Origin of the sequence: Nonomuraea sp. NPDC049419 (assembly GCF_040676995.1) — a bacterium.
Lineage (GTDB): Bacteria > Actinomycetota > Actinomycetes > Streptosporangiales > Streptosporangiaceae > Nonomuraea > Nonomuraea salmonea.
Genome location: NZ_JBFAQB010000008.1, coordinates 226,876 through 340,514 on the forward strand (window position 1 = coordinate 226,876; position 113,639 = coordinate 340,514).

The 113,639-nt window shown below is 71.1% G+C and carries 105 protein-coding genes (2 of these 105 only partly in view); 58 read left to right on the forward strand and 47 right to left on the reverse strand.

The genetic code is table 11. The annotated features are described in order from the left end of the window. The 8 genes from AB0K12_RS24755 to AB0K12_RS24790 all read left to right on the forward strand — a co-directional run. Window positions 1-50, forward strand: partial view of a TcpE family conjugal transfer membrane protein gene (locus AB0K12_RS24755; RefSeq protein WP_364565585.1) — the 3' end only. It extends 3,037 nt beyond the left edge of the window; only the last 50 of its 3,087 coding nucleotides appear in the window; its start codon lies beyond the left edge, outside the window; its stop codon occupies window positions 48-50. Between the two features lie 47 nt (window positions 51-97). Further along, on the forward strand, window positions 98-2,575 hold the full coding sequence (locus AB0K12_RS24760; protein ID WP_364565588.1) for an ATP-binding protein: 2,478 nt from the start codon (window positions 98-100) through the stop codon (window positions 2,573-2,575). Next, window positions 2,572-4,887, forward strand: a complete 2,316-nt coding sequence (locus AB0K12_RS24765) for a type IV secretion system protein (RefSeq protein WP_364565617.1) — start codon at window positions 2,572-2,574, stop codon at window positions 4,885-4,887. Before AB0K12_RS24760 ends, AB0K12_RS24765 begins: the two co-directional genes overlap by 4 nt. Window positions 4,888-4,890: 3 nt before the next feature. Next, entirely contained in the window at window positions 4,891-5,517 is a 627-nt protein-coding gene (locus AB0K12_RS24770; protein ID WP_364565621.1) for a hypothetical protein, read from the forward strand. After that, entirely contained in the window at window positions 5,514-6,608 is a 1,095-nt protein-coding gene (locus tag AB0K12_RS24775; protein WP_364565624.1) for an NlpC/P60 family protein, read from the forward strand. Before AB0K12_RS24770 ends, AB0K12_RS24775 begins: the two co-directional genes overlap by 4 nt. Continuing rightward, complete coding sequence (locus AB0K12_RS24780; RefSeq protein ID WP_355424258.1) at window positions 6,605-6,994, forward strand: (deoxy)nucleoside triphosphate pyrophosphohydrolase; 390 nt, start codon at window positions 6,605-6,607, stop codon at window positions 6,992-6,994. Before AB0K12_RS24775 ends, AB0K12_RS24780 begins: the two co-directional genes overlap by 4 nt. Before the next feature lie 92 nt (window positions 6,995-7,086). Further along, complete coding sequence (locus AB0K12_RS24785) at window positions 7,087-8,607, forward strand: hypothetical protein (RefSeq protein WP_364565626.1); 1,521 nt, start codon at window positions 7,087-7,089, stop codon at window positions 8,605-8,607. 98 nt (window positions 8,608-8,705) lie between these two features. Beyond that, window positions 8,706-10,049: a hypothetical protein gene (locus AB0K12_RS24790; protein ID WP_364565629.1), complete on the forward strand. Its 1,344-nt coding sequence runs from the start codon at window positions 8,706-8,708 to the stop codon at window positions 10,047-10,049. 81 nt (window positions 10,050-10,130) lie between these two features. On the opposite strand, the gene AB0K12_RS24795 is transcribed toward AB0K12_RS24790, so the two are convergent. The 7 genes from AB0K12_RS24795 to AB0K12_RS24825 form a co-directional block, all read right to left on the reverse strand. Further along, entirely contained in the window at window positions 10,131-10,895 is a 765-nt protein-coding gene (locus AB0K12_RS24795) for a succinate dehydrogenase/fumarate reductase iron-sulfur subunit (protein WP_364565633.1), read from the reverse strand. Continuing rightward, window positions 10,892-12,796 (reverse strand): fumarate reductase/succinate dehydrogenase flavoprotein subunit, encoded by a 1,905-nt coding sequence (locus tag AB0K12_RS24800; RefSeq protein WP_364565636.1) that lies wholly within the window; start codon window positions 12,794-12,796, stop codon window positions 10,892-10,894. Before AB0K12_RS24800 ends, AB0K12_RS24795 begins: the two co-directional genes overlap by 4 nt. Before the next feature lie 13 nt (window positions 12,797-12,809). Continuing rightward, complete coding sequence (locus tag AB0K12_RS24805; RefSeq protein ID WP_355424269.1) at window positions 12,810-13,598, reverse strand: hypothetical protein; 789 nt, start codon at window positions 13,596-13,598, stop codon at window positions 12,810-12,812. Window positions 13,599-13,791: 193 nt separating this feature from the next. Further along, window positions 13,792-14,241 (reverse strand): response regulator, encoded by a 450-nt coding sequence (locus AB0K12_RS24810; protein ID WP_364565639.1) that lies wholly within the window; start codon window positions 14,239-14,241, stop codon window positions 13,792-13,794. Continuing rightward, window positions 14,238-15,389 (reverse strand): ATP-binding protein, encoded by a 1,152-nt coding sequence (locus AB0K12_RS24815; RefSeq protein ID WP_364565642.1) that lies wholly within the window; start codon window positions 15,387-15,389, stop codon window positions 14,238-14,240. Before AB0K12_RS24815 ends, AB0K12_RS24810 begins: the two co-directional genes overlap by 4 nt. After that, entirely contained in the window at window positions 15,386-16,519 is a 1,134-nt protein-coding gene (locus tag AB0K12_RS24820; RefSeq protein ID WP_364565644.1) for a fused response regulator/phosphatase, read from the reverse strand. Before AB0K12_RS24820 ends, AB0K12_RS24815 begins: the two co-directional genes overlap by 4 nt. A gap of 35 nt (window positions 16,520-16,554) precedes the next feature. After that, window positions 16,555-17,484, reverse strand: coding sequence for a LysR substrate-binding domain-containing protein (locus tag AB0K12_RS24825; RefSeq protein WP_364565647.1), 930 nt, complete (start codon window positions 17,482-17,484; stop codon window positions 16,555-16,557). Window positions 17,485-17,617: 133 nt separating this feature from the next. Between AB0K12_RS24825 and AB0K12_RS24830 the strand changes: the two genes are divergently transcribed. Genes AB0K12_RS24830 through AB0K12_RS24840 form a run of 3 tightly spaced genes read left to right on the forward strand, consistent with a single transcriptional unit; the run spans window position 17,618 to window position 21,023 of the window. Continuing rightward, complete coding sequence (locus AB0K12_RS24830) at window positions 17,618-18,367, forward strand: succinate dehydrogenase cytochrome b subunit (protein ID WP_364565650.1); 750 nt, start codon at window positions 17,618-17,620, stop codon at window positions 18,365-18,367. Continuing rightward, window positions 18,364-20,286: a fumarate reductase/succinate dehydrogenase flavoprotein subunit gene (locus AB0K12_RS24835; protein WP_364565653.1), complete on the forward strand. Its 1,923-nt coding sequence runs from the start codon at window positions 18,364-18,366 to the stop codon at window positions 20,284-20,286. The genes AB0K12_RS24830 and AB0K12_RS24835 overlap by 4 nt, the downstream gene beginning before the upstream one ends. Further along, window positions 20,283-21,023, forward strand: coding sequence for a succinate dehydrogenase/fumarate reductase iron-sulfur subunit (locus AB0K12_RS24840; RefSeq protein WP_355424290.1), 741 nt, complete (start codon window positions 20,283-20,285; stop codon window positions 21,021-21,023). The genes AB0K12_RS24835 and AB0K12_RS24840 overlap by 4 nt, the downstream gene beginning before the upstream one ends. Before the next feature lie 437 nt (window positions 21,024-21,460). On the opposite strand, the gene AB0K12_RS24845 is transcribed toward AB0K12_RS24840, so the two are convergent. After that, entirely contained in the window at window positions 21,461-21,595 is a 135-nt protein-coding gene (locus AB0K12_RS24845; protein WP_364565656.1) for a hypothetical protein, read from the reverse strand. A 99-nt stretch (window positions 21,596-21,694) separates the two neighbouring features. Between AB0K12_RS24845 and AB0K12_RS24850 the strand changes: the two genes are divergently transcribed. The 3 genes from AB0K12_RS24850 to AB0K12_RS24860 all read left to right on the forward strand — a co-directional run bounded on the left by AB0K12_RS24850 (window position 21,695) and on the right by AB0K12_RS24860 (window position 23,589). Beyond that, the gene (locus AB0K12_RS24850; RefSeq protein ID WP_364565659.1) at window positions 21,695-21,820 is read left to right on the forward strand and encodes a hypothetical protein; all 126 of its coding nucleotides are present in this window, start codon (window positions 21,695-21,697) and stop codon (window positions 21,818-21,820) included. 90 nt (window positions 21,821-21,910) lie between these two features. After that, window positions 21,911-22,435, forward strand: coding sequence for an RNA polymerase sigma factor (locus tag AB0K12_RS24855; protein ID WP_364565662.1), 525 nt, complete (start codon window positions 21,911-21,913; stop codon window positions 22,433-22,435). Beyond that, a complete protein-coding gene (locus AB0K12_RS24860) occupies window positions 22,432-23,589 on the forward strand; it encodes a CU044_5270 family protein (protein ID WP_364565665.1) in 1,158 nt (385 codons plus the stop codon). Before AB0K12_RS24855 ends, AB0K12_RS24860 begins: the two co-directional genes overlap by 4 nt. Here AB0K12_RS24860 and AB0K12_RS24865 read toward each other — a convergent pair. Continuing rightward, window positions 23,586-23,948: a TetR/AcrR family transcriptional regulator C-terminal domain-containing protein gene (locus AB0K12_RS24865; protein WP_364565668.1), complete on the reverse strand. Its 363-nt coding sequence runs from the start codon at window positions 23,946-23,948 to the stop codon at window positions 23,586-23,588. The two genes, AB0K12_RS24860 and AB0K12_RS24865, sit on opposite strands and share 4 nt — an antisense overlap. On the opposite strand from AB0K12_RS24865, the gene AB0K12_RS24870 reads away from it, so the two are divergent. Next, window positions 23,839-24,660, forward strand: a complete 822-nt coding sequence (locus AB0K12_RS24870; protein ID WP_364565671.1) for an MFS transporter — start codon at window positions 23,839-23,841, stop codon at window positions 24,658-24,660. The two genes, AB0K12_RS24865 and AB0K12_RS24870, sit on opposite strands and share 110 nt — an antisense overlap. Here AB0K12_RS24870 and AB0K12_RS24875 read toward each other — a convergent pair. The 4 genes from AB0K12_RS24875 to AB0K12_RS24890 all read right to left on the reverse strand — a co-directional run bounded on the left by AB0K12_RS24875 (window position 24,603) and on the right by AB0K12_RS24890 (window position 27,745). Then, window positions 24,603-25,004 (reverse strand): hypothetical protein, encoded by a 402-nt coding sequence (locus AB0K12_RS24875; protein WP_364565674.1) that lies wholly within the window; start codon window positions 25,002-25,004, stop codon window positions 24,603-24,605. The two genes, AB0K12_RS24870 and AB0K12_RS24875, sit on opposite strands and share 58 nt — an antisense overlap. A 4-nt stretch (window positions 25,005-25,008) precedes the next feature. Beyond that, entirely contained in the window at window positions 25,009-26,163 is a 1,155-nt protein-coding gene (locus tag AB0K12_RS24880) for an RtcB family protein (protein ID WP_364565677.1), read from the reverse strand. Between the two features lie 103 nt (window positions 26,164-26,266). Next, window positions 26,267-27,058, reverse strand: coding sequence for an NAD(P)H-binding protein (locus tag AB0K12_RS24885; protein ID WP_364565679.1), 792 nt, complete (start codon window positions 27,056-27,058; stop codon window positions 26,267-26,269). Window positions 27,059-27,124: 66 nt separating this feature from the next. Then, window positions 27,125-27,745, reverse strand: a complete 621-nt coding sequence (locus AB0K12_RS24890) for a phosphotransferase (protein ID WP_364565681.1) — start codon at window positions 27,743-27,745, stop codon at window positions 27,125-27,127. A 257-nt stretch (window positions 27,746-28,002) separates the two neighbouring features. Between AB0K12_RS24890 and AB0K12_RS24895 the strand changes: the two genes are divergently transcribed. Together AB0K12_RS24895 and AB0K12_RS24900 are read left to right on the forward strand one after the other, a co-directional pair. Beyond that, a complete protein-coding gene (locus AB0K12_RS24895) occupies window positions 28,003-29,691 on the forward strand; it encodes an ABC transporter ATP-binding protein (RefSeq protein ID WP_364565684.1) in 1,689 nt (562 codons plus the stop codon). Next, complete coding sequence (locus AB0K12_RS24900) at window positions 29,692-31,695, forward strand: ABC transporter transmembrane domain-containing protein (RefSeq protein WP_364565687.1); 2,004 nt, start codon at window positions 29,692-29,694, stop codon at window positions 31,693-31,695. It abuts the gene before it with no gap. 151 nt (window positions 31,696-31,846) lie between these two features. Here the strand turns inward: AB0K12_RS24900 and AB0K12_RS24905 are convergent, their stop codons facing one another. The 3 genes from AB0K12_RS24905 to AB0K12_RS24915 all read right to left on the reverse strand — a co-directional run bounded on the left by AB0K12_RS24905 (window position 31,847) and on the right by AB0K12_RS24915 (window position 36,156). Beyond that, window positions 31,847-32,455: a VOC family protein gene (locus tag AB0K12_RS24905; protein WP_364565690.1), complete on the reverse strand. Its 609-nt coding sequence runs from the start codon at window positions 32,453-32,455 to the stop codon at window positions 31,847-31,849. Window positions 32,456-32,531: 76 nt separating this feature from the next. Beyond that, the gene (locus tag AB0K12_RS24910) at window positions 32,532-33,923 is read right to left on the reverse strand and encodes an alpha/beta fold hydrolase (RefSeq protein ID WP_364565693.1); all 1,392 of its coding nucleotides are present in this window, start codon (window positions 33,921-33,923) and stop codon (window positions 32,532-32,534) included. Between the two features lie 166 nt (window positions 33,924-34,089). Beyond that, window positions 34,090-36,156 (reverse strand): prolyl oligopeptidase family serine peptidase, encoded by a 2,067-nt coding sequence (locus tag AB0K12_RS24915; RefSeq protein WP_364565696.1) that lies wholly within the window; start codon window positions 36,154-36,156, stop codon window positions 34,090-34,092. A 33-nt stretch (window positions 36,157-36,189) separates the two neighbouring features. On the opposite strand from AB0K12_RS24915, the gene mshB reads away from it, so the two are divergent. Genes mshB through AB0K12_RS24930 form a run of 3 tightly spaced genes read left to right on the forward strand, consistent with a single transcriptional unit; the run spans window position 36,190 to window position 38,084 of the window. Then, window positions 36,190-37,095 (forward strand): N-acetyl-1-D-myo-inositol-2-amino-2-deoxy-alpha-D-glucopyranoside deacetylase, encoded by a 906-nt coding sequence (mshB, locus tag AB0K12_RS24920; RefSeq protein ID WP_364565699.1) that lies wholly within the window; start codon window positions 36,190-36,192, stop codon window positions 37,093-37,095. Window positions 37,096-37,106: 11 nt separating this feature from the next. After that, a complete protein-coding gene (locus AB0K12_RS24925) occupies window positions 37,107-37,532 on the forward strand; it encodes a DUF6113 family protein (protein WP_364565702.1) in 426 nt (141 codons plus the stop codon). Window positions 37,533-37,541: 9 nt separating this feature from the next. After that, window positions 37,542-38,084 (forward strand): flavin reductase family protein, encoded by a 543-nt coding sequence (locus tag AB0K12_RS24930; RefSeq protein WP_364565705.1) that lies wholly within the window; start codon window positions 37,542-37,544, stop codon window positions 38,082-38,084. 210 nt (window positions 38,085-38,294) lie between these two features. Here AB0K12_RS24930 and AB0K12_RS24935 read toward each other — a convergent pair whose 3' ends face one another. Then, the gene (locus tag AB0K12_RS24935) at window positions 38,295-39,281 is read right to left on the reverse strand and encodes a hypothetical protein (RefSeq protein WP_364565707.1); all 987 of its coding nucleotides are present in this window, start codon (window positions 39,279-39,281) and stop codon (window positions 38,295-38,297) included. Between the two features lie 75 nt (window positions 39,282-39,356). Here AB0K12_RS24935 and AB0K12_RS24940 point away from each other — a divergent pair, with 75 nt between their 5' ends. Beyond that, entirely contained in the window at window positions 39,357-39,782 is a 426-nt protein-coding gene (locus AB0K12_RS24940) for a hypothetical protein (RefSeq protein WP_364565709.1), read from the forward strand. A gap of 146 nt (window positions 39,783-39,928) precedes the next feature. Here AB0K12_RS24940 and AB0K12_RS24945 read toward each other — a convergent pair whose 3' ends face one another. From AB0K12_RS24945 to AB0K12_RS24975, 7 genes are all read right to left on the reverse strand, one after another. Continuing rightward, window positions 39,929-42,430: a penicillin acylase family protein gene (locus AB0K12_RS24945; protein WP_364565950.1), complete on the reverse strand. Its 2,502-nt coding sequence runs from the start codon at window positions 42,428-42,430 to the stop codon at window positions 39,929-39,931. A 108-nt stretch (window positions 42,431-42,538) separates the two neighbouring features. After that, window positions 42,539-43,303 (reverse strand): hypothetical protein, encoded by a 765-nt coding sequence (locus tag AB0K12_RS24950; protein WP_364565712.1) that lies wholly within the window; start codon window positions 43,301-43,303, stop codon window positions 42,539-42,541. A 20-nt stretch (window positions 43,304-43,323) separates the two neighbouring features. Continuing rightward, a complete protein-coding gene (locus AB0K12_RS24955) occupies window positions 43,324-45,168 on the reverse strand; it encodes a sigma factor-like helix-turn-helix DNA-binding protein (RefSeq protein WP_364565715.1) in 1,845 nt (614 codons plus the stop codon). Between the two features lie 48 nt (window positions 45,169-45,216). After that, window positions 45,217-47,061 (reverse strand): UvrD-helicase domain-containing protein, encoded by a 1,845-nt coding sequence (locus AB0K12_RS24960; protein ID WP_364565717.1) that lies wholly within the window; start codon window positions 47,059-47,061, stop codon window positions 45,217-45,219. Window positions 47,062-47,065: 4 nt separating this feature from the next. Beyond that, window positions 47,066-49,123 carry a hypothetical protein gene (locus AB0K12_RS24965; protein WP_364565720.1) on the reverse strand — a complete coding sequence of 686 codons (2,058 nt, stop codon included), beginning with the start codon at window positions 49,121-49,123 and terminating at the stop codon, window positions 47,066-47,068. 226 nt (window positions 49,124-49,349) lie between these two features. Further along, window positions 49,350-50,126, reverse strand: a complete 777-nt coding sequence (locus AB0K12_RS24970) for a methyltransferase domain-containing protein (RefSeq protein ID WP_355424359.1) — start codon at window positions 50,124-50,126, stop codon at window positions 49,350-49,352. Between the two features lie 102 nt (window positions 50,127-50,228). Further along, a complete protein-coding gene (locus AB0K12_RS24975) occupies window positions 50,229-51,299 on the reverse strand; it encodes an ABC transporter substrate-binding protein (protein WP_364565724.1) in 1,071 nt (356 codons plus the stop codon). A gap of 353 nt (window positions 51,300-51,652) precedes the next feature. On the opposite strand from AB0K12_RS24975, the gene fdxA reads away from it, so the two are divergent. The 3 genes from fdxA to AB0K12_RS24990 all read left to right on the forward strand — a co-directional run bounded on the left by fdxA (window position 51,653) and on the right by AB0K12_RS24990 (window position 53,892). After that, complete coding sequence (gene fdxA / locus AB0K12_RS24980) at window positions 51,653-51,979, forward strand: ferredoxin (RefSeq protein ID WP_106240826.1); 327 nt, start codon at window positions 51,653-51,655, stop codon at window positions 51,977-51,979. Window positions 51,980-52,070: 91 nt separating this feature from the next. Further along, window positions 52,071-53,141: a succinyldiaminopimelate transaminase gene (gene dapC, locus AB0K12_RS24985; RefSeq protein WP_364565727.1), complete on the forward strand. Its 1,071-nt coding sequence runs from the start codon at window positions 52,071-52,073 to the stop codon at window positions 53,139-53,141. 94 nt (window positions 53,142-53,235) lie between these two features. After that, window positions 53,236-53,892, forward strand: a complete 657-nt coding sequence (locus AB0K12_RS24990) for a DUF4178 domain-containing protein (RefSeq protein ID WP_364565730.1) — start codon at window positions 53,236-53,238, stop codon at window positions 53,890-53,892. 4 nt (window positions 53,893-53,896) lie between these two features. Here AB0K12_RS24990 and AB0K12_RS24995 read toward each other — a convergent pair whose 3' ends face one another. After that, a complete protein-coding gene (locus AB0K12_RS24995; RefSeq protein WP_364565733.1) occupies window positions 53,897-54,715 on the reverse strand; it encodes a hypothetical protein in 819 nt (272 codons plus the stop codon). A 37-nt stretch (window positions 54,716-54,752) separates the two neighbouring features. Between AB0K12_RS24995 and AB0K12_RS25000 the strand changes: the two genes are divergently transcribed. The 6 genes from AB0K12_RS25000 (at window position 54,753) to AB0K12_RS25025 (ending at window position 59,590) form a co-directional block, all read left to right on the forward strand. Further along, window positions 54,753-55,586 carry a 2,3,4,5-tetrahydropyridine-2,6-dicarboxylate N-succinyltransferase gene (locus AB0K12_RS25000; protein WP_364565736.1) on the forward strand — a complete coding sequence of 278 codons (834 nt, stop codon included), beginning with the start codon at window positions 54,753-54,755 and terminating at the stop codon, window positions 55,584-55,586. After that, a complete protein-coding gene (gene dapE / locus AB0K12_RS25005) occupies window positions 55,586-56,641 on the forward strand; it encodes a succinyl-diaminopimelate desuccinylase (protein WP_364565739.1) in 1,056 nt (351 codons plus the stop codon). The genes AB0K12_RS25000 and dapE overlap by 1 nt, the downstream gene beginning before the upstream one ends. Before the next feature lie 259 nt (window positions 56,642-56,900). Continuing rightward, window positions 56,901-57,698: a TIGR00730 family Rossman fold protein gene (locus AB0K12_RS25010; RefSeq protein ID WP_364565742.1), complete on the forward strand. Its 798-nt coding sequence runs from the start codon at window positions 56,901-56,903 to the stop codon at window positions 57,696-57,698. 11 nt (window positions 57,699-57,709) lie between these two features. Further along, a complete protein-coding gene (locus AB0K12_RS25015) occupies window positions 57,710-58,294 on the forward strand; it encodes a TIGR00730 family Rossman fold protein (protein WP_364565745.1) in 585 nt (194 codons plus the stop codon). A gap of 82 nt (window positions 58,295-58,376) precedes the next feature. Continuing rightward, on the forward strand, window positions 58,377-59,018 hold the full coding sequence (locus AB0K12_RS25020) for a hypothetical protein (RefSeq protein ID WP_364565748.1): 642 nt from the start codon (window positions 58,377-58,379) through the stop codon (window positions 59,016-59,018). Between the two features lie 20 nt (window positions 59,019-59,038). Continuing rightward, window positions 59,039-59,590 carry a DNA-3-methyladenine glycosylase I gene (locus tag AB0K12_RS25025; protein WP_364565751.1) on the forward strand — a complete coding sequence of 184 codons (552 nt, stop codon included), beginning with the start codon at window positions 59,039-59,041 and terminating at the stop codon, window positions 59,588-59,590. A gap of 266 nt (window positions 59,591-59,856) precedes the next feature. Here AB0K12_RS25025 and AB0K12_RS25030 read toward each other — a convergent pair whose 3' ends face one another. Further along, window positions 59,857-60,633: an enoyl-CoA hydratase-related protein gene (locus AB0K12_RS25030; protein WP_364565754.1), complete on the reverse strand. Its 777-nt coding sequence runs from the start codon at window positions 60,631-60,633 to the stop codon at window positions 59,857-59,859. Beyond that, entirely contained in the window at window positions 60,630-61,427 is a 798-nt protein-coding gene (locus AB0K12_RS25035; RefSeq protein WP_364565757.1) for a PaaX family transcriptional regulator C-terminal domain-containing protein, read from the reverse strand. Before AB0K12_RS25035 ends, AB0K12_RS25030 begins: the two co-directional genes overlap by 4 nt. A gap of 159 nt (window positions 61,428-61,586) precedes the next feature. On the opposite strand from AB0K12_RS25035, the gene AB0K12_RS25040 reads away from it, so the two are divergent. Next, window positions 61,587-61,754: a DUF3117 domain-containing protein gene (locus tag AB0K12_RS25040; RefSeq protein ID WP_020545024.1), complete on the forward strand. Its 168-nt coding sequence runs from the start codon at window positions 61,587-61,589 to the stop codon at window positions 61,752-61,754. A gap of 78 nt (window positions 61,755-61,832) precedes the next feature. Further along, window positions 61,833-63,236 (forward strand): leucyl aminopeptidase, encoded by a 1,404-nt coding sequence (locus AB0K12_RS25045; protein WP_364565760.1) that lies wholly within the window; start codon window positions 61,833-61,835, stop codon window positions 63,234-63,236. A gap of 36 nt (window positions 63,237-63,272) precedes the next feature. Here AB0K12_RS25045 and AB0K12_RS25050 read toward each other — a convergent pair whose 3' ends face one another. After that, complete coding sequence (locus AB0K12_RS25050) at window positions 63,273-63,911, reverse strand: O-methyltransferase (RefSeq protein ID WP_355424398.1); 639 nt, start codon at window positions 63,909-63,911, stop codon at window positions 63,273-63,275. 183 nt (window positions 63,912-64,094) lie between these two features. On the opposite strand from AB0K12_RS25050, the gene sigE reads away from it, so the two are divergent. The 4 genes from sigE to AB0K12_RS25070 all read left to right on the forward strand — a co-directional run bounded on the left by sigE (window position 64,095) and on the right by AB0K12_RS25070 (window position 67,882). Next, window positions 64,095-64,727, forward strand: a complete 633-nt coding sequence (gene sigE / locus AB0K12_RS25055) for an RNA polymerase sigma factor SigE (protein WP_364565764.1) — start codon at window positions 64,095-64,097, stop codon at window positions 64,725-64,727. A gap of 1 nt (window position 64,728) precedes the next feature. Further along, entirely contained in the window at window positions 64,729-65,256 is a 528-nt protein-coding gene (locus tag AB0K12_RS25060; protein ID WP_364565767.1) for a zf-HC2 domain-containing protein, read from the forward strand. A 166-nt stretch (window positions 65,257-65,422) separates the two neighbouring features. Then, window positions 65,423-67,312, forward strand: coding sequence for a trypsin-like peptidase domain-containing protein (locus tag AB0K12_RS25065; RefSeq protein WP_364565770.1), 1,890 nt, complete (start codon window positions 65,423-65,425; stop codon window positions 67,310-67,312). A 204-nt stretch (window positions 67,313-67,516) separates the two neighbouring features. Beyond that, window positions 67,517-67,882: a sec-independent translocase gene (locus tag AB0K12_RS25070; protein ID WP_364371351.1), complete on the forward strand. Its 366-nt coding sequence runs from the start codon at window positions 67,517-67,519 to the stop codon at window positions 67,880-67,882. Window positions 67,883-67,951: 69 nt separating this feature from the next. On the opposite strand, the gene AB0K12_RS25075 is transcribed toward AB0K12_RS25070, so the two are convergent. From AB0K12_RS25075 to AB0K12_RS25085, 3 genes are all read right to left on the reverse strand, one after another. Continuing rightward, a complete protein-coding gene (locus tag AB0K12_RS25075; protein ID WP_364565777.1) occupies window positions 67,952-69,088 on the reverse strand; it encodes an Mrp/NBP35 family ATP-binding protein in 1,137 nt (378 codons plus the stop codon). A 154-nt stretch (window positions 69,089-69,242) separates the two neighbouring features. Next, a complete protein-coding gene (locus AB0K12_RS25080; RefSeq protein ID WP_364565780.1) occupies window positions 69,243-69,767 on the reverse strand; it encodes a DUF1003 domain-containing protein in 525 nt (174 codons plus the stop codon). Next, entirely contained in the window at window positions 69,757-70,968 is a 1,212-nt protein-coding gene (locus AB0K12_RS25085; protein ID WP_364565783.1) for a CBS domain-containing protein, read from the reverse strand. The genes AB0K12_RS25080 and AB0K12_RS25085 overlap by 11 nt, the downstream gene beginning before the upstream one ends. A gap of 96 nt (window positions 70,969-71,064) precedes the next feature. Between AB0K12_RS25085 and AB0K12_RS25090 the strand changes: the two genes are divergently transcribed. Beyond that, entirely contained in the window at window positions 71,065-72,048 is a 984-nt protein-coding gene (locus tag AB0K12_RS25090) for an EamA family transporter (RefSeq protein WP_364565786.1), read from the forward strand. 2 nt (window positions 72,049-72,050) lie between these two features. Here AB0K12_RS25090 and AB0K12_RS25095 read toward each other — a convergent pair whose 3' ends face one another. Then, window positions 72,051-72,449 carry a hypothetical protein gene (locus AB0K12_RS25095; RefSeq protein ID WP_364565790.1) on the reverse strand — a complete coding sequence of 133 codons (399 nt, stop codon included), beginning with the start codon at window positions 72,447-72,449 and terminating at the stop codon, window positions 72,051-72,053. 47 nt (window positions 72,450-72,496) lie between these two features. Here AB0K12_RS25095 and AB0K12_RS25100 point away from each other — a divergent pair, with 47 nt between their 5' ends. Next, the gene (locus tag AB0K12_RS25100) at window positions 72,497-73,429 is read left to right on the forward strand and encodes a CoA ester lyase (RefSeq protein WP_364565792.1); all 933 of its coding nucleotides are present in this window, start codon (window positions 72,497-72,499) and stop codon (window positions 73,427-73,429) included. Here AB0K12_RS25100 and AB0K12_RS25105 read toward each other — a convergent pair. Then, window positions 73,419-73,964: a DUF6529 family protein gene (locus AB0K12_RS25105; RefSeq protein WP_364565795.1), complete on the reverse strand. Its 546-nt coding sequence runs from the start codon at window positions 73,962-73,964 to the stop codon at window positions 73,419-73,421. The genes AB0K12_RS25100 and AB0K12_RS25105 overlap by 11 nt on opposite strands. Further along, window positions 73,961-74,677 (reverse strand): hypothetical protein, encoded by a 717-nt coding sequence (locus tag AB0K12_RS25110; protein ID WP_364565797.1) that lies wholly within the window; start codon window positions 74,675-74,677, stop codon window positions 73,961-73,963. The genes AB0K12_RS25105 and AB0K12_RS25110 overlap by 4 nt, the downstream gene beginning before the upstream one ends. Before the next feature lie 99 nt (window positions 74,678-74,776). Here AB0K12_RS25110 and AB0K12_RS25115 point away from each other — a divergent pair, with 99 nt between their 5' ends. Both AB0K12_RS25115 and AB0K12_RS25120 read left to right on the forward strand, forming a co-directional pair. After that, a complete protein-coding gene (locus AB0K12_RS25115) occupies window positions 74,777-75,748 on the forward strand; it encodes a type II CAAX endopeptidase family protein (protein WP_364565799.1) in 972 nt (323 codons plus the stop codon). A 345-nt stretch (window positions 75,749-76,093) separates the two neighbouring features. Beyond that, on the forward strand, window positions 76,094-78,988 hold the full coding sequence (locus AB0K12_RS25120; RefSeq protein ID WP_364565801.1) for a hypothetical protein: 2,895 nt from the start codon (window positions 76,094-76,096) through the stop codon (window positions 78,986-78,988). A 4-nt stretch (window positions 78,989-78,992) separates the two neighbouring features. On the opposite strand, the gene AB0K12_RS25125 is transcribed toward AB0K12_RS25120, so the two are convergent. Continuing rightward, window positions 78,993-79,391 (reverse strand): NUDIX hydrolase, encoded by a 399-nt coding sequence (locus AB0K12_RS25125; protein WP_364565809.1) that lies wholly within the window; start codon window positions 79,389-79,391, stop codon window positions 78,993-78,995. Window positions 79,392-79,465: 74 nt separating this feature from the next. Here AB0K12_RS25125 and AB0K12_RS25130 point away from each other — a divergent pair, with 74 nt between their 5' ends. From AB0K12_RS25130 to AB0K12_RS25140, 3 genes are all read left to right on the forward strand, one after another. Continuing rightward, window positions 79,466-80,092, forward strand: a complete 627-nt coding sequence (locus tag AB0K12_RS25130) for a DUF6758 family protein (protein WP_364565812.1) — start codon at window positions 79,466-79,468, stop codon at window positions 80,090-80,092. A gap of 52 nt (window positions 80,093-80,144) precedes the next feature. Next, window positions 80,145-80,861 carry an MBL fold metallo-hydrolase gene (locus AB0K12_RS25135; protein WP_364565814.1) on the forward strand — a complete coding sequence of 239 codons (717 nt, stop codon included), beginning with the start codon at window positions 80,145-80,147 and terminating at the stop codon, window positions 80,859-80,861. Window positions 80,862-80,924: 63 nt separating this feature from the next. Further along, window positions 80,925-81,764, forward strand: coding sequence for a PD-(D/E)XK nuclease family protein (locus tag AB0K12_RS25140; protein ID WP_355426455.1), 840 nt, complete (start codon window positions 80,925-80,927; stop codon window positions 81,762-81,764). Between the two features lie 31 nt (window positions 81,765-81,795). On the opposite strand, the gene AB0K12_RS25145 is transcribed toward AB0K12_RS25140, so the two are convergent. From AB0K12_RS25145 to AB0K12_RS25155, 3 genes are all read right to left on the reverse strand, one after another. Then, window positions 81,796-82,695, reverse strand: a complete 900-nt coding sequence (locus AB0K12_RS25145; protein WP_364565816.1) for an oxygenase MpaB family protein — start codon at window positions 82,693-82,695, stop codon at window positions 81,796-81,798. Between the two features lie 13 nt (window positions 82,696-82,708). Continuing rightward, window positions 82,709-83,599 (reverse strand): alpha/beta hydrolase, encoded by an 891-nt coding sequence (locus tag AB0K12_RS25150; protein ID WP_364565818.1) that lies wholly within the window; start codon window positions 83,597-83,599, stop codon window positions 82,709-82,711. A gap of 294 nt (window positions 83,600-83,893) precedes the next feature. Further along, on the reverse strand, window positions 83,894-85,891 hold the full coding sequence (locus tag AB0K12_RS25155; protein ID WP_364565821.1) for a DEAD/DEAH box helicase: 1,998 nt from the start codon (window positions 85,889-85,891) through the stop codon (window positions 83,894-83,896). A gap of 351 nt (window positions 85,892-86,242) precedes the next feature. Between AB0K12_RS25155 and AB0K12_RS25160 the strand changes: the two genes are divergently transcribed. Continuing rightward, the gene (locus AB0K12_RS25160) at window positions 86,243-86,887 is read left to right on the forward strand and encodes a ferritin-like fold-containing protein (RefSeq protein WP_364371308.1); all 645 of its coding nucleotides are present in this window, start codon (window positions 86,243-86,245) and stop codon (window positions 86,885-86,887) included. A gap of 699 nt (window positions 86,888-87,586) precedes the next feature. Here the strand turns inward: AB0K12_RS25160 and AB0K12_RS25165 are convergent. The 5 genes from AB0K12_RS25165 to ligD (AB0K12_RS25185) form a co-directional block, all read right to left on the reverse strand. Beyond that, entirely contained in the window at window positions 87,587-87,820 is a 234-nt protein-coding gene (locus AB0K12_RS25165; protein WP_345389806.1) for a DUF3107 domain-containing protein, read from the reverse strand. Between the two features lie 88 nt (window positions 87,821-87,908). Further along, window positions 87,909-88,529, reverse strand: a complete 621-nt coding sequence (locus tag AB0K12_RS25170; protein WP_355426440.1) for a TetR/AcrR family transcriptional regulator — start codon at window positions 88,527-88,529, stop codon at window positions 87,909-87,911. A 123-nt stretch (window positions 88,530-88,652) separates the two neighbouring features. Next, window positions 88,653-88,859 carry a hypothetical protein gene (locus AB0K12_RS25175; protein ID WP_345389800.1) on the reverse strand — a complete coding sequence of 69 codons (207 nt, stop codon included), beginning with the start codon at window positions 88,857-88,859 and terminating at the stop codon, window positions 88,653-88,655. A gap of 44 nt (window positions 88,860-88,903) precedes the next feature. After that, the gene (ligD, locus tag AB0K12_RS25180; protein WP_364565826.1) at window positions 88,904-89,776 is read right to left on the reverse strand and encodes a non-homologous end-joining DNA ligase; all 873 of its coding nucleotides are present in this window, start codon (window positions 89,774-89,776) and stop codon (window positions 88,904-88,906) included. After that, window positions 89,773-90,675 (reverse strand): non-homologous end-joining DNA ligase, encoded by a 903-nt coding sequence (ligD, locus tag AB0K12_RS25185; RefSeq protein WP_364565831.1) that lies wholly within the window; start codon window positions 90,673-90,675, stop codon window positions 89,773-89,775. Before ligD (AB0K12_RS25185) ends, ligD (AB0K12_RS25180) begins: the two co-directional genes overlap by 4 nt. Window positions 90,676-90,734: 59 nt before the next feature. Between ligD (AB0K12_RS25185) and AB0K12_RS25190 the strand changes: the two genes are divergently transcribed. The 3 genes from AB0K12_RS25190 (at window position 90,735) to AB0K12_RS25200 (ending at window position 93,194) form a co-directional block, all read left to right on the forward strand. Then, window positions 90,735-91,625 (forward strand): Ku protein, encoded by an 891-nt coding sequence (locus AB0K12_RS25190; protein WP_364565834.1) that lies wholly within the window; start codon window positions 90,735-90,737, stop codon window positions 91,623-91,625. A gap of 50 nt (window positions 91,626-91,675) precedes the next feature. Continuing rightward, window positions 91,676-92,209 (forward strand): signal peptidase I, encoded by a 534-nt coding sequence (lepB, locus tag AB0K12_RS25195; protein WP_364565836.1) that lies wholly within the window; start codon window positions 91,676-91,678, stop codon window positions 92,207-92,209. 649 nt (window positions 92,210-92,858) lie between these two features. After that, on the forward strand, window positions 92,859-93,194 hold the full coding sequence (locus AB0K12_RS25200) for a hypothetical protein (RefSeq protein ID WP_364565839.1): 336 nt from the start codon (window positions 92,859-92,861) through the stop codon (window positions 93,192-93,194). A gap of 739 nt (window positions 93,195-93,933) precedes the next feature. On the opposite strand, the gene AB0K12_RS25205 is transcribed toward AB0K12_RS25200, so the two are convergent. From AB0K12_RS25205 to AB0K12_RS25215, 3 genes are all read right to left on the reverse strand, one after another. After that, window positions 93,934-94,251, reverse strand: coding sequence for a hypothetical protein (locus AB0K12_RS25205; RefSeq protein WP_364565842.1), 318 nt, complete (start codon window positions 94,249-94,251; stop codon window positions 93,934-93,936). A gap of 481 nt (window positions 94,252-94,732) precedes the next feature. Next, on the reverse strand, window positions 94,733-95,101 hold the full coding sequence (locus tag AB0K12_RS25210; RefSeq protein ID WP_364565845.1) for a hypothetical protein: 369 nt from the start codon (window positions 95,099-95,101) through the stop codon (window positions 94,733-94,735). An 807-nt stretch (window positions 95,102-95,908) separates the two neighbouring features. Next, window positions 95,909-96,205 carry a hypothetical protein gene (locus AB0K12_RS25215; protein ID WP_364565848.1) on the reverse strand — a complete coding sequence of 99 codons (297 nt, stop codon included), beginning with the start codon at window positions 96,203-96,205 and terminating at the stop codon, window positions 95,909-95,911. A gap of 145 nt (window positions 96,206-96,350) precedes the next feature. Between AB0K12_RS25215 and AB0K12_RS25220 the strand changes: the two genes are divergently transcribed. From AB0K12_RS25220 to AB0K12_RS25270, 11 genes are all read left to right on the forward strand, one after another. Beyond that, complete coding sequence (locus tag AB0K12_RS25220) at window positions 96,351-97,250, forward strand: alpha/beta hydrolase (RefSeq protein ID WP_364565851.1); 900 nt, start codon at window positions 96,351-96,353, stop codon at window positions 97,248-97,250. Window positions 97,251-97,294: 44 nt separating this feature from the next. Next, complete coding sequence (gene moeZ / locus AB0K12_RS25225; RefSeq protein WP_364565854.1) at window positions 97,295-98,476, forward strand: adenylyltransferase/sulfurtransferase MoeZ; 1,182 nt, start codon at window positions 97,295-97,297, stop codon at window positions 98,474-98,476. 38 nt (window positions 98,477-98,514) lie between these two features. Further along, window positions 98,515-99,237, forward strand: coding sequence for a hypothetical protein (locus tag AB0K12_RS25230; RefSeq protein WP_364565857.1), 723 nt, complete (start codon window positions 98,515-98,517; stop codon window positions 99,235-99,237). Then, a complete protein-coding gene (locus AB0K12_RS25235) occupies window positions 99,231-100,451 on the forward strand; it encodes a S8 family serine peptidase (RefSeq protein WP_364565859.1) in 1,221 nt (406 codons plus the stop codon). The genes AB0K12_RS25230 and AB0K12_RS25235 overlap by 7 nt, the downstream gene beginning before the upstream one ends. A 57-nt stretch (window positions 100,452-100,508) precedes the next feature. Then, the gene (locus AB0K12_RS25240; protein WP_355426405.1) at window positions 100,509-101,411 is read left to right on the forward strand and encodes a hypothetical protein; all 903 of its coding nucleotides are present in this window, start codon (window positions 100,509-100,511) and stop codon (window positions 101,409-101,411) included. Continuing rightward, window positions 101,405-102,568 (forward strand): S8 family serine peptidase, encoded by a 1,164-nt coding sequence (locus tag AB0K12_RS25245; protein WP_364565863.1) that lies wholly within the window; start codon window positions 101,405-101,407, stop codon window positions 102,566-102,568. The genes AB0K12_RS25240 and AB0K12_RS25245 overlap by 7 nt, the downstream gene beginning before the upstream one ends. 57 nt (window positions 102,569-102,625) lie before the next feature. After that, complete coding sequence (locus AB0K12_RS25250; protein ID WP_355426400.1) at window positions 102,626-102,985, forward strand: hypothetical protein; 360 nt, start codon at window positions 102,626-102,628, stop codon at window positions 102,983-102,985. Further along, complete coding sequence (locus AB0K12_RS25255; RefSeq protein ID WP_364565866.1) at window positions 102,973-103,287, forward strand: MGMT family protein; 315 nt, start codon at window positions 102,973-102,975, stop codon at window positions 103,285-103,287. Before AB0K12_RS25250 ends, AB0K12_RS25255 begins: the two co-directional genes overlap by 13 nt. A 208-nt stretch (window positions 103,288-103,495) precedes the next feature. Next, on the forward strand, window positions 103,496-106,243 hold the full coding sequence (locus AB0K12_RS25260) for a CDP-glycerol glycerophosphotransferase family protein (protein ID WP_364565869.1): 2,748 nt from the start codon (window positions 103,496-103,498) through the stop codon (window positions 106,241-106,243). Window positions 106,244-106,495: 252 nt separating this feature from the next. Continuing rightward, window positions 106,496-109,675 (forward strand): ATP-dependent DNA helicase, encoded by a 3,180-nt coding sequence (locus tag AB0K12_RS25265; protein ID WP_364565871.1) that lies wholly within the window; start codon window positions 106,496-106,498, stop codon window positions 109,673-109,675. Then, the gene (locus tag AB0K12_RS25270) at window positions 109,669-112,950 is read left to right on the forward strand and encodes an ATP-dependent DNA helicase (RefSeq protein ID WP_364565874.1); all 3,282 of its coding nucleotides are present in this window, start codon (window positions 109,669-109,671) and stop codon (window positions 112,948-112,950) included. Before AB0K12_RS25265 ends, AB0K12_RS25270 begins: the two co-directional genes overlap by 7 nt. On the opposite strand, the gene AB0K12_RS25275 is transcribed toward AB0K12_RS25270, so the two are convergent. Next, on the reverse strand, window positions 112,910-113,639 hold the 3' portion of the coding sequence (locus tag AB0K12_RS25275) for a type III PLP-dependent enzyme (RefSeq protein WP_364565876.1). It continues 344 nt past the right edge of the window; the window shows 730 of its 1,074 coding nt (coding positions 345-1,074); its start codon lies off the right edge, out of view; its stop codon occupies window positions 112,910-112,912. The two genes, AB0K12_RS25270 and AB0K12_RS25275, sit on opposite strands and share 41 nt — an antisense overlap.

A 113,639-nucleotide genomic window follows, 5' to 3' on the forward strand; every position in this document is an offset into this window, starting at 1 on the left:
AAGAGGAGTTGGCGAGTGACCCCCCGGGCACGAGAATCGGTGAGCGATAAGTGAACAAGCGAGCAGGTCTGGCCCGTTCATGCGCCGAGGGGGCGGCATGAGCAGGGCGTCCCGAGCGCATCAGCGCCTCGCGGTCCGCTACTTCGACGACCGCATCCTGCTCACGGACACCTGCGCATGGGCGTACTTCCGGCTTCCCACGGTCAGCTACGAGTTCGTCACGCCGGAGGAGCGCGAGGCGCTGGCCACCAACATCACGATCGCGCTCGCCGCGATCAGGATGCCCGACGCCGAGGTCCACCTGCGGGTGGCGCACCGCACCTATCCGGCGGCGGAGTGGGCCATGGCGCTGAACGCCACCTCCGACGAGGGGCCCGGCTGGCGCGACTACCTCGAGGAGATGTACCGGCACGTCTGGGCGAAGGACTTCTGGACCAAGGAGGTCTATCTCGGGGTGCGCCTCGGCCCGCGCGGCAAGCAGCTCGGCAGCGGCGTGCTCTCCCAGCTCTTCGGCTTCTACCATAAGACGGAGAAGACGCTGGGCATGGAGGACGACCACGTACCCGACAGCGAGATCGGCCGGTGGACCGAGTCGGCCGAGCGGCTCGGCAGGGCGCTCGCGTCGAGCGCGCTCTATGCCAGGCACGCCACCTCGACGGAGGTGGCGTGGCTGTTCCAGCACGCGGCGGCGGGCTCGCTCGGTGATCCGCCGCCGTCGGCGAGCCCGCGGCGGCGCTGGGGCAGGGGCGAGATCGAGTCGCTGGTCGAGGGGGAGATCCACAACGGCAGGTCGCTGCTGCGGATCGTGCAGCCCCAGGGCGACTCGTACGTCGCGCACCTGTCGTTCGCGCGCTTCCCCGACCTGATGCCGTTCCCCGACGGCGAGCCGTGGATGCACTTCGCGGACCAGCTGCCGTTCCCGGTGGAGATCTCCTCGCGGATGCGGCTGATCCCGCCGGTGAAGGCGTCGAAGGACGTCGCGCGCAAGCTGGCGCACGCCCGCGACATGGACCACCACATCAGGGAGGCGGGCGCGGAGGCGCCGCTGGCGCTGGCCGAGCAGATCGACGCGGCCCGCATGCTGGAGCACGGCATCACCAAGGAGCGCCTGCCCTTCGTGTACGGCTGGCACCGCCTGATCATCTCGGCCCCCACCGAGGACATCTGCGTGCAGCGGGTGGAGGCGGTGGTGGAGCACTACCGCGACATGGGCATCGACGTGGTCAACTCGACGGGCGACCAGTTCTCGCTGTTCTGCGAGGCGCTGCCGGGCGAGAAGGTCAGGGTCAACGCCTACGCCCAGCGGCAGCCGCTGCGCACGATCGCGGGCGGCATGGCCACGGCCACGGTCGATCTCGGCGACCGGCTGGGCGAGGGCAGCGAGGGCTGGCTGGGGCCGTACATCGGGGAGACGGTCGGCAGGGCGCGCAGCATCGTGCACTTCGACCCGCTGGTGGCGGCGACCCGCAACAGGCCGACGGCCATCGCGATCACCGGCGAGCCCGGCGGCGGCAAGACCACGCTGGCGCTGCTGATGATCTACCAGATGGCGTTGCGTGGCGTGACGGTCGCGGTCATCGACCCCAAGGGCGACGCGGAGTCGCTGGTGCAACTGCTGGACAAGCGCGGGCGCAAGGCGAGGGTGATCCCGCTCGGTTCGGCGGCGCCGGGTCTGCTCGACCCGTTCTCGTTCGGCGACGACATCGCGGCGAAGAAGACGATGGCCACCGAGACGCTGCGGCTGCTGCTGCCGCGCATGTCGGAGGAGCGCGAGTCGGCGATGATCCAGGCGGTCGCTGCGGTCTCCAACGGCTCGGACCCGTCGCTCGGCAAGGTCGTCGACTACCTGGAGCGGGCCGACGACGCCGCGTCGAAGAACCTCGGCGCGGTGCTGCGCTCGATGTCGGAGATGCACCTGGCGCGGCTCTGCTTCGACCCGTCGGGCGGCGAGCAGATCGACACCGAGGGGTGGACGACGGTGTTCACGCTGGGCGGGCTGACGCTGCCCGACGTGACCACCGGCAGGGAGGACTACTCCTACGAGCAGCGGCTCTCGGTGGCCCTGCTCTACCTGGTCTCCCAGTTCGCCCGCCGGCTGATGAACGGGCTCGACCGCCGCGCGCCCAAGGCGATCTTCCTGGACGAGGCGTGGGCGATCACGTCCACGCCGGAGGGCGCCAAGCTGGTGCCCGAGGTGAGCAGGATGGGCCGCTCCCGCAACACGGCGCTCGTCCTGGTCTCGCAGAACGCCGGAGACCTGCTGAACGAACAGGTGACCAACTGCCTGTCGTCGGTCTTCGCCTTCAGGTCCACCGAACGGGTGGAGGTGGACCACGTCATGTCCCTGCTCGGGGTGGAGCCGTCGGAGGAGCACAAGGCCGTGCTGCGTTCGCTGGGCAACGGCGAATGCGTATTCCGCGATCTGGATGGCAGGGCGGGCCGCATCGGAGTAGACCTGATCTCCGAGGAACTTCTCCGCTGGCTCGACACGAACCCGACACACGACAAACCCGACGGCGCCGGGCATGATGATCTTCAAGGGGGCGTGGGCAGGGCGCAGGAGGTACGGTCATGAAGATCCGGCTATCCCGACGACTCGCGCTGACGCTCGCGCTCATCACCGGCGTCCTGATGGTGCCGATCGTGCTGGGGGCGGTGTCCACGCCGGTCGCGGCGGCCCCGTGCGACCTGTCGGGCCCGCTGTCGCCCGAGATGGTGGGCAGCGGCGTCGACGGCCTCATCCAGCCGCCGGTCCCCGAGGGCGCCCAGCCCGCGGCGACCACCAACTACGCCCAGTTCGGCATGAGCGGCCAGTTCTGGCACACGCATGAGCTGACCTGCTCCGACTACGTGGCCGTGCTGGGCAACATGTGGGCCAACGGCATCTTCACCGCGGCCAAGGCGGTCGACCGGCTGACGATCACGACGTACCAGGCGGCGGCGACCGAGGGACCGCTCCAGTCCATCAAGGACGTCGTCGACGACATCGTCACGAACCTGTCCAACGCCATGTACTGGCCGTACCTCCGGCCGATCGTCATCCTCGGCGCCATCTGGCTCGCCTGGTACGGCCTGATCCGCAAGCGCGCCACCACGACCGCCGAAGGCGTCATCTGGATGGTGCTGGCCGTCACCGTGGCCGTCTGGTTCTTCAGCCGGCCCGGCGACTTCACCGGCCTCGGCAAGGTCGTCACCGACAAGACGGGCGAGGTCGTCAACTCGGCCTTCGCCGGCCTGCCCGGCGCGGGCGGCGCGTCCTGCCTGCAGCCGCCGGGCCAGGCCGACGCGCAGGTCAAGGCAGGCGGCTACGCGCAGACCGGCACGCCAGGCGTCGACCAGAACGCCGACGCGCTGTGGTCCACGCTGGTCTGCAAGCCCTGGCTGGTGGGCCTGTTCGGCACCGCCGACCCGCAGCAGCCCATCGTGCGCGACTGGGGCCGCAAGGTGCTGGAGATGCAGTCGGTCCCGCAGGCAGTCGCCGGGCAGGCGGCGCCCGACGTGGGAGCCCGCCAGTCCGAATACGCGGACCTGGCCGACAAGCTGCGCAACGACCCCCGCTACGCCACCTTCTCAGGGCGCGACTGGTCCAACCGGCTCGGCGTGGCGGTGGGCGCGTTCATCGCCGCGCTGGTGGCCGGGCTACTCATCTTCCTCGTGGCGGTCTCGCTGCTGGTGCTCAAGGTGGGCTTCCTGCTGCTGCTGATACTCGGGCCGATCTTCCTGCTGATCGGCGTCCATCCGGGCAGCGGCCGCATCATCGCCATGCGCTGGGTCGAGATGCTCATCGGCACGCTGCTGCGGCAGGCCGTGCTGACCATCGTGCTCAGCGTGCTCATCTACGGGTACGCGCTCATCATCTCCACCGCCATGCCGTGGGGCATGCAGGTGCTGTTCATGGCGTTGCTGACCCTCGCGGTGTTCTTCTACCGGCGGCCGTTCCAGCACCTGTTCGCCTCGATGAGCGGCCACACGGTCACCACCCGCATGCTGGGCGAGGCGGCCAGCTCGCCGGTGCTCGAGCGGTCGGCGGGCGTGCTGCCGCCGGTCGCCTCGGCCAGGATCGGACGCTGGGGGCTGCGCAAGGCCGAGCCCATCGTCAGGGCGGCGAGCGCGGTCAGCGGCACGGGCGCGGCGGCCTCGGCGGCCGGCTCCATGGCGGCCGGGCAGGTCCGCGTACGCGGGGAGGAAGGAGAGGGCACGCCCTCCGGCACCCGCGTACCGGCGACGGCGGCTCCCCTCGACACCGACCAGCAGGGCGGCAAGGCGGCCGGGCGGGTCGTGCCCGAGCCGCGCAGGGGCACCGCGCCGCCGCTCAACCTGGGCGGCGGTCAAGGACGTACGCGGGGTCCCGCAGCGGGCGGCCCCCGGGCCGGCGGCCCGACCACGAACGGCGCCTCAGGAGGCTCCGGCGCCGCGGCCGGGTCGGGGGGCTGGTTCGGCGGGGCGTCCGGTGGCGGCTGGGCCAGGCGCGGCGGCTCCGCGGGCGGCACCCGCAGCTCGGGCGGCGGCACGCGCAGCTCCCGCTTCGGCGGCTCCGGTGGGTCGGGCGGCTCGGGCGGCGGCGGTGGGTCGCGCGGCTCGGGTGGCGGGCTGTTCGGCGGCGGCGGGTCGCGGTCGGGCGGGTCGCGGTCGGGTGGCTCGGGCGGCAACGGGTCGCGGTCCGGCGGCGGCGGGCTGTTCGGCGGTTCGTCACGTACGGGCGGCGGCGGCAGGTCGGGCGGCGGCACCTCGCCAGGCCCCAGGATCTTCGGCTCCGACGAGCCCTCCTCCCGCACCTCCGAGGCACCCCCGCTCTGGCTGCGCAGCAGCCGTGACAGCGGCAGCTCCGGAGGTGACAGCCCCTCCGTGCCGTTCTGGCTCAAGCCGAACAACCCCGACAAGGACTGAGACATGGCGCAGCCAGGTGACAGGCGGGGGGTGGCCTTCGCCGCCGTCGTCGTGGTCATCGCCGCGGTCGGCATCTACCTGACGATGTGGCCCGACACGCCCGACCAGGAGCCCGCCGAGCCGCCGGCGGCCCGCGCGACCAGCTCGGCCGTGGTGTCCAGCACGCCGCTGGCGACCGCGAGCGCGGCGCCGTTCGACGTCTACTCATACCTGCCGATGTCGAAGGAGCAGCTCGCGGCGGCGGCGGACCTGGCCGAGCGGTTCACCGCCGAGTACGGCACCTTCCGCTTCGACGAGGACCCGGCGGCGTACGCGGCCAGGCTCAAGGCGTACACCACGCCCGAGCTCGGCAACACGCTGGCCAGGACGCTCACCTCGGCGGGCACCGTCGAGCAGAACCGCAACGACCAGATCGTCTCCACCGCCACCGCCAGGCTCAAGGAGATCAGGCAGGTCGAGAAGAACTCCATCGTCTTCGTCGTCACCGCCACCCGGCAGATCGCCGCGCAGAGCGGTGACAAGCAGGCGAGCGAGGAGTACGCCGTCACGGTCAGCCAGTCGGGGAGCGACTGGCGGATCTACGACATCCTCCCGTCCACCGAGGGCCAGGAGGGAGACACCTCCGGGTGAAACTCACACGAGGCCGCATCGCGCTGCTCGTCGGCCTGGCCGGGTTACTGCTCCTGGTCGCGGTCGTCGTCTCGCCGCTGCTGCTCATGTCGATGCCGTCGTTCCTCAGCAACGGCGGCACCATCGTCGACTGCGACGACCAGGCGCAGGTGGAGGAGGTCTCCGACTCGGCCTCCTCCGACATCCCCGAGGACTACCTGGAGCTCTACAGGGAGTACGGCAAGAAGATCGGCGTCCAGTGGAACATCCTCGCCGCCGTCGGCAAGCGCGAGACCGACCACGGCAGGTCCGACCTGCCCGGCGTCAAGAGCGGCACCAACCACGCGGGCGCGGCGGGGCCGATGCAGTTCCTGATCTCCACGTGGGGCGGCAAGGCCAGGGTGCCGATGTCGTCCACGTTCAACGGGTACGCATCCGACGGCGACGGTGACGGCATCGGCGACGTCTACAACCCGGCCGACGCCATCCTCGGCGCCGCCAAGATGCTCAAGCGCAACGGCGCGCCCGAGAACGTGCGGCAGGCGCTGTTCGTCTACAACCGCGCGTGGTGGTACGTCGACCAGGTCGAGGAGATCGCCAGGAAGTACGCCAAGTCGGGTGAGGTGAAGGTGCCGCCGCAGGCGTCGGAGGACTGCGACGAGCCCCTCGTCGAGGCGGCGCCCAGTGACGTGGTGGCCAAGATCCTGCAGTTCGCGCTGGCGCAGCGCGGCAAGCCGTACCTGTGGGGCGGTACGGGGCCCGACGCGTTCGACTGCTCCGGCGTCATCTACGCGGCCTACCGGTCGGCGGGGCTGTCCATCCCGCGGACGACGTTCGGGCAGTGGCCCTTCGGCGTGAAGATCAAGGAGGGCGAGGAGCAGCCGGGTGACCTGGTGTTCTTCAACTCCGGGCCGGGCACGTCGCCGAACAACCCCGGCCACGTCGGGCTCGTCGTCTCCAAGGGCAAGATGCTGGAGGCGCGGTGCCGGTTGTGCGGGCCCATCAAGGTCACCAGCTACCAGGCCCGCCAGAACCGCGTCGGCTTCACCCGTCCCCTGCAGAACCCCGATGTGCTGGAGCAGCTCAAGAAGCTGCAGAATCCTGCCCTATGAGAACAGTCGTCGCCGCCGTGATCGTGGCCCCTGGTGGGCGGGTGCTGGCCGCCCAGCGTGCCGAGCCCGCCGCGCTCGCCGGTGGGTGGGAGTTCCCGGGCGGCAAGGTGGATCCGGGGGAGAGCGAGGAGGCGGCGCTCGTCCGCGAGTGCCGGGAGGAGCTCGGGGTCGAGGTCGCGGTGGGACGGCGGGTGGGTGCCGACTGGCCGCTCGCCGAGGGGTACGTCATGCGCGTCTGGCTCTGCTCCCTCGCGTCCGGGGAGCCCGTGGCCAAGGAACATCTGGCGCTGCGCTGGCTCGGGCCGGGCGAGTATTACGACGTCGCCTGGCTTTCTGCTGATCTGCCCATCATGCGGGCCGTGGAGAACCTGCTCCCGGAGGATTAGGCCGTTCCTCTCTGTGACACAATGCTTACTACGAGTAATTTGTCGCGGCGGGGGAGTGGGGAGCGATGCGGCGTGGGTGGATCGTCGCCGGCGTGTTGACCCTGGTGGCGGTGCCGTCCGTGCCTGTGGCGGCGACCGGGGTGTCGCTGGTGCTTGAGCGGGTGAACGGGGCCGAGGACGTCGGTAAGTGGGTCAGGACCGGGGACACGCAACGGTTCCGGGTGCGGGTGAACGGGATGGCCCGGGGCACGCGGGTGGCGGTCGCCGCCGACCCGGCCGAAGCCTTGACCGAGGTGTCATGCGCGACACCTCCCGGCACGAAGACCGCCGCGCTGTCGGCGGCCTCCGGCGCGACCGCGGCCGGTTCCACGGCCTCTGAAACGGCTACAGCCGGTGCTGCGGCGGCCGGGGCAGGTTCCGGCGCGGCCGGGCCGGCTGCGGCCGGTCATGCGGCGGCAGGGGCGGGCTCTGGCGCGGCTGGGGCGGGCTCTGGGGTGGCTGGGGCGGCCTCTGAGGTGGTCGCGGGCGGTTCTGGTGGGGTGCCGCCGGTCGCGGGTGCGGCTCGGCCCGCGCCGGCAGGTGGGCACCGGGCCGCCGAGGTGGGCACCGTGCCGGTGGATCAGGTGCAGGTGACGGGTCGCACGGTCGCGGCGGGGGCGCTGGCCGCACGCGCCCTGACCGCCGCCGGCGCCGCCCGGATGGCCTCGTCGGCGGACGCGATGAGCGCTCAGGCCGTCCTGGAAGACGCGAAGCACGTCCAGGCTCTCCCGGACAGTGCGGTGGTGCCGGGGGCGCGGGTGTGCGCGCTGGGGAAGGTGTCCGGGACGAAGGCGGTCGACGTGACCGTGCGGGCGCCGGAGGGGGCCGGGCAGGTGGTGGTCGCCGCTGTGGCCAGAATGCGGGACGGCAAGAAGCTGACGACCATGAGCAGGACGGCAGCCGTACAGGTGCGCGGACCGATCACGGGAGACGCCGCCACCTTCAGCGGCCCCGCCCACCGCCTGAAACCCACCGGCGCCCGAGCCGCCCAGAGCGCACCCCAGACCCGCACCGACAGAACCGCGACCGGTCCCGCAACGGCCACCGCTCAGAGCGGCATGGCGCGCGCCGGCGCGGGGAAGCGAGCGAGGGCTGGTGCGGTGGCCGGCGCAAGGAACCAGGCGCAGGCCGGTGCGGCGGCGCGGACGGGGGCCGGAGGCGCGGACGCGGGCGTGGCGGGGGAGGCCGCCGCGGGAGTGGCCGGGAACGCGGGTGTGAGTGGTGATGGGGCGGGTGCGGCTGCGCTGGTGATGCCGGAGGCGGTGCCTGCGCCGGGTGGCGCCTTGGGTTCCGCGCCCGGTGGCGTGCCTGGGGTGGCTCCCAGCGTGGCGGCTGGAGGTGTGCCTGGAACGGTGGGCGGCGTTGTGGGGGACGGGGCGTTGCCGGGGGGTGAAGCGCCGTTGCCGTGGGAAATGGGCGTACGGACGAAGCCGGTCAAGCCGGTCGCGTGGGTGAGCCCGATTGATGGGCCGAAGGCGTTTCCCCTGGTAGCAGCGGCCATCGCCGTGCTGATGAGCGGCTTGTGGCTCGTTGTCACGGTACAAAAATGGCGTAACCGGAGAAAGGTGTTCTAATTTCGTCTTTACTGTTACTTTGACCCGACTAGTATTCCCTTGACCATGGTTTCGGGACTACGCGGAGGGCACCGGTGGCACGCACACGAGTGACGGCCGTGTCCGCTATCGTCCTCGCACTCACCCTGTCGGGTGCCGGTGCGGCGCCGTTCATCATGCAGAGTGCGAGCGCCTCCGTCGCCTCCGTGGCGATGGACCCCATTGAGGGGTGTGACGCCGGGCAGGTGTGCGACGCGGGCCCGCCGGAGACCGACGTCACCGTCACGGTCACCGCCACCGCCGGCCAGCCGCCGCCGCCCGAGAGCGACGAGGAGGCGCCGGAGACGACGGTCACCAAGACCGTCACGGCGACCCCCACCAAGGCCACTCCCAGCAAGACGGCCACGCCCAAGCCGACCAAGACCAAGAGCACGCCCACCCCGCAGACCACCCCCACGCAGCCCCCGCAGCCGCTGCCGACGCAGGAGGACATCGAGGTCCCCCCGGTGACCCCGACCACTCCCACGGCGGAGACGTCGGTGGAGCTGCCGACGGTCGCGCCGACCGACGCGGCCACCACCCCGGAGACGCCCCCGAGCCAGACACAGGCCGCCTCCACCGAGGAGGTGCCGCTGGAGCTGCGGCAGGCGGCGCCGGAGTACGACCAGCGCACGCTGACGCAGAAGCTCAGCATCCCGGCGCTGGTGCTGGTGCTGCTCGCGCTGTTCGCGGTGCTCATCTTCGAGGGACGGCTGCGCAGGATGGCCCACGCGGCCGCCGTACGGAAGGCGGGGCCGCAGCTGCCCCCGGACGCGGCGGCCATGCCGCCCGGCGGTTACCCGGCGGGGCCCGGCTACGCGACGGCCGGGTTCGCGGCTCCCGGCTACCCGGGCGGTACGGCGTACGCGCCGATCATCAGCTTCGTGCCGGTGCAGACCTACCCGACGGTCGCCCCGCCCCAGTACGACCCCCATCACCCCTACCCGCCGCAGGGGTACGTGCAGGAGCCCACCACTCCCTACGCGGAGCCGCCGCAGGAGCCGGTGGTGCTGCACCCGGACGAGTTCGACTCCTACAGCGAGCCGCCGACGTCCCGTGAGCGTGACCCGTTCGAGCCGGTGATCCCGCCGGAGCCGGTGGCGACCGACATCCCGCCGGGTGGGGCCGGCCCGTACGATCCTGACCAGGACCAGCCGCTCGGGCCCGCGTCGGCGGCCGAGCCGGGCGACTCGGAGCCGTGGCAGCAGCACCAGCGCGGGCTGTTCGAGCCGGCCAAGGACTACGAGCCGCCGCCGTACGTGCCGGCCGACGGTGAGGTGACGGCCATCCAGCCCCTCCCGCCCCAGCCCGAGCCTCAGCCCCCTTCTGAGTCTCCGGCCCAGGAGCAGGCGGCTCAGCCGCAGGAGCCGACCAAGGAGATGCCCGACTCCAAGCGCCGCTTCTTCGGCAGGAAGAAGAAGTAGCGAAGCGCCCGAGGCGCCGGGCCAAGGGACGGCGAAGGGCCGGAACCCCCGCGGGGGTTCCGGCCCTTTCGGCTGAGCGAACTACGGTTTGGTGTCGGCGCCGCGCCTGAAGATCTTGTTGCCGAGCCACACCAGCGGGTCGTACTTGCGGTCCACCACGCGCTCCTTCATCGGGATCAGCGCGTTGTCAGTGATCTTGATGTGCTCGGGGCAGACCTCGGTGCAGCACTTGGTGATGTTGCAGTAGCCGAGCCCGTGCTCCTGCTGGGCCGCCTCCTGCCGGTCGGCCACGTCGTACGGGTGCATGTCCAGCTCGGCGATCCGCATGAGGAACCGGGGACCGGAGAAGCTGGTCTTGTTCTCCTCGTGGTCACGGATGACGTGGCAGACGTTGTTGCACATGAAGCACTCGATGCACTTGCGGAACTCCTGCGAGCGCTCGACGTCGACCTGCTTCATCCGGTATTCGCCGGGCCGCACGCCGGCGGGCGGCGTGAAGGACGGCACCTCGCGGGCCTTCTGGTAGTTGTAGGACACGTCGGTGACGAGGTCCTTGATGACCGGGAAGGTCCGCATCGGCGTGACCGTGATGGTCTCGTCCTCCTCGAAGGTGGACATCCGGGTCATGCAGCCCAGCCGCGGCTTGCCGTTGATCTCCATGCTGCACGAGCCGCACTTGCCGGCCTTGCAGTTCCACCGTACGGCGAGGTCGGGTGCCTGGGTCGCCTGGAGGCGGTGGATGATGTCGAGGACGACCTCGCCCTCGTTCACCTCGACCGTGAAGTCCTCCAGCCGGCCCTCGCCGCCCTCACCGCGCCAGACCTTGAACTTTGCCTTGTAGCTCATGACGTCTTCGCTATCCTGTCGAATTCGGCCATCTCTTCGTCGGTGAGGTACTTCTTCAGCTCGTCCCCGTCGAACAGGCTGATCAGGTCGTCGCGCATCGGCGGCTGGACCTTCACCTCCACGTTGACCGTCGAGCCGTCCTCGGTGGAGCAGACGAGCAGCTTGCGGCGCCATTCCGGGCTCATGCCGGGGAAGTCGTCGCGGGTGTGCCCGCCGCGGCTCTCCTCGCGCATGAGCGCGGCGCGCGCGACGCACTCCGACACCAGCACCATGTTGCGCAGGTCGATCGCGAGGTGCCAGCCGGGGTTGTAGATGCGCGAGCCGGCCGCGCCGACCATGCGGACGCGTTCCTTGAGCTTCTCGACCACGCCGAGCGCCTCGGAGACCTCCTCGGCCTTGCGGATGATGCCGACCAGGTCGTTCATCGTCCGCTGGAGCTCGTGGTGCACCTCGTACGGGTTCTCGCCGCTGCGACCCAGCGGAGCCAGCGCCTCTTCCCTGGCGGTCTCCACCTGCTCGGCCGCGACCTTGGGCCGGGCGGGCAGGGAGTCGATGTACGAGGCCGCGCCCGCGCCCGCCCGCCGGCCGAAGACCAGCAGGTCGGACAGCGAGTTGCCGCCCAGCCGGTTGGAGCCGTGCATGCCGCCGGACACCTCGCCGGCCGCGAACAGGCCGGGCACGCAGGACGAGCCGGTGTCGGCGTCGACCTCGACGCCGCCCATGATGTAGTGGCAGGTCGGGCCCACCTGCATGGGCTCGGCGGTGATGTCGACGTCGGCCAGTTCCTTGAACTGGTGGTGCATCGACGGCAGCCGCCTCTTGATCTCCTCGGCGGGCAGCCGGGTTGACACGTCGAGGAAGACGCCGCCCTGGGGTGAGCCGCGCCCGGCCTTCACCTCGGCGTTGATCGCCCTGGCCACCTCGTCACGGGGCAGCAGCTCCGGCGGGCGCCGGTTGTTGGCCTGGTCGGTGTACCAGCGGTCGCCCTCCTCCTCCGTGGTCGCGTACTTGTCCTTGAAGACCTCGGGGATGTAGTCGAACATGAAGCGCTTGCCCTCGGAGTTGCGCAGCACGCCGCCGTCGCCGCGGACGGACTCGGTGACGAGGATGCCGCGCACGGAGGGCGGCCAGACCATCCCGGTGGGGTGGAACTGGATGAACTCCATGTTGATCAGCTTGGCGCCGGCCAGCAGGGCCAGGGCGTGGCCGTCGCCGGTGTACTCCCAGGAGTTGGAGGTCACGACGTACGACTTGCCGATGCCGCCGGTGGCGAGGACCACGGCGGGCGCGTCGAAGAGCACGAAGTTGCCGGTCTCGCGCCAGTAGCCGAAGGCGCCGGAGATCGCGTCGCCGTCCTTCAGCAGCCGGGTGATCGTGCACTCGGCGAAGACCTTGATGTAGGCCTCGTGGTCGCCGTGCGTCTCGTAGTCCTCCTGCTGGAGCGCGACGACGCGCTGCTGCAGCGTGCGGATGAGCTCAAGGCCGGTGCGGTCGCCCACGTGTGCGAGCCGTGGGTACTCGTGCCCGCCGAAGTTCCGCTGGCTGATCTTGCCGTCTTTGGTGCGGTCGAACAGCGCGCCCCACGCCTCCAGCTCCCACACGCGGTCGGGAGCCTCCTTGGCGTGCAGCTCGGCCATCCGCCAGTTGTTGAGGAACTTGCCGCCCCGCATGGTGTCACGGAAGTGCACCATCCAGTTGTCGTCGGGGTTGACGTTGCCCATCGCGGCGGCGGCGCCGCCCTCGGCCATGACCGTGTGCGCCTTGCCGAACAGCGACTTGCAGACGATGGCCGTGCGCTTGCCCTGCTGGCGGGCCTCGATCGCGGCTCGCAGGCCGGCCCCGCCGGCGCCGATGACGACGACGTCGTACTCGTGGCGCTCTGTGTTGTGCGTGTTTTCCACTTGAAAGCTGTCCTTACGCGTACGGGAAGGCGATGATGCCCTTGGCGACCAGGCGGACGTACAGGTCGGCGCCCATCACCGAGAACATCGAGGCCCACGCGAGGGGTTGGTGCTTGGCGTTGAGCTTGGAGACGAACGTCCAGGCCCGGTAACGCAGCGGGTGACGGGAGAAGTGGTTGAGCCGCCCCGCCGTGATGTGCCGGCAGGAGTGGCACGAGAGCGTGTAGGCGTTGATCAGCACGGCGTTGGCGATCAGGATCCAGCTGCCGAGGCCGAGCGGCTTGTGCACGAGCGCCAGCACCGCGTCGTAGGCCAGGACGAGGCCGATCACGATGGCCGCGTAGAAGAAGTAGCGGTGCACGTTCTGGAGGATGAGCGGGAAGCGGCGCTCACCGGTGTACTTGCCGTGGGGCTCCTGGACGGCGCAGGCCGGCGGCGAGAGCCAGAACGAGCGGTAATAGGACTTGCGGTAGTAGTAGCACGTCAGCCGGAACCCGCCGGGCAGCGCCAGGATGAGCAGGCCGGGCGACAGGGTGTACCAGTCGCCGATCGGCGCCCACCCGAACAGCTGCGCCCCCTCGGGGCACGTCACCGCCGCCAGGCAGGGCGAGGCGAACGGGGCGATGTACGGATCGACGAAGATGCTGTTGTCGATGATCGCCCATACGCCGTAGACGAGGAAGGAGGCGAGCCCGAGGAATGTCACGAGCGGGGCCAGCCACCATCTGTCTGTTCGCAGGGTGCGTACTCTGACTTGCGCACGCTGCCGTCGGACCGGAGCTTCGGGCGTCGTCTGGGTCATCGCGGACCTCTCCACCTCCCGCGGACCCTTCGCGCAGGGGGTCCGTGGTTTCGTTTCGCTGGGCGCGCTCACACGGCGGGATCCGCTCGGGCGCGCGTTGGTGGGGGATACGTTACGACGACAGGATCGTCTTTTGTGAGCGGGGTCACTCACTTTTTCGATGACTGGCTGTGATTCCTGTCACGTACCCGCGTCAGAGGCGCTGCCCCTGTGCCGGCAACTTAACCACCGTCACGAAAAAATCATCTATTTGCCGGACAACCCGGATAAACTGCTCGAAATCCACCGGTTTCGCGACATAAGCGTTGGCGTGGAGGCGGTAGCTGTGGAGGATGTCCTCCTCGGCCTCGGAGGTCGTCAGAACCACCACGGGGATCGTCCGCAACACCGCGTCCGCCTTCACCTCCCGCAGCACCTCCTTCCCGCTCATCCGCGGCAGGTTGAGGTCGAGCAGGATCAGGTCGGGGCGCGGCGCGTCGACGTACTCGCCCTCCTGCCGCAGGAACGCCATCGCCTGCTCGCCGTCGTTGACCACGTTGAGCCGGTTGCGCACCTTGTTGAGGTCGAACGCCTCCTTCGTCAGCAGGATGTCCCCCTGGTCGTCCTCCACCAGGAGCACCTCGATGGGCCGCCATCCGTTCATCGTCCGTCTCCCGCCGCCGGCAACGTCCAGCGGAACGTGGCGCCATGGCCGCCCGGCTCGGTGTCCTCGCCGTCGAGCCAGAGCTGTCCGCCGTGATACTCGACGATCTTCCGGCACAGGGCCAGCCCGATGCCAGTCCCCGGATAGACGTCTCGGGCATGCAGGCGCTGGAAGATGAGGAAGATGCGGTCGGCGTACTTCGCCTCGACCCCGATGCCGTTGTCGGAGCAGCTGAACTCCCACATGTCACCGTCGCGCCTGACCCCGATGTGCACCCGGGGCGGCTCCTCCGAGCGGAACTTGACGGCGTTCTCGATGAGGTTCTGGAAGAGCTGGGTGAGCTGCAGGTGGTTGCCCATGACCCGAGGCAGCTCGTCGCGGGTGACGGTGGCCCCGGTGTCCTCGATCGTGGCGGAGAGGTTGTCGAGCGCCCGGTCCAGCGCCGCGTCCGGCTCGGTCACCGTGCGCTCGCCGGTGACCCGGCCCACCCGGGAGAAGTCCAGCAGATCGTTGATGAGCAGCTGCATGCGCTTGGCGCCGTCGACCGCGTAGCCGATGTACTGCTTCGCCCGCTCGTCGAGCTGGGAGCCGTAGCGCTGCTCCAGCATCTGGGTGAAGCTCGCCACCTTGCGCAGCGGCTCCTGCAGGTCGTGGCTCGCGACGTACGCGAACTGCTCCAGCTCGCCGTTCGACCGGCGCAGCTCCTCCGCCTGGTCGTTGGCCACCCGCCAGGCCGACAGGATGCGGCCGCGCATGGAGTCGATGTGGCTGGACAGCTCCGCCAGCTCGGCGGGCCGGTCGACGTGCAGGTCGCGGTCGAAGTCGCCGGCGGCGACCGCGCGTACTTGGTCGGTGAGCTGGGCGATGGGCTTGAGCACCGCGTACCTGACGATCACCACCAGCCCCGCGCCGCAGCCGAGCAGCAGCACGAACACCACGATCAGCGCCACGGTCAGCCGGTCGACCTGGGCGGCCACCTCGGGGCGCGGGTTGAGCTCGGCGGTCTTGGCGGTCATCGTCATCACCGTCGCCACCCCGGTGGTGAAGATGAGCCCGGCGAGTATCGCGACCAGCAGGAACCAGCGGGCGACCGGCAGCCGGCCGAGACCCGTGGGCTCCTTCGGCGGAGGGAGCGGGTGGATGCTCACATTCTCCTCCTCCTCAGCATGACCACGGCCAGATCGTCGCTGAGCGTGCCGACATGCCTGATGAGGCCGTCGAGGTCGATGACGCCGTGGGCGCGTACCAGCTCGACCAGGCCGTCCACGCCGAGCAGTCGGCCGGGCTCGTGCACGGCCGCCTCGATGAGCCCGTCGGTGTAGAGCATCATCGACCAGTCGTCGCCCAGCGGCACGTCGATGACCGACCACGTCGCGTCGGGAAAGATGCCGAGCGGCGGCCCCGACGGCGTGCCGTCCACCACCTCCACCGTGCCCCCGCGCACCAGCACGGGCGGCGGGTGGCCGACCACGCGCATGGTCGCGTGGCGCAGGTCGGGAGAGATCGTGGCCATGCACAGCGTGGTGAAGATCTCGGGCGCCTGGCGCTCGGCACGCAGCAGGGCGTCGAGCGTGCGCAGCAGCGTGTCGCCGGTCTGCCCGGCCAGCACCAGCGTGCGCCAGGCGATGCGCAGCGCCACCCCCAGCGCGGCCTCGTCCGGCCCGTGACCGCAGACGTCGCCGATCACCAGGTGCACCGAGCCGTCGGGCGTCTGCACGGTGTCGAAGAAGTCGCCGGCCAGCGTGCCGCCGCTGCCGGGCAGGTAGCGGGTGACGTGTTCGATCTCCTGCGTACGCAGCAGCGGGTCGGGCAGCAGCGCGCTCTCCAGCCGCGCGTTCTCCTTGGCCGTCAGCTCCGCCTGGACGAGCTTGAGCTGCGCCACGTCGGCCCGCTTGCGCTCCATCGCGTAACGGATGGACCTGGCCAGCAGCCGGGCGTCCACGTCGCCCTTGACCAGATAGTCCTGCGCGCCCGCCTGGACCGCCGTGACGCCCACGTGGACGTCCCTGAGGCCGGTCAGCACCAGCACGGCGGTGTACGGCGCGAGCGCGATGACCTCCTCAAGGGCCTCCAGCCGGCTGGCGTCGGGCAGCGAGAGGTCGACCAGCACGCACTGGATCTCCGGGGTCAGTTTGCGCCTGGCCTCGCTCAAGCTGCGGGCCCGGAAGATCCGGGGCGGCGCCACCGCCTCCTTCAGCAGCTCTTCGACCAGGAACGCGTCACCGTCGTCATCCTCGATGAGGAGCAACGTCAGCGTTTCGGAGAGATTGGCGGTCAAAACACCTCTTCGGGGGAGTGCGGTGCCCTAGATGCTCATTCTGCGATGAGCTCGACCCCTTCCGGAAGCGTACCGTCGTGCCCGGCCTCGACGACGTACGAGAGGATCGTCTCCCTGAAAGCCTGCGCGGCCCTCGTGGGCTCGACGTCCTTGCGGTGGGCCAGCGCGATCGTCCTGCTCAGGCCGGGCGGCGCGAGCGGCGTGCCGCGCAGCCCAGGACGGCCGTCGAGCACCATCGACGGCACCACCGCCACGCCAAGCCCGGCCTCGACGAAGCGCAGCACCGCGTCCATCTCGCCGCCCTGCACCGCGAACCGCGGCTCGAACCCCGCCTGCCTGCAGGCCGCGAGCGTCGCCTCGCGCAGGTCGTAGCCGCGCCTGAACATCACCATCTGCCGCCCCCGCAGGTCCTCGATGTGCAGGTAGGGGCGCTTCAGCGGCTCGTGGGCGGGCGCGACGACGACGAGGTTCTCGCGCAGGATCTCCTGGGTGACGAGCGAGGGGTCGTCGCTCTGCAGCGGCATGATGATCAGCGACAGGTCGAGCTGCCCCCTCGCCAGCGCCCTGACCAGGTCACGCGAGCCGCCCTCCTCGACCAGCAGCTCGATGCCCGGGTACGAGCGGTGGAAGCGGGCCAGCGCGTCGGCCATCAGCCCGGCGCAGAGCGAGGGCGTCGCGCCCAGGCGTACCCGGCCCCTGCGCAGCCCCGCGAGCTGCGCCACCTCCTGCCGCGCGGTGTCGGCGTCGGCGAGGATGCGGCGGGCCAGCGGCAGCAGCGCCTCGCCCGCGGCGGTCAGCGTGACGTTGCCGCGCGCCCGCGAGAACAGCCGGGCGCCGAGATCCTCCTCCAGCGCCTTGATCTGCTTGCTCAGCGACGGCTGCGCGACCCGCATGCGCTCGGCCGCCTGCGTGAAGTGACGGGCCTCCGCGACCGCCACGAAGTACGCGAGCTGCTGAAACTGCATGTGATTTTCCTCGCATCGGCGCGTGCGGGGAACTTCGAGAAAGCCGCACCGACCCACATCATAGCCGCAAGCTATCGAAACCAGACCCACGATGACTTGGACGGATCATTGCTGGATACCTAGCTTTTGCGTTGTGACTGCCACGATAGAGCGCGGGTCCGCCACCGCGCCTGTTTCCGCCCCCAAGAAAGCCCCGACGGGCAAGAAGCCCGGCGGGTTCCTCAGCTCGTCCAACGGCAAGAAAGTCGTCATGGCCGTCACGGGCGCCGTGATGGTGCTCTTCCTCGTCGGCCACATGCTCGGCAACCTGAAGATCTTCTTCGGCCGTGACTCCTTCAACGAGTACGCCCACGCGCTGCGCACCCTGCTGGAGCCCATCGCGCCCTACCGCACGCTGCTGACCCTCGTCGAGATCGTCCTCGTCGTCTCGGTCGTCGCGCACATGTGGGCCGCGATCTCGCTCTCGCGCCGCGCGGGCAAGGCCAGGCCGGTCAAGTACGTGGCCAAGAAGTCCCAGGCGAGCGGCTACACCACGCACATCATGCGGTGGGGTGGCGTGACGATCGTGCTCTTCGTGATCTGGCACCTGCTCGACCTGACCTTCGGCGTCGTCAACCCCAAGGGCTTCAACTCGGAGCCCGCCGACAGGATGATCGCGGGCTTCGACCCCTCCCGGTGGTGGGTCACGCTCATCTACCTCGTCGCCGTCGTCATGGTCGGCCTCCACCTGCGGCACGGCATCTGGAGCGGCTTCCAGACGCTCGGCTGGGCCAACCGCAGCCGCTACCGCGTCCTGCGCGCGACCGCCGGCCTCGTCTCCGCCGTGCTGGTCATCGGCTTCCTGGCCCCGCCCCTCGCGATCACGTTCGGAGTAGTCAAGTGAAGTACACCGAAGGCCCCGAGATCCGGGACACCAAGGCTCCCGCCGGGCCCATCGAGGAGCGCTGGGAGAAGCGCAAGTTCAGCGCCAAGCTGGTCAACCCGGCCAACAAGCGCAAGCTCAACGTGATCGTCGTCGGCACCGGCCTGGCCGGCGGATCCGCCGCCGCCACGCTCGGCGAGCTGGGCTACAACGTCAAGTCCTTCTGCTACCAGGACTCCCCGCGCCGCGCCCACTCCATCGCCGCCCAGGGCGGCATCAACGCCGCCAAGAACTACCGCGGCGACGGCGACTCGATCTACCGGCTCTTCTACGACACCGTCAAGGGCGGCGACTTCCGCGCCCGCGAGTCGAACGTCTACCGCCTCGCCCAGGTCTCGGTGAACATCATCGACCAGGCCGTGGCGCAGGGCGTGCCGTTCGCCCGCGAGTACGGCGGCCTGCTCGACACCCGCTCCTTCGGCGGCGCCCAGGTCTCCCGCACCTTCTACGCCCGCGGCCAGACGGGGCAGCAGCTGCTGCTGGGGGCGTACCAGGCGCTGGAGCGGCAGGTCGCGGCCGGGACCGTCACCATGCACACCCGGCACGAGATGCTCGACCTGATCGTCTCCGACGGCCGCGCGCGCGGCGTCATCGTGCGTGACATGGTCACCGGCGAGATCGAGCGCCACTACGCCGACGCCGTCGTGCTCGCCACCGGCGGCTACGGCAACGTGTTCTTCCTGTCCACGAACGCCAAGGGCTGCAACACCACCGCCATCTGGCGGGCGCACGAGCGCGGGGCGTACTTCGCCAACCCCTGCTACACGCAGATCCACCCGACCTGCATCCCCGTGTCGGGCGAGTACCAGTCGAAGCTCACGCTCATGTCCGAGTCGCTGCGCAACGACGGCCGCGTCTGGGTGCCGCTGCGCAAGAACGACACCCGCGCCCCCGGCGACATCCCGGAGGAGGAGCGCGACTACTACCTGGAGCGCATCTACCCCGCCTTCGGCAACCTGGTGCCGCGTGACATCGCCTCCCGCGCCGCCAAGAACGTCTGCGACGAAGGCCGCGGCGTCGGCCCCGGCGGGCTCGGCGTCTACCTCGACTTCCGCGACGCCATCAACCGGCTCGGCCGCGACGCCGTCGAGAAGAAGTACGGCAACCTCTTCGAGATGTACGAGCGCATCACCGGCGAGAACCCGTACGACGTGCCGATGCGCATCTACCCCGCCGTCCACTACACGATGGGCGGGCTGTGGGTGGACTACGACCTGCAGTCCACCATCCCCGGCCTGTTCGTCATCGGCGAGGCCAACTTCTCCGACCACGGCGCCAACCGCCTCGGCGCGTCCGCGCTGATGCAGGGCCTGGCCGACGGCTACTTCGTGCTGCCGACCACCATCGGCGACTACCTCGCCGCCGGCCCGTTCGGCGACGTGGACGAGGAGGCCGTGGCCGAGGCCGAGATCCGCGTCCGCAACAAGATCGACCGGCTCCTGTCCGTGAACGGCACCAGGACGCCCGACTCCTTCCACCGCGAGCTCGGCAAGCTCATGTGGGACTACTGCGGCATGGAGCGCACCGAGGCGTCGCTGCGCAAGGCCCTTGAGCGGATCCCCGAGCTGCGCGCGGAGTTCTGGCAGAACGTCAAGGTCACCGGCACCGCAGAAGAGCTCAACCAGGTGCTGGAGAAGGCCGGCCGGGTGGCCGACTTCTTCGACCTGGCCGAGCTGATGTGCCTGGACGCCCTCGTCCGCACCGAGTCCTGCGGCGGCCACTTCCGCGCCGAGTCCCAGGACGCCGACGGCGAGGCGCTGCGCGACGACGAGAACTTCGCGCACGTGTCGGCCTGGGAGCACACGCCCGACGGGCCGGTCCTGCACAAGGAAGCGCTCGAGTACGAGTACGTCAAGATGACCCAGCGGAGCTACAAGTGAACCTGACCCTACGCGTCTGGCGTCAGAAGGGCCCTTCGGACGAGGGCCGCATGGTGACGTACAAGGTTGAGGACGTCTCCCCGGACATGTCGTTCCTGGAGATGCTGGACGTGCTCAACGAGCGCCTCATCCTGGAGGGCGACGACCCGATCGCCTTCGACCACGACTGCCGCGAGGGCATCTGCGGCATGTGCGGCATGGTCATCAACGGCGTCGCCCACGGCGAGCAGCGCGCCACCACGACGTGCCAGCTGCACATGCGCCACTTCGAGGACGGCGCCGAGATCACCATCGAGCCGTGGCGGGCCGCGCCGTTCCCGGTCGTCAAGGACCTCGTCGTGGACCGCAGCGCGTTCGACCGGATCATCCAGGCGGGCGGCTTCGTCTCCGTCCCGGCCGGGTCCGCGCCGGACGCCCACAGCGTCCCGGTGCGCAAGGAGGACGCCGACGCCGCCTTCGACGCGGCCACCTGCATCGGCTGCGGCGCCTGCGTGGCGGCCTGCCCGAACGGCTCCGCCTCCCTCTTCACCGCCGCCAAGATCACCCACCTGTCCCTGCTGCCGCAGGGGCAGCCTGAGCGGCTCTCCCGCGCCAAGGCCATGGTGGACCAGATGGACGCCGAAGGGTTCGGCGGCTGCACGAACACCGGTGAGTGCACGGCCGTGTGCCCGAAGGGGATTCCGCTGGACACGATCGCGCAGATGAACAGCGACTACCTGAAGGCGAACGCCAAGTAGCCGATCACGCCGAAGGGGCGGGTGAGCTTCGCTCACCCGCCCCTTCGGCTTTGGTGCTCCGAGCAAGAAGGTCTTCGCTCTGGAGCGCTTCGCGCAAGTGAGCTCAGGCAGTTCTGCTTTTCGGCGCCTCCCGGCGCACTCCACGCCTCCCGCGACTGGTCTCCCACCCGGTGCCCGTGGCGGCGGTGGGCCCTCTACGTCCACCCTGACCTTGGGATCGTCCTGAGCGTGTTGACTGACCTGTGGCCTTACACGATCAGGGCCGTGGGGCCGTTCGTCCTAGTTGCCTGTGAGGCCCGGAGCGAAGGCTGCCTACCTCAATCGTGAGGGTCTTGCGGCTGACGGCTGTGGAGGAGGTCCCGTGCGGAGACGGTGGTCCCTTGACGCCATCTCAACCGCGGGATCGTCTCCCGACGACTGCTGCTCCCACCTGGCGATCAGCTCTTCGTCGACGGCACGATCTGCTTGGAGGTCACGTGCGTCGAGCGCGCTGTCCAGGTGCTGGTCGTCTTCGGGATCACCTGCCCGCAGACGCACGGCGCCGTCAGCGCGCCAGCCTTCACGGTCGACATGGAGCGGCACCAGCACAGATCCGTCCTCTTCGCGGATCGCTGTCCAGGTCACGACCCCACCCCGAAGTCACGTCGAAAGCGCTGCTGCCCGACGATCGGGTGGACGGGCCGCCCAAGCTGCTGCTGTTCGCCAGGGCGGGGTTCACGGGCGAGCTGGTGGAGGCGGCGCGCGGGCGGCGGGATGCGGAGCTGGTGGATCTGCACCGGTTGTACGCGGGCGAATAGCTTCTTTTCTGAATAGGCGGTAACAAGAGGGCGGTTCGGACCACTTCCCGGTGTCAGGAAGAAACGACGTCCGAACGAGGGGGCTGGGCGGTGGCGGATGATGCGCACCGGTTCACCGGCATGTACGACGCATGCCGGCAACGCGTGTGGGCGTACGTGGTCAGTCGCGCCGGGCGGCAGGTCGCCGACGAGGTGGTGAGCGAGACGTTCGCGATCGCCTGGCGGCGGCTCGACGACGTGCCGGAGCCCGCGCTGCCGTGGCTGCTCGGCGTGGCCAGAAACGTGCTGCGCGACAACGTACGCGCGGAGCTGCGCCGCGAGGCGCTGGCGGCCGAGCTGCGGGCCTGGACCGAGGGCGACGTGGCCGAGCAGGTGACCGAGCGGCTCGGGGTGCTGCGGGCGCTGGCCGCGCTGCACGAGGACGACAGGGAGATCCTCGTCCTCGTCGCCTGGCACGGCCTGTCGCCGAAGGAGGCGGCCAGAGTCATCGGCTGCTCGCCCGCGGCCTACCGCGTACGCCTGCACCGGGCCCGCAAGCGCCTGAAGCAGGCCATGGAGACGGAGCCGGCGCCGAAGCGGTCCCACGTGCGGAATCTCAGCGAGGAGTGGTCATGAACCCGATGGAGGAGCTCCGGGCGGCCAGGCCCGCGCATCTCGATGAGCGGCAGGTGGACGAGCAGACCCGGGCGGTGGAGCTGGCCAGGGCGATGGCGCAGCCGCGCGAGCCGAGCCGCCGGCGCAAGAGCGTGGCGCGGCCGGTGTGGGGGTTCGGGCTCGCGGGCGCGGTGGCCGCCGCGGCGGCGGTGGCGATCATCGTTTCCGGCAACACCGCCGTCCCCGACCCCGGGGTGCGGCACGCGGTGGCGACCGAGCAGGCCCCGACCGAGCAGGCCCCCACGGTGCGGCTGTCGGCGCGTGACGTGCTGCTGGCCGCCGCCGAGAAGGCCGGGCGGCAGGTGGAGGGCAAGGGCGACTTCTGGCACAGCGTCACGATCAGCAGGAACGTGTACGTCGCCGAGGACGGCTACCGCGTCGTCGACCGGTCGAGCAGCGAGCAGTGGACGCCCGCCGATCCCCAGGGCGAGCAGTGGTGGCGTGCGCGGTCGCTGGGTGTGCAGCCGATGACCGACGCCGACAGGCAGGCGTGGGAGGCGGCGGGCAAGCCGTCCGAGATCGTCGTGCGGATGCCCGCGAAGAACAGGAAGAACAAGCCGGGCAGGCTCACGTTGCCCACGACGCCGCGCCCGGAGCGGTTCGACAGCAGCAAGCTGGTGGACGGCCACGTGTTCTGGCTGGGCCGCAACGTCACGATGAAGGACCTGCGCGGGCTGCCGGACGAGCCGGAGGCGCTGAAGAAGTGGCTCATGGCGTCGTACGCGGGGCACGGGACGGAGTCCACGAGCGAGGAGATGACCGGCGACGCCTGGCTGTTCAGGGTCGCGATGGGCCTGATCATGGACATGCCGGTGACGCCCGAGGTGCGCGGCGCGGCCTTCCGCATGCTGGCCGACCTGGACGAGGTGGAGGTGACCGCCGGCGTCACCGACGCCGAGGGACGGCGGGGCACGGCGGTGTCCGTGCGCGAGACCTACCCCCAGGGCGGCGTCTCGGACAACCGGCTGATCTTCGACGAGGCGACCGGCCGTCCGCTCGCCAACGAGCACGTGGTCGTGCGGTCCGGCGGTTACCAGGCGGGGCTTGAGCCGGGCACGGTATGGAACTCGAACGCGCTCATCGAGGCGGGCTGGACGGACACGCTGCCTCGCTAGGAGAGGTCCCAGGCCCGGGCGAAGGTGTCCACGGCCGACGTTGCGATCGCGCGCAGCTCGGCGTCCGCCAAAGTGCGGGTGCCGAGCTGCGTGCGTGCTTCGAGTGGGCCGAGGAGCAGGGCGAGGAACTGCTCGGCGGCGAGGTCGGGGTCGGCGCCGCGCAGCCGTCCGGCGAGGGCGAGGCGGGCCAGCCGGTCGGCGAGTGCCCGGGTGAGCCGGTCGGCGCCGGCGTCCTTGACGATGTCGAGGATGTCCATCGCCGTGGTCCTGCTCGGCGGCCTGCTGGGCATCCTCAACAGCACGATGGCCGCCGTCGCCACCGGCAGCCTGGCCACGGTCTTCGACACCTCGCTGAGCACGGTCGGGTGGGCGTCCACCGGATTCCTGCTCGCGGTGACGGCCACCATCCCGTTCACCACATGGGCCGTCGATCGCTACGGTGGCAAGCGGCTCTGGCTCGCCGGCCTCGGCGTGTTCCTGGCCGGGTCGCTGGCCGCCGGGCTGGCCTGGGACATCGGCAGCCTGATCGCGTTCCGGGTGGTGCAGGGCTTCGGGGCCGGGCTGCTCATGGCGCCGCTCGGGCTCGGCGGCTCCATCGCGATGCCGCTGGCCGGCCGGCTGTCCGACCGGCTCGGCGCGCGCGGCCTGGCCACGGGAGGCGCGCTGGTGGCCCTGCTCAGCGTGTACGCCCTCACCCGCATCGGACCCGACACGCCCGAGGTGTGGCCGGCCCTGGCGGCACTGACGTTCGGGCTGGGCAGCGGCTGCTTCAGCGCGCCCACCATGGGCTCCCTCTACCGCACGCTCCCCGGGCCGATGGTGGCCCAGGGCAGCTCCGTGCTGTACATGCTCAACCAGCTCGGCGCCGCCCTGGGCGTCGCCCTCGTCACGCTCGTCGTCCAGACCGCCGCCGACACCATGAGCGGGCTGCGCGGCGTCTTCTGGATCTCGTTCGCCGCCGTCGTGGTCGTCCTGGCGCTCATCCCGCTGCTGCCGGGCCGGGCAGCGGCGGCTCAGGCGGAGGCCGTGCCGTCCGCGGGGACGAAACCCCACAAGAACGGGATCAGGTAGCGCGGCGGCTCGCCCAGAAAGTGTGTGAGATCGTCCTCGGAGACCTCCAGTGTGACGGCCGAGCCGGACCGTCCCGGGTCCCAGCCCCGCTCCAGCGCCCGCCTGACGCAGGCGGCCACCAGGGCGGGCGTGACCGGGATCGTACGGTGACCCAGCCAGTTGTCCGGCCGGGCGCACGGCAGCGACACCACCAGGACGTTCCCCGGCTCCTCCGCCCGCTCGACCGCGAACGTCAGCGGCGTCCACCCGTTGCCCTGGCTGTAGGACGGCTTGCGGCGCACCCGCCAGCGGTAGGAACCTCCGCCGACGGTGATGCGTCGCGAGCCCTTCTTCGGCATCGCCACCGGCTCACCCCTTGTAGTTGAAGATCTGGCGCAGCGTGTGCTGCACCTCGACCAGGTCCTGCTGGTCGGCCATGACCTGGTCGATCGGCTTGTACGCCTCAGGATGCTCGTCCACCAGGGCGGCCGCCCGGTCGGCGTTCCAGGTGCGGCCGCTCATCGCCTCGGTCAGCGACCGTGCCGACAGCTGCTTCTTGGCCTTCGTCCGCGACATGCGCCGCCCCGCCCCGTGCGAGCACGAGTGGTAGGAGTCGGGGTTGCCGCGCCCGCGCACGATGTACGAGCGGGTGCCCATCGAGCCGGGGATCACGCCCTCGTCACCGTGGTCGGCCTTGATGGCGCCCTTGCGGGTGATCCACAACGACTTGCCGAAGTGGGTCTCCTGCTGGGTGAAGTTGTGGTGGCAGTTGATCGTACGGACCCGCTGCCCCTTCCCGACGACCTTGAACAAAGCGTTGATCAGCACCCGGTCCATCCGCGCCCGCGAGGCCATCGCGTAGCGCTGCGCCCACACCATGTCCTCGATGTACGCGGTGAACTCCGGCGTACTCTGCACCAGGTAGGCCAGGTCGGGGTCCTCGAGACCGACGGCCTGCTTGCGCATCAGCTTCTTCGCGCCCGTGATGTGGAACTGGGCGAGCTGGTTGCCGATGCCGCGCGAACCCGAGTGCAGAACCGTCCAGACCCGGTCACGCTCGTCGAGGCAGACCTCGACGAAGTGGTTGCCGGAGCCGAGGGTGCCGAACTGGTCGGCGACCTTCTTCGTCTGCTTCGGGTTGAGGTCGGTGTGGGGCAGGCCGAGCTCGCTCAGCGAACGGTCGATGCCCGGGTCGTCGTGGCCCTTGCCGACGCCGGCCGGGATGCGGCGCTCGACCATCGGCATCAGCGCGGCCAGCGTGTCGGGCAGGTCGGCGGCCGTGAGCGTGGTCTCGGTCGCCACCATGCCGCAGCCGATGTCCACGCCGACGGCGGCCGGGATGATGGCGTTCTCGGTCGGGATCACCGAGCCGACCGTCGCACCGATGCCGACGTGAGCGTCAGGCATGAGAGCGACGTGACCGGCGACGAATGGCAGGCGGGCGGTGCGTGCGGCCTGCATGATCGCGCCTTCGTCGATCTCGCTGGCCCACGACAGCAGGTTCGGTGCGGGCTGGTTCGGCATGAAAGGAATCTCCTCACTGGGTCGTGATCAGTGTGTCGTGACCCGAGAGGATTTCCCATCTATTTTACCGTTCGGGGGGTGGCTCAGGCCCTGAACGACCAGGTCAGCGCCATGCTCCTGCCGCCGCGGCCTGGGCCGCGTACGTCTCGAAGGGTTTCGGCGGGCGGCCCGTCACCTCGGCGACCACCTCGGAGACCGGCTGGTCGCCGAGTGCGCGCAGCGCCGCGAACGCCTTCGCCGCCCCGATCGACTCCTCCGAGAAGGCGTTGGCGGCGATGTAGTCCTCCTCGCCGCCCCGGTAGCGCACCTCGCGGCCGGTCTCGCGGCCGATGATCTCGACGGCCTCGCCGAACGGCAGCGAGCGCGGGCCGGTGATCTCGTAGGAGCGGCCGGCGTGACCGTCCTGGGTCAGCGCCGCCGCGGCCACCGCCGCGATGTCACCCGCGTCCACGAACGCCTGCCCCACGTCGCCGAGCGGCAGCAGCAGCTCGCCCGCGATGATCGCGGGACGCAGGAAGCCCTCGTCGAAGTTCTGGTCGAACCAGCTCGGCCGCAGGATCGTCCACGCGGCGCCGCAGTCGCGCACGGTCCGCTCGGCGGCCAGCAGGCGCTCGTCACGCATCACCTCGATGGCGCCGCTCGACAGCAGCACCACCCGCTCCACGCCCCTGGCGACCGCCAGGGACACGAACTCAGGGTCGATCGGGACGCCGTCGGGCGCCATGAGGTAGAGCGCCGACGCTCCGGTGACGGCCGGCTCCCAGGTGGCCTGGTCGGACCAGTCGAACCTGGTCTCGCCGCTCCTGGAGGCGGCACGGACGGGGTGACCGGCGTCGCGCAGGACCTTCGCCACGCGGCGGCCGGTGGAGCCGGTGGCACCGAGGACAAGGATCACTTGAGAGGTCATCCCCGCACTCAAGCAAAGCCCACCGACAGAAACCGTCCACGGTGTGCCGGTGGGTCACTCCGTCCAGGCGGTGGTGGCGTCGAGGCGGGTGCGCCACAGCTTCTCGCCGTCGCCGCCCGGCTCCCAGCGGGCGCAGAAGTCGAGCAGGGCGCGGCAGCGGGCCACCATGGCGGCGTGGCGGTCGGGCCAGGCGGGCACGGGGTCGCCGTACGCGGCGAAGAAGCGCGGCAGCAGGGCCACGTGCTCGGGATGGTGGCTGCGCACGATCCACTCCACCCAGGCGAGGTCCTCGACAGGACGCCCGGGGTGCGCCCACTCCCAGTCGAGGATGGCCGCGGTCTCGTACGTGGCCGGGTCGAACAGCATGTTCTGGGGCCCGTAGTCGCCGTGGACGATGCCGAGCCGGTGGATGCGGGCCAGCATGCGTCCGCACTCGGCGAACACCTCCTCGGCCCGCCCCTCGTCGAGGAGGTCCTGGCCGTGCAGCCCGTCGACGTAGCGCGTGGTCAGGCTGGTGGCGGTGACCTGGTGGACGCGGGGGACGGGCAGGCGGCCGCGCAGGCGGCGCAAATAGCGGCTCTCGGTGGTCAGCCTGAAGGCCGCCTCGGGACCCTGGTAGCACTTCACGACCAGGGCGCCGTCGCCGAACGTGCTGTTGGTGTACCCGTGCTTCACAAGGGTCGATTCTGGCGTACGCGTACCCTCGCCGGGCGCTGCGCCGCGCGATCCGGGCGGCTCCGATACACGATGTAAGGACGGTACAAATGCCCCAACAGGGCGGAAATTCTGGGCACCGGGAGGCTGGACGGGAAGCGTCCGGCGCACCCCATCCGCCCCGGATGTGCACCTTGTAAAGATTGCGGGCGGGGCTCTTGTAACTGGATGAAAACGGTTTGCCGGTCCAGGTGACGCCTTGTCAAGGTGGTCGGGCTATGCGCTCCCTTCCTGAGGCCGATCCCGGCGTGCCCGACATCCGCAGCCCGCTCCGCTACCTGTGGTGGAACGCCGGGCGCCAGGCGCCGTCCCTGCTCCTCGGCATCGGCTTCGCCGTGCTGTGGTGGCTGGTGCAGGCCCTCATGCCGGCCGTGCTCGGGCAGGGCATCCAGGCCGTCACGGCCAAGGACACCCCGTCCCTGGTCACGTGGTCGGCCGTGCTGTTCGGGCTGGGGCTGATCCAGGCGTTCAGCGGCATCATGCGGCACCGCATGGCCGTCTACAACTGGCTGGCCGCCGCCTACCGCACCGTCCAGCTCACCTCCCGCCAGGCCGCCAGGCTCGGCGCCACGCTGCCCAAACGCCTGTCCACCGGCGAGGTCGTCAGCGTCGGCAACTCCGACATCGCCCACATCGGCAACAGCATCGACATCCTGCTGCGCGGCACCGGCGCGGTCGTCGCCATCGTCACCGTCACGGTGATCCTCATCTCCACCTCGCTGCCGCTCGGCCTGCTCGTGCTGTTCGGCGTGCCGATCATGGCCGCCGCGGTCGGGCCCCTGCTCCGCCCGCTCCACCGGCGCCAGCGCCACCAGCGCGAGCTGACCGGCGAGCTGTCCACCCGCGCCGCCGACATCGTCGCCGGGCTGCGGGTGCTGCGCGGCGTCGGCGGCGAGCAGGTCTTCTCCCGGCGCTACCGCGACGAGTCCCAGAGCGTACGCAGGGCGGGCGTCCGCGTCGCCGGCGTCGAATCCGTGCTCGAAGGCGCCCAGATCGTGCTGCCCGGCCTGCTCATCGCCCTCGTCACCGGCATCGGCGCCTCCTTCGCCGTCGCCGGCGACATCCCCACCGGGCAGCTCGTCGCCTTCTACCTCTACGCGGTCTTCCTCATCGGCCCCATGCGCACCCTCACCGAGGCCGCCGACAAACTCACCAAAGGCCACGTCGCCGCCGGCCGGGTCATCCGCATCCTGTCGCTCCAGCCCGAGGTCACCGGCGGCACCGGCAGCAGCGCGGGCGGCGTGCTGCGCGACTCCTACAGCGGGGTCACCCTCCAGCCCGGCTGGCTCACCGCCGTCGCCGCCGCCACGCCCGGCGACGCCATCGCCATCGCCGACCGGCTCGGCCGCTACGCCGACGGCGACGTCACCTTCGGCTCCACCGAGCTGCGCACCCTCCCCATCGACGAGGTGCGCTCCCGCATCCTCGTCGCCGACAACGACGCCCGCCTGTTCAACGGCCGGCTCCGCGACGAGCTCGACGTCCGCGGCCAGGCCACCGACGAGGACATCCACCGGGCCCTGCGCGCCGCCTGCGCCACCGACATCGTCGAAGCCCTGCCCGACGGGCTCGACACCGAGGTGGCCGAGGCGGGGCGCGAGTTCTCCGGCGGCCAGCAGCAGCGGCTGCGGCTCGCCAGGGCGCTGATCACCGACCCCGAGGTGCTCATCCTCGTCGAGCCCACCAGCGCCGTCGACGCCCACAGCGAGGCCCGCATCGCCGAACGCCTCGCCGCCGCGCGCGCCGGCCGCACCACGCTCATCTGCACCACCAGCCCGCTCGTGCTCGACCGGGCCGAACACGTCATCTACGTCGAGGAGGGCCGGGTGCTGGCCGAGGGCACACATCGGCAACTGCTCGACGGCTCGCCCGCCTATGCGGCGACCGTGACCCGCGGGGAGGACTGAATGGCACGCGAGATCCTGCCGGTCGCCGATCGCAGACAGGTGCGCTCCTACGCCAGGCGGCTCACCCTCAAATATCCGCGCGAGCTCGGCTTCGCCCTGCTCCTGCACGGGCTGGCCGCCGTCGCCGGCCTGCTCGTCCCGTGGCAGCTCGGCGAGCTGGTGCAGAACGTCCAATACGGCTTCGCCGTCGACGTGCCCCTCGTCGCCGCCGCCATCGGCGCGTTCCTGCTGCTCCAAGGCGTCCTCGTCCGCTACGCCGTGCTCGCCTCCGCCAAGCTCGGCGAAAAGGTGCTGGCCGAGCTGCGCGAGGAGTTCGTCGACCGGGTGCTGGGGCTGCCCCTGTCCACCGTCGAACGCGCCGGCTCCGGCGACCTCATCACCCGCACCTCGCGCGACGTCGACGCCCTGTCGCGCACTGTGCGCCACGCCGTGCCAGAGACGCTCATCGCCATGGTCACCTTCGTGATCACCATCGGCGCGCTGCTGCTCGTCAGCCCGCTCCTCATGCTCCCCATGCTGGTGGCCGGGCCCATCATCCACATCGCCACCCGCTGGTACCTCGCCCGCGCCCGCGACGGCTACCTCCGCGAGAACGCCGCCTACGCCGACATCACCGAAGGGCTCGCCGAGACCGTCGAAGGCGCCAGGGCCGTCGAGGCGCTGGGGCTGCGCGAGCGCCGCCGGGCCCGCACCGACGCCGACATCACCCGCTCCTTCGCCGCCGAACGCTACACCCTCGGCCTGCGCACCACCTGGTACCCAGCGGTCGAGCTCGGCTACGTGATCCCGGTGGTCGCCGCCCTCCTGGTCGGCGGCCTCTTCTACACCAGCGGCTGGGTCTCCCTCGCCCAGGTCACCACCGCCGCCCTCTACGCCCAGCAGCTCATCGACCCCCTCGACCGCTTCCTGATGTGGATCGACGAACTCCAGGTGGGCGGCGCCTCGATGGCCCGCCTGCTGGGCGTGACCAACGTCCCCGACGACCGCACCCCCACAAGCACTCCCACGAACGGCTCCGCCCCCGCCACCCCGAAGCCCACCGCCCCCGAGGCGCCCGCCACCCCGAAGCCCACCGCCCCCGAGGCGCCCGCCACCCCGAAGCCCACCGTCCCCGAGGCGCCCGCCGCCCCGGCAACCACCTCGGGCGACGGTCCCTCGGCCGCCGGCGCGGTGAGCGCTTCCGACGGTCGCGCGCTCAGGACCGCCTCGGGGACCACGTCGGGCGGTCGCCTCCCGGCGGCTGGTGCCGGGTCCGCTGGGGAGGTGTTGCGGGCCGCCGATGTGCGTTATGCCTACCGTGAGGGACGGGACGTGCTGCACGGTGTGTCGTTGACCATTCGGCCCGGTGAGCGGCTTGCCATGGTGGGGCCGTCCGGGGCCGGGAAGTCGACGCTCGGGCGGTTGCTGGCCGGGATCCACGGTCCTCGCACCGGGTCCGTCACCGTGGGCGGAGTGCCGCTCGTGGACCTGCCGCTCGACGAGCTGCGGGGCCAGGTCGCCCTCGTCACCCAGGAACACCACGTGTTCAAGGGCACCGTCCGCGACAACCTCATCATCGCCCGCCCTGACGCCGCCGACCCCGCCGTGGTCAAGGCCCTGGAAGCCGTCGACGCCCTCGACTGGGTGCTGGCCCTGCCCGCCGGCCTGGACACCGAGGTCGGCTCCGGCGGCCTCACCGTGTCACCGGCCCAGGCCCAGCAGCTGGCCCTGGCCAGGCTCGTCCTCGCCGACCCGCACACCCTCGTCCTGGACGAGGCCACCTCCCTCATCGACCCCCGCGCCGCCCGCCACCTCGAACGCTCCCTGGCCGCCGTCCTGGAGGGCCGCACGGTCATCGCCATCGCCCACCGCCTCTACACCGCCCACGACGCCGACCGGGTGGCCGTCGTCGAGGACGGGCGCATCACGGAGCTGGGCTCACACGAGGAGCTCGTGGCGGCGGGCGGCTCGTACGCGGCCCTGTGGCGCAGCTGGCACGGCACTCCCACCACCACCCCGTCCTAACGCCCAGAGAGCCAGACCGAACCGGGACCTGACGTTAGTCGGAGGTGGGCTCTGGGGTGGTGGACGCACAACCATGTCCACCCCAGCCCGCCCCCGACCGGCTCCTCGGAGGCGGACCCACCTACGCGCTTGGGCGGTGGGAGCCTGGCGCTCAGGTCAGGGTCAGGGAGCCGGGGGTGGATCTCAGGACGGCTGTGAGGGCGGGGGTGGTGCCGTGAGTGAGGTCTAGGTCGATGTCCAGGGCTGAGAGGGACCTCTGTGCCGCTTCCACGTCGGGGTGTCGGGCGCGGAAGGAGGTGAGTTCTGCCTTCGGCAGGCCTGAGTCTGTGGGGTGGCGGGTGGTGGACCAGTCGATGAGGAAGGGGACTACGCCGGCTGTTGCCGGTGGGGTGAGGCGCCAGGTCAGCAGGTCGCCTGATGGGGTGCGGCGTGACATGCGTTGCGGGTCGCCGGGGTCGTAGCCGTGGGCGCGGGCCCGGGTGACCACTGCGTCGATGTCCGTTACCGCCACTGCCCAGGTCACCAGGCGTGCGCTGGTCAGCGTGTCTATGCCGAACGGGCGGGGGACGGGCGGCCGCTCCTGGTCCGGGTCGGGGCCGATGACCTCCAGGTAGGCCCGGCCGCCCAGCCCCAGGAGGCGGTTGCGGGTGCCCAGGCCCGGGTGGCGGCCGCCCTCGACCATCTGTACGCCGAGCTGCTGTTCGATTTCGGCCACGGTGGTGTCGAGGTTGGGCGTGGCGTAGACGAGGTGATCTAGCATTCGGTCTATCTCACCACTTCGCAGCTCGGTATTCAGTGACCGGGGCGTGGTCTCCTCAGGCATCACCGGCGATCGCTCAGCATTGCGTGTTCTTCGGGGGGAGAGTGGCCGTCGTCAGGTAGGTGTCGATGTGGTCGCGGGCGCAGGTGTTGGTGCCGTAGAGGGTGTGGCCGGGGCCGTCGTGGCGGATGACGACGCTGCCGGGCACCTGGGACAGGACGCGCTCGGTCGAGTCGGACTCGTTCCAGGCGCCCGCGCCCAGCAGCGGCGGGAGGCCCTTGGGGAGGGCGGCCGGGGGGTTGGTGACGGGGACGGGCCAGCCGATGCAGTTGAGGGTGGCCGAGAGCGAGGTGTTGGCGGCGCCCGTGTCGGGGGCCACCCTGCGGAGCCGGGAAAGCGCGGTGGTCAGCTCTTTGCGGGTGGCGGGACGTGGCCAGTCGGTGCACTCGGTGACCGGAGTGGCCTGGTCGGGGTAGCGGGCGCCCCTGGCGGGGACGAAGCCGGAGGCGTCGCCCTTGGCGGCCTTGCGGATGGCCTCGGCGAGCCCGGGCCAGGCGGGGGCGCCCTGGCGGGCGAGGCCGAGGGCGAAGGACTGGAGGTCGATGGCGCGGTAGGCGACGTTGGCCGTGCCCGTGGGGATCGGGGTGCGGTCGGCGCGGGCGATCAGCCTCCGCCAGAGGGCGGGCACGCCTGCGCAGCCGTTGGCGGCGCACCACGTGAAGAAGCGGCGCATCGACTGCTCGTTGGACCTGGCCGTGGCCTCCAGCTCGCGGGACCAGTCGGCGGTGCTGTGGTTGAGCGTGCCGTCGAGGACCATCGTGCGGACGCGGCCGGGGTGGAGCCGGGCGTAGGCCTGGCCGAAGAAGCCGGCGTAGGAGGCGCCGTAGTAGTTGAGCTTGTCGGCGCCCAGGGCCTTCCTGATCGCCTCCATGTCTCTGGCGTGGTCGGCCGAGCTCATGTTGGCGAACAGCTCGGGGTCTTTGAGCCGGCAGGCCTCGGCGTAGCCGCGGTTGGTGTCGGACAGGCGGCCGAAGTCGGCGTCGTCGCGCGGGACGCCGGCGATGGGGATGCGGGTCCAGGCGCAGGGCAGGCCGGTGCTCAGGCCCTGGAACTGCTCGCCGTAGCCGCGGGTGTCCCACGTGATGACGTCCATGGTGCGGCGGAGCTTCGTCCACCAGCCGGACAGCTGCTGGGTCATGGCGATGCCGGGGGCGCCAGGGCCGCCGTAGGCCACCAGCACCTGGCCCTTCGAAGCACCGGTCGCCTTGAGGCGGCCCACCTTGAGGGTGATCTTGCGGCCGTCGGGTTTCCCCCAGTCGACGGGGACCGGCACGTCGGCGCACTCCATGCCGCCCTGCGGGCAGGGCTTCCAGGTCAGCGAGGACGGAGGGTCGGCCGTCGCCGCCGAGGCGGGGCCCGTGAGGGCGGTCGTGAGCAGGGCCAAAGTGAGGGTGAGCGGCTTCAGCATGGCGATCACGATGCCGGAACGGGGATGCCGGGCGCGTCGGACCAGGGTTTGGTTTTCGGGGGCCGGGTGTCAGACCTGGGTTGGACAGACCCAGGGCTGGTCAGTTCCGTACGCGAAAAGGCCGGGCGTGGTGTGCACCTCGCCCGGCCCGCGCAGAACAGAAGCGCTACCCCAGGGACTTCCTCAGGAAGTCCACCTGCAGCAGCAGCAGGTTCTCGGCCACGACCTCCTGCGGCGTCATGTGCGTCACCCCCGACAACGGCAGCACGCTGTGCTGCCGCCCCGCCGCCAGCAGCGCGGACGACAGGCGCAGCGTGTGGGCGGACACGACGTTGTCGTCGGCCAGGCCGTGGATCAGCAGCAGGGGGCGTTCGAGCTTGGCCGCGTCGGCGAACAGCGACGACTTCTCGTAGACCTCCGGCTGCCGGCCAGGGTCGCCCAGGTAGCGCTCGGTGTAGCACGTGTCGTACAGCCGCCAGTCGGTCACCGGCGCGCCCGCCACGGCGGCGTGGAAGACGTCGGGGCGGCGCAGGACCGCGAGCGCGGCCAGGAAGCCGCCGAACGACCAGCCACGGATGGCCACGCGGGACAGGTCGAGGTCGTCGGGGTATTGCTCGGCGACGCCCTGCAGCGCGTCGATCTGGTCCTCCAGCGCGGGGGTGGCGAGGTCGTTGAGCACGGCGCGCTCGAAGTCGACGCCCCGCCCGGGGGTGCCGCGGCCGTCGGCCACGATGACCGCGAAGCCCTGCTCGGCGAACCACTGGCTCTCGAGGTACGCCCCGCGCCGGTTGAGCACCCGCTGGGCGTGCGGCCCGCCGTACGGGTCAAGGAGGACGGGCAGCTTGCGCGAGCCCTGCTCGTGCCACGAGGGCAGCACCACCGCGGTGGCGAGCTCGCGCCGGCCGGAACGGCCGATGGAGACCCGCAGGTCGAGGCCGGGACGCTCGGCGAAGGACGGGATCGGGACGGCCATGCCGTCGCGGCGCACGACCGTGGTGGAGACCCCTTCGGCGTCGAGGCTCTGCTCGGTCAGGACGCCGACACCGCCCGACATGCGCCCCGAGAACACCCCGGACCGGGTCGAGACGGGCAGCAGCGAGTGGCCGTCCCACGTCCAGAGCTGGATCTCGGTCGGGTCGCCGCTGGCGCTGAACAGCACGCTGTCGTGATCGACGTCGAGCACCGCGCGCACCTGGAGGGTCGGCGGCGTGACCGCGCGGTCGCCGACGAACAGGCGATGCCCGCCCTCGGAGCCGGCCACCCACACCAGGGAGCCGTCGTCGAGGTGGGCGGGCACGCCGGTGACGATGTCGACCCAGGCGGGGTCGGTGTCCTCGCGGACGAGCGTGGTGGCGCCGGTGGCCGGGTCGACCTCGAACAGCCGCATCGTGCGCTGGTCGCGGGTGAGCGTGACGATCGACAGCGCGTGGGAGTCCCAAGCCGCGGTGGTGAGATATTCCTCGTCGTACGGCACCGCCACCCGCGACCCGTCGAGCCCCAGCACGAACAGCTCGGTGACGGCGTTGGGCGTGCCGGCGGCGGGATAGCGCTGGGCCGTCGCGGGACGGTCGGGGTTGGCCGGGTCGGCGATGTGCCACACCTGGACGGGGGCCTCGTCGGCGCGCTCGACCAGCAGCGCGTCGCTCGACGGCGCCCACCAGTGGCCGCGCATCCTGTCCATCTCCTCGGCGGCGATGAACTCGGCCAGCCCGTACGTCACCGTCGGCGACTCGGGCTCGGCCAGCGCGCGATCATGCCCGGACGCGAGGTCCTGGACGCGCAGCGCGCCCCCGGTCACATAGGCGACATGCCGCCCGTCGGGGGACAACCGCGGGTCGATGACCGCCCCAGGCGTGTCCAGCCTGCGCGCCTGACCGCTCGCCAGCTCCACCACGTAGAGCGCGCCGGACAGCGCGAAGCAGGCCCTGCTCAGGTGGGCGTCGGACGCGTAGGCCACCACCCCGCCCGCGGCCTCCCTGCTGCGCTCGCGCCGCGCCCGCTCCTCGGGCGGGAGGTTCTCCTCCTCGTCGCCGTGCAGCTCGCGCGGGTCGACGACCAGGCGCTCGACGTGGGTGTCGGTGTCGAGCTCCCACAGACAGGTGACCGGATCGGTGCCCGTCCTCGTCCGCAGGAACACCACCCGGCCGCCGTCCGGGGAGATCGTGAAGCCTCTGGGAACGCCCAGCGTGAAGCGGCGGGTTCTGGCATTCAGGCGCGGGAAGCTCTCGCTCATGGCCTCAATCCTGCCATTGCTACGCTCGTGGACATGACTGACCGACGGCTGCTGCTCGTGCACGCCCATCCGGACGACGAGTCGATCGGCACCGGCGCCACCATGGCGAAATACGTCGCCGAGGGCGCCCACGTGACGCTGGTGACCTGCACGCTCGGCGAGGAGGGGGAGATCATCCCCGGCGATCTCGCGCACCTGGCCGCCGATCGCGACGACGCGCTCGGGCCCTACCGCGTGGGCGAGCTGGCCGCCGCCTGCCAGGCGCTCGGCGTGGAGGACCACCGCTTCCTGGGCGAGCCGGGCAGGTGGCGCGACTCGGGCATGATGGGCGTCGCCTCCAACGACCACCCGAGGGCGTTCTGGCGCGCCGACCTCGACGAGGCGGCGGGCGAGCTGGTCAAGGTCGTCCGAGAGGTACGCCCCCAGGTCCTGGTCACGTACGACGACAACGGCTTCTACGGCCACCCCGACCACATCCAGGCCCACCGGGTCGCGCGCAGGGCGTTCGAGCTGGCGGCGAAGGCCGGCTACGGCGAGGGCGAGCCGTGGCAGATCGCGAAGTTCTACCACACGGCCGTGCCCAGGTCGATCATGCGGCGCGGCACCGAGGCGCTGCGCGAGGCCGACACGGGTTTCCTCATCGAGGACGTCGATGACATGCCGTACGGCTGCGCCGACGAGGACGTCACCACCGAGATCGACGCGCGCCCCTGGATCGGCAACAAGGTCGAGGCCATGCGCGCCCACGCCACCCAGATCACCGTCAGGCCGCCCTGGTACGCGCTCTCGAACGACATCGGCCAGGAAGTACTCGGCGTCGAGCACTACACGCTGGCCATGGGCGTGCCGGGCCCGTCGGTGCCCGGTCCGCCCGTCGACGCCGGTGGCCTCGGTGAGCCGCACACCCGCGAGAACGATCTCTTCGCGGGCATCCACTAACCTCGTTCGACATGGAACATCGCAGCCAGGCCGAGTCGGCGCTGGGCGGGGCCGCCTACGGCATGCTGTTCGTGCTCGGCGTCGTCATGGCGGTCGTGGGCGGGTTCACGCATCCCGAGTGGCAGGTCGGGCCGGTGCCCTTCGCCGCCGTGAGCTGGGTGGTGGCGTTGTTCGGGGTGTGCCTGGGCGCGGGCAAGATGATGGGCGCGCGGCTCGGGGCCATGGTGACGGCGCTCGGGTGGCTGCTGGTGACCATGCCGTTCACGCTGGAGATGGGGTCGGGCGACCTGGTGATCGCCGCGGGCACTGCGGGCTATGTCTACCTGTACGGCGGTTTGGTGAGCCTTGTCGCCGCTTACCTGCTCTCGCCCTCGTCAGGAGGGGGTTCGTGGCTTTTGCGTGGATACCCCGTTAAAGAACCAGACGTAGAGGCATAAAGTAGCTGAGTGCATTCCATAGAGCGGCACGTAGACCCTGCAACGTACCGTAAGGTCGTCGGCCGTTTCGCCACCGGAGTCGCGATCGTGACGACCAGGCTCGGCGACGTCGATCACGCGATGACGATCAACTCCTTCACCTCCGTCTCCCTCGACCCCCTGCTCGTGCTGTTCTGCGCGGAGAAGGTCGCGCGCTTCCACGACGCCGTGCTGGAGTCCGGGGTGTGGGGCGTCTCCGTGCTGCCGGCCTCCATGGAGGACGCCTCCCGCTTCTTCGCCCATCGTGGCCGGCCGCTCAACGGGCAGCTCGCCACCTGGCCGCACCATCGGGGCGAGTCGGGCGTGGCGCTGTTCGACGACGCCCTCGCCACGCTGGAGTGCGCCACCACGGCCGTGCACGACGGCGGGGACCACTCGATCGTGGTGGGCGGCATCACCGCCATCGACACCCCCTCGGACGGGGCGCCCCTCCTCTACCACGAGGGCCGCTACCGGGTTCGTCCGCAGCGCTCCGGCCTTCAGGCCGGGGGTGAAGCGGACCTTCCCGCGTAGCGGGCCAAGGAAGCTGGGTCGCGCCGGGGGCTCCAGCGTCTGCTTGGCTCAGGCCGGGCGGTTGTGCTGCTCGATGTACTGGCGCAGGTCACCGGCCTTCACTTCAGGCCGGGGAGCGCGTCAAAAGTCCCTCTGGCGGCCTGCTTCCCATGGCGGGGGCATGGCGCGGGCCAGGCGCTTGGCCTGGCCCGGTCATGTGAGACGGTCCCGTTACTGAGCCGGAGTGGTCGCCGTCTGGGACGGGTCGGCCGGGCTGGTCTCAGTCGGGGTCCCGGTCGGGGTCTCGGTCGAGGTTTCCGTGGGGGTCGGGGCGTCCGTGGGCTCCTCCGTCGGCTCGTCCGTGGGAGGCTCCGACGGCGGGGGACAGGTCGGGATCGCGTCCGTCGGGGTGTCCGTCGGCGCGTCGGTCGGCGTCTCGGTCGGGAGGACAGGGACGGAAGGCGTCGGTGTGTCCGTCGGTGTGTCGGTCGGTGTGTCGGTCGGCGTGTCCGTGGGCGGGTCCGCCGGGGTCTCCGTCGGTGCCGTGGTCTCCGTCGGTGTCGGCTCCGTGGTGGGCGGATCCGACGGGGCGGTCGTGTCGGTCGGCGGGAGGGTCTCGGTGGGTTCGACGGTGGGTTCGACGGTCGGCACGTACGGCTGACAGGTGACGGTCACCGTCGGGCCTGGCTCGGTCACCGTGACGGTCTCGCGTACGGTGACGGTCGGCAGCGGCGCCACGATGGCGGCGGCGTCCCCGCGCTTCCTGTACGTGCCCCAGCCCAGCCGCGCCCTGGCGCTGGCCTCACCGCCGACCACGATCAGGTCGACGGTGGCCGTCTTGCACGACCGTCGCTTGCACACCCGCTGCTTGACGTTGAAGAAGGCGGCGCCCTCATGGGTGATCGAGACGTTCAGGTAGGAAACGCCTCTCCTCTTGACCACCGACGTCTCCGCGGTGTACTCCCCGATCGTGGGGCTCTCCGTCGGAGTCGGGGTCGGGGTGAGGGTCTCGGCGGGCGGCGGCGACGCGGGTGGCGACGTCGCGGGGTCCGACGGGGGCGGTGAGGTCGTGGGGTCCGCGGCTAAGGCCACACGCGCGTGGGAGGAGTGGTCAGTGGCTCGTAGGGGCTCGGACGACGATGTCTGGGTGATCGCGACTCCGCCGGCTCCTGCCAGTGCGACGGTGCCGAGCAGCGCGCCCAGGATGGAGAATCTCATAATCCTGCTCTTGTGGGAGATTTCAGGACGGGGATCGTTGGTCCGACTTGTCAACCTTGGTCAAGACTGAGACGCATGGACAGGAGCTTCCGGTTCCGGCGAGTGGCGAACTATGTGAATCTTTCTACGCCACTCGGATTGCTGATCGCCGTCATAGGCGGCGCGACCAGGAAACCTGGCCCTGACGGGCTCGTCCTGGCCTTCGGTTACCGTTGTCGTTTCCCGGTCGCGGGGGCGTTCACCGTCGGAAACGTGGTCCTGACCAGGAGGAACTCACTCAGCGAGCAGCTCATCCTGCACGAAGGACGGCATGCCACGCAGTGGGCCTGGTGCGTCGGGCTGCCGATGTTGCCGCTCTATCTGGTGTCGATGCTGATGTCCGTGATGGTGTGCGGACATCAGGCGTCGTACAACGTTTTCGAGCGCTTGGCCGGGCTCGATGACGGTGGTTATCCGCGTAAGGCGGTGTGGTGGCGGAGGAGAAAAGGCAGCGCGAGTTGACGGGGTCTTGTCAAGGCCGCCGCCTAATTGGAGCGCCAGCTCAGCGAAAATCCGGCCATTCCGGTACGGACGTCCGCGCCCCGCGTTGTCGGCCCGGACTGTCAAGCTGGGCGGTGCGAAGCGCGGGCCTCGCACCGCCCACCCGGTCAGGGGTTCAGCTTGAGCGTGTGGGTGGCGGCCTTCTTCACGGCGGCCGGGGAGGAGAGCATCGGCTGCAGGTCGCCGCGAGCCCAGGCCGCCGCCTGATCCCAGTAGTTCTCGTGGTACGCGTGCCCTGACGCCCCCGTGAGGTTGATCCACCGGGACTTGTCCAGGTCGGACAGGTCGACGATCATCCGCATCGACGGCACGGCGGTGATCTCGTACCCGCTCTGAACGTTCCAACCGGTCGCGTTCACCGCGTCCTTGCCGCCGGCGACGCTCAGCGGCCCCCGGTTGAACAGCGCCTCCACCGGCTCGATGCCCGAGGTGCCGAGCGAGCCGTTGACCAGCTCCAGCGTGTGCAGGTCGCCCCACCGCCACTTCTTGACGTCCTCGCCGAGCCGGTCGGCGAGCTCCTGGTGCGCGGAGGCCATCGCCAGGCGCAGGATGTCGTCGCGGGTCTCGGTGTAGCCCTTGGTGGTGACGTCGTCCCAGTACGGGTCGTCGGGCGCGTCGAGCAGCCGTCTGACCACCTCGTACCACCGGTCGCCGCCGGTCGGCCGGGCCCCCTCGGGGAGGTCGTCGTTGAAGGTGAGCATGAGCAGGTGGCGCCAGACCGCGTTGAAGTACGCGGCGGGCGCCGAGCCGGCGGTCTGGGAGCCGTCCCACGACGTCAGCAACTCCCTGGCCTGGACGGCGGGACCGGCCAGATCCACCCGCTCCAGGGCGGGCACCAGCGTCTCGGCGAAGCCGTTGGCGGTGTCCTGCTGGATGCGGGCCATGTCGGCCGCGTCGATGGGGCCCTTCTTGATCGCGTCGCGGATGAGCGTGCGGATGCGCTCGGAGCGGTAGCCGTAGGCCCAGTCCTGGGTGAGCAGGGGCTGGTAGCGGCCGGGGTCGATGACGGCGTTGTTGGCGGTGACGATGAAGCCGTCGGCCGGGTTCTCGATACTGGGGAGCTGGTCATACGGGATGGGGGCGGGCTTCCAGTCGTACTCGCCGGTCCAGCCGGGCACGGGCCAGGTGCCGTCGCCGTTCTCGCGTACGGGGATGCGCCCCGGCGCCTGATACCCGATCTTCCCCGAGGTGTCGGCATAAATCAGGTTCTGGGCGGGCACCTCGAACAACGCCGCCGCCGCCTTGAACTCGTCCCAGTCCGTCGCCCTGTTCAGCGCGAAGATGGCGTCGGCCGTCCGCCCTGGGGTCAGCGCCGTCCACTGCAGCGCCACCGCGTTGGCCTCGCCGCTCGGCTTCGCCCCCGCCATGACGTCGTTGATCAGCGGCCCGTGCACGGTGCTCTTGACGGTCAGCGTGACCGTCGGCCCGCCGGCCACCTTGATCTTCTCCTCGCGGACGTCCAGCGGCAGCTGCTGCCCCTTATAGAGGTACGCGTCGCCCTCCACCTGCTCAAGGAAGAGGTCGGCGACGTCGGGCCCCAGGTTCGTGAACCCCCACGCGATCTTGTCCGTGTGCCCGATGATCACGCCGGGCACGCCGGAGAAGGTGAACCCCGTCACGTCATACGGGCACTCCTCGCTCACCTTCCTGCAGTGCAGCCCGGCCTGGTACCACACCGACGGCATGTTCGGCGCGAGGTGCGGGTCGTTGGCGAGCAGCGGCTTGCCGCCCGCGGTGTACTCGCCGGAGACGACCCAGGAGTTCGACCCGATGCCCGCGCGGTCGGCCGCGCTCATCGTCTCCGGCACGTCCGACAAAGTCTTCGCGGCCTGCGTCAGCGCCCTGGCGGCCCGAGTCCGCTGCTGCGGGCCCTGCTGGGGAGGACGCTGCTCGAAGCGGCCCTGACGGATGCCGCCCTCGTTGACGATCGGCGCGTGCCGGTCGAACGGGTAGCCGGGGTAGAGCTGCTCGACCCGCTCTCTGGGCAGCTTGGTCAGCGCCAGCGCGCGGTCGATCTCGTCCTCCATGTTGGAGCGCAGGTCCCACGCCATGGCCTTCAGCCAGGCCAGCGAGTCGACGGGGGTCCACTTCTCCGGCTTGCCGCCGCTGCCCTGGAGCTTGAGCAGCGAGTACTCCAGGCTGCGGTCGGAGGCGTTGGGGTTGGCGGCCAGCCAGGCGTTGACGCCCTTCGCGTACGCGGCCAGGAAGTCGCGGGTCTCCTGGGCCAGCTCGGGCAGCTCCTGTTCGGCGACCCGGCGCCAGCCCATGGTCCGCAGAGCCTTGTCGTTGTCGAGGGTGGCGGCGCCGTAGACCTCCGACAGGCGGCCGGCGGTCAGGTGGCGGCGGAAGTCCATCTCGTAGAAGCGGTCCTGGGCGTGCACGAAGCCCTGGGCCATGAAGAGGTCGGCGGCGGTGTCAGCGTAGATGTGCGGAATTCCTGATTTATCGCGATAAATCTCCACACTTCCTGACAAGCCGGGCAGCCGTAACGACCCGTCCACTTGCGGGAACGACCTGCGCACCGTGTAGACGAGAACCCCCGCCAGCACCACCGCCAGCGCCAGCAGAACGATCAACACCCGAGCGAACCACCGCAAGGGCCACGGCATCCACGCAAAGGGCCTCACCGCCACCTCCTTCATGCCGAACTGGCATCAAGTTTGGCAGTTCGCGATCACTCCTCAGACCCGGAGCCCACGAAGCAGCAGGTCAGAGCCTCAGGTCCGGATCTTGCCGATGTCGCTCGACAGGTCGAGCCCCAGCAGGGAGTCGAGGTGCAGGAACGTCTCGAACTTCGCCCCCGGCGCCACCGACGCGTCGCCCTCCAGCTCGTCCAGCACCCGCAGGGCGGCGGGCGTGTCGAGGTCGTCGTCGAAGGCCGACTCGGCGCGTTCGGCGTACGCGGTGGCCATGGGCGCGCTGACCGACTCCGACCACTCGGCCACCCCGGCCCGCCACCGCCGCACCCTGCCGTCGGCGGCCCGCAGCGTGTCCCACGTCAGGTCGAGCGGCCGGCGGTAGTGGCACTCCAGGAACGCCATGCGCACGGCGAGCGGATCGAGCCCGGCGTCGGCCACGTCGGAGAGCAGCGGGGCGTCGCCGGCGAACCGCACGCCCTCGGCGTGCACCCAGCGGCCGCGCACGTCCTCGCGGGGAACGGCGCCACCGACACAGAGGTCGATCCGGGAGCCCAGCTCCTCGATCGGCTCACCGGCCTCGGGCACGTGCTCCGCCGGCCGCAGGTTGAGCGTGGCGGCGTCGGCGCGGAAGGCGTCTTCGTCGTGGACGGCGTCGCGGGCCGCCACGACCCGCACCCTGCGCCGTTCCAGAGCCCGCCTGATCAGGTCGGACACCAGGAAGGTGCGCAGATCGCCCACGTGTGCCCGGCGAGCGGCCTCGAGCCCGCACGTGTACAGCCGCAGCGCCCGCCCGGCGGCGATCTCCTCGACCTGCCCGGCGCGCGTGTCGTAGATCCGCACCATCACCCGAGCTTAGCCCGGCGTCACGCGCCCAGGAAACCGAGGATGTCCCTGTCGCCGCGCTCGCGCAGCCTGGCCAGCACCTCTTCGCGGCTCGCCATGTCGGACAGCCCGATCCTGGCGCCGATGAGCCGCAGGCCCTCCAGCTCGGAGCTGACCGGAGCGGTGTAGCCGAGCAGGTAGAGCGCTCTGTTGACGGGCGGCATCCCAGGAGGGGCGGCGGGCAGGTAGCGGGTCAGCAGCTCGCCGCCGTCGGAGACGGTCAGGAACACGTGGTCGCCCTCGCTCGCCTTGTACTCGGCGAGCACGTTCCTGATCGACCCCATCGTGGGCTGGTTGTGCCAGCTGATCACCACGTCGCCCGACGGCGCGGAGGCCGTGAGCTGCCCGCCCGGCGCCATCCCCAGGTAGGCCGCGAACCCGGTCGGCAGCGGCGAGCCGGAACCGCGCAGGTGCTCGGCGTTGATGTCCACCCGGTGCCACCAGCGGCCGTCGCGGGAGCGGAAGCTGCGCCGCGTCTCCGAGACGTCCTTACGCGGCTGGTACGGCTCCGACTCGCCGCCGGGAGCGGTGCCCGCCACCCTGATCCAGCCCCGCTGCGTCCGCTCGAACCCGGGCCCGCCCGAGTAGGCGCGCACCGAGCTCTCGCTGACGTCGTAGCGGGAGGTCAGGTTGGCCACGATCGTGCTCACCGACGCCTCGCCGCCGGCCCGCTCGATCTCCCTGGCGATCATCTCCCTGATGCCCAGGTACTCGTCGCCGCCCCACCGCGTCAGCCCGTACTTGTTGCGGTCGACCCGGCGGAAGCGATCGTCGGCGGTGAGCTGGTTGCGGATGCCGACCAGGCTGTAGTCCTCGCCGATGCGCTCCTGGATCTCCTCGGGCGTCAGCGGCGTGCCGGCCACCGCGAGCACCGCCTCGGCCTTCTCGTTGATGCTGCGCGGCCACGGCACCACGTGCCGGCCGAGCACCCGCAGCTGCGGCACCGCGAGGATCCACCGCTCTGCGACGTCCTCGCGCACGCCGAGCTGCGCCACCATGGCGATGGCCTCGGGCAGCGGGCGCGGCCCGTCGGCGAACAGCTGGCGGGTCTTCTCCCGCAGGTCGTCGGCGCCGCCCGCGACCAGCCAGCCGTCGGACTGCTCGTAGCCGGTCAGCAGCGTACGGATGAAGCGCCAGGCCGGGATGCCCAGCGAGCGCAGCTCGGCCCCGTGCCACGGCACGGCCGCCTGGAGGTCGTCGGCCGGCACGGCGGAGCCCAGCCGCCCGCGCAGCCACACGACGTGGGCGGCCAGAGCGGCGGTCTCGGGCTTGGCCAGCCAGGCGTCCACGTGCTCGCGCAGGTCGCGCTCGATCTGCCTGATGCGCTCGCGGGTGACCGAGAAGCGCTGGGCCAGCTCGTCGAGCGTGGCCCTGCGGGTGGCGTACAGGCGGTCGCGGGCGATGGCCCGCTGCCGGTCGTCGAGGCCGCCGAACAGCTCGTCGATCAGGTCGGGCAGCGGCTTGTCGGGACGTGAGGGCGCGGGGACGGCCTCGGGCACGGGCTCGAGCAGCCGGTCGAACACGCCGGTGAACAGCTTCTGCACCACGTCCTTGCCCAGCGTCTCCGGCGACCGCTCGGCCTCGGCGGGGTCGGAGAAACGCAGCAGGGGCAGGATGTCGCCGAGCATGAGATGCCCCCAGCAGGCCACGGCGAGGTCGGCCAGGTGGCCCGCCACGGTCTGCGTGCCGACGATGGCGCACGCGCGATCGAGCGGGATCGCCTGCCACCAGGCCTCGGGCAGCTGGGGCTCCTCCACGATCGGCGCGATCTGACCAGGAGAGGTCCAGCGCAGGGGTGGAGCGAGGTCGCTCAGGCTGAGGTTCATTGAGGTCCAACCGGCAATGGGAATATATCCGCAGTTCAGACTATGTGATCAGAGGGGTAGAAACGGGCTTCCTCTTCCGGAATGCGAGATATAGAGCATCGAACGGGCACGGGTGCAGGCGACGAACAGTATGCTCCGTTCGCGTTGCAGCGCACGAGCCCGCGCGTACGGATCGGGCGCCGGGTCCTGCGGCGGTCTTTGTGGCGGCGGTTCCGGAACGATGCCCTCGGCCACGCCGATCAGCGCCACCCGCTCGAACTCCAGCCCCTTCAGATGCTGGAACGTCAGCGCCCGCACGTCCAGCCCGTCGAGCGTCTCCTTGGCCGCGCGGACCAGCCGCTGGTTCCTGGCCCCGACGGCGATCCCGGCCGGCGAGACGCCGTCGGCCAGCCACGCCTCGACCGTGGCGCGCAGGCCGGCCAGCTCCGCCTCCTCCGAGTCGTACGCCCTGACGATTGGGCGCTCGCCGTGGTGCGTCGCGCTGTAGTCGTACATGTCGGTCACGCCCTTGACGAGACCGGGGGAGGGGCCGCCGCCGCGCAGCCGTACGACGAAGGACAGCAGCTCCTGCGGCAGCCGGTAGGAGACCCCGAGCAGGTGCTGGTCGGCCGGGATGCCGACGGCGCCGAGCGCCACCCGCGTGTCGGTCACCCGCTGGTGCGGGTCGCCCACGATGAACAGGTCGTCGCGCGCCCGCGGCACCACGGCGCGCAGCAGCCGCCACTGTGCCGGGCTGACGTCCTGCGCCTCGTCCACCACCACATGACGGTACGGCTTGAGCGCCGGATCCACGTCGTCCAGGAGATCGCCCGTGGCGATCGACAGCACCCGCAGCGCCTCGTCCGTGAGCTGGGCCAGCGACCGCGCGCCCGGCCCCACCAGCGCGGGACGCCGTCCCTCCGCGGCGGCCACGATGCGCACCGCCAGCCGCTCGGCGTTGTCCACCTCGACCCGCTTGCGCACCACCTCGTCCTCGATCAGCAGGTCCAGCCGGGCCGACAACTCCTCGGCCAGGCTCTGCGAGAACGTCACCAGCAGCACCGGACCCGCGCCGCGCAGCGCCAGGTGGGCCGCCCTGTGCAGGGCGATCACCGTCTTTCCCGTGCCCGCGCCGCCGATCACCAGCACCGGGTGGTCGTACCGCGCCGCCTTCGCCAGCCGGTGCTGCGCGGGACGCAGGAACGTGCACCACTCGGGCGCCGCGAGCACCCGGTCGAGCGCCACCTTGTCGGGCACGAACACCGCGCGGTCGGGGCTGCGCCGCAGGGCCGCGTACAGGTCGCCGGTGTCGATCGGGCCCGCGTCGTCGGCGGAGGCCCGCCAGGCGTCCAGCTCGCGCCACGCCTCGGCCATGGTGCCGCCCCTCGCCAGCACCGCCAGCGGGGCGTACTGCGTGGGCGGCAGCAGCGGCTCAAGCGCGGCCACGTCCGCCTCGGTGGTGATCAGCCGGAACAGCGGCAGCGCGACCCCGTCCAGGCCCAGGCCCAGCAGGTCGCCGTCGCAGATCGCGTCGAACAGCCGCGACGGCCGCACCGAGCGGCGTAACGCGGGCTCCACCCGCTCCAGGGCCTCGGCGTCCCACTCCTCGACGACGCCGATCACCGGGTTGACGCCGTAGCGGTGGCGGCGGGCGTACGACCAGGCCTCCGGGTCGGGCAGGACCGTACGCAGCCAGTAGACGTCCCGCTGCCGCACCACCACCCCGCGATGGCCCGGCGCCAGGCGCAGCGTGGCCACCCTCGGGTCCCTGGCGCCCCGCACCCGCTCGGGATGCGGCGCGCCCGGCACGTTCAGCAGGAACCGGCGCAGCGCGACCACGGCGTCCCTGCGCACCGGCTGGGCCAGTGCGCTGAGCTCCCTGGGAAACTCAGGGCCGATCGCGAGCCGCGGCACCGGCTCAGTCCAGCAGTTCGAGCAGGTCGCGGTCCCCGCGCTCGCGGAGCCTGTCGAGCAGGTCGGGCAGAGCGACGGGGCCCGGCATGCCGATGCGGGTGGCGATCACCCTGGCAGCCTGCTCCTTGGTGCCCCCGGGGGCCGTGTACCCGACCAGCCGGAGCGCCTTCGTGATCTTCTCGGCTCCCTGGGCGGCCACCGGCAGATGCCTGGCCCGCAGCACGCCCTCGTCCGACAGCGTCAGGAACAGGTGCCCGCCCTCGCGGGCTCCCACGTCCACCAGCAGCCGCTCGATCGACTCCAGCAGGGGCCGGCCGTGCCAGGTCATCGCCAGCTCGCCCGCGGCGCTCCTGACCGTCCTGCTCTCGCCCGGCGACAGCCCCAGGTAGGAGGCGAACCCGGTCGGCAGCGCGCACTCGCCCCCGGCCATCTGCTCGGCCGTCACGTCGATGCGGAGCCACCAGCGGCCGTCCGGCTGACGGAAGCAGCGCCGCGTCTGCGAGACGTCCTTCAGCGGCTGGTACGGCTGGTCCGCCTCGCCGCCGTTCGCCTCGCCCGCCGGCTGGACCACCGGCGTGAACGCCTGGAACTGCGGCGGCCCCGGCGGCGGCGCCGGCGTCATGTGCACCGGGCCGAACGCCGACTGCACCAGCTCCACCGGCGGCTGCGGGTACGGCTGCTGCTGGCGCGGCCCCTTCCGCCTCGGCAGCGGCTCCGCCGGAGGCTCCGGCTCCGGCTCCGGCGCCGGCGGTGGCGGCGGTGGCGGGGGCGCCAGCGTGGTCAGCACCACCTGCCACGCCGGGACCTCCAGCGCCTGGATCTCCACCTGGTGCCAGTCGGCCGCGCCGACCACCTGCTCCTTGGGGGCGTCCGGGCCCAGCGTCCTGACCAGCTCGTCCAGATGCGCCCGGTACGGGGCCGCGTCGTCGCTGGCCAGCCACCGGTCCAGCCGGGCGCGCAGCTCCATCTCCGTGGAGACGATCTCGGCAGGGGGGACGGCGAAGAGCTTGGCGAGCTGGTCCACCGCCGACGGCTCGTCGGTGAACACCCGGTTCTGGGCCACCGCCCAGCTCTTGTCGTCGAGACCGGCGAACGCGGCCTCGATGAGCTGCGGCAGCTCCTGCCCGCCGGGCCGGCCCTGCTCGCCCCCCTGCTCGTCCTCGTCGTGGTCGTCCGCGTGCTCGTCCGCGTGCTCGTCCTCGGGGGTGAACTCGTAGCCCGCATGTCCTGCGGCCGCCGCCTCGGACCCGGGTTCGACGCTGGACGGGACCTCCGGCTCGCCGTCCGTCTCCTCGTGCTCGGGGAGCGCCTCCGCCTGGTGGGCCGCCTCAGCGTCGGAGGCATCGGCGACGGCGCCGGCCTCGGGGGCGGGCTCGGCGTCGAGCGCGGGCTCCTCCTCCGCGACCGCCTCGGCCTCGTGCGCCGCCTCGACGTCGGAAGCCTCGGCCTCGTGCGCCGCCTCGACGTCGGAAGCCTCGGCGTCGGGGGCCGCCTCCTCGGCGGGGCTCTCCGCGCGAGCCTCCTCCAGTGCCTCCGCCTCTTCGGCGGCCGGCTCGGGGGCGGGCTCGTCGGCGGCGTCCAGCACCGGCTCGGGCTCAGGCTCAGGCTCGGGGGCCGCGTCGATGACCGGCTCGTCGTCGGCGTCCAGGACCCGCTCGGGGCCCTCAGCGGCCTCAGGAGCGGGGGACTCGACGTCCGGCACGGGGAGCGGCGCCACGGCCGGTACGGACGCCGGAGCCGCGGGCTCACCGGCCTCGTCGGCGACGGGCCTGGCGGGCGCGAGGCGTACCAGGACGGCGGAGAACAGCGTGTTGAGCACCGGCCGCGCCTGGATGAACGGCTGGTCGACCAGCTCGCGGCTGGTCAGCGCGAGCAGCCCCGCCCACGAGCCGGCCCGGTCGAGCGCGATGGCGACGGCGGGCTCGTCGGCCTCCTCGGGGTCCAGCACGTGCAGCGCGGGCAGGACGTCACCGATGGCCGCGGCGGGCCAGTGCTCCAGGGCGATCTCCGTCAGCAGCTCGCCCAGCGACTCGGGGCCGATCGCCGAGAGGACGCGCGGCATGGGCAGGCTGCGCCACCACGCGTCCGGCAGATCCGGCTGCCCGCTGAGTAGCGTGATCGTCGACGCGTCGCTCCACCTCAACGGTGGTACGAGGTCGCTCAGGCAGAAGTTCATCCCGTTCCGTTCACCAGCCCCTCACGCCGCCGCAGCGGTGCAGCCATCATCTCGCCGCCCACGGAACAGACCATAGTCCGGCAAAACAGCCCTACGCATCATGCTCTACGCATCAACGCCGAACAGCGGCAAAGCGTAGACGCACGTAGTCGGCCATCCAGCCAGTCTCCCTGCGGAGTGCGGGGGCCGCCAGTTCGTTCACGCGCCGGAGCAGGGGCTCCACGATGGTGGGGGGAAGCCCTTCGAGCACCGACGCGGCGAATGTGCGGACCCAGTCGGCGGCGCCGCCGGGGCACTCGTCGAGGGGTGTGGGCCGGTCGAAGTATTCCAGCAGCCTGACGACGAACCCCTCTTGTTCGAGGCGGTGCGCGTACTCGGCAGGCGTGGGAAAGTACCACGGCAGCTCGGGTTCGCGCAGGCCGTATTCACGCCAGGCGGTCAGCATCGCGGTGGTCAGCTCGGCGCAGTTGCCCGCGCCGCCCATCTCCGCGACGAAACGTCCGCCAGGCGTGAGCGCCTCGCGGACGTTGGCGATGACGGCGCGGGGGTCGCGGTTCATCCAGTGCAGCGCGGCGTTGGAGAAGACCGCGTCGTACTTGTCCACGACGGTGAAGTCGTGCCCGTCGCCGATGATGAAGTTGATGCCCGGATACTGCGCCAGCGCCTTCTCGATCATCGCGGGGGAGCCGTCGATGCCGAGCACGTCGGCGCCCCTGAAGGCGATCTGGGCGGTCAGCACTCCGGTGCCGCAGCCCAGGTCGAGCACGCGCTCGCCGGGCCGCGGATCGAGCAGGTCGACCAGTGGCGCGCCCTGCGTGGAGACGTAGCCGAAACTGCTGTCGTAGGCGCGACTGTTCCACCGCTCCAAGCTCGGTGTGTCGTATCGCAAGACGATCAGCTCACATTCGATCAGACATCGGGCCCCCGTGGCCGTGCTGTCCGTTCACTTTAGAGCCTGATCGTCCCTACGACATATCAAGTCACATGGGACTCATCCCAAACTCTTCGTCCATTCCCTCTTGAGATACGCCTTCGCCGCATCTGCCTGCGGAATCGTCATGAGCACCGGCGGACCGGGCGCCTTCGGCAGTTTCTGGGCCTGCTCGGTGTCGAGCGTGCCCTTCATGAGCATCGCCTCGCCGCGCGCCGGGCGGGCGTAGCCCTTCTGGAGCAGGTTCTGGCCCTCGTCGGAGAACAGGAACTCCTGCCACAGCCGGGCCGCGGCCGGATGCGGCGCCGCCTTGTTGACGGCCTGCACGTGGTAGCCGCCGAGCGCGGCGCCCTTGGGGATGGTCACCTTCCACGCGTCGGCCTGCTCGGCGCTGCGCGCGGCGTTGAGGTGGTCCCACGCGACGACCACGTTGGCCTTGGCCACGTCGGTCAGCCGGCCGGCCTGCTTGAGCTTGGCGAACAGCTCCACGCCCTGCTCGGGCCGCGGCGCCCCCGAGCTCATGGACGCGGCCATCACCCCGCCGAACGCCGACGACGAGCGCAGCGGGTCGCCGTCGAGCGCGACGCGGTAGCCGGGCTTGAGCAGGTCGGCGAAGGAGGCGGGCGGCTTGACCGCGCGCGGGTCGTAGCCGATCGACATGTAGCCGCCGTAGGCGGCGTACCAGGCGCCGGACGGGTCCTTGACGTGGTCGGGCAGGTCCTGCCACCCCTGCACCTTGTACGGCGCGAACTTCGCGGCCCCGTAGACCGCCATGTCCATGGTCAGGTCGAAGACGTCGGGCTTGAGCTGGGTGGCGACGTCGAGCTCGCGCTTGCTGCTGGCGGCGGGCTCGAGCTCGTTGATCTTGATGTCGTACTTGTCGGCGAAGGTGTCGATGATCTCGCCGAAGTTCACCCATTCGCGGGGCAGGGCGATGACGTTGAGCTCGCCCTCCTGCTGGGCGGCCTCGACGAGCCGCTCCATGGTGCCGAAGCCCGACTTGAGCGAGCTGGCCTTGACGTTGACGGGCGGCAGGTTCTCGGTCTCGGTGGTGGCGGTGTCGGTGGACGACGCGCCGCATCCGGCGCTGGCGAGGATGGCTGCTGCGGCGGCGCAGGTACGTACGGTCACAGATTGAATACTTACCGCTACATCCTCCCAGGTCGAGGAGGCGCGGCCGGTACGACCTTCGCGGCCACCAGCGTCTCCTCGGGGATCTCCACCTCCGTGCCATCCCTTTTGCGAATCTTGAGAGTTCCGTCCGCCCACGACACGAGGATGCCCACCGTGTCCCGAAACCCGCCAGGCACGCGCCTTCGGGTAGTGATCCGGGCACCTATATCCTGACTTGTGATGGCGATGACGAGGCGTGCGGCCACGAGTTTGCCACCCTCCGTTTCGGCCAGCGAGCAAGCACGGCAATACTAGGGCGTAGCAAACCGCGGTCAGAGTCATGCCATGGTGCGGAGAAGAAGGAGCTCGAGGTGACCTACGTCATCGCGCAGCCTTGCGTGGACGTCCTGGACAAGGCGTGCATCGAGGAGTGCCCCGTCGATTGCATCTACGAGGGCGAGCGCATGCTTTACATCCACCCCGACGAGTGCGTGGACTGCGGCGCGTGCGAGCCAGTGTGCCCCGTCGAGGCGATCTTCTATGAGGACGACCTTCCCGAGCAGTGGAAGGACTTCTACAAGGCGAACGTGGACTTCTTCGAGGACCTGGGCTCGCCCGGTGGCGCCTCGAAGGTGGGCAAGATCGAAAAGGATCACCCGGTGGTGGCCGCCCTGCCGCCGCAGGGCGAGGATCACTGACGATCGTCCGCCCGACGTGCACGGGCGCATCCCGCGGGATGCGCCCCGTACGCGCGCGCTCCAGCGACAGCCCGCAACACCCTGGAGAACCGTGAACAACCTGCCTGACTTCCCCTGGGACCGGCTGGAGCCCTACAAGGAGCGTGCGCTGGCACACCCCGACGGCATCGTCGACCTGTCGGTCGGCACGCCCGTCGATCCCGTGCCGCAGCTCGTCCAGGACGCGCTCACAGGGGCCGCCGACAGCCCCGGCTATCCGCTCACCCACGGCACCAAGGCGCTGCGCGAGGCCGCGGCCGGATGGCTGGCGCGCCGCCACGGCGTCACCGTCGACCCGCGCGACGTGCTGCCGCTGATCGGCTCCAAGGAGTTCGTCGCCTGGCTGCCCACCTACCTGGGCGCGCGCAGGGTCGTCTTCCCCGAGCTCGCCTACCCCACCTACGACGTGGGCGCCAGGCTCGCGGGCGCCGCGGGCACCGCGTCCGACAGCACGCTCGCGCTCGGCCCGGAGAAGGTCGACCTCATCTGGGTCAACTCGCCGGGCAACCCCACGGGCCGGGTGCTGCCCGCCGAGCACCTGCGCAAGGTCGTCGCCTGGGCCCGCGAGCGCGGCGCGGTCGTGGCCTCCGACGAGTGCTACATCGAGCTCGGCTGGGAAGAACGGCCGGTCTCGATCCTGCACCCCGATGTCTGCGGCGGCTCCCACGAGGGGCTGCTCGCCGTCCACTCGCTCTCCAAGCGCTCCAACCTGGCGGGCTATCGCGCCGGGTTCGTGACCGGCGACCCCGCCCTGGTCAAGCGGCTGCTGGAGATCCGCAAGCACGCCGGCATGCTGATGCCGCAGCCCGTACAGGCCGCGATGACCGTCGCGCTCGGCGACGATCAGCACGCCGACCTGCAGCGCGAGCGCTACGCCGGGCGCCGGGCGCTGCTGCGGCCCGCGCTGGAGAAGGCCGGCTGGAGCATCGACCACTCGACGGCCGGGCTGTACTTCTGGGCCACCAACGGCCAGAGCGCCTGGGATCAGGTCGGCAAGCTTTCCGAAATCGGGATTTTGGTCGCTCCCGGCGAATTCTACGGATCGGCAGGTGGGCGGCACATCCGCGTGGCGCTCACGGCGACCGATGAGCGGATCGGTGCGGCGGTGCGCCGCCTCCAGTAGGATCACCCGGCAAAGCCCCGGCGGAGCCGGGTCCGCGCGCATAAATTGATAAGGGCTTATGCCGAGGCAGACCGCGAGTGGAGCGAGCTGATCGATGAGCGTGACCTCCATGGTCGTTCTCGGGCTGAGCATCGCCACCGTCCTGCTGCTGCTGGGCGCCTTCTGGGCCACCCTGCGGCAAGACAGGAAGGGCCGCTCCAGCGCCGCACCGGCCGAGGTCGCCTCCGTCGAGGCCCCGCTGGCGGCGCCGGTCAGCGCCCCCGGCCGTGCCGGCACCGACTACACCGACCCTCGCACGATCCAGGTCGGCGACCGGATCGAGGTGCTCGGGTCACCCGCGCGCGTGCTCGGCGCCATGCACGTCTCCTGGCAGGGGCAGGAGTGGGTGGAGTTCCTGCTGCGCGACGGTTCGCGGCGGCTGCAGTGGCTCTCGGTCGAGGTGCGTCCGGGCCACCCGCCCCATCTTGAGGTGCAGCTCTGGAACGATGTGCCGACCCAGGGCATGGTCCCCGCCAAGAGCATGCTGATCATGGAGGGCGTGGAGTTCTTCCCCATCGAGCGGGGCACGGCCGCGTTCAGGAGCGAGGGCGACACCGGCAACCCCGACAGGGGGCTGCTCGACTTCGCCGACTACCGCGCCTCCGACGGGCGGCTGCTGTCGTTCGAGCGCATCCAGGGCCGCTCGTGGACCGCCGGCTACGCCCAGCCGCTGCCGCCCGGCTCGATCTCCATCGTCCGCCGCGCCTCCTGACCGCTCACGCCAGCTCCACGCGCCGGGCGCCCGCCGCGCCGCCCTGCTGCCAGCCGTCGGCCTCGATGTCGTTGAGCCAGGTGGCGCCGTTGTAGCCGACCTTGGTGAGCGCGTACTTCTCGGCGTGCGCCACCGACCAGGCCGCCATCAGCCAGCCGCGCCGCTTCGTGGTGATCGCGGTGCTGCCGAGCGCCTTGGCGAGCTGCTTGCGCGCGGCGTCGGTGCGGGGCTTCGGCGCCGGGGTCTTCTTCGCCGGATACCAGCAGTGCACGGCCTGCGGCACCCGGCCGGTGAAGGCGGCGGCGAGGATCTCCGCATCGCCCTCGTGCGGCGCGTACGCGTAGCCGCCCGCCGACCGCTGCACCGCCTGCGCCGCGTCGGCCAGCGGGATCTTCCGGTAGTTCTTCACCTTGACCAGCTCGGCGAAGAACTTGTTCGTGGCGTAGACCGGGTCCATCAGCTGCTTCTTCGTGCCCCAGCCCATCGAAGGGCGCTGCTGGAACACGCCCAGCGAGTCGCGGTCGCCGTAGGTGAGGTTGAGCAGCTTCGACTCCTGCAGCGCGGTCGCGTACGCGATGACCACCGCCCGCTCGGGCAGCTTGCGCCGCGCCGCCACGGCCGCGATCGTCGCGGAGATCTGCGCCTGCTCGGGATCGAGGGTCAGCACCCCCTCAGGCGTCTTGACCACGCAGAACGGATCTTCCTGGACCGCCAGCCGCGGTGTGCGCTTCAGCAGGTGGTAGAGGCCGAAGGACACGCCGACGGCCAGCACGACGACGATGATCGTGATGGTGATGACAGCACGGGAGAAGCGCGGGCGCACGCTGAGAAACCTACCCGGCCGGATAAGCTCCCAGGCCATGAGCAACGTGCGTACGTCGTCACCGCTGCCCGCCGTGCTGGACGAGCTGTGGGAGCGCAGGGCGGAGCTGACACCCGCCGACGCCGAGGCCCGGCATCTCGTGGTGAGCGCGGTCGACCTGCTCGACAAGGGCGAGGCCAGGGTCGCGCGGGTGGTGGACGACGAGGTCGTGGTGGACGAGCGGGCCAAACGCGCGATCCTGCTCAGTTTCAAGGTGCTCGGCATGACGCGCTCCCAGGTGGGCGACTTCCACCACCACGACCGGCATCCGCTCAAGAGCTCGCTGGAGGGCGTGCGGGTGGTGCCGGGCGCGATCGCCCGATGGGGCTCCTACCTCGCGCCGGGCGTCGTGCTGATGCCGTCGTTCACGAACATCGGCGCGTACGTCGACGCCGGCACCATGGTCGACACGTGGGCCACGGTCGGCTCGTGCGCCCAGATCGGCAGGAACGTCCACCTGTCGGGCGGCGTTGGCATCGGCGGCGTGCTGGAGCCGCCGAACGCGGTGCCGGTGGTCGTCGAGGACGGCGCGCTCATCGGCAGCCGGGCGATGATCGTCGAGGGCGCCAGGGTGGGCGAGGGCGCGGTCGTCGGCGCGGGAACGATCCTTTCCGCGTCGATCCCGGTCATCGACGTCGAGACCGGCGAGGAGCTGGCCCGCGGCGCGATCCCGCCGTGGTGCGTGGCGGTGAGCGGCACGCGGCAGAAGGAGTTCCCCGGCGGCACGTTCGGCCTGCCGTGCGTGCTGGTGCTCAAGCGCCTCGAGCCGGGGAGCAGGCACGACAAGGCGGCGCTCAACGAGGTGCTGCGCGAACACGGAGTGAACACCTGATGCTTGACCTGACCCAGGACGTACGCGATCTGACCGCCGCGATCGTGGACATCGAGTCCGTCAGCGGCGGCGAGAAGGCGCTGGCCGACGAGGTCGAGCGGGCACTGGCCGCGCTGCCGCACCTCAAGGTGACCCGGTCGGGCGAGACGGTCGTGGCCCGCACCGAGCAGGGCCGCTCCGAGCGGGTGCTGATCGCGGGCCACCTCGACACCGTCCCCGTCGCCGGCAACCTGCCCAGCCGGGTGGAGGGCGACCTGCTCTACGGCTGCGGCACCACCGACATGAAGGCGGGCGTGGCCGTCGCGCTCAAGCTGGCCGCCACCCTGCCCGCGCCCGGCCGCGACGTCACCTACGTCTTCTACGACTGCGAGGAGGTCGAGGCCGAGCGCAACGGCCTCAACCGGGTCGCGCGCGAGCACCCCGACTGGCTGGCGGCCGACTTCGCGGTGCTGATGGAGCCCACCGACGGCGTCATCGAGGGCGGCTGCCAGGGCACGCTGCGCGCCGACGTCACGGTGACGGGCAAGCGGGCGCACAGCGCGCGCTCGTGGTTCGGGGTCAACGCCATCCACGGCATCGAGCCGGTGCTGGCCAGGCTCAACGCGTACGAGCCGCGCCGGCCGGTGGTCGACGGGCTCGAATACCACGAGGGGCTCAACGCGGTCGGCGTGCGCGGCGGCGTGGCCGGCAACGTCATCCCCGACCTGTGCGTGGTGAGCGTCAACTACCGCTTCGCGCCCGATCTGTCGATCGAGGAGGCGGAGCAGCACGTACGCGAGGTCTTCGACGGTTTCGCGGTGAGCCTGACGGACGCGGCGCCGGCGGCCCGTCCCGGGCTCACGCACCCGGTGGCGGCGGCCTTCACGGCGGCGGTCGGCGGCACCCCGCGCGCCAAGCTGGGCTGGACCGACGTGGCCCGCTTCTCCGCGCTCGGCGTCCCCGCCGTCAACTACGGCCCTGGGGACCCGAACCTGGCGCACCAGCAGGGCGAGTACGTGTCGCTGCAGAAGATCGTCGAGAGCGAGCGGGCGATGCTCGACTGGCTGTCCGCCTAGAAGGTGGCCCACACATGAAAGTGGCCTTCCTCGCCGGCCATTTGGCGGGGAAGACCACTTTCAGTCCCGAGCAGCACCCTCGCCGATTAGACGCGGGGGAGCCGAAATCTGGTTCCCTGCTTCTTCCAAGTTTTTTCAGAACGGTTTCTCACCCCCGCCACCTGCGGTTACGCCTGCGGCATGCACGCTGGAGACCTCCAGGGGGCGGTGACGCGGTTCCTGGAACCGGCCACGTGCGAGAAGGACTAGCGTGATCCGCATGGAAAAGATCCGTCGAGAACGCCGACAGGGCCAGGCTTTCGTCCGCGGCAGCCTCGTCCCCAGTTCCACCCACGACCAGCGGCTGCTGGCCCGTCAGGGGCCGTCCGACTGGGTGCACATGGACCCGTGGCGGGTCCTGCGCATCCAGGCGGAGTTCGTGGAGGGCTTCGGCCAGCTCGCCGAGCTGCCCCCGGCCGTCACGGTCTTCGGCTCGGCCCGCACCGCCCCCGACTCGCCCGAATACGCGCTGGGCCGCACACTCGGCCGCAAGCTGGCCGAGGCCGGCTACGCGGTGATCACCGGCGGCGGGCCCGGCGTCATGGAGTCGGCCAACCGGGGCGCGAGCGAGGTCGACGGCGCGGTGTCCGTGGGGCTCGGCATCGAGCTGCCCTTCGAGCAGCGCATGAACGACTACGTCGATCTCGGCATCGAGTTCCGCTACTTCTTCGTCCGCAAGACGATGTTCGTCAAATACTCCTGCGGCTTCATCACGCTGCCCGGCGGCTTCGGCACGCTCGACGAGCTGTTCGAGGCGCTCACGCTGGTGCAGACCCACAAGGTCACCTCCTTCCCCGTGGTGCTGCTCGGCAGCGAGTTCTGGGGCGGGCTGATCGACTGGATCAAGGGCACGCTGCTCGGCACCGGCAAGATCGCCGCCCAGGACCTCGACCTGATCACCGTCACCGACGACCCCGAGGAGGCCGTCCGCATCATCGTCGAGTCCGACCACGCCCGCTCCCGGCAGCATCAGGAGGAGCTCGAGGCCGCGGCGGTCCAGACGGCGGAGCCGCAATAAGCTCTGAAGGCGTGAACATCTGCGTCTACTGCGCCTCCAGCCTGACCATCGACGCCAAATACATCGACCTGGCCGCCCAGGTGGGCGCCGAGCTGGCCCGGCGGGGTCACACGCTGGTGAGCGGCGGTGGGTCGGTGTCCTGCATGGGCGCCGTCACCTCGGCCGCCCGCGCCGCGGGCGGCCGGACGATCGGGGTGATCCCGCAGGTCCTGGTCGACATGGAGGTGGCCGACGAGGAGTCGGACGAGCTGGTGGTGACCGGCGGCATGCGCGAGCGCAAGGGCGTCATGGACGACCGCTCCGACGCGTTCCTGGTGCTGCCCGGCGGCATCGGCACGCTCGAGGAGCTGTTCGAGATCTGGAGCGCGCGGGTGCTCGGCATCCACGACCGCCCGCTGGTGCTGCTCGACCCCTTCGGCCTGTACGACCCGCTGAAGACGCTCGTCGAGCGCATGTACGACGAGGGCTTCACCCGTCCCGACGTCTTCGACGCCATCTCCTGGACCTCGACGGTCGAGGAGGCGTTCGCCCACCTGGAGGCCCGCACGCAACCGGTCAGGCCGAGCGTCGCCGAGCTGGGCGAGGCGTCCGGCTGACCGGCGTTCCCGCCGCCCGGAGACGCACCGGTCGCGGCATGTGCGGGACCTCGTGCCCCGATGCTATGAGTACGATGCCAATGTGCTGGTCATACTCGCCATCGCCGCCATCGCGATCCTGGTCTGCGTGGTCCTGGTCTCCCTGGGCAAGGGCGGTGAGCTGACCGAGTTCCCGCCCGATGTGCCGCCGCTCGACCTCCCTGAGGCGGGGCAGCTCTCGGCGGTCGACTTCATGGCCCTCCACCTGCCGGTCAACCTGGTCGGCTATCACACGCAGAGCGTCGATGAGACGCTGCGCCGCGCCGCCACGGCGATCAGCGCGCGTGACACCCGCATCGCCGTGCTGGAGCAGCGGGTCTCCGAGCTGCTGTCCAACCGGCTGTACGCGCGGCAGGAGGTCTACGCAGCGCCCGGTTCCGGGCCGCGCACCGAGCACGAGCCCGAGGCTCCCGCCGAGTCCCGCGAGCTGTCGGAGTCCGGCGACCCGGTGACCTCCAGCGGCGCCTCGGTGTCGTGGGACGGCGAGGCCGGCCTGACCAGCCCGCCCGAGGACCCGGAGTGGCGGCTGCCCGAGGCTGAGAAGGAGCCCGAGGACAAGGCCGGCGAAGAGAAGGCCGAGAAGGCCGAAGAAGCAGAGAAGGCCGACGAGAAGGACGCCGAGGAGCAGGAAGACTCCTCCGCGCGGGCCTCGCTCAACGGCCAGGAGGATGAGCAGCGCAAGTGACAGCGCCGACGACAGGGCCGATGACAGGGCCGATCCGCTGCACCTGGGTCGGCATGTCCGACCCGATGTACCTCGCCTACCACGACAAGGAGTGGGGCCGCCCGGTCAAAGGCGACGACGCGGTCTTCGAGCGGGTCTCGCTCGAGGCGTTCCAGTCGGGGTTGTCGTGGCTGACGATCCTGCGCAAGCGGGAGAACTTCCGCGCCGCGTTCGACGGCTTCTCCATCGCGAAGGTGGCGGCGTACACGGAGAAGGACGTCGAGCGGCTGCTCGGCGACGCCGGCATCATCCGCAACCGCGCCAAGATCGAGGCGGCCGTCGCCAACGCCAGGGCCGCGCTCGACCTGCGGGATGGCCTGTCGGAGCTGGTGTGGCGGCACGCCGACCCCGACGCGCCGGCGCCGCGCACGATGGCCGACGTGCCGGCCGTCACGCCGGGCTCGAAGGCGCTGGCCAAGGAGCTCAAGAGACACGGCTTCAGGTTCGTCGGCCCGACCACCGCCTATGCGCTCATGCAGGCGATCGGGCTGGTCAACGATCATCTTGAGGACTGCATCGCGCGTACGCGGTGAGCTCCGCCACGTGATTGCGCCCGAGGGGCCTGAGCCGGTGATGCCCGCGCCCAGCGCCACCACGACCCGCCGTCCCGGGTCCGTGGCCGCCCGGGGAGGGCCGTGCAGCAGCGCCAGGGTCTTCCGGCACCGCGATGAGCAGTGAGAGGCCGCAGGAGCCCGTGGAGGCCACGCAGCCGTGCTGGACGAACGACCCGTCGCGAGGGCGGTCGCCGGGAGCGTCGAAGCCGGGTGCGTGCATGGTGCCCACCATCCCTTAGGAGAGGTCACTCCGCGTTGAACGTCGGCTGCTCCTTGGCGAGGAAGGCGCGGGTGGCGTTGAGGTGGTCCTGGGTGGCGACGCACTGGTCCTGGAGGTCGGCCTCCATGGCCAGCGAGTCGGCCAGCGCGTGGGTGGCGGCGTAGGCCAGCGCCCGCTTGGTGGCGCCGTAGGCCAGCGTGGGACCCTGCGCGAGGCGCACGGCGAGGTCCGTGGCAGTCTTCATGACGTCCTCCGCCGGCACCACGCGGGTCACCAGGCCAAGCTCCAGGGCGCGGGCCGCGTCGAGGGGCTCGCCCAGCAGCATCAGCTCGGCCGCGCGTCCCTGACCCACCAGGCGCTGCAACGTCCACGACGCGCCCGAGTCGGGCGCGAGCCCGATACCCGCGAACGCCAGCGCGAACTTCGCCCGCTCCGACGCCACCCGCAGGTCGCACGCGAACGCCAGCGACGCGCCCGCACCCGCCGCCACCCCGTTGACGGCGGCCACCACCGGCTTGGGCATCGTGCTGATCAGCTCGACGATCGGGTTGTAGTGCGCCCGCACGGTGTTGGCCAGCCCGCGCCCCGCCTCCAGGTTGTCGGCGTGCTCGCGCAGGTCCTGGCCCGCGCAGAAGGCCCGTCCCGAGCCCGTCAGCAGCACCGCGCGCACCCCGCGGTCGTGCGCGGCCTTGCGCAGCGCGTCGTGCAGCGCCTGCTTGGTCTCGGCGGTCAGCGAGTTCATCGCCTCGGGCCGGTCGAGCGTGATGGTGGCGACGGCGTCGGCCACGTCATAGCGGATCACAGCAACTCCCTGTCGACGAACGCGGCGGCTGCGGGCAGCAGCCTGGCGGCCTCCTGCTCGAAGAAGGCCCGCGCCTTCTCGCCCGGCCAGCCCGCGGGCAGCAGCTCGGGCGGCAGGCCGGGATCGCGGAACAGGAAGTTGCGCCACCCGTGCACCAGCCGGCTCCGCGTCGCGAACACCCGGTCGGGCGGCGCCTCCTCCGGCAGCGTGCTGATCAGCGTGACAGCCTCGGCCAGCCAGTGTTCGTACGCCTCGCCGATGGCGTCCAGATCCCATGCCCTGGCCACCAGCTCGCGCGGGTCGCCCTCCAGCGCCGCGTCGAACCTGTCGGCCCGCACCCCTTCGCCCTCCAGCAGGTTGTCCAGCTCGATCGAGGAGCGCGGGCCGATCCACGTCGTCTCCGACAGCGAGGCGTAGCCGAGGAATGTCAGGTCCGCCTTCAGCCGCTCTCTGCGCTGCCGTTCCTTGACCGGTTCGAAGACGATCAGGTGCCAGCGGCCGTGCCAGGTCAGCGTTCCGGCTCGGTAAATTCTCAGCGCCGCCTCGTCCAGCCGCCTGACGCACTTCGGCGTCAGCCCGTAGCCCGCGCCCTGCGGCAGCCGCACCGGCTGGAGCCAGCCCTGGCGCACCATTCTCGAAACCGCCGTACGTACGGCGGGAGCGGCTATTTCCAGGGGTTTCATGAGGCGCACGAGAGCGGCGACGGACGCCTGTCCGCCGCGTGAACGCAGGTGGTCACCATAGAGGTCGAACAGAGCGGCGCGAGCGTGCACGAGGTCCAGTTTGGACGTCATCGCCTGCCTCGACAACGCATTCTGGGAGGAGATCGTTACCCATGAGCGCTCTCGATGCGGGAGAATAGGACATCACAGAAGACGTGAATGCGCCGACCACCCCCTCGGGAGGTCGGAAATCGCGGGCCGCGGGAGCCCAAGGCAGGAAGGGATGCACGCATGGCGGCGATGAAGCCGCGGACCGGCGATGGTCCGCTCGAGGTCACCAAGGAAGGGCGCGGCATTGTCATGCGGGTCCCCCTGGAGGGTGGCGGCCGGCTCGTCGTGGAGATCTCCGCCGACGAGGCCAAGGCGCTCGGCGAGGCGTTGAAGAACGTCGTCGGCTGAGCGCTCCCCGGAGATCACTTTGTTCCACGACCCTGGCGTGCCACGACGCCAGGGTCGCTGACGTTTGAGGAGTAGTTCGTGCCCATTGAGACCACTACGTCGGTGGTCACCGAGGTTCCCGACGACGCCGAGTTGCTGGCCGTCCCCTATGACTCCGACCTCAGCCCCTCGGTCGAGCTGCCGCTGCCGGCCGCCGGCCTGCTCGCCCACTACGACGCCAAGGGCGAGGCGGGCGAGATCGTCGAGGTGCCGGTGGCTCGGTCCGGCGGAGTGGGCCGGGTCCTGCTCTACGGCGTCGGCGACGGCTCACCGCGCGCCCTGCGCACCGCCGCCGCCGCGCTGACCAGGAAGGCCAAGGGCAGGGACACGCTGACCGTGGTGCCGCCTGAGGGTGATCTGACGCCGTTCGCCGAGGCGGCGCTGCTGGCGGCCTACACGTTCAGGATCGGCCAGGCCGGCAAGAAGCCGGTCGGCACGCTGGTGTTCGCCGGGGCCGACGAGGGCCAGGTGCGGCGCGCCGAGACCGTCGCGCGGGCCGTCGCGTTCGCCCGCGACCTCGCCAACATGCCGTCCTCGGTGAAGAACCCCGCCTGGCTCGCCGAGCAGGCCCAGGAGAGCGGCGTGCCGGTCGAGGTCTGGGACGAGGAGCGGCTGAAGGCCGACGGGTTCGGCGGCATCCTCGCCGTCGGGCAGGGCTCGGCCAGCCCGCCCCGGCTCATCAAGCTCACCTACACCCCCGACGAGCCGGTCGAGCGGCACGTCGTGCTGGTGGGCAAGGGCATCACTTTCGACTCGGGCGGGCTGTCGCTCAAGCCGACCGACAACATGAAGACCCAGAAGACCGACATGGCGGGCGGCGCGGTCGTCATCGCCGTGCTCAAGGCGCTGGCCGAGCTCAAGGCCCCCGTACGCGTGACCGGTCTGGTCGCCGCCGCCGAGAACATGCCGTCCGGCACCGCCCAGCGGCCCAGCGACGTGATCAAGCACTACGGCGGCCGTACGGTCGAGGTGCTCAACACCGACGCCGAGGGCCGGCTCGTGCTGGCCGACGCGCTCGCCTACGCCGACGCCGTGCTCGACCCCGACGAGGTGATCGACATCGCCACGCTCACCGGGGCCATCACGGTCGCGCTCGGCCGCCACTACGGCGCCGTCTACTCCTCCGACGACACGCTGGCCGAGCGGCTCGTCTCCGCGGGCCAGGCGGCCGACGACAAGCTGTGGCGGATGCCGCTGGTCGAGGACTACGCGCCCGCGCTCAGGTCGCCGATCGCCGACCTCGCCAACGTCGAGTCGGGCTCCACCTACGGCGGCGGGTCGATCACGGCGGCGCTGTTCCTGCGGGAGTTCGCGGGCAAGCGGCCGTGGGCGCACCTCGACGTCGCCGGCGTCGGGCGCAGCACGGTCGACGAGGGCACGCTCACCAAGGGCGCCACGGGTTTCGGCGTCCGCCTCCTGGTGGAGTGGCTCACCAAGGGCTGACCGCTTCGCCCACCGGCCCCGCGTGGGGCCGGTGGGTCAGCCGGAGATCTTCACCGCGGCCAGCAGGCCGTCGCCGAGCGGCATGAGCACCGAGCGCAGCCGCTCGTCCGACTGCACCAGCTTGCCGACCTCACGCAGCGCCACCGTGTCGGTGTCGCGCTGCGTCGGGTCGGCCACGCGGTTGTGCCACAACATGTTGTCGAACGCCACGATGCCGCCCACGCGCAGCAGCCGGACCGCCTCGGCGAGATAGTCGGCGTATTCCTGCTTGGCGCCGTCGGCGAACACCATGTCATAGCCGCCGTCCGACAGGCGCGGCAGCACGTCGAGCGCGCGGCCCGAGATGAGCCGCACCCTGCTGCCGGAGAACCCGGCTTCCGTGAACGCCTGCCGGGCCAGCCGCTGATGCTCGGGCTCCACGTCGACGCTCGTCAAAGTGCCGTCCGTACGCATGCCGCGCAGCAGCCACAATCCCGACACGCCGCAACCCGTGCCGATCTCGACCACCGACTTGGCGTTGACGACGGTCGCGAGAAAGCACAGGGCGGCACCGCCGCCGGGAAGGATGGGTGTGGCACCCATCTCCAGCCCGCGCTGCCGCGCCGCGTGCAGGATCTCATCCTCATGATGGAACTGCTCCGCATAGGCCAGAGTGGCCTCCACCGGAGTGGTCATCGGCCTCCTCCCCCCACTTTCGTGCGATTGGTCGCGAGGTATACGCGTGATTGGCACCGATCGCAGCCTAGGGGAGACACGCCGGGACGGGAACTCAGGAGGGTCCCGAGGCGTTGCAGGTTTAAACGGGCTTTGCCGGTCCGGAAGGCAGGCAGTGCGCACGAAGGGACGAAACCAGGCACTATGGCGGTAGCGGTGGTCCCAGAGAGAGGAGTTCTGGTGGACGAGAGCGACCACCAGACCGATGCTCCGGTGTCGTCCGACTGGACGCCTCCCAGCTGGGAGGAAGTGGTGCGGACTCACTCCGCACGCGTGTATCGGCTGGCGTACCGGCTGACCGGCAGTGTCCATGACGCCGAAGACCTCACGCAGGAGGTCTTCGTCAGGGTCTTCAGGTCGCTGTCGAGTTACACCCCCGGCACGTTCGAGGGGTGGCTGCACCGGATCACGACCAACCTGTTCCTCGACATGGCGCGGCGCAAGCAGCGCATCAGGTTCGAGGGGCTGGCCGACGACGCCGCCGAGCGGCTGCGCGGTCGTGAGCCGTCCCCGGCGCAGGCGTTCGACGACGCCCACCTGGAGCCCGACATCCAAGCCGCCCTCGACGCGCTCGCCCCCGAGTTCCGGGCCGCGATCGTGCTGTGTGACATCGAGGGCCTGTCCTACGAGGAGATCGCGGCCACGCTCGGCGTCAAGCTGGGTACGGTCCGAAGCCGTATTCACCGTGGCCGGGCGCAGTTGCGGGAGGCTCTCGACCATCGAGCCCCCCGTAATTCTCAACTCCCCCCGACCGTGATCCGTGGGGAGGAAATCTGACATGGCTCATCTGGGAGAACGCGCATCCGCGCTCGTCGACGGAGAGCTCAGCCACACCGAGCGCGAGCGTGCGCTGGCTCATCTGACTTTCTGTGCTGACTGTCGTCGCGAGGTCGAGTCGGTGCGGGCGCTCAAGTCCCGCCTGCGCTCGCTCGAGTCGCCGGCGATGCCGGCGGACCTGACGATGTCCCTGCTCCGCATGGCGGAGCCGGGCGGGCCGTTGCCGCCGAGGGAGCGCCCTTTCCCCACGCGTACGTTCGGGGGAGTGCCCATTCCGGGGCCGCACACCATCGCGCCGCTCGACAACCGGCCGCGCCGCGACGCCAGTGGCGGGGCTTCGGGGCCTGGCCGTGGCGGTAGGCGGCGCAACACCTATGTCGCGGTCGGCGTGGTCTCGGCGGCCGTGGCGCTCGGCACCTTCTTCGCCGTGAGCGGAGTCGGGCAGAACAACCCGGCTCCGCCTGTTGAACTGTTCCAGCAGCAGGCCCGTACTACGCCTACGAACGCCCCCGCTACCGCCACACCCTGACCTCGGCAAGGCCGGGGGCAATCGGTTGGCGTAGTCGGCGGCGGAGCGGGCATACGATCTGGGTTCGGGAATTGTCACAGGCAAGTCCTGACAAAAGCTTTAGATCACTCGTATGCCGCAAGAGCCCGGATTTGCGGTGGCCGAGCCAAGGAGTGGTGAGACTTAGATGACCGACGAGACGCGGTCCGCAGAAGGACGCACACCGTCGGACTCCCCCGAGCCACAGGGGCGGCCTGACTTCCTGCCCGCGGACGACCGGTCCGAGCAGCGGTCGGAGCCGCCCGCGTCCTTCGGCTCGTCGTGGGGCGACCCGTCGGGCCGCCCCGGGGGCTCCGGCTCGCCACCGTACGGCGGGGCAGGGCCGCAGGGCACGGGGCCGCAGTACGGCCCGCCGTCGTTCGGCCCCCCGGACCGTTCCCACGAAGGCCCTGCTTACGGCCGCCCTGACGCCGACTCCCGCTCCTACGACGGCCCCGTCTTCGGGCGCCCCGACGCGGAGACCCGCTCCCACGAAGGCCCCTCCTTCGGCCCACCGGACTCCTCCGGGTCTTTCAGCGGCCCCTCCTTCGGCCCGCCCGACTCCTCCGGCCCGTCCTTCGGCCGATCCGACACCTCCGGCCCCTCCTTCGGGCCGCCCGGTTCCGGTGGGCCCTCCTCCGGGCCGTCCTTCGGGCCGCCCAGCGGGGACACGCGGGCCTATGACAGCCCGTTCTTCGGCTCGCCCGACGGGGGCGCCCGCTCGTACGAGGGGCCGCCGTTCGGGTCGTCCGCCGAAGGCCCGGGTTACGGGAGGCCGCGCGGCGGTGCGTACGGCGACTCCTACGGCGGGCCGCCTCAGCCGCCGCCCCCGCGCCAGGCCATGGGCATGGGCCCCGGCTGGGCCCCGCCACCGCCCGGCGGCAAGGACGGGAGCGCCGCGGGCCGCGGGCCGCGCACCGGGTTCCTGATCGCCATGGCCCTGGTCATCGCGCTGGTGGCGTCCCTGCTCGGCAGCGTCGGCACCTACCTGCTCACCCGGCCGAGCAGCAGCGCCAACGACCCCTCCTACAGCCTGGGCCCGCTGCCCACCGGCGCCACCAACCGCGCGCCCGACTCCGTCGCAGGGGTGGCGGCCCGGGTGCTGCCCAGCGTGGTCTCGCTGGAGGTCGGCAACGGCAGCAACACCGAGGGCGCCTCGGGCTCCGGCTTCCTCATCAAGAACGGCTACGTGGTCACCAACAACCACGTCGTCTCGCTGGCCGCGCAGGGCGGCGAGATCCGGATCATGTTCAACAACCGCAAGACCACCACGGCCCGTATCGTCGGCCGCGACCCCGGCTCCGACCTGGCGGTGGTCAAGCCTGAGGAGACGTTCGGGACGCCGGAGATCACGCTCGGCAACTCCGACCAGGTCGTCGTGGGCGATCCCGTCATCGCGATCGGCTCGCCGCTCGGCCTGACCGGCACGGTCACGACCGGCATCGTCAGCTCGCTCAACCGGCCGGTCATCGCCGGTGACGACACCGGCACCAGCAGCGAGGAGCCGGCGTACATCAGCGCCATCCAGACCGACGCCGCGATCAACCCGGGCAACTCCGGCGGTCCGCTGGTGAACGGCAAGGGCGAGGTCGTCGGGGTCAACTCCGCGATCGCCACCCTGGGCCGGTCGATGACCAGCCAGAGCGGCAGCATCGGGCTGGGCTTCGCGATCCCGGTCAACCAGACGCGGCGGGTGGCGGAAGAGCTGATCACCACCGGCAAGGCCAAGCGTCCGAAGATCGGCATCGTCCTGGAGAAGGACTTCAGGGGCCAGGGCGTCAAGATCGCCACCGAACCGGCGGCCGGCCAGCAGCCGGTCACCCCCGGCGGCCCCGCCGACAAGGCGGGCCTGAAGGCCGGTGACGTGATCCTGGAGATCGACGGTCTCACCCTCCAGGACGGCAACGAGCTCATCGCGCTGATCCGCAGCAAGGAGCCCGGCTCCAAGATCAAGGTCAAGTACCAGCGCGACGGCCAGGACCGCACCGCGACCCTGACCGTCGTGGCGGACGACGAGCCGGCCCCCACACCCTCCTGACGGCGGGCTGATCGAGCAAGGGCGTCGAGCGGAAGACAACCCGACCGACGCCCTCAGCACCCCGTCACGTGCTGGGTGGGGTGCTCTTTCCGCGGGCTGGGGGATTTGTGGCTGGGGGGGCGACTCGGGCACGGCTGGGAGCCCTTAGTCTGTGGATAGGCCGGGGTTGTCCTCGGAGAGGTTGGACTGCGGTAGGAGCTCACGGTGTTCGGACTCGGGTGGATGGAGATCGGAGCGCTGATCGTGATCGCGCTGCTCGTCTTCGGTCCCGAAAAACTGCCGCAGGCCGCAGCGCAGGCGGGCAAGACCCTGCGCAACCTGCGCCGGATGGCCAACAGCGCGCGCGACGACCTGCGCGCCGGCCTGGGCCCGGAGTTCCAGAACTTCGACCCGGCCGACCTCAATCCGCGCAACTTCGTCCGCAAGCATCTCCTCGACGACCTTGAGGACGACTGGAACAACCAGGGCAAGCCGAAGGAGCTGGAGCCGGCGGCGGCCACGTACACGCCGGAGCCGGTCGATGAGCTGGGCTTCGGCGAGATCCCCCCGTACGACTCGGAAGCGACCTGACAGACCCCCACAGACGCGCGTCGGGCCCGCCCAGAGCAACCTGGGAGCGGGCCCGACGAAGGTGCGGGGTCAGCGGCGCGGGGCGAGGCCCAGCTGCATGCCCTTGAGGCTGGAGGAGCGCTTGCTCAGCCCGTCGGCGATCGTGCGCAGCTCGGCCGCGGCGGGCGAGTCGGGGTCGGTGAGCACGAGCGGCTTGCCCTCGTCGCCGCCCTCGCGCAGCCGCATGTCGATCGGCACCTGACCGAGCAGCGGCACGCGCGCGCCGAGCGTGCGGGTGAGCGCGTCGGCGACGGTCTGGCCGCCCCCCTCGCCGAAGACGGCGATGCGCTCGTCGCAGTGGGGGCAGGGCAGCCACGCCATGTTCTCGATGACGCCGGCGATCTGCTGGTGGGTCTGCGCCGCGATGGAGCCGGCCCGCTCGGCGACCTCGGCGGCGGCCATCTGGGGCGTGGTGACGACGAGGATCTCGGCCCCCGGCAGCCGCTGGGCGACCGAGATGGCGATGTCGCCGGTGCCGGGCGGCAGGTCGAGCAGGAGGACGTCGAGGTCGCCCCAGTAGACGTCGGCGAGGAACTGGTGCAGCGCCCGGTCGAGCATGGGGCCGCGCCAGACGACCGGCGTGTTGCCCGGCGGCTTGAACATGCCGACCGAGATGACCTTGATGTCGTGGGCCACCGGAGGCATGATCATGTCTTCGACCTTGGTGGGCCGCTCGGCGGCGCCCAGCATGCGGGGGATGCTGTGGCCGTAGATGTCGGCGTCGACGATGCCGACCTTGAGCCCGTTGGAGGCCATGGCGGCGGCGAGGTTGACCGTGACCGAGGACTTGCCGACCCCGCCCTTGCCGCTGGCCACCGCGAAGACGCGGGTGAGCGAGCCCGGCTGGTTGAACGGGATCTCCTTCTCGGGCCCGCGGTCGCCTCTGAGCTTGGTCTGCAGGGTCTTGCGCTGCTCGGCGCTCATCACGTCGAGCTCGATCTGCACGCCGGTCACGCCTTCGACCTTGGCGACGGCGGCGGTGACGTCGCGGCTGATGGTGTCCTTCATCGGGCAGCCGGCCACCGTGAGGTAGACGCCTACGCGCACCGAGCCGTCGGGAGCGATCTCGATGTTCTTGACCATGTCGAGGTCCGTGATCGGGCGACGGATCTCGGGGTCGATGACGGTGGACAGCGCGGCCGTCACGAGTTCCTGGGTTGGTGCCATCGAAGTCTCGGCACGAGGGAGTGCCGGCCCTCCTTAGTCGGTCTATGTGTGACAGGCGCCGGGACGCCGGTGAGGATGCCCCTCCATGGTATGAACCAGCGGCCTCGCCGGGTTAATCCGCACTGTTAGATGTCTGTGCAACAGCGTCTCAAGGTTACTCCGCGTGCCCCGTGCGCGACGAACGGCCGTCCTGCGGGGCCCCGGGACTCGCGGCGACGGTGTCCTTCAGCTCGTCGAGCAGCCTTCCCATCTCGGCGCGCAGGTAGTCGCGGGTGGCCACGTCGTTGATGGCGAGGCGCAGCCCGGCGATCTCGCGCGTCAGATATTCGATCTCGGCCTGGTTGCGGTCGGCGGTCTCTCGGTCCTGCTCGTACTGTATGCGGTCGCGGTCGTCCTGGCGGTTCTGGGCGAGCAGGATGAGCGGCGCGGCGTAGCTCGCCTGCAGCGAAAGCATCAGCGTGAGGAAGATGAACGGGTACGGATCGAACTTCAGGTGCGGCGGCGCGAACACGTTCCACAGCACCCAGAGCGACACGAACACCGTCATGTAGACGATGAACCGGGCGGTGCCGAGGAACCGGGCGATGCGCTCGGACAGCCGCCCGAACGCCTCGGGGTCGTAGTGGGGCCGCAGCGTACGGCGCAGCGCCCGCGGCTGGTCGAGCCGGTCAGTAGTCATGCTCGTCGTCCCTCTCCCGCCAGTCCTCGGGCAGCATGTGGTCGAGCACGTCGTCCACGGTCACGGCCCCGACCAGGCGGCCCAGCTCGTCCACGACGGGCGCCGCGACGAGGTTGTAGTTGGCCAGGTAATAGGTGACCTCGCGCAGCGTGAACTCCGGCTTGATCGGGTCGATCGAGGGGTCGAGCACGGCGCCGAGCAGCGTGGACGGCGGCTCGCGCAGCAGCCGCTGGAAGTGCGCGACCCCCAGGTACGTGCCCGTCGGCGTCTCGGTCGGCGGCCTGGTGACGTAGACCTGGGCGGCCACGGCGGGCGTGAGGTCCTGCTGCCTGATGTGGGCGAGCGCCTCCGCGACGGTGGAGGTGGGCGGCAGGATGACGGGCTCGCTGGTCATCACGCCGCCCGCGCTGGTCTCCGGGTACGTCAGCAGCCGCCGCACCGGCGCCGCCTCCTCGGGCTCCATCAGCGCGAGGAGCTGGGCCGCCTGCTGGTCGGGCAGGTCGTGCAGCAGGTCGGCGGCGTCGTCGGGCCCCATCTCCTCCAGCACGACGGCGGCCCGCTCGGGCTCGAGGATGCTGAGGATGCCGATCTGGTCGTCGGGCGGCAGCTCCTCCAGCACGTCGGCGAGGCGCGTGTCGTTGAGGGCGCGGGCGATCTCCAGCCGGCGCTTGCTGGGCAGGTCGTGCAGGGCGCTGGCCATGTCGGCGGCGCGCAGCGACTCGAACGCGGCGATCAGCCCGGCCGCGCCCTGGTCCTTCTGCAGCGTGTCGAACCCGGACACCTCCTGCCAGGCGACGATGCGCGGGTCGCGCCGCCTGCGCTTGTAGACGGCGACCTTGGTGATCTCCCAGACGGACGGCTTGATCTCCTCCATGGCGACGTCGTAGACGGTCATCGGCTGGCCTTCGACGGTCACGGTGAGATCGAGCATCTCGCCGATGACCAGCGTCTCGGTGGCGCGCTGCTCGAACCTGCGCATGTTGAGCCGCCCGGTGAAGACGACGGAGCCGGCCTCGATGCGGACCAGGCGGGTGACGGGCAGGAAGACGCGGCGGCGCGGCTGCACCTCCACGACGAACCCGTGGACGGTGGGCCGGCGGCCGATGCGCAGCCCGACCACGACGTCCCTGATGCGGCCGATCTGGTCGCCCGCCGGGTCGAAGACCGGGGTCCCCGGCAGGCGGGCCACGAAGATCTTCACGTGGCCAGGCTAACAGCGGGGTTCCATTGCGCCCGGGACGCGGTACGTGTCAGTATCAAACCCGCTAAACGGTGATTACGCTGCAGGTGGTGTGCGATGAGGTATGCGGGACTGGCGCTCGCGTTCGTGAGCTCGTGCTGTTTCGCGTTCTCCGGGCCGATGGCGAAATACCTCATCGCGGCCGGGCTGACGCCGATCGAGGCGGTGTGGACGCGCATGGCGGGCGCCGGGCTGCTGCTGGTGGCCGTGCTGGCCCTGGTGCGGCCCCGCGCGCTGCGGATCCCGCGCTCGATGCTGCCCTTCGTCGGCCTGTACGCGGTCATGGCCGTCGCCGGCGTGCAGGCGCTCTACTTCGTGGCGATCACCCGGCTGCCGGTGGGGATCGCGCTGCTGCTGGAGTTCATGGCGCCGGTGATGGTGGTGGCGTGGGTGCGGGTCATCCGCAAGGTACGCCTGGCCAGGGCCGCGTACGTGGGCGCCGTCGTCGCGGTCGTGGGGCTCGGCATCGTCGTCGAGGCGTGGCAGGGGCTGCGCCTGGACGCGCTCGGGCTGCTGCTCGGCCTGATGGCCGGGGCGTGCTGCGCCGGATATTTCCTGATGAACGATAGCTTCAGCGATGAGATCGACCCCCTGGGCCTCATCGCGTGGGGCATGGCGGGGGCGGCCGTGGTGCTCATCCCGTTCGCCCGGCCGTGGGACATCCCCTGGAGCGCCTTCACGGCCACCGCCTCTCCCGAGGGCGGGTTCGCGCTGCCGGTCCTGGTGGCGTACCTGTGGATGGTGGTCGTCGCCACCGTGGTCGCGTACATCCTGGGGGTGAACGCCGTGCGGCGGCTGTCGGCCGCGGTCGGCGCGACCGTGGCGTCGCTGGAGGTGATCTTCGGCGCCGTCGTGGCGTGGGCGCTGGTGGGGGAGACGCTCGGCGCGTTCCAGATCGTGGGCGGGCTCATCGTGATCGGCGGCGCGCTGCTCGCCCAGACCGCCACCGCGGCCACCAAGCCGGAACCCGGGCCGGAACCGGGGCCGGAACCGGGGCCGGAACCCGGGCCGGAGCCCGAGCCGGTGCCTGTGACCCCGTGAGGTCAGAGCCGCGGGGTGAGGCGCCAGACGGTGGACTCGCGGGCCCAGCGCTCGGCCAGGTGCTCGGTGTCGCGGGCGTTGAGCCGCTCTTTGGCGAGCACCGCCACCGCGTCGGCCGCCGCGTTGTCGGCTGCGGCCAGATCGACCGCCTCGACCGTCGCCTCGAACTCCGCGAGCCGCGCCCCGTTGTCCTTGCTGCGCAGCGTCACCCGCACCCGGTCGAGCGACTCCAGACCGGGAAGTTGCTGCTCGGCGCCGCCTGAGACGAGGTAGACGGCGCCGTCGTGCCAGGCGTGCCAGGCCAGGCGGGGACGGTCGAGGGCGAGCCAGAGGATGCCCGACTTCTTCGCGCCCTCCTCGACGGCCGCGGCCGGCACGGTGCTCACAGGCTGCTCGCTCACAAGCACGACTGTAACCGCAGAAAGTAGGCCACGAGTAGGTTGAGCGCATGCGCTCACGACGTTCGGTGCTCGCCGTGCCAGGCAGCAACCCCCGGTTCCTGGAGAAGGCCCAGACCCTGCCCGTGGACGAGGTCTTCCTCGACCTGGAGGACTCCGTCGCCCCGCTCGCCAAGGAGGAGGCGCGGGTCAACGTCGTCGCCGCCCTGCGCGAGGGCGACTGGTCCGGCAAGACGCGGGTGGTCAGGGTCAACGACCTGACCACGCAGTGGACCTACCGCGACGTGATCGAGGTCGTGGAGGGAGCGGGGGAGTTCATCGACTGCGTCATGCTGCCCAAGGTGCAGGACTCCACCGAGGTCGTCTGGCTCGACACGCTGCTCACCCAGATCGAGAAGACCATGGGCTACGAGGTCGGCCGCATCGGCATCGAGGCGCAGATCGAGAACGCCCGCGGCCTGGTCAACGCCGACGCCATCGCCGGGTCGTCGAAGCGGCTGGAGACGCTGGTGTTCGGCCCCGCCGACTTCATGGCCTCCATCAACATGCGCACGCTCGTCGTCGGCGAGCAGCCGCCCGGCTACGCCGAGGGCGACGCCTACCACTACATCCTCATGCGGCTGCTGATGGCCGCGAGGATGCACGACCTGCAGGTCATCGACGGCCCCTACCTGCAGATCAAGGACGTCGACGGCTTCCGCAGGGTCGCGATGCGCGCCGCGGCGCTGGGCTTCGACGGCAAGTGGGTGCTGCACCCCTCGCAGGTCGACGCGGCCAACGAGGTGTTCTCGCCGTCGCAGGAGGACTATGACCACGCCGAGCTCATCCTGGAGGCGTACGAGCACTACACCACCGTGGAGAAGCGCGGCGCGGTCATGCTGGGCGACGAAATGATCGACGAGGCCAGCAGGAAGATGGCGCTCGTCGTGGCCGCCAAGGGGCGGGCGGCCGGGCTGAGCAGGACGAAACGGTTCACACCTTGATGCCGATGGCGGTGAAGAACCAGAACGACGAGGTCAGCCAGAGCCCGACCAGCGCCGTGAACGCCAGCCCGCCGAAGACCGGCAGCGTCCAGCCCGGCGTGCCCTGCTTGGGCAGGGCCAGCATCTTCGCGGTGAACAAACCGTAGAAGAAGCAGCCGAGCAGCGAGTGGGCGAGCACCCTCGGCACGTCGTACTGCAGGCCGAGCGCGTACAGGCAGTGGAAGGCGACCGGGATCGTGAGCAGGAACGCCAGCCGTCCCGACCAGCGGTGCACGCCGGGCGGGATGGTGACCCCGAGCCTGCCCCACATCGACAGCGCCGAGACGACCTGCACGATCGCGAGCACGAACGCGCCCGTCGTCAGCCACACCTTCATCGTCAGCGCGCCGGAGAAGCCGGCCACGCCGACCGCGAAACCGGTCGGCGTGTGCGCGCGGCCGTACACGCCGAGCGCGAGCACCACGAGGCCGCCCGCGAGCAGCGGCATCAGCAGCGGGGTCAGGCCGCGGGAGGGCCGCTGGGGGATGGCGGTCATCGCATCTCCTCGACGAAGGAGTCGGCGTCCTTGGGGTAGACGGTCGTGCCCTCGACCGTGATGGGGGCGGTCGGCTGCGCGCTGTCGAGCTCGGGGACGTCGAGCTGCTCCTCGCCCGCGAACGCGGCGCCGACCTGGTAGTAGCCGCCGGCAGGGTTCTTGACCATGATCCAGCCGGCCCGGAACCGGGCGCCCCTGACGATGGCGGTGGCCCGGTAGAGGCCCGACGGCTTCTCCACGGTGGGCGCCTCGAAGGTCCAGCGCCTGCCGGCGACCGTGACCGTGCCCTCGGCCCGTCCGCCGCCCAGCTCCGCCTTGACCGTGGAACGGGCGTTGGCGACGCCCTTGAGCCGCAGCTCGCCGACCGTCCCCGAGCCCTTGAACCAGGCTTCGGTGCGGCCGTCGCAGAAGTAGCCGACGGCCTTGCCGTTCCTGATGGAGATGGCGATGAGGGCGCCGTTGCCCTTGACCCGGCCGCCGTAGTCGGCCTTCTCGATCTTCTTCGGCTCGGTGGCCGTGGGGGAGGGCGACGCCGGGGCGGCGCTCTCCTCAGGTGCGCTCGCTTCGGCGGCGGGCGCCTCAGCGGCGGTGTTCGTACGCGTATTGGCGGCCTCCTGCGCCGCCGGTGCCGCGGTGATGCTGGCGACACCCAGCCCCACGGCGAGCACCGCGCCCGTCGTGAGGGTGATGACAGGTCCCAGCCTTGACGACATGGACTGCTCCCAGGGTCGAAATGTCTATGGCTCTGAGCATCCGCCTAAATTCCGGCCCCGTCTGTGAACTATTGCGCATGGGGCGGACAGAATAGGGAGATGCAGGAGAAACCAGGGCCCCAATTTCCGCACGGCGGCTATCCGTATCCGCCTCCACAGCCGTCCTGGTTCCTGCCGACCCCGCGCGGAGCCCGTTACGACCACCTGGCGCGGACCCCGGCGACGCGGCCGTGGCAGGCGATCGTCGGCACGCTGATGGTGGGCTTCGGGTTCGTGATCATCAATGTCCTGGTGATCTTCGCGTTCTCGGTCGTGACGGCCCTGTTGGGCCTGCCGCAGCCGTTCCTGCCGAACGGAGTGCCGAAGGGCACGCCCACCGGGCTGGCCATGACGCTGCTCGGGCTCGCGCTCGTGCTGCCGCTGGTGTTCGGCACGGCGGCGCTCGTCCAGCGGCGCCCTCCTGGGACGCTGTCGTCCGTGGCCGGGCGGCTGCGCTGGACGTGGCTGCTGAGGTGCGCGGCGCTGGGGCTGCTCGCGATGGTGCTCGGGCAGCTCGCCCAGTACGCCGTGCTGTCCTCGGCGGGCCTGGACACCGAGCTGTTCGGCTGGGCCGGATGGGGCGTCTTCCTGCCGCTGCTCGTCGTGATCGTGCTGCTGGTGCCCTTCCAGGCGGCGGCCGAGGAGTACGTCTTCCGCGGCTGGTTCATCCAGGCCGTCGGCGCCCACGTGCGCAACCCCGTCTGGTCGATCCTCATCGGGGCGGTGCTGTTCGCCTCGGTGCACGGCTATTCGTGGGCCGGGCTGGTCGACGTGTTCGCGTTCGGGGCGGTCATGGGGTGGCTGAGCGTGCGTACCGGAGGGCTGGAGGCGGCGATCGCGCTGCACGTGCTCAACAACGTCATCGCCTTCAGCATGAGCGCCGCCGCGGGCCAGCTCCAGGACGCCCTGGATCAGGCGAAGACGCCGGTGCCCTGGCAGGCGTTGGCGGGAACCGTGGTGCAGCTCGGGGTGTATGCGTTTGGTGTGATGTATCTAGCCAAAAAGCGGTCGATTAGCACTATTTCGCAATAAATCGGGCGGAAGGTGCGGGGAATCTCGCTAGAGAGGTCTCGCTATTCCGGCTGAGTCATGCTGGTCTGGATGCTGTCAGGGACGGCGAGGGCTCCCGCCCGGACCTCCCTGGAACGGTCCGCGACAGCGGCCTGGAACGACCTGTACGACTAGCCCGACTAGGAGGTACGGCGCGTGGCCTCCGGCCCCAGCGAACCGCCACGGCGATCGCCGGAAGACGACGAGCCCCGTACCGAGGGATCGTCCGACCCCCAGCCGCCTGCCGAAGAGCCCAGGATCAGCCATTCGCCGCCCGGTCCCACCGACGATCGGGCCAGAGGGCTGCCCCTGGCCTCTCCGTGGGGCATGCCGCCCTTCGCCGCCCCCATCCCCGACGAGGAGCCCGAGCCGCCCAAGGGACGGCGGCCGTACAGCTCGCCGACGGCCGAGCCCGACGTGGAGCCGCGCCGCCGGCCGCGCCGGGTCGTCAACCGGCCGGACAAACTGGTCGCCGGCGGCCCGCTCAGCAGGGAGCGCCCCGGCCAGGAGAGCCGCCCGGGCGAGGCCACCCAGCCGCTGGCCGCCGCCCCTGGCGTGCCCGTCCAGGACGCTCCCGTCCAGGACGCTCCCGCCCAGGACCCTCCCGCCCAGGGGCGCGGGGAGACCTGGGGTGAGGACCGTCCGCCGCTCTCCGCCGGCGAGGCGCGGGGCGAGGACCGTCCACCCGTGTCCGCCGGCGAGGCCGGTGCTCGTGCGGACCGGGAGCCGCCGCCGTACCGGCTGGTCTATCCGATCCCGTCGCGCGACACCCCGCCCGAGCAGGAGAGCGGCGAGGAAGAGGTGCGGCGGGTGGGACGCCCACCGGCGGGCCGCCCGACCCGTCCCGACCTGCTGGTCGCGGCCGGCCCCGCCCGCCCCCAGGGCGGACGCCACCACAGGGGCCCGGCGCCGTCCGCGATCCGCCGCGCGGGGCCGGTGCGCAGGGGCAGCAGGGCCGTCCCCGTCGTGCTCACCGTGGCCGCCGCCATGCTGGTGGCCACCGGCGTGCTGGTGTGGCAGTGGGCCGGCGACGAGGCCCCCGCGCTGCGCCTGGAGGCGGGCACGGGACGATCGGGCGACGAGCTGTTCACCGTCCCGGCCGCGGGCGACGGCGTCAACCAGAAGCTCAACGACATGACCTCGGTGGGCAAGGCAGTGGTGGCGGTCGGCAGCGACACGACCAGCCCGACCCCGCGCCCGCTCTTCCTGTTCTCGCCGGACGGCGGCAAGCGCTGGCAGCTCGGCCAGGTCAACGGCACCTCGGCCACCCCCACCGTACGCCGGGTCGTCGGCGGCGACGGCCGCTGGCTGGCCAGCGGCGGCGACGAGGCCACCGGCGAGCGCGGCCTGTGGACCAGCACCGACGGCTACAGCTGGACGGCCGTGCCCTCGTCGCGCCTCGGCGCGTTCAGGGACGGCGACCAGATCGCGGACATTGCGCGCACGAAGTCCGGCTTCGTCGCGGTCGGCCGCACCAGAGGCGCCGGAGGCGGCCCGAATGGCGGCCCGAATGGCGGCACGGCCCCGGCGGTGTGGCGCTCGGCGGACGGCGCCGCCTGGGAGCGCGCCGAGCTGAGCGAGCCAGGCGTCCGTGAGCTCAGGGCCGTCGTGGCCAAGGGCGACACGGTCGTGGCCATCGGAGTTCCCGCGGACGGCGAGGGATCGCGGGTGCTCCGATCGGCCGACGGCGGTCGCGCCTGGCAGGCGACCGGCTTCCAGCTCCCTGAGGCGGCCGACCCACGGGCGGGCACGGTGGCGGCGCTGCCCAAGCGGTTCGTGCTGGTGCCGACGCGGCGGCGGACGGTCGAGGGGGACGTCCGCGTCTACTGCTCGCCGACCGGCGCGCAGTGGTCGCAGTGCGGCTCCATCCGCGGGCTCGACGCCGCGAGCACCGGTGTGGAGTCGCTGATCGCGTACTCGTCGGGCGTGGCGGCCATCGCGCCGGCCGGCATCGGCGGCTACTCGGTGCTGACCAGCGCCGACGGGCGTGACTGGGACAAGCGGGCCGACCTCGGCGACCTGACGGGGGCGACGCTGCGCGGGTTCACGATCGCGGAGGGCGGCACGCTGTTCGCGGGCGGCGACCGGGCGGCGTCCGACGTGGACAACCAGCTCGTGCTCATGGCCGCGCCGCAGCGTGGGTCCGCCACGCAGGTGCGCCTCGGCGACGTCGAGGGCCTGACCAGGATGGCCCGCGAGACCAACGCGCTGGCCGCGTACGACGGCAGGTACGTCGCCGTCGGCTCGGCCGCGGGCGACGCCGGCTTGTGGACGATCAGGAACTGGCAGAGCTGGAAGTCGATGAGCCTGGGCGGCCCCGGCCGGCAGACGCTGGAGGACGTCGCGCACGGCGCCCGCGGCTGGCTCGCCGTCGGCGGTACCCAGACGAACGTCTCGCTCACCGATCCCCTCCTCGTCACCTCCCAGGACGGCGAGAACTGGAAGCGGGTCAACATCACCGGCGACCTGGCCCGCCCCCAGAACGACCCCTACCTGCAGACCCACGTCGTCACCGCGGGCAAGAAGGGTTACGTGGTGGCCGGTGAGGCGCGGGACCAGGCGGGCGTGACCGGCGCGGCGATGTGGTTCACGCCCGACACGCGCAAGTACACGCGCTCGGAGAAGCTGCCGCAGGGCGGAGCAGGCGTCCGCATCCACGATGTGGTCGCGGTCGGCGACGGGTTCGTGGCGGTCGGCGGCAAGGGGACGGGCGACCGTGAGGACGCCGTGGTCTGGCACTCGGAAGACGGACTCAACTGGCGCGCCCGCGAGCCCGCGGCGCCACCCGGAGCCACCTCCGCGGGGCTCCGGCGGGTGGTGGTGCACCAGGGCAAGCTCGTCGCGATCGGCACGGCGCCGGCCGACGGGGCGCGCCGGGCGTTCGCGGCGGTCTCCGACGACGAGGGCGAGAGCTGGCAGACCACCTGGCTGCCCGCCGAGCGCGCGGCCGGCGTCTACGACCTCGCGGCGGCCGACGAGGGCCTGGTGGCGGTCGGCTGGCACGGCACGCAGGGCGAGGGCGACAGCGCGGCCTGGACGTCCCAGGACGGGCTGGCCTGGAGCCGCATGGAGCTCACCAAGGACCGGCTGGCCGGTCAGGGCGCGCAGTGGCTGTCGGCGGTGGCGGTGGCGGGCACGGAGGTGGTGGCGCTCGGGCGGTCCACGACGTACGACGCGGACCACCTGATCCTGTGGACCTCCAGCCTCACGTCCAGCAGGTAGAGGATCAGAGCCGGGGGAGCGCGTCCCACTCGGCCAGCGACTCCAGCAGGCCCTCGGTCAGTGGCAGCCGGGCCAGGTCGGCGCGTCCGCACCAGCGCACGTCAGCGGCGTCGTCACCGGCCCTGGCGACGCCGCCTGCGGCGGTGGCGAGATAGTCGCGGATCACGTACGTCACCCCGCCGGGCCCGGGCCGCTCCACCGTGCCGGCCAGGCGGCCCACCCGCACGTGCAGCCCGGTCTCCTCCATCACCTCGCGCCGCAGCCCCGCCTCGTCCGTCTCGCCAGGCTCCAGACGGCCGCCGGGGATCGACCACAACCCCATGCCGGGCGGATGACCGCGCTGGACGAGCAGCAGCCGCTCAGAGCCGTCGAAAATGATCGCTCCGACACAATTTACGCGCACATGACCAAGATTACGACGCGATAACGAGGAGCGGTCTTGACGGGGCCGTACCGGAGAAAGCACCGTGGGTACTTGTGAGAGCGGCTCCAACCTGCCCGCGGTGTTTTGGCCCGCTTCACGGGCCGAGCGCCTGGTCGAGTGCGTATCGATGCGACACGCACGGTGACGTCCTGCCGTACCAGCCTCCGTGGCCGCCGACCAGCACCGCGCTGGAGGCGATCCGCAAGAGCTCGGTCGTGCCCGTGTGGCTGCCCTGGCCGTTGCCGGCCGGGTGGCTGGTGACGGGGTTCGGGGAGGTGGGCGATCAGCGTACGGGAGGGCGCGCCAGCCTGGTGGCGCTGAGCGGGCCCTCGCTGATGGAGGGGCCCGCCGACCTGCTCATCGTGGCCGAGGAGCCGGGCGTCGGCATCGGCGCTGGGTTCGCCGGCCTCGACGGGCCCGACCCCGGCGAGGGGTTCGACGCGGGGCCGCCCAACGCGAAGATCGCCGTACTCGGCCATCCCACCGCGCTGTGGTGCGTGGACGGCCAGGACGACCGCGCCGTGTATGCGGGCGAGGCCATGGGCAACTGGCTGTGGGCCATCGCGTGGCCGGCCGACGCCGGATGCGTGATCGCGCTCGCCGAGCTGTCCCTGATCGACGCCCGTGACCACGACCTGGATGTGCCGTTCGGGGCGTTCTCACCCAGACTTGAGGATTAGGACGCGCGATCGAGATTCGCTCTGTCATGCAGACGGGCTAGAGTTCGGAGGCGTGACAGCGCGTATCGAGCGAGTGGTGACCGAGGGTGTCGTCGAGATCGACGGCACCGAGCACAAGGTCGAGAACAACACCTGGATCGTGGGTGACGACGACGAGGTCATCGTCATCGACGCGGCGCGTGACGCCGAGAAGATCCTGGAGCAGGTGGGCGAGCGCGAGGTGCTCGCCGTCATCTGCACGGCGGGCCTGCCCGACCACGTCTCCGCGGCCATCGAGGTGGCCAGCAGGGACGAGGCCGTGGTGGCCCTGCACCCCAAGGACAAGCCCCTGTGGCGGGAGACCTGGCGGGAGACCTGGCCCGACATCGACATGGAGGACGACGGCGTCTTCGAGGTGGCCGACGTCCAGCTCGACGTCATGGAGACGCCCGGAGTCACGCCCGGCGGCGTGTCGCTCTACTCCGAGGGTCTCAAGGCCGTCTTCACCGGCAAGGCTCTGCAGGCCGACGGCCCCGGCAAGCTCGGCGGCGAATACCCCGCCCTGGCCGACCAGCTCACCTCCATCGGCGGGCGGCTGTTCACGCTGCCGGCCGAGACGCGGGTGCTGCCCGCCCACGGTGACGAGGTCACGGTCGGCGACCTGGAGCCGCACTTCGACGACTGGGTGTCCGGCTCGCTGACCAGGAGCACCACCGAGCCCGAGAGCGAGGGGCCGCTCAGCGACGGCACCAAGATCTCCGGCATCTCGCTCAACCCGGGCGACGACTAGGTGCAGGGGCAGCTTCCGCTCGAAGGGATGCCGCGGCGGCTCTATTCGTGCACGCCGTCGCGGTTGAACACCTGGCTCGACTGCCGCCGCCGCTACCGGTTCACCTATCTGGACCGGCCGCAGCCGTCCAAGGGCCCGGCGTGGGCGCACAACAGCGTGGGCGCGAGCGTCCACAACGCGCTGGCGGGGTGGTGGCGCGAGCCGTACGAGCGCCGCACGCCGCTGACGGCCGCCGTCCTGCTGACCAACGGGTGGATCACCGAGGGGTTCAGGGACGCCGAGCAGTCGGGGCGGTGGCTGGGCAGGGCCCGCGACCTCGTGTCCGGATATGTCGCGACTCTGGATCCTTCGGACGACCCGGTCGGCGTCGAGCGCACGGTCGCCACGCGGACCAAGGTCATCGCGCTGTCCGGCCGCATCGACCGCCTCGACCGGCGCGGTGACGAGCTGGTGGTCGTCGACTACAAGACCGGCCGCCGCCCGCTCACCCAGGACGACGCCCGCTCCTCGCTGGCCCTGGCCACCTACGCCGTGGCCGCGTCGACCATGATGCGCACCCCGTGCCGCACGGTCGAGCTGCACCACCTGCCCACGGGCGAGATCGTCGAGTGGCGCCACACCGACGAGTCGCTGGCCCGCCACATCGCGCGCGCGGAAGAGGTGGCCATGGAGGCCGCCGAGGCCGACGACCGCTACCGCGAGGCCGTCGCCACGCCGCAGGGCGCCCGGCGCGCGCCCGCCGACCGGCAGCCGGTCGGGCCCGCGCAGGTGCCCGCCGACGTCGACAAGCTGTTCGCGCCCAACCCCGGGCCCATCTGCTCCTGGTGCGACTTCCGCCGCCACTGCCCCGAGGGCCAGGCGGCCGGCCCCGATCGCCAGCCCTGGGACGGCCTCGCCGAATGACCGGCCGCCGCCCGCTGGGCGCAGGGCCGGTTCAGGCGGCGGTCTTCGGCCAGCGGCGGGGGTCGGTGAGGCCCTTGAGTCCCTTGCCGACGTCGTAGCCCGCCGCGCCGAGGCGTTCGCGCGCGCCCTGCAGCATCCGGCGCGTGCCGGGCATGAAGGCCAGGTCGTGCACGGGCTCGGGCAGCGAGTTCAGCCCCAGCCTGAACGCCTTCAGCGCGGCCGTCACCGCAGCCTGCGGCACCTCCGGCAGCAGGCCGTACATCCGCCTGGCCCAGTCGGGCAGCGTGTAGTAGCACAGCGCGCCGAACGGGAAGTAGACCGGCTTACCGGGTGACAGCAGGCGCAGCTCGCGCGGCAGCTTCGGCCACAGCAGGAACCGCACGGCCGACACCGCCTCCGGGGTCACCCGCAGCTGAGGGCGTACCTGCTTGAAGTAGGCCGCCAGCTCCGCGCACGAGCCCGGCACGTCCTCGGGGTGCAGCCCCACGTACCGGGCGCTCCTGCGCTGCTCGCGCAGGTAGCGGTCGGCCTGCCGCTCGGTGAGCCCGAGCCCGCCGCGCCTGGCCACCTCCAGGTACGACGACACCTCCGCGCAGTGCACCCACAGCAGCAGCTCGGGATCGTCCACCCGGTGCGTCCTGCCCGTCTCGGGGTCGCGGATGCGCAGCGTCCTGTGGATGCCGCGCACCCGGCGGCCGATCTCGTCGGCCTCCTCAGGGCTGCCGAACGTCACCCGCCCCACGAAGTCGGCCGTGCGCCGCAGCCGTCCGAAGGGGTCGTCCTGGAAGTTCGAGTTCTGCCAGACGCCGAGCATCGCCAGCGGGTGCAGCGCCTGCAACATCAGGCCGCGTACGCCGCCCACCCACATCGACCGGTCGAGATGCACCTGCCAGGTCGCGCTCTGCGGCGGCTGGACGACGAGGTCGGTCATAGTGAACGAAGGATTACACGGCGCTGGACCTGGTGTCCAAATAGTGCTTCTCGGCCGCGTTCCAGAACCTGACCAGCGCCGCCGCCGTCGTCTCCGGCGCCTCGACGGCGGGGGAGTGCACCGCGCCAGGCACGACCACGCAGTCGGCGCCGAGCTGGGCCGCCATGTCCGACTGCGCGTCGGGGGGCCAGCCGTCGTCGTGCTCGCCGTACAGGACCAGCGTGGGGATCTCGATCTCGCGTAGCTCGTCGGTACGGTCGCGCGTCGTCAGCACCTGCTCGGCCATGCGCGACAGCCCGACGGGGGAGTTGGCCAGCAGCCGCTTGCGCAGGAAGTCGACGATGTCGTCGGGCACGTCGTCGGCCAGCGCCTCAGGCTCGAACCTGGAGCGCCACACATGTTCGAGGCCGAGCGTGGGGGCCTCCTCCATGATCTTCTTGCCGGCGTTGGCCCGCCTGCCCTCGATCGGGCCTGGGCCCGAGCTCATCAGCGTGAACGAGGCGAACTTCGTCCGCCCGTCGATCACCGCCTCCCGCGCCACCAGGCCGCCGAACGAGTGGCCCACCAGGTGGACCGGGTCGCCGTCGCCCACCATCTGGGCCAGCGCGTCGACGTCGGCGCCCAGGGCCGCGCACGTGTAGGCGGCCGGGTCGTCGGGGCCCGGGGTCTCGTACTGGCCGCGCAGGTCGATCGCCACCACCCGGCGGCCCGACTGGGCCAGCGTCATCAGGACCGCGATGAAGTCCTCCTTGCTGCCCGTCAGCCCGGGGACCAGGAGCGCGGGCCAGCGCTCAACCACACCACTGACCGGCACCGCCTCCAGGGCCGCGAACGTGCCCTGTGGCGTCTCGATCTTCTGTGGTGCAACGCCAGGAGGCAGGTCGAGGAATCGCGGCGTACTCACGTGGGGCAACAATACCCAGAGGTCAGCGCCTCGACACCGGCATGCCGATGACGCCGGTGCGAGTCCTGACCGCTTGCGCTGAATGCCCGGATCGCCCCGCTAGGACGAAAAGCGCCGTACCCGCTCCTGAAACGCCCCCACAGCCCGCCACAGCCCTGAGAGCCCTCCACCCACCGCTGAAGGCACCCGAACACGCCAGCGTCCCCCACAGCCCCGCACACGCCCTCCTGGGCCCGGACGCGCGGAAGGCGCGCACCCTTGCCGTGGGTGCGCGCCTTCCTCAGTGCGTGCGGGTCAGCCGGCGCGGCGGCGGTTGCCGCCACCGCCGCCACGGGGCTGGCGGCGCTGCTGCTTGCGCTCGGTCGCGGCCGACGGCGCGATGTCGTCGTCGTCCGTGGCCAGGTCGGGTGACTGGAAGATCACCGCGAACGGGCTCGGCGGGATGATCCGCTCCGGCTCCTTGCGCGGTGCCGGGGCCGGCGGCGTCGCCATGAAGCTCGGCTCGGGGTCGGACCACTCGGGCGCGGCCCTGCGCTCCTGCACCTGCTCGCGGGCGGCCTCGCGCGGGCGCTCCCGCACCGGCTCGCTCGCGGGAGCGACCTGACGCGAAGCCTCACGAGACCCGGACGGCTCGGTGATCGGCGCAGCGGCCTCGACGGTCTCCGGCTCGGCGGCGACCCTGCGGGCCCGCGTGCGCCGCGCCGGCGCCTCCGCCTCCTCGGCGACCGTCTCGGCGGGACGGCGTACGCGGGTGCGCTTGGGCGCCTCCGCCACCTCCTCCTCCGCCTCGGCGGCGCTGCGACGGACCCGGGTGCGCCTGGCCGGCGCCTCGGGGGCGTCGGCGAGCGCCTGCTCGATGGCCGTGGAGGCGGCGCCCCTGCGCGTACGGGTGCGCCTGGACTCGCCCGCGGCCTCGATCTCGTCCGTCGTGAAGATCGCCGGGGTCTCCTCCGCGTTGTCGTTCACGCGGCTGTTCAGGGGGCTGTCCACGGGCTCGACCTCCGGCCTGTCGACGGATGCGGTCTCTGCCAGCTCCTTGCCACCGCGCGTACGGCGGCGCTGGCGCGGCGTACGGGCGGGACGCTCCTCGCGCTCGTCCTTGCGCCGCCCGCCACGCGTACGGATCCGGCCGGTCTCACCGAGGTCCTCGATGCGCTCGGCCGACAGCCCCGCCCGCGACCGGCTGGCGTGCGGCAGCACGCCCTTGGTGCCCTCGGGGATGCTGAGCTCGGAGTAGACGTGGGGCGAGGTCGAGTAGGTCTCCTCGGGCTCCGCGAACTCCAGGCCGAGCATCTGGTTGATCATCTTCCAGCGGGTCAGCTCCTCCCACTCCACGAACGTGACCGCGATGCCCGTGCGCCCGGCCCGGCCGGTGCGGCCGATGCGGTGCACGTAGGTCTTGTCGTCGGTGGGGCAGTCGTAGTTGACCACGTGGGTGACGTCGTCGATGTCGATGCCGCGCGCCGCCACGTCGGTGGCGACCAGCACGTCGATCTTGCCGTTGCGGAACGCCCGCAGCGCCTGCTCCCGCTGGCCCTGACCGAGGTCGCCGTGGACGGCCGCGACCGCGAAACCACGTGTGTCGAGCTGCTCGGCGACCATGTCACAGGCCCGCTTGGTCTCGCAGAAGACCATCGTGAGCCCGCGGCCGTCGGCCTGCAGCAGACGGGCGAGGATCTCGATCTTGTCCATCCGGTGCGTGCGCCACACGATCTGGCGTACCTGCGGCGTGGTCTCGCCCTCGCCGCTCTCCAGCTCGGCGCGTACGTGCGTCGGACGGTTGAGGTATTTGCGCGACAGCGCGACGATCTCGCCCGGCATCGTGGCCGAGAACAGCATCGTCTGCCGCTGCGCCGGGATGAGCTTGAAGATGCGCTCGATGTCGGGCAGGAAGCCCAGGTCGAGCATCCGGTCGGCCTCGTCGAGCACGAGCGAGGTGACCTGGCTCAGGTCGAGGTGCTTCTGCTTGACCAGGTCGAGCAGCCGGCCCGGGGTGCCGACGATGACGTCGACGCCGGCCTTGAGCGCCTCGATCTGCGGCTCGTACGCGCGGCCGCCGTACACGGTCAGGACTCGGGAGCCGAGCTTGCCCGCGGCGGTCACGAGGTCTTCGCTGACCTGCACGGCCAGCTCGCGGGTCGGTACGACGACCAGCCCGCGGGGCTTCTTGCGGTTTTTGCGCGGCTTGCCGATGCTCTGCAGCATCGCGATGCCGAACGCGTAGGTCTTTCCCGTGCCCGTGCGTGCCTGACCGATCAGGTCCTGGCCGCTCAGCGCGAGCGGGAGTGCCATCTCTTGGATGGGGAACGGTGTGACGATGCCCTCGGTCTCGAGGGCATCGGCGATCTCTGGTGTGACTCCGAGGTCTCGGAAAGTCGTCAGCGTGGCCTGCCTCAGTCTCAAATGAAGGCGGGCCTGCCGGGACCGACGGGCGGAAAACAGCCCCCGTGTCGTGGGTCCTCGCGGTAGAGCCAGCCCTCTCGCGTCATCAGCGACCGCGCACCCGGGGAATCGGGGGTTATCGGGTCATCAACCCGAATTAACACAGTGCGGTCGCACTTTCACAGAGCAGTGTACTCGATACCACAACGCTGACAGAGCTTGCGTATGTTCCCGGGATTTGGCCGAAGTACGCTGCGTTCCATGAAGGAGTCTCCTGGAGTCGTCGACCTGCTCGGTGTGCTGGCGTACGCGGAGCTCAGTGCGTACGCCCGCATGACCGAGGACGCCGCCACGCTGGCACCCACGCTGGCCGACCGCGCGGCGCTCAGCGAGCTGGCCGTCACCGAGTACGCCCACTTCCGCCTCCTGCGGGACCGGCTGGCCGAGCTCGGGGCCGATCCCGACGACGCCATGTCGCCTTTCGTGGACGCGCTGGACGCCTGGCACGCACAGACCCGGCCGGCCGACTGGCTGCAGGCGCTGGTCAAGACGTACGTGGGGGAGGGCATCGCGCTCGACTTCTACCGGGAGGCCGCCCGCCACCTCGACCCGTCGATCGCCTCCCTGGTCGACGAGGTCCTGGTGGACGAGGAACGCTCCCGCTTCGCGGTGGAGGGGGTGCGGGCCGGCATCGCCGCCGACCCGACGGCGGCCGGCCGCCTCGCGCTGTGGGCCCGCCGCCTGGTGGGCGAGGCTTTGAGCCAGGGCCAGCAGGTGGCCTCGGCGCGGCCCGAGCTGGCGTTGCTGCTGATGGAGTCGCAAGCCGAGGAACACGCCGACATCTCCCGCCTCTTCGCGAAGCTCACGGAGGCCCACAACAAACGCATGGCCGCCCTAGGCATCTGACCCCCCTCGCCCGCCCCGGGGCACCGCCCCTTTCGACCAGCCGCACTTCTGGGATGTGGGTTCACCATGGCAGCCCGGAACTACCACTGTCCCGGCGTGGGCTGAGGGCCGTCAGGTCCTTTCTCGCCCCCAGGAAGTGGGTCGAAAGGGTGGTGGGGGTTGGGCTGGTGGGAGGTTTCGGGAGGGTTGGGTGGCTTGTGGGAGGTGGGGTTGAGCTAACCGGCGGCACGCGGCGCGGAAGGGTTGTACCGTGCCGACATGAGGGCCTCGCGCCGCTACGGCAGTTCCTTGACGAGATGTGGGCCGAACCGCTGGGTATCCCGCGCTGTGCTGCGAAGGGAGAGCGCGGCCTGTCCGGCTGCGGAGCCGGGCCGGGCATGTGTCCCCCGCCCCCGCCGGCCCCGCGGTTGCCTGTTCCGCCGCTCCCCCCGCACCTGACCATCACCCGCTGACCGCACCGACCGCACCGGACCATCCCGTGGTGACCGCAACCGGTGCATCTCGTGGTGACCGCATCGGACCGCTTTCCGGCGGCCTGACCGGCCCTGGGCGAACCCGGCCTACGGCCGGCCACGCGCATCGGACGCATCCTGCCTGGTGGCATGCCCGATGCGGCAGGCACATGCGGCCTGCGAAGCGGCGAGCGATGGAGGCCGGCGAAGGGTACGGCTCGGGCGGCCGTACCCTTCGCGTGCAGACTTAGAGCGTGCCGCCGAAACCGACGGGGCGGGACTCGTCCTCCCCGATCTCGATGAACCCGAGCGAGGCCACCGGCACCACGACTCGCCTGCCCTTGACGTCGGTCAGGGCGAACACGCCGCCGCGATCGACGGACAGGGCGTTTCTGATCTCCTGCTCCACCTGGTCGGCGGAGAGGTCGGTCTCGACAACGAGTTCGCGGTGTACGGAGCGTACGCCGATCTTGACTTCCATGGTGGCTCCCTAGATGACGGGCTGGCTCACTCTCATCGTGGCCGGTCGGCCCCCCGAAAACGACGAATGATCGCGCCCAGCGAACGGGTTATGCCGTACGCGGAAAACCGCTGATGCCCCGCCACGCGAGCCGGGCCATGAGCTGCTCGGCCGCGTCCTTGGGGATGGAGCCGTGGGTGGTGACCCAGTAGCGGGCGCTCACCTCGGCCATGCCGACGAGGCCCACACCGAGGAGATGGGCCTCGTCGCTGGTGCACCCGGTGTCCTCCTGGATCAGCTCGCTGACCATCTCCGCGCACTCCTGCAGCGACCGTTCGACCCGCTGCCGCACGGGCGCGACGTTGCGCAGGTCGGACTCGAAGACCAGCCGGAACGCCTCGCCCTGGGTGGAGACGAAGTCGAAGAACGCGCTGAACGTGGCCTGCACGCGCAGTTTGTTCTCCTGCGTGGAGGCCAGCGCCTCGCGGCAGCGGTTGACCATGTCGTCGACATGGAGGTCGAGCAGCGCGAGATAGAGCTCGAGCTTGCCGGGGAAGTGCTGGTAGAGCACGGGCTTGCTGACCCCGGCCCGGTCGGCGATCTCGTCCATGGCGGCCGCGTGATAGCCGTTCTCCACGAACACTTCCTGCGCGGCGCTCAGGAGCTGCCTGCGTCGGGCCAGGCGGGGCAGCCGGGTGCCCCGGGGCTTGGCATCCGGGGTTGCTGTCACGCGGGTCTCCATTGGTCTCTCAGCGAACTGTGCGGACATCCTACGTGCGGCCGGCCGCCGGCGTCGGCCGCAGCCGTCCGTCTTCGACCCCTTTCGCGCAGGTCACCGCCGCCGGGCCGGGGCTCAGCGGTAGTCGTCTTCGTCGAGGTCCACCACGCGGTCCTGGTCGGCCCCGTCGGCGGGGTCGACGTCGAGCGGCAGCTCCCTGCGCAGCCGCCCGGCGCTCTGGAGCATCTCGCGCTGCTGCTCGATCGCGTCCGCCTCGGGCGTCTCGATCGACAGCTCTTTCTCTTCTTCGGTGTACGGGACCTCGTCCCCGCGAATGTCCATCTCCGACATCTTCGGCCCCCTTCTCGGTGCGGACGGAAACCAGACTACGCCCGGCGGAAAAGGTCGCCGTGCTTCTCCACTCTGGCGAGTACGTCGGGCGCGGTGAACACCAGGTCGTCGGGGTGTTCGCAGCCCTCCACCTCTTTCCAGGTGAGCGGCGTCGACACGGTCGGCCGGTCCTTGGCCCGCAGCGAGTAGGGCGCCACGGTGGTCTTGGCCGGGTTGTTCTGCGACCAGTCGATGAACACCTTGCCAGGCCGCGCCTTCTTCGTCATCACGCTGACGACCTGGTCGGGGTGCTCCTTCTCCAGGAGCTGGGCCAGCCTCTTGGCGTACGCGGACGGCTCCTCGCGGCAGTCCCAGTCCGCGTACAGCTGCATGCCCTTGCTGCCGCTGGTCTTCGGCAGCGCGGTGAGCCCCTCGGCCTTCAGCGCCTCGCGCAGCATGAGCGCCACCCGCGTGCACTCGACGATGGTGGCGGGCGCGCCAGGGTCGAGGTCGAACACCAGCGTGTCGGGCGGCAGCGCCTGCCCGTCGTCGTCCACGCGCCATTGGGGGACGTGCAGTTCGAGTGCGGCGAGGTTGGCGTAGTAGACGAGGGTGGGCAGGTCTTCGACGACGGCGAAGTCGATGGTCTCGCGGTTCTTGGTGCTGCCTGGCGCGGGCAGGTTGACCCGCCTGACCCAGTCGGGGGTGTGGTCGGGGGCGTTCTTCTCGAAGAAGGACTGTCCCGTCACGCCGTTGGGGAAGCGCTTGACGGTCAGGGGACGGCCCTGGAGGTGCGGCAGCAGGACGGGGGCGATGCGGCTGTAATAGTCGATGATCTCGGCCTTCGTGAACCCGTTGTCGGGATAGAGCACCTTGTCCAGGTTGCTCAGGGTGAGCTCGCGCCCGTCGACTTTGACCGGCACCTTCATCGCGTCACCTCCACGGGGAGTTTGTCGGGGCGCAGGCCACGCCACACGGGGTGTCGCAACCGCTGTTCGTCCGTCCACATCGTGTAGGCCACCTCCCCTACGAGATCGGGCCTAACCCATCGATTTCGCCACGGCACCGGGTTCGCGAACGGGCTGTAAGGCACCTCCAGCGGGCGCAGCATCGCGTACAGGTCGCCCAGCACGGGCTCGGTGAAGCCGGTGCCGACGTGCCCCACGTACGTCAGCCCCCGCTCCGTGAACACCCCCATGAGCAGCGAGCCGATCCCGCCCGCGCGCCGCCCCTTGCCCGGCTTCCAGCCGCCGATGACGACCTCGCGGGTGGTGAGGTTCTTGACCTTGACCCACCAGGGGGAGCGGACGCCGGGGCGGTAGGGGGAGTCGAGGCGCTTGGCGACCACGCCTTCGAGCCCCTGCTCAGAGGTGGCGGTGAGCAGGTCGGACGAGCCGGGGAAGTACGGGGGAGCGCCGATGTCCAGCTCGTCGAGCAGGGCTCTGCGATCGCGGTACGGCAGCTCGAACAGCGGCATGCCGTCGAGGTAGAGCAGGTCGAAGGGCAGGTACGTGACGGGGTAGCGCTTGAGCATGGCCGGCTCCGGGTCGGTGAGGTGCATGCGGTGCTGGAGGCGGATGAAGCTGGGCCTGCCGCGCGGATCGAGTGCCACGACCTCGCCGTCGATCACCGCGTTCTTGATCCCGAACCCCGAGATCTCCGGATAGCGGCGGGTGTACTCGGCTCCGTGCCTCCCCGTCACCCGCACCCCGCCGTCGAGGTGGATGAGGGCGCGGATGCCGTCCCACTTGACCTCCAGGCCGTACTGGTCGCGATCGGAGGGTAGCTCCCCGGGCACGGCGAGCATCGGTTCGACCGGGTATGGCATCGCTTGCCCCATGACGGGTATGTGCCCCATGGTGGGCCGTTGAGAGCTGAGGAGTGACCATGCGCAGCATCTGGAAAGGTGCGATCTCCTTCGGTCTGGTCACGATCCCGGTCAAGCTGTACTCCGCGACCGAGCAGAAGGACGTCAGCTTCCACCAGGTCCACCGCAAGGACGGCGGCCGCATCCGCTACAAGCGCGTCTGCACCCAGGACGGCGAAGAGGTGCCCTACTCCGACATTGCCAAGGGCTACGAGCTGGCCGGCGGCGAGATGGTCGTGCTCACCGACGAGGACTTCGAGGACCTGCCGCTGAGCAGCTCGCGCAGGATCGACGTCCTGCAGTTCGCGCCCGTCGAGCAGATCGACCCCATCTACTTCGCCAAGTCGTACTACCTGGAGCCCGACGCGCAGGGCGCGAAGCCGTACGTGCTGCTGCGCAACGCCCTGGAGAGCTCCGGGCAGGTCGCCGTCGTCAAGGTGGCCCTGCGCCAGCGCGAGTCGCTGGCGACGCTGCGGGTCCGCGACGGCGTCTTCGTCCTGGAGACCATGCTCTGGCCGGACGAGATCCGCGTCCCCGACTTCCCCTTCCTCGAGGAGGACATCGAGGTACGCCCCCAAGAGCTCAAGATGGCCGAGTCCCTCATCACCACCATGGAGTCGGACTTCGACCCGAGCGAGTACCACGACACCTACCGCGAGGCGTTGCAGCAGGTCATCGAGGCGAAGGTGGCCGGCAAGGAGGTCATCCCCGCGCAGGAGGAAGAGGAGGCCAAGCCCGCCGTGGACCTCATGGCGGCGCTGCGGGCCAGTGTGGAGGCCGCCAAGCGGGAACGCGAGGGCTCCTCCGCCAAGCCCAAGAAGGCGTCCGGCAAGGCGAAGGACTCCAAGGAGAAAGAGCCGAAGGAGGAGGAGAAGGCTCCGGCCAAGCGCAAGACCCGCAAGTCGGCCTGAACCAGCGCATCCCAGGCCCTTGGCCGACTCACCTGGGGCACAATCCCCTGGTGATTCGTACACGCTTATCCGCGCTGTCCCTCGCGCTGCTTCTGCCCGTCTCCGGCTGCGCGCTCGTCGACGTGGCTCTCGGTGGTTACCGGGCCACCATGCCGGGTGAGTCCATGGAACCGACGATCAGGATGGGGTCGCTCCTGACGGTCAGCCGAGGCGGCGACTACGCGCCCCGGACCGGCGACATCATCATCTACCGCACGCCCGAAGGCTGGGCCGGCACCGTCGCGGGTGAGCGGCGCGTGGGGCGGGTCATCGGCGTACCGGGGAGCACGGTGAAGTGCTGCGTCACCGGCGGGCTGCTGGAGCTGAACGGCAAGCCGCTGGAAGAGCCCTATGTGACGATTCGCCCTTCCTCTCGCGTGGAGTTCGACATCCGTGTACCGCAGGGTCGCCTCTGGATCATGAACGACCACCGCCACGTCGCCAAGGACTCCCGCTACTACATGGACTCTCCTGGCGGCGGAACCATCGAGGTCACCGATGTGGAAGGCGTCGTCACCAAGATCGACCCACCGGCGCAGCAATAGCCGGCCGCCCGCCGTAACCGGCCGCCCGCCGTGTCCGGCCGCCCGCCGTGTCCGGCCGCCCGCCGTGTCCGGCCGCCCGCCGTGTCCGGCCGCCCGCCGTGTCCGGACGCCTCCGCTGTGTCCGGAGGTCCGCTGTGACCGGCCGTCCGGCGTAACCGGCCTCACAGCCTGCCCCGCCGCCCGGCCGACCCGGTGCGCTTTCGTGCGGCACCGCCATCGCATGGTGGCCACTCCCTCTCTGCACAGACTCCGCCGCCCTTGCAGGTGCTGTCTGGGCGGCGCTCCTCGCCCCTGTAGACGTCGCCTGGGGGGCGCTTCCCGCATCCGCTCCAAACGCCCTTACGGCCTTGCCGGCGCGTGCTCGCCGCCCTGTCCGCCCTGGGGGCTTGCCCCCGTACCGTCGCCGCCTGCCTCCCGGGAATCGCTGAAAAGGACATATCAGCTTAATTCGCGTTATTTCATTTGATAGGAGTTTAATGCAAGCAATAAGATTCTTAATGTAGAGCAAAATGGAGGCGCATCTGTTTGCCCGCTCATCCGCCGGAAATGACACTTCGTGGATGACTCTTCAGCAGGCGTCCAAGACATGTTTCCGGGTAATCCGGAGACGTCGAGAACGGGGCAATCGATCCTTTAGGGGGAAAACGCAATGCCCAAGCTCAAGAGTGTTATCGCGGGCCTCGCCATCAGCACTGCGCTGACCGGCGGCGTGGTCAGCGCCGGCGCCGCCACCACTTCGGCCAGCGCCGACGCGGCCACCCAGATCAGCACCGGCAACTCGGTTCTCGCCGGCTGCGGCGGCTGGGGCTGGGGCTGGCGTCGCTGCGGCTGGGGCTGGGGACACCGTCGTCACCACCACCACCGGATGAAGGTGAGGGTCAAGGTCTTCAACCGCAACTTCAACCGCAACCACGAGCACCGCGACCACCACCACCACGACCGCCGTGTCCAGCCGCCTGCGGCCGCTGAGGCGACGGAGCGTTGATCTGACCGTGTGAAAATGGCGTAGGAATTGGATTTCCTCGTCTCCACGGAATTCAAAGTGAGGGCTCTCCCGGCAGCGCCGGGGGGCCCTCGCTGCCTCGTATCCGGCGGTTTTCTTGTTGGTGGGTGTTTCGGTGTTGTGCTGATTTCGTGGTCGCGTGGGAAATGACCCGGCTCTGATGAGCCTTCAGCCGTGCGGGCCCTGTGCCTGCACGGTTTTGTGCTGGTCGTCGGGTGTTGAGGCCGCTTCCAGTGGTGGCGAGATCCTGCGGCTCGATCGCCGGCCCACAGATGGCCGCCCGGGGGATCGGTCGCTGCATGCTGCGGGAGGGGGGTCGGTGGCCGGGAGCACGGGGCCGGGCTCAAGGGTCGGCCAGAGGTTGAGGGCTGCGGGCAGGGCGGCCAGGCAGATGTGGATGGCGCGGGACTGAGGGTCGCGGCGGCGGACACTGCATGACCCTCAGGCTCGGCCCACGGCACGGGCATGGGGTTGCGCTGTGGGGTCGGGCGCCGGGCTGAAGGTCGTGCTGGGTGGGGTTCCGGTCGAGGGAGATGGGCGTGGTGGGGGCTGGTGACGGTGCTGTGGGGCGGTGACAGTGCTGTGGGGATGAGGAGTGCCCGTATTCGGTGGGGGCGGCCATGTCCTCGGTGTCGAGGGCGGTGGCCGCCTCCCGGTGAATACGGGCACTCCCCTAGCTACGGCTTGAGTTCATCGCATGGGCGGGCTCGTCAGCCGAGGGTCACCACCGACGGTCGTGCCGGTCGTGGTCGTGGTTGTCGTTGCGGTTGTAGTTCCGGTTGACGATGACGACGCGGACCCGGCCGACACCGTGGTGCCGGTGGCCCCACCTCTTCCAGCGGTTCCAGCCCCAGCCCCAGCCGCCGCAGCGGCGGGGACGCCAGCCGCAGCCGTGTCCGGCCAGGACGGAGGTGCCGGTGCTGATCTGGGTCGCGGCGTTGGCGCTCGCGCTGGTGGTGGCCGCCCCTACGCTGACCACACCGCCTGTGAGAGCGGTGCTCATGGCGAGGCCGGCGATAACACTCTTGAGCTTGGGCATTGCGGTTTCCCCCTAAAGGATCGATTGCCCCGTTCGCGGATATAGCTAGCAATTCATCCGCACCGTGGATATTTCCCAGCGAAAGCAGAAGAAACGGACATTGTCCGCTCTTGCCCGACTCCAGTACTTCTCATGGCATGGCAGAGCCCATCGGGCGCTTGAGAACGCGCGCTGTGAATGCGTCGGGCGCGGCTTGGGGGCCAGGGGAGTGATGAAAGCAAGGGGGCGGGCGGTCGAGGCGGAGGGCACAGAAGAATGCACGGGTATGGGGAGCGTGCGAAAAGCGCTTGTGGCTCAACGTACGAAATCCCGGCCGCTGGTGCGGTCGGGAAAAGAGGCAGCGAGGGCCTCCCGGTGGATGCCGGGAGAGCCCTCGCCAGAATTGCCGTGGAGACGAGGAGAAACCAACCTCAGGCCGAACCGCGCGTGAAACGCGGGCCGTCCCCGAGAACTCCTTGCGCCATCAAAGCACGGTCATTCACTACCAGGTGCGGTTGTGGTCGCGGTCGTGGTGGTGGTGGCGCTCGCGGGGCCCGTTGTCGTTGGTGTTGTGGTTGCGGATGACGACGCAGACCTCGCCGCGGTGGTGGCGCCGGTGGCCCCAGCCCCAGCCGCCCCAGCCGCCGCCCCAGCCGCCGTGGTGCCTGCCGCAGCGGTTGTTGTGGTGACGGTTGTGGTGACGCCGGTGGCCCCAGCCCCAGCCCCAGCCGTCGTCCATGAGGACGGACGTGCCGTTGCTGACCTGGGTGGTGGCGTTGGCGGCGGACGTGGCCGCGCCCACGCCCACCATGCCGCCGGTCACCGCCGTGCTGATGGCGAGGCCTGCGATAACACTCTTGAGCTTGGGCATTGTGTTTCCCCCTAAAGGATCGATTGCCCCGTTCTCGGCCGTTTCCTAATTGCCGGAAACAGATCTTGGACGGCTGCTGAAGGCTCATCCGTCGAATGTCATTTCCGTGCCGATGCACGGGCAAACGGCGACGACCCCATTTTGCTCTGCATTAACAATCTTATTGCTCGCATTACATAATTATCAAATGAAATGAGATGATATGTCCGATTCGACGGCATATCGAGCCGAGGCCGCAGGCGGCAATGGGCGAATCACGGGCTGTCGGCCGCGCCCGAGTTGCCATTCACGATGTCGTACGCATGCGGCGCTCCCGCGCGCGGAGCTGAATTTCCGCGAGCGCGAGAAAAGCCGCGACGCCGGGCCCGAATAATGCCGCTCATTGTGCTGAGGCCGGCCGGATGCACCGATTGAGGTGATGCGTGCGCGGCTGCTCGCAATGCCGAGCGTCGTGCGGGCGCGGCGGCGGCCATCGTGGTGTGGGGGAATGTCCCCCGGAGATGTCTGCCGCTCTACGTGTCCCCATGCGCGACGCCCGATCGCCGCTCGCGGTTAACGGTGAGTGGCGTTGGCGTCACGCTGGGTACCGTGATGCTTTCCGAGCGGGTGTGCCATAAACGGCGAACGGCGGCTTTTGCCGGAAGCTTGGGCTGCCAAGAGATCGCTTAGAGACCTATAGCGTGAAATATCCCGACAAGTCCGGATCGGGGCGGGCGCAAGGCATGGGGGGTGGGGCGCCACCTTCGTTCAGGGGCGGTGCTCGTGTGGCGTTCTCTGCGTTCGAGGAGGCGGGGGCGGGGGCGGGGGTCAGCGTCTGCCGAGTTTCTTCAGGTAGTGGCCGTAGGCGTAGCCCTTGCGGCCGATGTCCGTGCCGTGGATGTGGCGCCAGGAGCCCGTCTTCCTGCACGGGCCCCACGTACGGTCGCCTGGGTAGAGCTTGTCCAGGATTCGGCCGTTCGGCCAGGCGCGGACGTTGAGGTGCGTCTTCACTCGTACCACTCGATAGATGCATCCTGGGCGGTCGGACGCGTGCGCCGGAACGGTCCAGGCCGGCCCCGCGCACAGCGTGGCGGCGAGTAGCGCGGCTATGCGGGTGGTGAGCATGGGCGGCCCCCTGTCCTTATCCAGCCCATCTGTCCAGGAAAATCATGAAAATAACCTCGCTGTACGGAATCCAGACCCCTCCAACAAGCGATGGTTATCGTGAGAAGCAGGGGAAGAGAGGTTCGAGGAACGAGGAGGAGCAGTCATGACCCCGGAGCCGGTCCCGCACTGGCCGGGAAGGATGATCGGCTCGGTGCACGTCCGGTCCACCCCCGAAGGCCCCGCGGACCAGGCGGTGTTCGTGCACGGCCTGGCCGGATCGGCGACCAACTGGACCGACCTGATGGACGAGCTCAAGGACACCGTCACCGGGCACGCCGTCGACCTGCCTGGAGCAGGTTTCTCACCGGCGCCCCCGGACGGCGACTACTCGGTGGCGGCGCACTCCAAAGCCGTGATTGAGCTGCTGGAGCACACGGGCCCCGCGCACCTGTTCGGCAACTCGATGGGCGGCGCGATCGCCGTCAGGGTCGCCGCGGCGCGCCCTGAGCTGGTCCGTACGCTCACGCTCGTCTCCCCGGCCCTGCCCGACCTGCTGCCGCGCTACGGCCCCGTGCGGGTGGCCGCCGCGGCGATACCCCGGCTGGGCGAGTGGGTGGCCGACCGGCTGCGGCTGGTGCCGGTCGAGCAGCGCATCACCGCCTCCATGGCGATGGTCTGGGCCGACATGGGCGCGTGCCACCCGATCCGCCTGCGCGACGCCATAGAGGAGCAGCGCAGGCGCGACGACCTGCCGTACGCGGGCGAGGCGGTCGTAGGTTCGGCGCGCGGCATCGTCACCGAATACTTCCGCTGGGGTGCGGACAACCTGTGGCGGCAGGCGGCCAAGGTCGAGGCGCCGACGCTGATCGTCCACGGACGCCACGACCGCCTGGTGCGCCCGGCCATGGCGAGGAAGGCGTACCGTACGTTCCGGCAGGTCAGGCTGGTGCTGCTGCCGACGGCCGGCCACGTGGCGATGATGGAGATGCCGCGGGTCGTCGCGGCGGAGGCACGCCGTCTGATCGGTGAGACGCGATTGGGGAATGCCCCACTGCCCGGCTAGGTTTCACAGTGAGATGGGTCCCCTTTAAAACGGGAGCGTAGAAAGTGTCGTTGCCACCGCTGGTCGAGCCGGCCGAAGAGCTGACCGTCGACGAAGTGCGCCGCTACTCACGTCACCTGATCATTCCCGATGTGGGCATGGCGGGGCAGAAGCGGCTGAAGAACGCCAAGGTGCTGTGTGTGGGCGCCGGGGGCCTGGGCTCGCCCGCGCTGATGTACCTCGCGGCGGCGGGCGTCGGCACCCTCGGCATCATCGACTTCGACGTGGTCGATGAGTCCAACCTGCAGCGCCAGATCATCCACGGCCAGTCCGACGTGGGCAAGCTGAAGGCCGAGAGCGCCGCCGCGACCGTTCGCGAGATCAACCCGCTGGTCGACGTCGTCATCCACAACGCGACGCTGTCCGTCGACAACGTGATGGAGATCTTCTCCGGCTACGACCTGATCGTCGACGGCACCGACAACTTCGCCACGCGTTACATGGTCAACGACGCCGCGGTGCTGCTCGGCAAGCCTTACGTGTGGGGCTCGATCTACCGCTTCGACGGTCAGGCGAGCGTCTTCTGGGCCGAGCACGGGCCCTGCTACCGCTGCCTCTACCCCGAGCCCCCGCCTCCCGGCATGGTGCCGTCGTGCGCCGAGGGCGGCGTGCTCGGCGTGCTGTGCGCGTCGATCGGCTCCATCCAGGTCAACGAGGCCATCAAGCTGCTGACCGGCATCGGCGACCCGCTGGTCGGCCGGCTGATGATCTACGACGCCCTCGAGATGAAGTACCGCGACGTCAAGGTCCGCAAGGACCCCGAGTGCGTGCTGTGCGGCAAGAATCCGACGCTGACCCAGCTGCTCGACGACTACGAGGCGTTCTGCGGCGCGATCTCCGACGAGGCCGCCGAGGCGGCCACCGGCTCGACGATCACGGCGCAGGAGCTCAAGGGCATGATGGACCGCGGCGAGAACATCTTCGTCGTCGACGTCCGCGAGCCCAACGAGTACGAGATCGTCTCCATCCCGGGCGCCACGCTGATCCCGAAGGGCGAGTTCCTCAACGGCTCTGCCTTGGAGAAGCTGCCCCAGGACAAGAAGATCGTGCTCCACTGCAAGTCGGGCGCGCGCTCGGCCGAGGCGCTCGCGGTCGTCAAGAGCGCCGGTTTCTCCGACGCCGTTCACGTGGGCGGCGGCGTGCTGAGCTGGGTGAAGACGGTCGACCCGAGCCTGCCCAGCTATTAAGGGGTTTCCGCCGGGACCTCCCGGTTAAGGTCGATGCCGTGAATGCCGCTCGTCCATGGCCGATCCTCGTGGTGGCCTCCGCGCTGACGCTGATCTGCGCGGTGGCCGCCGGGGTGGCGGGCAGCGCGGCCGGCACCGAGCTGACCCGCGGGCCCACCGCGGCCGAGTTGCGCGCGGCGGCCCACCGGGAGGTGGCCGAGCGCTGGCGCTCCTGGCCGGCGGGCCGCATCTTCCCCGAGACGCTGCCCTACTCCGCCGAGCAGGGCGGCCGGGAACGTGCCACCAGGATCGGCATCTCGCCGCGCACCGGCTGCGGCCGCGACGCGGTGGACGCCGCCGTGGTCAAGGCGCTGCGGCAGGCGGGCTGCAAGGGCGTGCTGCGGGCCACGTACGTCGACGCGCTGCGCGGCGTGCTCGTCACGATCGGCGTGGTGGCGCTGCGCGACGAGGCCCACGCCGAACGCGCCAGGGACGCCTTCTCCGACACCGGCAAGCCCGCTCCGGGGCTGCGTCCGGTCTCCTTCCACGCCACGCTGGCCGACCGGTTCACCCCCGGCGTACGCGAGGCGGGCTCGGTCCGCCAGGCCGGCCCCTACCTGGTGCTGACCACGTCGGGCCAGGTGGACGGCCGGCCGTCGGCGGCGGCCGGCGAGGCGCGGCCGTCCATCTTCGCCTTCGCCGCCGAGATCTCCGAGCAGGTGCTGACCCGGCTGAGCACGCCCGGCATGCCCGACTGCGCCTCTGGGGAGTGGCGGTGCTGAGGAAGGGCGCGACCGGGGTGCTGGCCGCTGTGCTGGCCGCTGTGCTGCTGGTGCCGGTGGGGCCGCTGTGGGCCGACGACGTACGCGGCGGGCAGCGGGCCGTCATCGAGACGCTGGCGCTGACGAAGGCGTGGCGCACCAGCAAGGGCGCGGGGGTGACGGTGGCCGTGCTCGACTCGGGCGTGGACCCGCACCATCGCGACCTGGCCGGGTCGGTACGCGTCGGCGAAGACTTCACCGCGGGCGCGAACCCGCCGGGGACGGCTCCCAGCAGGCTGCACGGCACGTACATGGCGTCGCTGATCGCCGGGCACGGCCACGGGCCGGACGGAAAACGGGGGATCATCGGCGTGGCGCCCGAAGCGGACGTACTGTCAGTAAGGGTCATCCTGGAGGACGAGGAGCCGGGTTTCCTGACGTTCAACTCGGCCGAGCGTTTCGAGAACGTGGTGGCCAGGGGCATCCGCTACGCGGTGGACGAGGGGGCTGACGTGATCAACCTGTCGATCTCCAAGGAGCTGGCGACCCGCGAGGAGCGGGCGGCCGTGCGCTATGCGATCGGCAAGGGGGTCGTGCTGGTCGCCGCCGCGGGCAACGACGGCGACAGGAAGAAGGACGGCGACTTCGCTCCTTACTCCTATCCGGCGGCGTTCCCCGGCGTCGTCTCGGTGGGGGCGACCGACCGGCGGATGCGGCGGGCGGCGTTCTCCAACTGGAACTCCTCGGTGCTGGTGGCCGCGCCCGGCGTGGACATCATGGGCGCGGGCCCCGGCGACGAGTACTGGGTCGGCAGGGGCACCTCGCAGGCGACCGCGCTGGTGTCGGGCGTCGCAGCCCTGATCAAGGCGAAGTATCCGAAGATGTCGCCGCCGCTCGTGGCGCGCGCGCTCGCCGTGGGCGCCAAGGACCTGCCGCCCGGCGGCTACGACACCGCCACCGGCTTCGGCCTCGTCAACGCCGCCGAGGCCCTGAAGGAGGCGTCCAGGCTGGCGGAGCACACGGAGGTCGCGGCCGGCGACCAGGCGCACGACCCGGAGAGACCGCTGGCCGGCGGCAGCGCGGGCCCCATCGACGTGGTCGCCAGGGACGAGCGCCGCGTCACGGTGTACGCGGCCATCGCCGCGGGCGCCGCCCTCGGTGCGCTGGCCTCACTGGCCGTCATCTTTATCCTGGTCAGACGCGTACGACGGGCGCACATGTCGCAAGACGCATGATCCGCCCCTCAAGGGGGACGAAATAGACATCGACGCGAATGCGGGAACGAGGCGGTGGTGAAGGCACGTAGGTCGACCACAGGGCTACCGCGCGCCGAGGGGGACGCCACACAGGGGCGGAGGAACCCGCTCGGCGCCACAACCGGCCGCCGCTCGCGCGTGCGCTCGTGGCCGGCGGCGGACTCACGCAAGCGCACGGCGGCCAGGCAACGCGCGGAAGAGGCCGAGCTCCAGCAGGGCGTCCGCTATCGCCGCGCCTTCGTGGTGCTGCTCGGCGCCATCATCGCCGTCTCGGCGCTCGTCGTCCTGCTCGGCACCGTCGGGCTGTTCACCGAGACGCGCTCGCGCCCGCTGACGTCCGCCGAGCAGAGCCGCTACCAGCAGGAGGAGATCGCCCGCCGCTGGCAGGCGTGGCCCGCAACGGGCGTCTTCCCCGAAGAGGTGCGCTACCTCGGGCTCGACCGCGCCCAGCAGTACGCCAGGCGCGTCGGCATCGCACCCGAGACCGAGTGCGGCAAGGGGGTCGACGCCTCCGTGGCCGGCGTGCTGCAGAACCACGGCTGCGTGACGCTGCTGCGGGCCACGTACATCGACCAGACCGCCACCTTCGTCTTCACGGTCGGCGTGGCCGTGCTCAAGGACGAGGAGTCGCGCGTGTCGGCCGGCGAGGAGCTCACCCAGGACGACCGCGTCGGCGTGCTGCCGGTCGCCTTCCCCGGCACCGTGACCGAGCGCTTCGGGCCCGACCAGCGCCAGCGGACGAGCTGGGTCGGCGCGGGCCCGTACATCGTGTTCTCGACGGGCGGCTACGCCGACGGGCGTACCAGGGCCGCGATCCCGCCGGAGGAGATCCTGCACAGCGAGCTGTGGCCGGCCGCCAAGTCCATCGGCAACCAGATCGCCTACTTCCTCGCGGACCCGCCCACGGTGCCGCCCTGCACTCAGGGGAACGTGTGCTGACCGTCGTACGCGCGCTGACCGCCGCCGTGCTCGCCTTCTCGGCTCCGGCCGCCGACCCGGTCAGGGAACAGCAGGCATGGGTGCTCGACGCGCTCAACGTCAAGCAGGCGTGGACGGTCACCAAGGGCGAGGGCGTCACGGTCGCCGTCGTGGACAGCGCCGTGGACACCGGCGTCAAAGAGCTGAAGGGCCGCGTCACGTCAGGCCCCGACATGACCTCGGGCTCGGTCCAGCGTGATCTGCCGCCGGGCCGGCACGGCACCGCCATGGCCGCCCTGATCGCCGGCTCGGGCAAGGGCGACGGCTTCATCGGGGTCGCGCCGTCCGCGCGCATCCTGTCGCTGCCCATGGTCATCGACGACGAGCCGGGCGTCGCCGTCCCGCCTCTCGAGGACCAGCAGAGCAGGCCCAGCGCGCAGAGCCCGCTGGCCCGCGCCCTGCGCTACGCCGCCGACCACGGGGCCCAGGTCGTCAGCATGTCCATCGGCTCGTACGGCCCGCTCAGGTCAGAGCGCGAGGCCGTCTCGTACGCGCTGAGCAAGGGCGTCGTCCTGGTCGCCGCCGTCGGCAACGACGGCCAGACCGTGTACGCCAAGGAGAAGGGCACTTCCTACTGGAGCTTCCCGGCCGGCTACCCGGGCGTCATCGGCGTGGCCGCCACCGACAAGCAGGGCAAGCGGGCCACGTTCAGCAGCGACAACCTGTCGGTGCTGGTGTCCGCGCCCGGCGTGGGCGTGCCCGTCGTCAAGCGCGGCAGCGGCTACGAGCTGTCCGAGGGCACCAGCTCGGCCGCCGCGCTCGTGGCCGGCGTGGCCGCGCTGATCAAGGCGCGTTATCCGGCCCTGGCGCCCGAGCAGGTGGCGCAGGCCCTCGCGGCCAGCGCCAGGGGACGGCCCGCGGCCGGCTACGACGACGAGACCGGCTTCGGCGTGGTCGACGCCGCCGCCGCGCTCAACGCCGCCGAGCGGCTCGTCGGCGCCAAGCGCAGCGTCACGCCCGGCATGCAGCACTTCGGCCAGGGCGCCGACTCGCCCGTCCCGACCAGGCCGGGGCCCGACCCGGTCAGGCTGTGGTTGTACGGGGGCGGCGTTCTCGTGGCGCTGGTGATGTTCTGCGGCGCGATCGTCGTCCTCAATCAACGCAAGGAGCAGGCATAACGGCGAGTTCGTGAACAGGTTTCCGAGTCGGGAGAAGATCCGCTATGGTCCCCCGTCATGGGATACGAGCTGCGAGTGGTGCGTGAGTCGCCACTCGCCTTCGCCGAGCTGGCGAAGGCCATCGCGCCGGCCGGTTTCGAGCTGCACGGGTCCGACGAGATCGTGGCAGGCCACGCGGGCGCCAAACACACCGTGGCCCGCTGGCAGGGCGAGGTCGTCGGCGAGCCCGGCTCCGACTGGCAGGTGGCCCAGCTCCTGCGCCTGTCCACCGCGCTCGGCGCCCGGCTCGTGGGCGAGGACGGCGAGGTCTACGGCCTGCGCGACGGCGTGATCGAGGTCGCCACCGGCGACAGCGCCGTCGAGATCGGCACGTTCGAAGAGATCATCGACGCGGGCCCGGCGGCGTGGAGCCCGTGAACCCGTTCGCCGAGCGGGTGCTCGACCTCGTCGAGCGCATCCCGCCCGGCAAGGTCATGTCCTACGGCGACATCGCCGAATACCTCGGCGAAGGCGGTCCACGCCAGGTCGGCAAGGTCATGTCCACCTGGGGCGGCGGCGTCCCGTGGTGGCGCGTCGTACACGCCGACGGCTCCGGCGCGGCCCCTGACCACGTGCAACGCTGCCTGGCCCACTGGCGCGACGAAGGCACCCCGCTGCGCGGCGAACGCGTGGACATGCGCCTGGCCCGCTGGGACGGGCGTTCAGCCGATTTTCAGTAACCCACCTGACCTGCACTTTCGTCGAACAGGCGATTTCGTGACATGTGACTCCCATTACCATGGGCTGAACAGTGATGGCGGCCCGAAAGGCGGTGCCTCCCCTATGGCCACCGGCGTCACAGCCCGAAGCCAGGGCGGCGATTCGCTCGCCGACCGCCTGAAGGCTGTCCAGGATCTCTGCGATCGTGGCGAGCCTCTCGAAGCGGTCATGCAAGCGGTCGGCCCAGGCGGTCGCGACGCGGCGTTCGACAGCGAGGTGCTGAGCGGTCCCCTCGGGGGACGCATCGACCTCGCGGTCAAGCGCGGCGCGGCGCGGCGGCGCGAGATGCTCGACCTCGTACGCCCCTACCTCGCGGGCGTCGACGCGCAGGTCAAACGCGACCTCCCGGTGGCGCGCCGCGTCATCGTCCACCTCATCGAGACCCGCTCGGACGACGAGCTCGTCGAGGGCGAGACGCTGCTCAAGGTGGTCACCGCGGCGGCCGAGCCGTCCAAGCGCATCCGCAAGGGCCTGCGCTGGTACGCCGACCTGCCCTTCCGCGACGAGCTGCCCCCCGACCTCTACCGCCTGCGCCGCGCCGATCTGGTGCCGGTCACCCACATCGACGACATCGTCTGGGTCGACGGCAAGCTGCGGGTCAGCGGCTTCGCCTATCTGGCCGGCCTGTCGGTGCGCAGCCGCAGGTTCAACTGGGCGACCGTGGTGCTGCGCGGCCCGCGCTGGCTGCCGCCCATCCGCATGCGCACCCGCAGGGTCCTCGCCCCCGAGGCCACCCACGGCGCGCGCGAGCCGGGCTGCAACTACGACTGGTCCGGCTTCACCGCCGAGCTGAGCCCCTGGCCGCTGCGCTGGCGCGGAGCCGTGCGCGGCATGGTCCATGGGGTGCGGCGGCGCATGCGCCACCGTCCCGGCGTGCCCGACGCCACCACGTGGCGGGCCGAGATCGTGTTCTGGAGCCGTGGCGCGCGGGCCACCGGCCTGCTGCGCGGCTCTTCCATCGGCCGGCCCGAGCGGCCCGCCGGGCTCAAGCTCAAGCCGGGCTGGTGGGTGCGTCCCGTCTGGACGTCCGACCGCGCGCTGCAGGTCGTGCTCCAGCCCAACCGGGCCGAGCTGACCGGCGTGCGGCTCGACGGCGAGCGGCTCGAGCTGAAGATCTTCCTGCCCGGCCGCCAGGTCACCAAGGGCCACGCCAGGCTCGGCGGCCACCGCATCGCCGCCGACTTCACGCCGTCGGGCGACGGCACGCAGGTCGTGGTCGGCCTCGCGGTGCCCGCGCTGACGCAGGAGAAGGATGGCCGGCGCCTGTGGGTCGAGCCCAAGGGCGACCCCGCGGCCCCCGTCATGCTGGCCGACGCGGCCGAGGTCCGCACGCCCGTGGGCGACCGCGAGATCACCGTGCTGGGCGACCGCCGCGACCGCGTCGTGGTCTCCGCCCACCGCATCCGCCCGGTCATCACCTCGGCGGTCTGGGACGGCCCCGCGCTCGTCCTGCGCGGCCACTACCCCGACGCCGAGGGTCCCCGCACGCTGACCCTGCGCCACCGGTCGGGGCTGTCCTATCTGCTGCCGATGGAGCGCTCCGGCGCCGACTTCTCCGTACGCGTCGCACCCGGCACGATGGACAGGTTCGGCGAGGCCGTGCCGCTTTCTTCCGGCACCTGGAACATGTCGCTGCGCCACCCGTCCGGCGAGATCGTCCCGCTGCGCATGGACCACGCCGCGCTGCCCGGCCTCGACGAGGAGCCGCGCACGCTCGGCGGCCACGTCTACCGGATGATCTCCACCCGCTTCGACGTGCCGGTGATCACCGTCGAGGAGGACAGACCGGCGGAAGAGCGCGGCGTCGCCGGCACCCACGTGCTGCGCCGCGTCTTCTACCCCGCCCAGCGCACCCAGCCGCTGCGCGAGAGCACTGTCTACGTCGTCAACGACGGCCGCCTCTACGCCGACAGCGTGCGCGCCATCTACGAGGAGCGGCTGCGCAGGGGCGACGACCGCGAGCACGTCTGGATCGTCAAGGACGGCGCCTTCGTGCCGCCCGGCCCCGCCAAGGTCATCCGGGCCGGCAGCCGCGAGCACCACGAGGCGCTGGCGAGGTCGCGCCACATCATCACCAACGCGTTCCTGCCCGCCTGGTTCCGCGCCCGCGAGGACCAGGTCGTCGTCCAGACCTGGCACGGCACGCCCGCCAAGCACATCGGCGGCGACCAGGCCCACATGAAGCGCGACCCGAGGCCGCCGATCTGGCACCGCCAGGCGGCCGAGGTGCGCGGCTGGGACCTGCTGCTCTCGCAGTCGCCCTGGGCCACCCAGGTGCTGCGCAAGGCGTTCGGCTACAAGGGCGAGGTCCTCGAGAGCGGCTTGCCGCGCAACGACGTGCTCAACTCGCCCGACCGCGAGGAGCGCGCGGCGGCGGTGCGGGCGCGGCTCGGGCTGGCCGAGGGCAAGCGGGTGGTGCTGTACGCGCCGACCTACCGCGACTACGACCGCAAGAACGCGATGGTCAAGCTCGACCTCGCCAAGGCCCGCGAGGCGCTGGGCGCCGACCACGAGATCCTCGTACGCGCCCACCCGATGCAGGCCATGCCCGCCGTCCCCGACATCGCCCGCGACGTCACGACATATCCGGATATCGCGGATCTGCTGCTGGTGGCCGACGTGCTGGTGACCGACTACTCCTCGGTCATGTTCGACTTCGCCGCCACCGGCAAGCCGATCGTCCTGTACGCCTATGACCGGGCCAAGTACGGCAACAAGCGCGGCCTCTACATCGACCTGCCCGAGCAGGCGCCGGGGCCGGTGCTGTCGACGTCGGCCGACGTCGTGGAGGCCCTGCGGTCGATCGACGCGGTCGCCGCCGCCAACGCCGACCGCTACGACGCCTTCCGCGCCACGTTCGCCCCGCGCGACGACGGCAAGGCCACGGCCCGCGTGGTCGACCACCTCTTCTCGTGACGTGACCGCAACCGGCCCGGGGCTCAGGCCCCGGGCCGTCTTCTTGCGCGGGGCGTTGACGCCGACGGCGAACACGGCGTCCGGCGTGTCACGAGAAAAACCGGTATTTGCCTCGATACCGTAGGCGGATCGCTGAGGGAGACCGGGCAAGTCGGCACGATCTACCCCTGTGGTCTGGTGGAATCTAGTGCTGTGAGTGCTCAGACCTGGCGGTTGGTGCGGCGCGGCAGCGGGGGGCCCGATGTGCCTCCTGTGCTCGATGAGCACCAGCGTGCCGTGGTCGGCCACGAGGGCGGGCCGCTGCTCGTTCTCGCAGGTCCTGGCACCGGCAAGACCACCACCATCGTCGAGAGCGTGGTCGACCGCATCGAGCGGCGCGGCCTCGACCCCGAGCGGGTGCTCATCCTCACCTTCAGCCGCAAGGCCGCGGAAGAGCTGCGCAGGCGCGTCACCGGCCGGCTGCGCCGCACCACCCGCACCCCGCTCGCCCTGACCTTCCACTCCTACGCCTACGCGCTGCTGCGCCGCGAGTCCGTGCTGGCGGGCAAGGAGCCGCCGCGCCTGCTCACCGGCCCCGAGCAGCTGCTGGAGATCCGCCGGCTGCTCCACGGCGAGCTGGAGCAGGGCGCGCCGGGCTGGCCCGCCTCGCTGCGCGAGGCGCTCAAGACCCGGGGCTTCGCCGAGGAGCTGCGCGACTTCCTCTCGCGCGCGTACGAACGCGGCCTCGACCCCGAGCACCTCGTCGCGCTCGGCCGGCTGCACGGGCGCTCCGACTGGGTGGCGGCCGGCCGGTTCGCCGAGCGCTATCAGGACCGCTTCGACCTCGCCCCCGAGGAGACCTACGACTACGCCGAGCTCATCGGCGCCGCCTGCGCGCTGCTCGACCGGCCCGAGGTGCGCGAGCGTGAGCGGGCCGCCCACGACGCGGTCTTCGTGGACGAATACCAGGACACCGACCCGGCCCAGGAGCAGCTGCTCGCCCACCTGGCGGGCGACGGCCGCGACCTCGTGGTGGTCGGCGACCCCGACCAGTCGATCTACGGGTTCAGGGGCGCCGACGTCCAGGGCATCATGAAGTTCCCCGAGCGCTTCAAGACGCTCGACGGCCGCGAGGCGCCGGTGGTGGCGCTGCGGGTGTGCCGCAGGAGCGGCGCCGAGCTGCTGGAGGCGTCCAGGCGGGTGGCGGCCAAGCTGCCGGTCGCGCCCGCACCCGAGCACGACCAGCGCCACGGGCACCGCGACCTGGTGGCGCTGCCCGACGCCGACCCGGGCGACGTGCGCGTGCTGCTGGCCGACAGCACCAGCCAGGAGGCCGCGATCGTGGCCGACACGCTGCGCCGCGCCCACCTCATCGACGGCGTGCCGTGGCACCGCATGGCCGTGCTGGTCCGCTCGGCCAGGCGGCAGGTGCCGCTGCTGCGGCGGGCGCTGGTCAACGCCGGCGTGCCGACCATGATCGCCGGCGACGAGGTGCCGATCGCGCAGGAGCCGGGCGTGCGGCCGCTGCTCACGATGCTGCGGGTGGCGCTCGATCCGTCCCAGCTCGACGAGGCGGTGGCGGAGGAGCTGCTGACGGGCCCGCTCGGCGGCACCGACATGATCGGCGTACGCCGCCTGCGCCGCGCACTCAAGATCGCCGAGAACGAGGCGGTGACCGCCCTCACGAGCGACCCGGCGGAGCCGGAAGAGGGGGACGACCCCGAAGAGGGGGAGGGGCCCCAAGGGCCGCTCACGGCGCGGTCGTCCGGTGAGCTGCTGGTGGCCGCCGTCAAGGACGTGCGCGAGCTGACCCGCCTGGAGCCGCACGTCGCGCTGCCCGCCGAACGCGTCGCGAAGCTGCTGGCGGCGGCCCGCGAGGCGGCCGCGCAGGGCGGCACCGCCGAAGACCTGCTGTGGACGATCTGGCACGGCAGCGGCCTGGCCGAGCGGTGGAGCGAGCTGAGCCTCGGCGGCGGCCCGAGGGGGGCGCAGGCCGACCGTGACCTCGACGCGGCGGTGGCGCTGTTCGACCACGCGGCGAGGTTCGTCGACCGCATGCCGATGGCGGGGCCCGAGGTGTTCATCGACGACCTCGCGGCCCAGGAGATCCCGGGCGACACGCTGGCCGACCGGGCGCCCGACGGCGACGCCGTACGCGTGCTGACCGCCCACCGCTCCAAGGGCCTGGAGTGGGACGTCGTGGTGGTGGCGGGTGTCCAGGAGGGCGTCTGGCCCGACCTGCGGCTGCGCGGCTCCATGCTGGGCGTGGAGGACCTCGTGGAGGTGGTCGAGGGGGCCGAGCCCAACGCCGCCTCGCTGGCCTCGAAGCTGCTGGCGGAGGAGCGCAGGCTGTTCTACGTCGCCGTCACCAGGGCGAGGCGCAGGCTGGTGGTCACGGCGGTGGGCGGCGAGGACACCGACGAGCGGCCGTCCAGGTTCCTGACGGAGCTGATGCCGGGCGGGGTCGAGCCGGCCACGATGGACGACCGCTCACGCTGGCTCAACATGCAGGCCCTGGTGGCCGACCTGCGCAGCGCGGTCACCGACCCGACCAAGCCCCGCACGATGCGCCGCAAGGCCGCCCAGCAGCTCGCCAGGCTGGCCGCGGCGGGCGTGCAGGGCGCCCACCCCAACGACTGGTACGCGCTGACTCCCATCTCGGACGACCGCCCCCTGAGCTGGCCCGGCGACGTCGTCAGCATCTCGCCGTCGGCGGTGGAGAGCTTCACCAAGTGCGGCCTGCGCTGGCTGCTGGAGACCGCGGTGGGCGCGGCCGGCACCAGCACGGCCCAGGGTCTCGGCAACGTCATCCACGCACTCGCGGTGCTAGCGGCGACCGACCTGCCCAGCGAAGACCTGCTGGGCGACCGGCTCGACCAGATCTGGAACGAGCTCGACTTCGGCGGCGTCTGGTACAACCGCAAGCAGCGCCAGGTCGCCGAGCAGATGATCGGCAAGTTCCTGCGCTGGCACAAGGAGAACCCGCGCGAGCTGGTGGCCCTGGAGGAGGCGTTCACGGCGATGGTGTCGGAGGGCGTGCAGATCAAGGGCAGGGTCGACCGCGTCGAGCGCGACTCCGACAACCGCGCGGTGATCATCGACCTCAAGACCGGCGGCTCCAAGCCCAAGGCCGGCGACATCGACCGCCATCCGCAGCTCGGCGTCTACCAGCTCGCGGCGCTGCTCGGCGCGTTCGCCAGGCACGGCATGACCGAGCCGGGCGGCGCGGCGCTGGTGCAGGTCGGCAAGGCGGCGGGCAAGCACGACGCGGTCGAGCAGAAGCAGCAGCCGCTGTCCGACGACAAGGACCCTGGCTGGGCCAAAGACCTCGTCGACACGGTCGCGATCGGCATGTCGGGCCCGTTCTTCCAGGCGAAGGTCAACGACGGCTGCCGCACGTGCGCGGCCAGGGCGAGCTGCCCGGTCAACGACGGCGGGGGGCAGGTGTGCTGACCCCGGCCGAACTCGCCGGCAAGCTCGGCATCCTGCCGCCCACGCCCGAGCAGGCGGAGGTCATCGAGGCGCCGCTCGAGCCCATGGTGGTGATGGCGGGCGCGGGCTCGGGCAAGAGCGAGACCATGGCCGGCCGGGTGGTCTGGCTGGTCGCCAACGGCCTGGTCAAGCCCGAACACGTGCTGGGCCTGACGTTCACCCGCAAGGCCGCCGCCGAGCTGGCCACCCGCGTCAGAGAGCGGCTCAACGGCCTGGCCGAGGCCGGGCTGGTCGAGCCGGGCGCGCTCGACAACGAGCCGACGGTCTCCACCTACCACGCCTATGCCGCCCGCCTGGTCACCGACCACGCGCTGCGCGAAGGTCTCGAGCCGACGATGCGCCTGGTCACCCCGGCCGTGTCGTGGCAGCTCGCCTCGCGGGTGGTGGCGATGTACGACGGGCCGATGGACAAGATCGAGCTGGGCCCGCCCTCGGTCACGGCGGCCCTGCTCGAGCTGGCCGGCGAGCTGTCGGAGCATCTGCGCACGCCCGGTGAGGTCCGCGAGGTGGGGCGGTGGCTGGACGAGCGGCTGGCCGCGCTGCCCGGCCGCACGACGCAGGCGCAGCGCAGGCCGGTCGGCGTCCAGGCGGCGAGGGAGCAGCTGCTGCCGCTGGTGGAGGCGTACGAGCGGCTCAAACGCGCCCGCGAGGTGATCGACTACGGCGACCAGATGTCGCTGGCGGCCAGGATCGCCTCCCGGCACAAGGAGGTCGGCGAGATCGAGCGCTCCCGCTACGCGGTGGTGCTGCTCGACGAATACCAGGACACCAGCCACGCCCAGCTCGTGCTGCTGCGCTCGCTCTACGGCGGCGGCCATCCGGTGACGGCCGTGGGCGACCCGTGCCAGTCGATCTACGGCTGGCGTGGCGCGTCGTCGGGCAACCTGCGCCGCTTCCCCCGCGACTTCCGTACCGCGACGGGCGACCAGGCGCAGCTGCGCCGGCTCAGCGTGAGCTTCCGCAACGGCGACCGGGTGCTCGACGTCGCCGCCCGCGTGCAGCTGCCGTTGCGCATGGAGGCCCGCGAGGTGCCGGTGCTGGTGCCGGGGCCCAACCGGGTCGAGCGGGGCCGGGTCACGTGCGCCTTCCACGAGACGGCCGAGGACGAGGCGAAGTGGATCGCCGACGGCATCGCGAAACTGCTCGGCCAGGAGGTGGCGCCCGACGGCCTGCCGTGGGGCGAGAAGGAGCGCAAGAAGACGCTGCAGATCCAGCCGCAGGACGTCGCGATCCTCGCGCGCAAGCGCTCGCAGTTCCCCGCGCTGCGCAGGGCGCTGGAGGAGCGCGACATCCCGGTCGAGGTGGTGGGTCTCGGCGGCCTGCTGACCGTGCCCGAGGTGAGCGACATCGTCGCCACCCTGCGCGTCCTGTACGACGCCACCGCCGGCGACGCCCTGGCCCGGCTGCTGGCCGGCCCCCGCTGGCGCATCGGCCCCGCCGACCTGCGGGTGCTCGGCGAGCACGCGCGCACGCTGGCCCGCGAGCTGAGCGAGAGCGGGCGTGCCGGCGACCCGCTCGACCAGGTGGTGGCCGACCTCGCGGAAGAGCGGGGCAGCCTGGTCGACGCGCTCGACGAGCTGCCCGATCGCGAGGAGTGGCTTGAGCCGTTCTCGCCGCTGGCCCGCACCAGGCTCGTCGCGCTCGCGCAGGAGCTGCGCCAGCTGCGGGCGCACACCGCGCAGCCGCTGCCCGACCTCATCACGGAGGTCGAGCGCAGGCTGGGGCTCGACATCGAGGTGGCGGCGCGCAGCGGCACGGCCGGAGCGTTCGCGGCACGGGCCGACCTCGACGCGTTCATCGACGCGGCCTCCAGGTTCGCGGGCGACGCGGAGGACCCGACGCTGGGGGCGTTCCTCGCCTATCTGCAGGCGGCGGAGAGCGAGGAGTTCGGTCTCGAGGCGGGCCGGGTCGGTGAGAGCAACAGCGTCAAGCTGATGACCGTCCACGCGTCCAAGGGGCTGGAGTGGCCGGTCGTGGTGGTGCCTGGCCTGTCGCAGCTGGTCAGCTCGAAGGGGACGATCGCGACCGGCAGCATCTTCCCGGCCACCCCGGTGATGAACAGCCGCTGGACGGAAAATCCGCGCAAGCTGCCCTACCCGCTGCGCGGCGACGCGGCCGACCTGCCCAGGCTGGGCGGGCTGAGCAAGGAGGAGCTGGCCGCGTTCGACGAGCACTGCCGCGAGCGCGACCTGATGGAGGAGCGCAGGCTCGCCTATGTCGCGGTGACCCGCGCCCACTACCACCTCATCGCCTCCGGCTACCGCTGGGGCACCGCCACCAAGCCGCTGGAGCCGTCCGACTTCCTGCTGGAGATCCGCGACACCGCCGACCGGGTCGCGGTCTGGGCCGACGCGCCGGCCGAGGGCGCGGGCAACCCGCTGCTCGCCGAGCCGGCCGAGGCCACCTGGCCGGTCACGCCCGAGGGCCTGCGCTACGAGTCGGTGCTCGACGGCGCCCACCTGGTGGAGGACGCCCTGGCGGGCACGCTCGCCGACGAGGAGGGCGAGGCGCTCAAGCCGTACGAGGAGGAGCGGCTGCGCGCCTGGGAACGCGACACCGACCTGCTGCTGCGCGAGCGCGAGCTGCACCGCCGCCGCCCGGCGACCACGGTCGAGCTGCCGGCGAAACTGACCGTGTCGTCGCTGGTCACGCTGGCCGCGGACCCGCGCGAGCTGGCCCGCAGGATCCGCCGCCCCGTGCCGGTCAAGCCGGCGCCGCTGGCCAGGCGGGGCACCTCGTTCCACAAGTGGCTGGAGACCCGGTGGGACCAGCAGCGGCTGATCGACGACTTCGAGCTCTTCGACGAGGAGCCGGAGGAGGCCGACGTGCGCCTCGCGGAGCTGCAGGAGCGCTTCGAGGAGAGCGAGTGGGCCGACCGGCGGCCGATCGACCTGGAGATCCCGTTCGAGATGATGATCTCCGACCGGCTGGTGCGCGGGCGCATGGACGCCGTCTTCGAGCGGCCAGGGGGCGGCTACGAGGTCGTCGACTGGAAGACCGGCGCGCCGCCCCGGGGCAAGAAGGCGCAGCGGGCGGCGTCGGTGCAGCTCGCGGCGTACCGGCTGGCCTGGGCGCACCTCGCGCAGGTGCCGCTGGATGAGGTGGGCGCGGCCTTCCACTACGTCCGCGACAACCGCACCGTACGCCCGATCGACCTGCTCGACGCCGACGGCCTGGTCGCGCTCATCGAGAAGGTCAGGACGTCAGATGGTGGAAGGCGGGCTTCGGGTGCATGAGGAAGTCGTGGTGGGAGATGTTCCAGGCGTAGGCGCCCGCCATGGCGAAGACCACGGTGTCTCCCACCCGCACTGAAGTCCCGATATTTCGGGCGAAAACGTCTTTCGGGGTGCAGAGCTGGCCGACGATCGTCACCGGCTCATCCGAAACCCCCGGCCCCGCGCCCGTCGGCAGCACCGCGAACGGCTGGTCGTGCCCCTTCGTGACCGGCGTCCGCAAATGGTGGGTGCCGCCCAGCACCACCGCGTACGCCTGCCCGTGCACCCGCTTCACGTCCACCACCCTGGTCACGTAAGAGCCGCAGTACGCGGTCAGCGCCCGCCCCGGCTCGACCCGCAGCAGCCGCCCCCGGCGCAGCGCGTCCAGGCCGGCGCCGTACGCCGCCCAGTCGAACCGCTCGCCGGGCGAGGCGTACGACACCGCCATCCCGCCCCCGAGATTGACCTCCTCGTACGCCCCGTCGCCCAGCAGCGCCTGCGCCAGCCCGAGCAGCTGCGGCGCGGAGAGGCCGCTGGCCAGGTGGGCGTGCAGGCCGCGCAGTCGTACGCGGTCGGTGAACAGCGGCAGGCACTCGGCCACGCCCGCCGCGTCCATCCCGAACGGCCCGCTCATCGTCAGCGCCGCCCCCTCGACCGGCAGCCCGGGATTGAGCCTGAGCAGCACGTCGGCCTCCAGCCCCGTGTCCAGC

Coding starts and splice junctions, on each gene's coding strand:
- AB0K12_RS24760 (WP_364565588.1), top strand. CDS start 98: ATGAGCAGGGCGTCCCGAGCGCATCAGCGCCTCGCGGTCCGCTACTTC.
- AB0K12_RS24765 (WP_364565617.1), top strand. CDS start 2,572: ATGAAGATCCGGCTATCCCGACGACTCGCGCTGACGCTCGCGCTCATC.
- AB0K12_RS24770 (WP_364565621.1), top strand. CDS start 4,891: ATGGCGCAGCCAGGTGACAGGCGGGGGGTGGCCTTCGCCGCCGTCGTC.
- AB0K12_RS24780 (WP_355424258.1), top strand. CDS start 6,605: ATGAGAACAGTCGTCGCCGCCGTGATCGTGGCCCCTGGTGGGCGGGTG.
- AB0K12_RS24795 (WP_364565633.1), bottom strand. CDS start 10,895: ATGAGCTACAAGGCAAAGTTCAAGGTCTGGCGCGGTGAGGGCGGCGAG.
- AB0K12_RS24805 (WP_355424269.1), bottom strand. CDS start 13,598: ATGACCCAGACGACGCCCGAAGCTCCGGTCCGACGGCAGCGTGCGCAA.
- AB0K12_RS24810 (WP_364565639.1), bottom strand. CDS start 14,241: ATGAACGGATGGCGGCCCATCGAGGTGCTCCTGGTGGAGGACGACCAG.
- AB0K12_RS24825 (WP_364565647.1), bottom strand. CDS start 17,484: ATGCAGTTTCAGCAGCTCGCGTACTTCGTGGCGGTCGCGGAGGCCCGT.
- AB0K12_RS24845 (WP_364565656.1), bottom strand. CDS start 21,595: ATGTCGACCGTGAAGGCTGGCGCGCTGACGGCGCCGTGCGTCTGCGGG.
- AB0K12_RS24860 (WP_364565665.1), top strand. CDS start 22,432: ATGAACCCGATGGAGGAGCTCCGGGCGGCCAGGCCCGCGCATCTCGAT.
- AB0K12_RS24870 (WP_364565671.1), top strand. CDS start 23,839: ATGTCCATCGCCGTGGTCCTGCTCGGCGGCCTGCTGGGCATCCTCAAC.
- AB0K12_RS24880 (WP_364565677.1), bottom strand. CDS start 26,163: ATGCCGAACCAGCCCGCACCGAACCTGCTGTCGTGGGCCAGCGAGATC.
- AB0K12_RS24895 (WP_364565684.1), top strand. CDS start 28,003: ATGCGCTCCCTTCCTGAGGCCGATCCCGGCGTGCCCGACATCCGCAGC.
- AB0K12_RS24900 (WP_364565687.1), top strand. CDS start 29,692: ATGGCACGCGAGATCCTGCCGGTCGCCGATCGCAGACAGGTGCGCTCC.
- AB0K12_RS24905 (WP_364565690.1), bottom strand. CDS start 32,455: ATGCTAGATCACCTCGTCTACGCCACGCCCAACCTCGACACCACCGTG.
- AB0K12_RS24910 (WP_364565693.1), bottom strand. CDS start 33,923: ATGCTGAAGCCGCTCACCCTCACTTTGGCCCTGCTCACGACCGCCCTC.
- AB0K12_RS24915 (WP_364565696.1), bottom strand. CDS start 36,156: ATGAGCGAGAGCTTCCCGCGCCTGAATGCCAGAACCCGCCGCTTCACG.
- mshB (WP_364565699.1), top strand. CDS start 36,190: ATGACTGACCGACGGCTGCTGCTCGTGCACGCCCATCCGGACGACGAG.
- AB0K12_RS24925 (WP_364565702.1), top strand. CDS start 37,107: ATGGAACATCGCAGCCAGGCCGAGTCGGCGCTGGGCGGGGCCGCCTAC.
- AB0K12_RS24935 (WP_364565707.1), bottom strand. CDS start 39,281: ATGAGATTCTCCATCCTGGGCGCGCTGCTCGGCACCGTCGCACTGGCA.
- AB0K12_RS24940 (WP_364565709.1), top strand. CDS start 39,357: ATGGACAGGAGCTTCCGGTTCCGGCGAGTGGCGAACTATGTGAATCTT.
- AB0K12_RS24945 (WP_364565950.1), bottom strand. CDS start 42,430: ATGCCGTGGCCCTTGCGGTGGTTCGCTCGGGTGTTGATCGTTCTGCTG.
- AB0K12_RS24950 (WP_364565712.1), bottom strand. CDS start 43,303: ATGGTGCGGATCTACGACACGCGCGCCGGGCAGGTCGAGGAGATCGCC.
- AB0K12_RS24955 (WP_364565715.1), bottom strand. CDS start 45,168: ATGAACCTCAGCCTGAGCGACCTCGCTCCACCCCTGCGCTGGACCTCT.
- AB0K12_RS24965 (WP_364565720.1), bottom strand. CDS start 49,123: ATGCCGCGCGTCCTCTCGGCGATCGGCCCCGAGTCGCTGGGCGAGCTG.
- AB0K12_RS24990 (WP_364565730.1), top strand. CDS start 53,236: ATGAGCGTGACCTCCATGGTCGTTCTCGGGCTGAGCATCGCCACCGTC.
- AB0K12_RS25000 (WP_364565736.1), top strand. CDS start 54,753: ATGAGCAACGTGCGTACGTCGTCACCGCTGCCCGCCGTGCTGGACGAG.
- dapE (WP_364565739.1), top strand. CDS start 55,586: ATGCTTGACCTGACCCAGGACGTACGCGATCTGACCGCCGCGATCGTG.
- AB0K12_RS25010 (WP_364565742.1), top strand. CDS start 56,901: ATGGAAAAGATCCGTCGAGAACGCCGACAGGGCCAGGCTTTCGTCCGC.
- AB0K12_RS25025 (WP_364565751.1), top strand. CDS start 59,039: ATGACAGGGCCGATCCGCTGCACCTGGGTCGGCATGTCCGACCCGATG.
- AB0K12_RS25035 (WP_364565757.1), bottom strand. CDS start 61,427: ATGACGTCCAAACTGGACCTCGTGCACGCTCGCGCCGCTCTGTTCGAC.
- AB0K12_RS25040 (WP_020545024.1), top strand. CDS start 61,587: ATGGCGGCGATGAAGCCGCGGACCGGCGATGGTCCGCTCGAGGTCACC.
- AB0K12_RS25050 (WP_355424398.1), bottom strand. CDS start 63,911: ATGACCACTCCGGTGGAGGCCACTCTGGCCTATGCGGAGCAGTTCCAT.
- sigE (WP_364565764.1), top strand. CDS start 64,095: ATGGCGGTAGCGGTGGTCCCAGAGAGAGGAGTTCTGGTGGACGAGAGC.
- AB0K12_RS25060 (WP_364565767.1), top strand. CDS start 64,729: ATGGCTCATCTGGGAGAACGCGCATCCGCGCTCGTCGACGGAGAGCTC.
- AB0K12_RS25065 (WP_364565770.1), top strand. CDS start 65,423: ATGACCGACGAGACGCGGTCCGCAGAAGGACGCACACCGTCGGACTCC.
- AB0K12_RS25075 (WP_364565777.1), bottom strand. CDS start 69,088: ATGGCACCAACCCAGGAACTCGTGACGGCCGCGCTGTCCACCGTCATC.
- AB0K12_RS25080 (WP_364565780.1), bottom strand. CDS start 69,767: ATGACTACTGACCGGCTCGACCAGCCGCGGGCGCTGCGCCGTACGCTG.
- AB0K12_RS25090 (WP_364565786.1), top strand. CDS start 71,065: ATGAGGTATGCGGGACTGGCGCTCGCGTTCGTGAGCTCGTGCTGTTTC.
- AB0K12_RS25100 (WP_364565792.1), top strand. CDS start 72,497: ATGCGCTCACGACGTTCGGTGCTCGCCGTGCCAGGCAGCAACCCCCGG.
- AB0K12_RS25105 (WP_364565795.1), bottom strand. CDS start 73,964: ATGACCGCCATCCCCCAGCGGCCCTCCCGCGGCCTGACCCCGCTGCTG.
- AB0K12_RS25110 (WP_364565797.1), bottom strand. CDS start 74,677: ATGTCGTCAAGGCTGGGACCTGTCATCACCCTCACGACGGGCGCGGTG.
- AB0K12_RS25115 (WP_364565799.1), top strand. CDS start 74,777: ATGCAGGAGAAACCAGGGCCCCAATTTCCGCACGGCGGCTATCCGTAT.
- AB0K12_RS25120 (WP_364565801.1), top strand. CDS start 76,094: ATGCCGCCCTTCGCCGCCCCCATCCCCGACGAGGAGCCCGAGCCGCCC.
- AB0K12_RS25145 (WP_364565816.1), bottom strand. CDS start 82,695: ATGACCGACCTCGTCGTCCAGCCGCCGCAGAGCGCGACCTGGCAGGTG.
- AB0K12_RS25155 (WP_364565821.1), bottom strand. CDS start 85,891: ATGGCACTCCCGCTCGCGCTGAGCGGCCAGGACCTGATCGGTCAGGCA.
- AB0K12_RS25160 (WP_364371308.1), top strand. CDS start 86,243: ATGAAGGAGTCTCCTGGAGTCGTCGACCTGCTCGGTGTGCTGGCGTAC.
- AB0K12_RS25165 (WP_345389806.1), bottom strand. CDS start 87,820: ATGGAAGTCAAGATCGGCGTACGCTCCGTACACCGCGAACTCGTTGTC.
- AB0K12_RS25175 (WP_345389800.1), bottom strand. CDS start 88,859: ATGGACATTCGCGGGGACGAGGTCCCGTACACCGAAGAAGAGAAAGAG.
- ligD (WP_364565826.1), bottom strand. CDS start 89,776: ATGAAGGTGCCGGTCAAAGTCGACGGGCGCGAGCTCACCCTGAGCAAC.
- ligD (WP_364565831.1), bottom strand. CDS start 90,675: ATGCCATACCCGGTCGAACCGATGCTCGCCGTGCCCGGGGAGCTACCC.
- AB0K12_RS25190 (WP_364565834.1), top strand. CDS start 90,735: ATGCGCAGCATCTGGAAAGGTGCGATCTCCTTCGGTCTGGTCACGATC.
- AB0K12_RS25200 (WP_364565839.1), top strand. CDS start 92,859: ATGCCCAAGCTCAAGAGTGTTATCGCGGGCCTCGCCATCAGCACTGCG.
- AB0K12_RS25205 (WP_364565842.1), bottom strand. CDS start 94,251: ATGCCCAAGCTCAAGAGTGTTATCGCCGGCCTCGCCATGAGCACCGCT.
- AB0K12_RS25210 (WP_364565845.1), bottom strand. CDS start 95,101: ATGCCCAAGCTCAAGAGTGTTATCGCAGGCCTCGCCATCAGCACGGCG.
- AB0K12_RS25215 (WP_364565848.1), bottom strand. CDS start 96,205: ATGCTCACCACCCGCATAGCCGCGCTACTCGCCGCCACGCTGTGCGCG.
- AB0K12_RS25220 (WP_364565851.1), top strand. CDS start 96,351: ATGACCCCGGAGCCGGTCCCGCACTGGCCGGGAAGGATGATCGGCTCG.
- AB0K12_RS25250 (WP_355426400.1), top strand. CDS start 102,626: ATGGGATACGAGCTGCGAGTGGTGCGTGAGTCGCCACTCGCCTTCGCC.
- AB0K12_RS25260 (WP_364565869.1), top strand. CDS start 103,496: ATGCAAGCGGTCGGCCCAGGCGGTCGCGACGCGGCGTTCGACAGCGAG.